Consider the following 115,343-nt stretch of genomic DNA (forward strand, 5'->3'; position numbering starts at 1 on the left):
ACGGGACCGGGACGCGAGGAAGCCACGGGATCAGGACGCGGGCGAACCGCTGGATCACGTACGCGGGAAAGCCGCAGGACCGGGCCCCGGGGAGGTCGCGGAGCCGGAGTGTCCCCCTGGTCGTACGATCATCAGTAGTCACCCGAGGGGGAGAGCATGAAGATCTGTGAGCACATCCTGGAGGCCCAGGACCCGGCACCGCGTACGCCCGAGGGCTGCGAGGAGTGCCTGGCCTCGGGCAGCCGCTGGGTCCACCTGCGCAAGTGCCTGTCCTGCGGGCACATCGGCTGCTGCGACTCGTCGCCCAACAAGCACGCCACCGCCCACTTCCGGCAGACCAGCGACCCGGTCGTCGTCTCGTTCGAGCCGGGCGAGGACTGGCGCTGGTGCTACGTGGACAACGTCATGGGCTAGTCGCGCTCCAGCGTGGCCTCTTCGAAGTCGATCTCGTGGAGGACCCGCTGAAGCACCTCGTCGTCGATGCGCCGGTCGTCGCGGAGGCGTACGAACACGTCGCGCTCGACCACCAGCATCTCCCGGCGGAGCCGCCGGTAGACACTGCTGGGCGTCTCCTCCCCCTCGGGCCCCGTACCTCCGCCCAGACGCTCCCAGGCGCTGAGGGTACGGCGCTCGGCGCGGGTCCTGAGCTGGTCCACGACCTCCCTGTGGAGCTCGTCGACGCCCTCGGCCACCAGCTCGTCCAGCCGGGCGAGCGAGGCCGTGGCCGCGGCCTGCTGCGCGGCCGCCTCCGCCAGGTTGTCGGCGTAGGTCTCCTGGTCGTTGGAGACCTTCAGCCTGCGGATCAGCGCCGGGAACGTCAGGCCCTGGACGAGGAGGGTGCCGATCACCACCGAGAAGGTGAGGAAGAGCAGCAGGTCACGACCGGGGAAGCTCTCGGGAATGGCGAAGGCCGCGGCCAGCGAGACCACGCCGCGCATGCCCGCCCAGCTCACGATGGTCACGTTCTGCCAGGTCGGCGCGTGGGTCTCGGTCATGCGGATCTTCTTGGACAGGATCCGGGGCAGGTAGATGCTGGGCACGACCCAGACCACCCTGGCGACGACCGCGGCGGCGAAGACGGCCAGCGCCATCCCGGCGAGCTTCCACCCGTCGCCCCACTCCAGCCCGCTCATGATCGGCCACATCTGCAGGCCGATCAGCGCGAAGACGATCGTCTCCAGGAAGAAGTCGAGGAAGCGCCAGACCGCGTCGGACAGCAGCCGGGTGCCGAAGCCCGCCCTGGGCATGTGGTGGCCGATGTAGAGGCCGACGATCACCACGACGATCACACCGGAGACGTGCAGGCTCTCGGCCGCCAGGTAGACGGCGAACGGGATGAGCAGCATGACGGTGTTCTCGACGAGCACGTCGCGCAGCCGGACCAGCACCCGGGTCAGGATCCAGGCGAGCGCGAGGCCCATCACCACGCCGCCCGCCGCGGAACGGGCGAAGTCGAGGGCGGCGTCCTGCCAGGTGATGCCCTGCCCGACCGCCGCCGCGATGGCCACCCGGTAGGCGGTGAGCGCGGTGGCGTCGTTGAACAGGCTCTCCCCCACCAGGATGGTGACCACCTTGCGGGGCAGCCCGAGCCTGCGGGCCACGGCGACGGCGGCGACCGCGTCGGGCGGGGCCACGATCGCGCCCAGCGCGAACGCGGCGGCCAGCGGCAGCTGGGGCAGGAGCAGGTGGGTGACCCACCCGATGACCAGCGTGGTGAACAGCACCAGGCCGACCGAGAGCAGCGCGACCGGCCTGCGGAAGTCCTTGAGCCTCAGGTACGAGCTGTCGATCGCCGCCGAGTAGAGCAGCGGGGGCAGGAAGACCAGCAGGACCAGCTGGGGGTCGAGCTCGTAGCCGGGGACGAACGGCGACAGCACCACACCGGCGAGCACCAGCAGCAGCGGCGACGGCCAGCCCTTGCGCCTGGCCACCGCGGCCACCGCGATCCCGACGACCGACACGGCCAGCATCTGCAGCACCGTCGACTCGTCCACGCCACCCCGCCCCGGTAGGGATCGATCAGCTCACGTGCCCCGGCACGCCTCGCGAACCGCCCGGGACGGCCGAGGCCGACACACGGCGCCGGGCTGCGCCCGGCGGACGCCACACGCTATCCCCTCATTCCCCCGGACGCGAAACTTCGCGAACGGGACACGGCCCGGCCGCGTCCCGGGGAGGTCACCAGTCGCGCTGCTCGTCCCGGTTGTCGCGGCGACGGCCCTCGCGGCGCCGGTCGTCGTACTGGCGCTCGTCGTGGCGGCGGTCGTCGTACCGCTCGTCGTAGCGCTGCTCGGGGCGGAGCCTCTCGCCGGTGGAGTGCGGCGGCGGGTCCTGGACGTAGGGGCGGGGCAGCCTCTGGTCGGGCGCGGCCTGGCCGCGCAGCCCCAGCGGGTCGGACGGGTCGACGTCCTGCTGGGCGTACGAGGGCGGCGAGCCGTACAGGTCGCGCAGGTCGGCGGGGTGACCGGCCTGGTGCGGCTGCTGGGTGCCGAACGCGTAGGGATCGGGCTGCGAGGGGGCCGGGTAGCCGCCGTACTGGTCGGCCTGCGGCGGGGTGCCGTAGGCGGCGGCCTGCTGCTGGGCGGCGAACCCGAAGGGGTCGGTCGAGTTCTGCTGCTGTCCCTGCCCGTAGGGGTCGGGCTCCGGCCGCTGGGCGGGCTCGGCGAACTGGGCGGCGAACTGGTCGGGGCGCGGCGTGAACGAGGTGGCCGGCTTCTGACGGGCCGCCGGGGGCGCGAACGGGTCGACGGGCCGGGGCTGGGGCGGCACTCCGTACTGGTCGGGCCGCTGGACGCCGTACTGGTGGTCGGCCTGCGGGGGCGGGGTGCCGTACTGGTCGGCCTGCGGAGCGCCGTAGGCGGCCTGCTGCTGGGCGGGCGGCGCGGCGTAGGGATCCGGCTGCGGGGCGGCGGCGTACGGGTCCGGCTGCTGGGCGCCGTACGGGGCGGGCTGCGCGGGCGGGTAGCGGTCGCCGGACAGCTGGTAGGCGGCCTCGCCGGTGGCGGGGCCCGCGCCGAGCGGCTCGACCTGCGGCGGCTGCCCGTAGGGCAGGGAGTCGTTCACGATCATGTTCTCGCGCGGCACGGCGTCCGAGGAGCCGTACCCCTGGGGCGCCCGCTCCTGCGGCCGGTCAAGCCGGTCGGGTCGGTCGACGGGCGGCGGCACCACGCCTCGCGCGACGAGCACGTCGTTCGGGCCGAGGGCGGCGACCTGGCGGGGTTCGTCCAGCGGCGAGGGGACGTGGCCCGCCTGGTCGGGGTACTGCTGCGGCTGGGCGTAGTCCTCGGGGCGGGGCCGGGCGTACTGGCCGGTGCCGGGATACTCGCCGTAGGGCTGCGGCTCGCCCTGGGGGGGCTGCTCGGCGTGAACGGGCTCGCCCACCTCGTCGGGGTACTGCCCACCGGCCTCGACGAAGCCCTCGTCAAGTGTGTCGACCAGGCGTCCCACATCGTTCATGGGCATGCGGAAACTCGCGGTGCACATCTCGCCGCGCCACAGGCTCAGCACCAGCGTGCCTTCGTGCCAGGTGACCCGGAGCACCCGCTCCTGGCCACGCTCGTCAAAGAACACCTCGCCGAACGACGGCAACGGGACAACTTCCGACATGGAGGACATAGTGCGATAACCAGCCTTTATTCGTCCACTCGACCTCGGGAAACCCTACCGAAACGGTCTTTCCATCCCTATCTTCCGCCTCAGCGGCACCAGAGCGGTAGACCCTCCCTTGACCTTACGAGGATTGATGAGCCGGGTGATCCAGCCAGTTTGCCATGTGACGTGAACCTCGGGTTCCGGAATACGGGTATGCGTCCACGCGGCGACTCGCCGGAGCAGCCGCGGTTGTCGGGGCGAGCGGGTACGGTTGGCTGTCGTGCCGACCGACTCCATCGCCCCATCCGAAGACGTCTCCTCAAAGGTGGATATTCCCCCGGTTGAGGATTTGCTGAACACCGCCGTCGAGGCGGTGGGCGGGGTCGAGCGCCCCGGGCAGATCACCATGGTGAGGGCGGTGCAGCACGCGATCGAGTCGGGCGACCACCTGGCCGTCCAGGCGGGCACGGGCACCGGGAAGTCACTCGCCTACCTGATCCCCTCGATCAGGCACGCGATGACCTCCAAGGGCGCGGTGGTCGTCTCCACCGCCACCATCGCGCTCCAGCGCCAGCTCGTCGACCGCGACCTGCCCCGCCTCGCCAAGGCCCTCGCCCCGCAGCTGCCGCACGAGCCGACGTTCGCGATCCTCAAGGGCCGCCGCAACTACCTGTGCCGCTACAAGGCGAGCGCGGGATGGCCCGACGACGAGCAGGAGCAGCTCTTCGACCCCCGGGAGGTCAACGCGACGGGCCGGATGGTCCAGCGCGTCCAGGAGTGGGCGAACGAGACCGAGACCGGCGACCGCGACGAGCTCGTCCCCGGCGTCAACGAGCAGGCCTGGCGCCAGTTCTCGGTCAGCGCCAGGGAGTGCCTGGGTGCCACCCGCTGCCCGAGCGGCATGGAGTGCTTCGCCGAGCTGGCCCGCGCCCGCGCCGGTGAGTCCGACGTGGTCGTGACCAACCACGCGCTGCTCGCGATCGACGCGATGGAGGACTTCCCGCTCCTGCCCGAGCACGAGGTGGTCGTGGTCGACGAGGCCCACGAGCTGGTCGACCGCGTCACCTCGGTGGTCAGCGGCGAGCTGTCGGAGACGATGCTGACGGTGGCCGCGCGGCGGGTCGGCAAGCTCATCGAGCAGCACCTCGCCGACCGGCTCATGGAGGCGGGCGAGGACCTCAAGGCCCTGCTCGCCGCGGCCCCCGCCGGGCGCCTCGACGAGCTCCCCCAGGTGCTCGGGATGACGCTCGCCCTGATCCGCGACGCGGCGCGGGCGTGCGTCACCGCCCTCGGCCCGCGCAACGGCGACAAGGACGACCCGGAGGGCGCGGGGCTGCGCAGGGCGGCCTTCACCTCGCTGGACGAGGTCCACGACACCGCGCAGCGCATGCTCGACGCCTTCGGCCACGCCGAGGAGATCGACCGGGCCGAGGTGGTCTGGCTGGAGGCGGGCACCGACCGGCGCCCGCCCCTGCTGAGGGTGGCGCCGCTGACGGTGGCGGGCATGCTCCGCGACAAGCTCTTCGGCGACCGTACGGTCATCCTGACCTCGGCCACGCTCGCCCTGGGCGGCGCCTTCGACGGCCTGGCCCGCCAGTGGGGCCTGGGCGGCGGGAAGGACCCTGTGGGAGAGAGGGAGAGCGGAGAAGGCGGGGACGGTGACAAGGACGGCAAGGACGGGAAGAAACGGGGCAAGGGCGGCAAGAGCGGGGCCGGTTGGGCGGGCATCGACGTCGGCTCCCCCTTCGACCACCCGCGCAGCGGCATCCTCTACGTCGCCAAGCACCTGCCCCAGCCGGGCCGCGACGGCCTGCCGGAGGCCTACCTGGAGGAGATCACCGAGCTGATCGAGGCCGCGGGAGGCCGCACCCTCGGCCTGTTCTCCTCGATGCGTGCCGCCAAGGCGGCCACCGAGGCCCTGCGCGACCGGCTGAGCGTGCCGCTGCTCTGCCAGGGCGACGACTCCACGATGCTGCTGGTGAAGCAGTTCGCGGAGGACGAGCCGACCTGCCTGTTCGGCACGCTGTCGCTCTGGCAGGGTGTCGACGTCCCCGGCCCCTCGCTGCGCCTGGTCATCATCGACCGCATCCCCTTCCCCCGCCCGGACGACCCGCTCAGCTCCGCCCGCCAGCGCCACGTCGCGGCCAAGGGCGGCAACGGGTTCATGTCGGTCGCCGCCACCCACGCCGCGCTGCTCCTCGCCCAGGGCGCGGGCCGCCTGCTGCGCAGCCAGCACGACAAGGGCGTGGTCGCGGTGCTCGACCCCCGGCTGGCGACGGCCCGCTACGCCGGGTTCCTGCGCGACTCCCTGCCGCCCTTCTGGCCCACCAACGACCCGGCGAAGGTACGCAGCGCCCTCAAGCGCCTCAACACCCCCTGAGGCCGTCGGCCGTCACCGCCCGCGCGGGTGCCTCGTCACCGGGGTGCCCCGCGCGGGTACGGGCGAAGGGCCGTGCGGACCCGGGTGAGTCCGGGTGCCGGATCCGGGTGCGCGAACCCGCTCGGACCCGGGGCCGGATTCAGCGCGGACCCGGGTGTGCGGATTCGTCCGGCCCCGGACACGAATACGGAGCCCGAGCCCGATGCGGGTCCGGACACGAATACGAAGCCCGGTGTGGGGCCGGGTGCGGGTGCGGAGCCCGATGCGGGCCCGGGGCTCCTTGAGCCGGGGACCCCTGGGCCGGGGATCCTTGAAGGCTCGGGGTCAGGAAGTGGTCTCGGCGATGGCCCGCAGGGCCAGCACGTACGACCTCAGGCCGAAGCCCGCGATGGTGCCGGTCGCCACGGCGGCGACCACCGAGGTGTGCCGGAACTCCTCGCGGGCGGCCGGGTTGCTGATGTGCACCTCGACCAGGGGCGCGGTGCGCTGGGCGATGGCGTCGCGCAGCGCGTAGGAGTAGTGGGTGAACGCCGCCGGGTTCAGCACCACGGGGATCCGTCCGTCGGCCGCCTCGTGCAGCCAGCCCAGCATCTCGGCCTCGTCGTCGGTCTGCCGTACGTCGACCGACAGGCCGAGCTCCCTGCCGGTGTCCCGGCAGAGCGCGGCCAGGTCGGCGAAGGTCTCCGCGCCGTAGACATCCGGCTCGCGGGTGCCGAGCCGCCCCAGGTTGGGGCCGTTGAGCACGTAGACGGGTCTCATCGGGTCACTCACCGCTCCTTGATGGCCGCACGCCTGCCGCGCGGCCGACGCTCCTCGCCGGGCTCCCGCCGGACATCCCCGCGCCGCCGAACAGCCCCGCACCGTCGGACGCCCCTGCCCCGCCGGACACCCCCGCGCCGTCGGACGGCCCTGCCCCGCCGGACGGCTCTGCCCCGCCCACTGCGCTCATCGGACTCGCCTGACGCGACGCGCCGTGCTCATCGGACCCGCTCCGCCCGGCGTACTCACCGGGCTCGCCTGGCGGGCCGTGCTCACCGGGCGACCTCGTGGTAGGCGGCCTCCAGAAGCTCCTCCGGCGGATCGACCAGCGGGGACACCTTCGCCAGGTCGTCCAGGAGGACGAAGCGCAGTTTGGCGCCACGGCTCTTCTTGTCGAGGCGCATGTGGTCGCGCAGCTCGGGCCAGGCCTCGCGGCGGTAGGCGGTGGGCAGCCCGACCGAGGTGAGGATGGACCGGGTCCGCTCCACGACGTCGGCCCCGATCCTGCCGTCCAGGCGGGACAGCTCGGCCGCGTAGACCATGCCGATCGCGACGGCCTCGCCGTGGCGCATCCGGTACTCCTCGACGCGCTCGATGGCGTGCGCCAGCGTGTGGCCGTAGTTGAGGATCTCCCGCAGGCCGCCCTCGCGCAGGTCGGCTCCGACGACGTCGGCCTTGATCTGGATCTTCCGCTCGATCAGCTCGCGGGTGTGCCCGCCCTCGGGACGCCTGGCACCGTCCGGGTCGTCCTCGATGAGTTCGAGGATTCGCGGGTCGGCGATGAAACCGCCCTTGATGATCTCCGCCAGGCCGCCCACGTAGTCGTCGCGGGGCACCGAGACCAGCGTCGCCAGGTCGCACAGCACCCCGGCGGGCGGGTGGAAGGACCCGACCAGGTTCTTGCCCTCGGGGGTGTTGATGCCGGTCTTGCCACCCACCGCCGCGTCGACCATGCCGAGCAGTGTGGTCGGCACCTGCACGACCTTGACGCCGCGCAGCCAGGTGGCGGCGGCGAACCCGGCCAGGTCGGTGGTGGCTCCCCCGCCGACACCGACCACGGCGTCGGAGCGGGTGATCCCCGCGCGCCCGAAGGCCGACCACAGCTCCGCGGCCACCTCGACCGTCTTGGCGCGCTCGGCGTCGGGCACCGGCAGCGCGACGACCTCGTACCCGGCCGCCTCGATCGCGCCGCAGACGGGGCGGGCGATCTCCGGCAGGCTCTCCGGGTGGATCACGGCGACGGTGCTCACCTTCGCGCCGAGCAGTCCGGGCAGCTCACCGAGCACCCCGGTGCCGACCACCACGTCGTACGGGCTCTCGCCGGGGACCTCGATCCTGGAGATCGTCACGGCTTCAGGCCCCCCACGATCTCGTCGGCGATCTCGCCGGGCTCGCGCTCGTCGGTCGCCACGACGATCGTGGCCAGCCCCTCGTAGACGGGGCGCCGGGCGTCCATCAGCTTCTTCAGCTGGCTGCGCGGGTTCAGTACGAGCAGCGGTCGCGCCGAGGCCAGGCCCACCCGCTGGACGGCGTTGGAGAGGCCGACCTCCAGGTAGGCCACCGGATGCCCGGCCAGCAGCTCGCGGGTGGCCTCGGCGAGGATCGCACCGCCGCCGAGGGAGAGCACGCCGTCGTGCTCGGCCAGCGCCCGTCGTACGGCGTCGGCCTCCAGCTCGCGGAAGGTCTCCTCGCCGTCCTCGATGAAGATGTCGCTCACCGGCTTGCCCGCCGTGCGCTCCACGTCGGCGTCGGTGTCGCGGAAGGCGACCCCGAGCCGCTCGGCCAGGAGCTGCCCGACGGTCGACTTGCCCGATCCCGGAGGACCGATCAGCACTACTCGGGGACTCATCCGATCTCCTTCGACGTCGGCCCGACCACCGGGGAACCGGGAGCGGCCCCGCCCGGACGCCCGCTCACTTGATCACCAGCGAGGAGAGGTAACCGGCCAGGTTGCGGGCGACCTCCTCGACGGAGTCGCCGCCGAACTTCTCGATCGCGGCGTCGGCCAGGATCAGCGCGACCATCGCCTCGGCGACGATCGCGGCGGCCGGGACCGCGCACACGTCGGAGCGCTCGTGGTGGGCCTTGGCGGCCTCGCCCGTCAGCACGTCGATGGTGGCCAGCGCCCGGGGGACTGTGGAGATCGGCTTCATCGCCGCGCTGACGCGCAGCGGCTCGCCGTTGGTCATGCCGCCCTCGACGCCACCGGCCCGGTTGGTCATCCGGCGTACGCCGTCGGCGGTGTTCTCGATCTCGTCGTGGGCCAGGGAACCGGGGCGCCTGGCCGTCTCGAACCCGTCGCCGACACCGACGCCCTTGATCGCCTGGATGCCCATCAGACCGGCCGCGAGGCGGGCGTCGAGGCGGCGGTCCCAGTGGGTGTAGCTGCCCAGGCCCGGCGGCAGGCCGTAGGCGATCACCTCGACGACGCCGCCGAGGGTGTCGCCGTCCTTGTGCGCCTTGTCGATCTCGGCGACCATGGCCGCGCTGCCCTCGGGGTCGGCGCAGCGCACCGGATCGTTGTCGATCGCCTCCAGGTCGCGGGGGCCGGGGACGATGCCCCGGGTGGAGGCGGCCCCGCCGATCGAGACGACGTGGCTGACGATGTCGACGCCGAGGGCCTGCTTGAGGAAGCTCCGCGCCACCTGGCCGAGCGCGACGCGGGCGGCGGTCTCGCGGGCGCTGGCCCGGTCGAGCACCGGGCGGGCGTCGTCGAAGCCGTACTTCTGCATCCCGGCGAGATCGGCGTGGCCTGGACGGGGGCGCGAGCGCGGCGCGTTGCGCGCCTGGCCCTCCAGCACGGCCGGGTCGACGGGGTCGGCGGCCATGACCGTCTCCCACTTGGGCCACTCGGTGTTGCCCACCCGGATGGCGATGGGGCTGCCGAGCGTCCGGCCGTGGCGGACCCCGCCCGCGATGGTCACGACGTCCTGCTCGAACTTCATCCGCGCCCCGCGGCCGTAGCCGAGGCGGCGACGGCGCAGCGCCTCGTCCAGCTGTGCCGTGGTCACCTCCACCCCGGCGGGCAGGCCCTCCAGGATCGCGACGAGCTCGGGGCCGTGGGACTCTCCGGCGGTCAACCAGCGCAACATGGTGACAAGTCTTCCACGTGTCGCCCACTGGAATGGCCTCTGTTCACGGGATGAGACATCCGCTGGTGATCGTCATGCCGGAGACCGGCCCCGGGGGCGGGGACGGGGACGGGAAGGACGATCCGGGGAGCGAACGGTCAAAAGACGGGTGCGCCAGGGGCGGGTGGCCTGTGGGTGGCCGTCCGGAAAAAGCCGTCCAGAAAAGGCGGTCCGGCTCAAAGGAGAGGTCAGAGGGCGGTGAGGACCGCGGCCAGGGCGCCCACGGCCATGAAGGGGCCGAAGGGGATCTCGCTCTTGCGGCCCGCGCGGCGCAGCACCATCAGGGTGGCCCCGTAGAGCCCCCCGGCCAGGAGGCCGAGGAAGGCCCCGGCGACCAGGGTGTCCCAGCCCAGCCAGCCGAGGGCCGTACCCAGGCTCGCCGCGAACTTGACGTCGCCCAGACCCATGCCCGCCGGGTTGACCAGGAACAGCACCAGGTAGAAGCCCACCAGGGCGAGACCGCCCAGCCCGGCGCCGAGCAGGTCCCCGAAGCGGCCGTCGGCGAGGGCCGACACGGCCAGCGGGGCGGCGGTCCCCAGGTAGGCGGCCAGGGTGAGCCGGTCGGGCAGCCGGTGGACGGCGGCGTCGACGAAGGACAGCGCGACGGCGACCACCGCCAGCCAGCCGAAGGCGAGCAGCTCCCCCGCCCTCCCGACCGGCGTGATCTCCGCCGTCCCCGCCGGTACGTCCGGCCACAGCGCCCGCAGCGCGAGAGCGGTCAGCACCACGGCGGTGACCCCCTCGACCACCCCGGCCGCGGGCGGGGAGCCGTACCGCTCCTCCCCCTCCGCCACCGAGTGGCGGGCCACCACGAGCCGTGTCCCGAACCCGATCGCCAGACCCGCCAGGGCCGTCAGGACCGCCAGCGCGGAGAGGGCCAGAGGGGTCACCGGGGGGCTCATGGAGCCGACCATAATCCGCGAACCCCCGCCGCGCCGGGGATCCGGCCACTCCGGCCGGTGGGGCGAAGTGACCTCGTGGGTCATTGACGGGGACGGCGATGATCACGGAGGCTGTAGGCATTCCTACCCCCGGAGGGCCGGATCGCGTGGACACGGATCGCTTCAGCAAGCTGCCCGCGGTCATCGCGTCACTCGTTCTCCTGCCGGTGCTGCTCGAACTCCTCGCGTGGTACATCGAGGGCGAGGAGTACGACGTGGCCCGCGCGGTCACCGTGGTCCTGGTGATCGTGGCGCTCGCCCTCATCGCCACCGTGATCGGCCGGATCAGGGCGCGGCTGCCGGTGCTGCTGGTGGCGGCGCTGACGGTCACCGCGGCGGGCGAGGCGGTGCTGGGGTTCGTGGCGGCGTTCGGCCCCGTGCTCTGGCGGGGCGGGGTGCCCGGCGAGCTGCACGGGCTGATCACCGCGGGGGTGAGCGCGTTCGCCGTCGCCACCGGCGTCTACCTGCTCGTCCAGTATCACCGGGGCCTCTACCTCCCGTACCTGGAGGCCGGGATGGGCCCGCTGCCCACCGCCACCAAGCGCAGGGTGATCGGCGAGTCGGAGATCCTGATCCGCACCATGCCGAACATCGGCCCCTCGGTGGAGAAGGCACTGGCCAGCTGCGTGTCCATGGTCGACCAGGACGACCTGCACTTCGTGGCCTACTTCGCCGACCAGCGGTGCCGCTTCTACACCGACGTGCTGGAGGACGCCGACCTGGCCCACTTCTTCCACGAGACCGACCAGGAGGAACGCCGGAAGATCTATCTCAAGGCGGGCAACCAGCTCAACTGGCTCACCCAGCGGCTCAACCGGCAGCTGCGCAGGCTGGAGGGCGGCATCCTCATCCGCACGGTCCTCGACGTGGAGCGCGGGGCCATGTACTTCTACTGGATCGACGAGTCCCGTTACCTCATCGGGGTGACCCTGGACCAGCGCAAGGTCGACGTCTCCGACGACAAGATGGCCAAGCTCGTGGACACGATCCGCGGGCACTTCACCCTGCCCCCGATCAACCAGCGAGAACGCGTCCCGAAGCCTCAGGGACACCTGCGATCCATTCCAAGGAGTGAACGGTGGCCCGAATCGGGCTCTTGATCGTCGTTGTCGGTCTCGGCTGGCTCGCCGCCGACCTGGGTGGTCTGGGCGGTCTGGAGCATTCGAGCGCGTACGTGCTGTTCAGCAGCCTGCTGCTCGCGATCGGCCTGTACGGGAGCACGCACGGGATCGACCGCGCCGAGGCCAGGGAGCACTCCCGGCTGATCGTGCTCGCGGTCACCGTCGGGGTGCTGCTCAAGACCGCGTTCATCGCCGGGGTCGTCTACCTCGTCTCCGGCGACCCCCGGGCGCTGATCATGGCGGTGGTGGTCGCCCAGATCGACCCGCTGTCGGTCGCCGGGGTGATGCGGGACAGCCGTCTCTCGAACCGGGCGAAGACGATCCTCGGGGCGTGGTCCTCCTTCGACGACCCGGTGACGATCATCCTGGCCGTCTACGCGGCGGCGCTGGTGAGCGGCGCTGGAGGCGGCGGCCTGTCGGTTTCGTACTTCGCCGACCTGGGGTTGAACGTGCTGTTCGCGGGCGCGGTCTACCTGCTGTGGCGGCTGGTCAGGAACGCCCCGCCGGTGCTGACCTACGTGACGGCGGCCGGGGCGGTCGTGTCGGCCGCGTGGACCTCCCTCATGCTCGGCCTGGCGACGGCCGGGCTCTATCTGCGCCTGCCCGACGCGCGCTGGCTGGGCCGGGCGGTGAGCGCGGCGTTCGCGCTGTCGGCCTTCCTGATGGGCCTGCTGCTCGTCGGCGGGACGAACATGGGCATGGGCGTGCTGCTCGGGCTGGCCGCGTACGCCGCGCAGATGGTCGCCGCGCTGGTGCTCACCCACGGCCTGCCGATGATCGACCGGGTGCACCTGGGGCTGGCCCAGCAGAACGGGGTGACGGCGGTGATCCTCGCCCTGGTCTTCGAGCGCGACTTCGGCGGGTTCGTCGCGGTGATCGCCCCGGCGATCCTGACGGTCAACGTCGTCCACGCGGTGGCCAACCGAACCGCCGACGCCTGGGGGGCTCGGCGATCTCTTCCATCCGCGCCACGGTGACGCCGGGAACCTCGGTTCCCAGCCGGTCGAGGGTGCCCGACTCGACCGCGGCGAGCGCCCGCAGGAGACCGCCCTCGATCACGAAGGGCACCGGGCCCGCGACGTCGACCACCACCGCCGCGGTGCCCTCGTGCGCGGCGGCCTGGCAGACCTGAAGGATCGTGGCCTGGATGGGCCTGGCGTCGGGGCGCCACCGCCGCAGCGGTTCCGTCCCGGTGAAGGCGAGCACCGCCTCGCGGCCGTCCGCGCCGACGAGCTTCGGGAGAGCCATCTCGCTCTCCTTCTCCTGCCGCAGCCCGTGCTCGCCGATCTCCGACTCCTTGAGCAGGGCGACCACCGGCACGAGCAGCCGGGCCCCGCTCAGCGCGGCGACGACCTCACCGGCCTGCGCCTCCCCCGCGGCGAAGGCCGTGAGCGCGGATGTCACGGCGACGTCGGCGGCGCCGTCGTCGCCGGGGACCAGGGGCTGCGGAATGCTCGGCACGAACCGGGAGCCTACCCGCGTACGGGGAGATGTCCGAGGACCGCTGTGCCGGTGACATGCACCTACCGGCCAGGCCCCGTACGGCCCCGGTGCCGCGCCCGCGGACCGCTGTGCCGGTGACCTGGGCCCCTGCCGGGCGTACGTAGTTTCCCCCATCGACGCCGGTGTGATCGTTCAGCACACTGATGAGGTACTTCCCGGAGAACCCCTCGCCGAAGGAGCCCCGTGAAACACACACGCCGTCTCGCCGTCGCCGCACTGGCGACCGCCGCCTTCCTCGTCCCGTTCGGCACCCCCGCCTACGCCACGGACTGCTACCAGGACTTCAACCACAACTACAACACCCTGCGCAGCCAGGGCTACAGCCACAACGCGGCCGCCGCCGCCGCGCTCATCACCTACGAGGAGTGCCTGGAGACCACCAAGCACCCGTCCGATCCGGAGTAACGCATCCCCCGGAGAACCCCTCGTCGAAGGAGCCCCGTGAAACACACACGCCGTCTCGCCGTCGCCGCGCTCGCGACCGCCGCCTTCCTCGTCCCGTTCGGCACCCCCGCCTACGCCACGAACTGCTACCAGGACTTCAACCACAACTACAACACCCTGCGCAGCCAGGGCTACAGCCACGCGGTCGCCTTCTCCGACGCGCTCATCACCTTCGAGGAGTGCATGGCGAACAACCAGTCGCCCCAGGACCAGAAGCCCCCGCCGCGGCCGTAGTGACGCGACCGGCCGGGAACGCGGGCCGGGCCGGTTCGGGCGAGCCGAAGACACCGGAAGCGGCGAAGGCACCGGAGGCACCGGAGGCACCGGCCGGAGCCTTCCCGGGCCGATATAAGATCACGAGGGAAGGCGACGGGGAGTCCGCGCGGTCCCCGGCCGCACCGAGCCGGGGGATCCCGTATGCGTGAGTCCAGTCTCAGACGGCTCCTGAGCGGGCTTCGCGAGTGCGAGCAGGCGGCCCCGGGCGAAGAGCTGTTCCCCCGGATGCTGTCGGCGCTGTCCGCGGTGGTGGACGCCGACGTCATCGCCTACAAGACCCTGGACCTGCGGGCCGGCCAGGTCGAGCAGCACCCCTGGCCTCCCGTCGCCCTCCCCGCGGAACTGGTACGGAACTTCACCCGGCTGTTCGCCGAGCATCCGTTCCTCAGCCTCCCGGGGTGGGCCGGTGGCCATCACCGCCCGCTCCGGCTCAGCGACCTGGTCACCCGCCGCCAGTGGCACAGCCTGGACCTCTACCACGAGTTCTACCGCCCGCTGGGTATCGAGTACCAGATGATGGGCGTCCTGGGCGTACAGCACGACGTGCTCACCGGTATCGGCCTCAACCGCGTCGACGGCGACTTCACCGACGCCGACCTGCAACTCCTGGAGGTGGCCTCGCCCCACCTGGCGGCCCTCCTGCGGGCCGCGCACGCCACGGCGTGGCTGGAGTCGGCGCTGGCCGCCCTCGACGGCCTCGACGACACCGCCCACGGCGTGCTCCTCCTCGGGCCGCACGCCACGGCCAGGGCCGCCAACCGCGTCGCCCGCGTACTCCTGGCCGCGTACTTCCCCAGGACCACCCGCGACGGCGGCCCCCTTCCCGAGGAGATCGCCGCCTGGCTCGCGGCGCGCCGCCGGACACCCGACCCGGGCGGACCGCCCGTCCCGGACTACGTGGCCGAGCGTGACGGCCGCCGCCTGACCGTCCGGCTGGTTCCGTACCGCTCCCACGGCGCGCTGCTGCTGACCGAGTCCACTCCCCGGTTGTCCGCCCGCGAGTCTGACGTGCTGCGGCTCGTCGCCGGTGGACGTACCAGCGAGGGGATCGCCCGCACCCTGGAGATCAGCCCCCGTACCGTCGAGAAGCATCTGGCGAACATCTACGCCAAGCTCGGCGTCACCAACCGTACCGAGGCGGCCATGCGCGTCTTCGGCCGTAACCCGTGACCCCCGGCCCGCGCGCGGAAGGCACGCCGTACGAAGGCACGCGCGGGTGGCGCTTGACCATCGGCCGAGCCGTCAGCCGAGGTCGGCGATGGCGGCCACCGGGCCGCCGCCGCTCGGACCCTGGTGGACCGCCGCGACCGAGACGAACACGGCCGGGTCCCCGGTGACGCTGGCCGCGACGCCGCCGACGGTGGCCTTGATCTGGCGGTGCCAGTGCACGTCGGAGTCGTCGAGCATGATGTTGCGGCGGCCCCGCACGCTGCCCGACGGGTCGGCCTCGCACTTCATGAAGACGTTGACGAGCCGGTCGCCCAGGTCGGACGGGTGGGGGCGCTCGGGCAGCTCGATACCGCTGGAGCGGATGGCCTCCCAGATGCCGTCGGCGTCCAGCGCGTCCTTCATCACCGAGTGGCCGATCCGGTACCGGCCGCCGATGCCCCGTACGTTGCCGACGACCACGATCTGGGCCCGGTCCAGCTCGACGCCCGAGGAGCACGACGCGACGGAGGAGTAGAGCGACAGGTCGCGGTGGATCTGGTCGGCGGCGGGCATCTCGATCTCACCGAGGGCGACGGCGATACCGAGGGCGGTGGTGGAGTTGGAGATGTCCATCGACGGGCCGGTGTCCTCGATCACCACGTCCTTGCCGCGCGACTTGGCGTCGTTGATCGTGGACAGGGTGAGCAGCGGGGTCTTGGTCTGGACGTAGTGGACGTCGGCGGGGTCGTCGATCCCGGCGAGCTTCATGGCCTCGCGGACCCCGGCGGCGACCTTCTCCACCATCGCGGGACGGCCGATGTCCTCGGGCAGGATCACGTCGCTCATCGCGATGCCGACGCTCACCCTGGGCTCGTCGCCCGGCTCGGCGTTCGCGGTGGTGGCGAAGATCGTGGCGTGCGGGCTGAGCACGCCGTCGGTACCGCCCGACCACACCAGCGGCACGCTCTCGGGGGACGGATGCCCCTTGGCCGCGAGCACCCCGCGGAAGGCCGTGTCGGCCAGGATGCGGGTGTAGTCGTTCACCCCGCCGTTGCCCTCGGTCTTGCCGATCACCGCGAGCACCCGGTGCGCCTCGATCACCCCGTCGTCGATGAGCCGGGCCAGCCCGGAGGCGTCGGTCACACTCTCGATGGGCACCTTGCGCACTTCAATGGGTTCGGGCATCCCTGCCGCCTTTCGATCGCGTCATGTTCACTTTCGCACCACGGTGCCGGTCTCCCCGGTGAGCGCCGCTCCCATGTCCTCCAGGGAGGTGATCACCGACCGGTCGCCGCCCTGCTCGACGAAGCGCAGCGCGGCCTCGACCTTCGGGCCCATGCTGCCCCCGGCGAAGTGTCCGGCGGCGTGCAGCACACGCAGCTCGGCCGCGGTGACGTGGCCCAGGGGCCGGGCCCCGGGCGTGCCGAACCCGACGACGGCCCGGGGGACGTCGGTCGCGATGACCAGGACCGTGGCCCGTACGGCGCGGGCGAGCACGGCGGCGGCCAGGTCCTTGTCGATCACGGCCTCGACCCCGGTGAGCCGCCCCTCCGCGTCGCGGGCCACGGGCACGCCGCCACCTCCCGCGGCCACGACGGTGAACCCCGCGGCCACCAGCGCGGCCACCGCGGGCGCGTCGAGGATCTCCAGCGGCTCGGGGGAGGCCACCACGCGGCGCCAGCCCCGTTCGAACTGGCGCCAGGTCTGGCCGAGCTCCTCGAAGCGGCGTGCCTCCGCCTCGCTGAAGTAGCGGCCGATCGGCTTGACCGGGTCCTGGAAGGCCAGGTCGGCGGGGTCGACGAGCGTACGGGTGACCACGACCGCGGCGCGGCCGTCGAGCGCGTTGAGGATGAGGGTGCCGATGGTGGCCTGCGTCTGCGCCCCGCACCAGTCGAGCGGCACCGGGGGTACGACGTGCGCGGCGAGCTGGTTCTTCAGGATCAGGTTGCCGACCTGGGGGCCGTTGCCGTGGGTGAGGGTCACCTGGTGGCCGTCCTCGATGAGCGCGACGACGTGGCGCATGGCCTGCTCGACCGCGCGGTGCTGGTCGCCCGGCGAGGCGCCGCCGTCGGGACCGGTCATCGCGTTGCCGCCGAGCGCGATCAGTACTCGTTCACCCACCAGGCCGACGCTAACGGCCTCCCCGCTCCACCTCATGGGCACTCATTGCCCAAGGAGCACCCGTCCTTCGACATAACCAGCCAACCCCCTCACCCCATGAGCGTACGGGCGATCTCCTCGACCACCGGCGCGCGCCGCGGCTGCAGGTAGAAGTGGTCGCCGGGGAAGACCTTCAGGGAGAAGTCGGAGCTCGTACGGGCCTCCCACGACTTGGCCTGGGCCGGGGTGACCACCGGGTCGGCGTCGCTGACGAAGGCGGAGATCGGGGTGTGCAGCGGAGGGCCGGGACGGTGGCGGTAGGCCTCGGCGAGGCGGAAGTCCGCGCGGACGTAGGGCAGGATGATCTCGCGCATCGCCCGGTGGGACAGGACCTCCACCTCGGTGCCGCCGAGTTTCGCTATCTCGGCCACGAAGCGGTCGTCGTCGTACTCAGAGATCGCGGGCCTATCGCGGGGGTCGTGCGGCGCCCTCGCGCCGGACACGAACAGCCGCGCCGGGGCGATTCCCCTGGTCTCGAGGCGGCGCGTGACCTCGTAGGCGAGCGTCGCCCCCATGCTGTGCCCGAACAGCGCGAAACGCCGGTCGAGCAGCGGCAGCATCGACCCGGTCACCTCGTCGGCCAGCGCGTCCATGTCGTCCGGCAGCGGCTCGGTGAACCGGTCGGCCCTGCCGGGCAGCTGCGTCGCGTGCAGCTCGACGGAGGCGGGCAGCAGCTCGGACCACGCGCGGTAGGCGTTGGCCGAGCCGCCCGCGTGCGCGAAGCAGAACAGCCGCGTGGTCGCCCCCGGACGCGGGAAGGCACAGCGCAACCAGGTCATGTGACCATGGTCGCACGCCGCGGGCGACCGGGTGATCGCGGATGGCCCCGGAGCGACCCGCCCGGGCCGGGGCCCGTCAGAGGCGCCCGCGCGTCGTTCGTACATCGCCCGCGCGCCGCCCGTGCATCGCTCATGCGTCGTTCGCGCACCGTCCGCGCGTCGCGCATGCATCGTCCGCGCGTCGCCTGCGCGTCGTTCGCGCACCGTCCGTACGTCGCCCGTGCACCGTCCGCGTGTCGCGTGGCGGGGCCCGGAACGGCCGCCCCGAGCGCGGCGCTCCGGCGTCACCGTACCCGCGTCACCACGTCACGGTGCCGGTACGGGGCCGGTGTCTCCCAGCCCGAGGCATGCCTCGAAGACGGTGGTGAGCCGGGCGACCACGGTCTCGTGGTCGGGGGCGTCGGCGGTGTCGGGGCCGTAGAGCTGGCGCATCGTGCCGGAGCCGGTGACGAGCGCGGTGGCGACCATCGCGCGGAAGGCCGCGTCGGGACCGGAGAGCCGCGCCGTCAGGGGCCCCAGGATCGCCGAGCTGACCCGGTCACGGATGATCTCATGGATCTCCGGGGCGCTGGACGACCGGATGAGCGCGGCCAGCACCACGCTCCCCTGGTCGGAACGGAGCCGTTCGGCTACGTACTCGGCCAGGCGGCGGGGCAGCTCCGCCTCGGGGCCCTCCAGGACACCGGGGAAGCGCCCCTGCATCGCGAGCACCTCGGCGAACAGGTCCCGCTTGCTGCCGAAGTAGCGGTTGATCAGCGCGATGTTGGCGTCCGCCTCCGCGGCGATCATCCGCATCGTCACCTGGTCGTACCCGAGGTCGGCGAACAGCCGGCGGGCGGCGTCGAGGATGCGCCGCCTGGTGCCCTCCCTGTCGCGCTGCCGTGTCTCATCCACCTACGGGATCCTTCCAGATTTGACCGGTAAACAAGCGTCTACTAACTTCATATGTACTGTACATGCATTGGGGGAAGGTTCATGCTGACCGAACAACAGGTCCAGGCCGAGGCCGCACCGCGTTTCACGCACAGACAGGTGCTGGAGATCCTGGCCGGACTGATGCTCGCCATGCTGACGTCGATGATCTCGACGTCCGTGGTGGGGACCGCGCTGCCGACGATCGTCGGCACGCTCGGCGGTCAGGAACAGCTCGCGTGGGTGGCCAGCGCGACCCTGCTGACCATGACCGCCTCCACCCCGATCTGGGGCAAGCTCTCCGACCTCTACGGCCGCAAGCTGATGTTCCAGGTCGCGCTGGTCGTCTTCGTGCTGTCCTCCATCGCCGCCGGGTTCTCCCAGGACATGGGCCAGCTCATCGCGGCCAGGGCGCTGCAGGGCATCGGCGCCGGTGGCCTCGCCGCGCTGCCGCAGATCATCCTCGGCGACGTGGTCGAGCCCCGCGAGCGCGGGCGCTACTCCGGCTACATCGGCGCGGTCTTCGGCGTCTCGACGGTGGCCGGGCCGCTGCTCGGCGGGTTCATCGTGGACAACATGTCCTGGCGCTGGACCTTCTGGTTCTGCGTGCCGCTGGCCGTGGTCGCGTTCGTCGTCATCCAGAAGGTGCTGAAGCTGCCGTTCGCCCGCCGCGACACGAAGGTCGACTGGTGGGGGGCGACCTTCATCACCGGCGGCACCACCGCGCTGATGCTGCTGCTCTCCCTCGGGGGCAAGGAGTTCGGCTGGAACTCCGCGTGGACCTACGGCCTGGGCGCGCTCAGCCTGGCGATGTTCGGCCTCGCCGTCGTCGCCGAGCGCGGGGCCGCCGACCCGATCCTGCCCCCGCACCTGTTCCGCAACCGCACCTTCGTGCTCACCTCCGTCGCCTCCCTGCTGGTCGGCGCGGCGATGTTCGGCGCGCTGATGTTCCTGCCGCAGTATCTGCAGATCGTCAAGGGCATGAGCCCCACCGCTTCGGGCCTGATGACCCTGCCCCTGGTGCTCGGCCTGCTCACCTCCTCGATCCTGACCGGCCGGTTCGTCAGCAGGACGGGACGCTGGAAGATCTTCCCCGTGGTGGGCATGCTGCTGGTCGCGCTCGGGCTGTTCCTGCTCTCGCGCCTGCACGTCGACAGCTCGCTGGTGATCGTCGGCCTCGACAACGCGGTGCTCGGCATCGGGCTCGGCGCCTCCATGCAGATCCTGATCCTGGCCGCCCAGAACGCGGTGACCCGCGTGGACCTCGCCTCGGCGACCTCCGGGGTGTCGTTCTTCCGCTCCCTCGGCGGCGCGGTGGGCGTCGCGGCCTTCGGCGCGATCCTGTCCAACCGGCTCACCGCGGAGCTGGTCTCCCTCGCGAAGGCGGCGAACCTGCCGCTGAGCGGCGGCGCGGCCCCCAGCCTCGGCTCTCCCGAGGCCATCCACAATCTCCCCGCGCCGATCCTGGAGATCATCCTGGAGGCCTTCACCCGGGCGATGAGCGCGGTCTTCGTGGTCGGCGTCCCGATCGCCCTGCTCGCCGCGGTGGCCGCCCTGATGCTCAGGGAGATCCCGCTGCGCTCGGCGCGCGCCGCCACCCCGGCGGCCACCACCGACCCGGCCACCACCCCGCCGGTCGTCGCGGGAAGGCCGTGACGCTTTACGGAAGGGTCGTAACGCCTCACGGAAAGGCCGTGACACCCTCACGGGAAAGTCGTGACGCCTCACGGAAAGGTCGTGGCGCCTCGCGGGAAGGCCGTGACGCCTCATGGAAAGGCCGTGACGCCTCGCGGGAAGGCTGTGACGCCCTCGTGCCGCCCGGGGCCGGTCCGCTCTCCGGCCGGCCCCGGGCCCTCTCACACCCGCCTCGCGCGAACGGCCCTCCCCCGGGCAGGGGCGGCCCTCGTGGCGGCGCCACGGGAGTCGCCCCTCTTCCCCGTCCGGAGTCAGACCCCGGCGCGGGGAAACGGCGAGTACGGCCCGTACCGCCGCCCGCGGGCGGCCGTCAGAGCGTCCACTTCTGGTTGGCCCAGTTGTTGCAGTCCCACAGCTGTATCTTGGTCCCGTTCGAGGCGATGGTCCCCAGGTCCGCGTCCAGGCAGCGCCCGTTGTACATGCTGTAGATCGTGCGGCTCGTCGCGTCGTAGATCCACTTCTGGTTGGCCCAGCCGTTGCAGTCCCAGAGCTGCACCTTGGTCCCGTTCCCGTTGATGGTGTTGAGGTCGGCGTCCAGGCAGCGGCCGTTCTCCTTGCTGCGGATCGTGTGGTTGGACACGTCGTAGTTCCACGACTGGTTGGCCCAGCCGTTGCAGCCCCACAGCTGCACCTTGGTCCCGTTCGGGCCGATGGTGTTGAGGTCGGCGTCCAGGCAGCGCCAGTTCTGGTGGCTGCGGATGGTCCCCCAGGTGACGGACTCCGTGGCGGACGCCGAGGCGGTCGCCACGCCCGGGACGAATCCCACGCAACCGAGCGCGACCGCCGCCGCCGACGCCAGCACCCTGAATCTCCGTCGCATCGTCGATGCTCTCCTTCCTGCGAATCACGGCAGTGGAGAGCGGCGCGCGTCACCGGGAGGGACCCGCCCACCCCGCCCGCTCCGCACCGTGCGTACCGCCCCCGCGGGCACGCCCGTCGATCACTCTCCGCAGCAGAAGCTACACGCAGGGAGATCGATTCCGGGCCGACGACACGGTGACCGGCGTTTCGCGGAGAGGGGCGGGGCCGCTACCGGGCCCCTCCGGTGGAACCCGTGGAGCCGGTGGAGCCCGTGGCGCGCTCGGCCGCCGTGACCGCGTTGCGGAACAACATCGCGACCGTGGTGGGCCCGACCCCGCCGACCCTGGGGGTGATGGCCCCGGCCACCCGGGCACAGGACTCGTCGACGTCGGGCAGCAGGCGCCTGCCCTCGTACCGCACCCCGCCGCCGATGACGACGGCGCCGGGCTTGACGTGCTCGGGCCGGACGATGCCCGGCACGCCCGCGGCGGCGACCAGGACGTCGGCGCGCAGCGTGTAGCGGGGCCAGTCGCTCACCCCGGTGTGGACGACGGTGACGGCGGCGTTCGCCGTCGGGCGCTTCTGCGCGAGGAGGATCGACAGGGGACGGCCGAGCGTGGCGCCGCGCCCGAGGACGACCACCTCCCGGCCCGCCACCGGGATGCCGTGGTACGCGAGCAGCGCCTCGATCCCGGCGGGCGTGCACGGCAGCGGGCCGGGGAGCTCCAGCGCCAGCCGCCCGATGTTGAGCGGGTGCATGCCGTCGACGTCCTTGTCCGGATCCATGACCTGCAAAGCCCGGTCGTAGTCGAGGTGTTTGGGGACGGGGTGCTGCACGAGCAGCCCGTGCACCGCCGGGTCCTCGTTGAAGGCGGTGATGACCGCGTGCAGGTCCGCCTGGGTGGCGGTCGCGGGCAGGTGCTCGTGCGGCGAGGCGAAGCCGAGCTCGGCGGCCTGCCGCTGCTTGATGCGGATGTATCCGGCGCTGGCGTCGTCGTCGCCGACCAGAACCGTCGCCAGGCTCGGGGTGACACCCCGGCCGGTCAGGGCGGCCACCCGGGTGGCCACGTCGGCGAGGATGCTTTCCGCGACCGGGCCGCCGGGGAGCAGCCGGGCGGTCGGCGCGCTCTCGGGCTCGGGACCGTTCGATGCGGGCTGGGGCATGCGCGTCCTCTCGGCGTGGGCGCCCAGGCGGTCGACTCCCACGACGAGCTCCCCGATGGTTGATGCCATCCTCTTGCCGCCAGTCGCGTCACCCCCAGGATGCCCGATCGACCCCCTCCAGGTCGAACCACCCCGCTCACGTACGGTCCCGCGCTCCCGTCCCGTACGCCGTCGCGGGTGTTCTGGGAGGCGGCGCCTCCCGTACGGTCCCGCGCCCGTCTCGTACGCCGTCGCGGGTGTCCGGCGCGGGATGGGGCACCTTCTCAGGAGGCGGCGCCTCCCGTCGCGCCGAGCCTGGCCAGCCTGCTCACCGCCTCGTCGATGACCTCGTCCCGCTTGCAGAAGGCGAAGCGGACGAAGTGGCTCCCGCGCTCGGGGCGGGCGTAGAAGACCTGGGTCGGGATGGCGACCACGCCCGCCAGCGACGGCAGCTCGCGAGTCAGGGCGAGGCCGTCGGTGAAGCCAAGGGGACGGATGTCGGTCTGTACGAAGTACGTGCCCGCGGGGCGGTAGACCTCGAAGCCCGCCGAGGACAGCCCGGCCATCAGGCGGTCGCGCTTGGACTCCAGGTCCGCCCGCAGGGAGGAGACCCAGTCGAGTTCGTGGCGCAGGCCGTGGGCGACGGCGAGCTGCCAGGGCGCGGCGGCGGTGAAGGTGAGGAACTGCTTGACGGTCTGCGCGGCCCTGACAAGCTCGGGCGGCGCGCAGATCCAGCCCGTCTTCCAGCCGGTGACCGAGAAGGTCTTGCCCGCGGAGGAGATCATCACGGTGCGCTCGCGCATGCCAGGCAGGGTGGCCATCGGCACGTGCTCGACGCCGTCGAAGGTGAGGTGTTCGTAGACCTCGTCGGTGACGGCCACCAGGTCGCGCTCCAGGCACAGGCGGGCGATCTCGTCCAGCTCGGCGCGGGTGAGGACGGTGCCGGTGGGATTGTGCGGGGAGTTGACCAGGACGGCCCGGGTGCGCGGCCCTGCGGCGGCGCGCAGCTCGGCGGGGTCGAAGGTGAAGCGGCCCTCGACCGGGCGCAGGGTGACCGGGCGGAGCACGGCCCCGGCGAGGGCGACGGCGGCGGCGTAGGAGTCGTAGTACGGCTCGAAGGCGATCACCTCGTCGCCGGGCTCGCACAGCGCGAGGATCGTCGCGGCGACGGCCTCGGTGGCGCCGACGGTGACGAGGATCTCGCCGTCGGGGTCGTAGTCGAGCCCGTAGTGGTCCTTGCGGTGCTCGGAGACGGCCTGGCGCAGCTCGGGCACGCCCGGCCCCGGCGGGTACTGGTTGGAACCCTCGCGGATCGCCGTCACCGCCCGCTCCAGCATCGCGGCGGGCCCGTCGGTGTCGGGGAAGCCCTGGCCGAGGTTGATCGAGCCGGTCCGCAGGGCCAGTGCCGACATCTCGGCGAAGATGGTCGTGCCGAACTCGCGCATCCGCGCCACCAGAGGATCACTCACGCGCTCCAGCGTAGTCCCGCCCTCTCCCGGCGCCCCGCGGTCTCCGTGCCCTTTCGGGAAACATCCTCGGGAAACACCCTCGGGGAACGTCTTCGAGGAACGTCTTCGGGGAACGTCGCGGGCGCGGTGGCCGGGAGTGCCTCGGGGAATGTGGTCCACCGGCGTTCACCGGGACAATCGGGAAATCGGAGAACCGGTGAGACCACGGCCGGGAAGGCGTTCGGGAAACGGCCGGGAACACGCCCGGTGAATCGCGTACCGACGGCGTCCGGCGATAATTCATCCGATTACAGATCGCGTTTTCCAACCGAATCCGTACGGCGAGACTTGGGCGATCGGAGAATCTCCGCCGCCACCGTGAGAGCACCGGACGCGCGGATACGGCCCGGAACGCGGCCGGCGCGCCATCCTCGCGGGAACCGGGCTCCCATTCCGCCGAAGTTCGCGATACGGACGTAACGCACCGCCCCGAATGCCCTGGTCGCCTCCCTGTCCGTAAATGCGGCCGACCGTAAACACCCCGATGGTGAACCCCCGTCCCGTAGATCACAGAAACCCTCTCTCGGTGGTGATGATCCGACGTAGGGTGAACGCGAAGTCTCGGGAAACCACCGGCGGAGACAACTGACAGATGGTGAACGGCGAGAAGACCGCGAAGACCCCGCCCGCGGACACCGCCGGGTCGGCGGAACGCGCCTGGCAGATGGTGACGGCCTTCTCCAACGCCCTCGTCCAGACGCTGCTCGTGCTTCTCGCCCTCTCCATTTCCACAATCTCGAAAGTGGCCCTGGTCCTCGGGATTCTCGCGCTGACGGCGCTCACCATCTTCCCCGGCCACCTGCTGAAAAGCACCGCCTGGCTGCGCCGCGCGATCCCGGAACGGTTGTACGGCATGCTCGGGGTGTTCTCCCAGTGGGTGCGCCAGGACGTCTGGTGGCTCCTCTCCACCGGTGTCCTGGTCACCGTCGTCGGCGCCCTGGCCGTCGTTCCCAAGGACGAGCCGTGGGTCACCTGCCAGATCCCCGACGAGATCACGCTCCTGGCGTCCGCCGAGACCTCCCCGGCCATCCGGCGGGCGGCCGGGGAGTTCATGGCGGGGAAGGTCGACTGGTGGGGCTGCCGTCAGATGAACATCAACGTCAGCGGGCTGCGCGCCGGCGAGGTGCGAGACCGGCTGGCCGACTGGACGTTCCCCGTCCAGCCCGCCACCGGGCGGACGGCGGAGCCGATGGCGAGGAAACCTCCCGGCGCCAGGCCCGACGGGTGGATCGCCGACTCCCTCCAGGAGATCGACTACGTGGACAGGGGCGCCGACGGCGTTCCGGCGTTCGGCGAGCGAACGGTCGTCGCGACCTCGCCGCTGGTCGTCGCCGCGCCGGAAGACCTCGCCGAGGAGCTCACCGAGGCCAGCAGGAACCCCGGGGACCGTGAATGGGCCGACCTGCTGCGCGGCAGGCCCGGCGCCCGGCAGCAGGTCGTGCGCACCCATCCGCTGGCCTCCAACGTCGGCCTGATGGCCACGGCCGCCGCCCCCGGCCCCTCGGAGGGGCTGTCCAGGAAGGTACGGCCGGGCGACACCGTCCGCGACGTGATGTGCCGGTACGCGAGCTCCCTCGACACGTCCGCGATGGTCATGACCGAGCAGCAGTTCTACGAGCTCACCGTCGCCCTGTCGGGCGCCGACCCCGCGCTCCCCGCGTCGGGCGGCTGCGCCGTCCCCGGCGCGGGCGGCGGATGGCCGTCACCCACGCCGGGAGCGGCGCGAAACGCCGGGGAGAGACCGCCGGAGCCCGCCGTCGTCTACCCCAGGGGCGGCCACGCGATGCGGTACGCATGCGTCTCCAAGCGGTGGCCGGACCTGAGGCGGCCCCCGGCCATCGAGCGGACGGTCGAGGAGTTCTGCGACTTCCTGCGGGAGACCCTCCCCCGCTACGGATTCCGTGACGCCGAGGGCCGGTTGCACGTGAAGAGGCTGCCGGTGAAGGCGCACCGGCTGAGGAGTGACGCGCCGGTGGCGGCGGACTGGAAGCCGGACATCCCCAAGCTGCTGTACAAGCTGGCGACCCCCCTCGCGGACCACGTCCTCGTCGTGGTCGACGTCTCCGGCTCGATGGCGCGCAACAAGGTGAACGACGGCAGGTCACGGCTGGAGGCCGCGATCCAGGTGGCCCAGCTCGCCGTCACCTCCAAGCGCGGTGAGCGGTCCACGGGGATCATGACGTTCTTCCCCGACGACGGCCACGCCGTCCCCCTCGCGCCCGTCGGTGACGAGGGAAAGGCCCTCACCGGCGCGCTCACCGCCGTCCAGGACGCCTACCGGGACGGTTCGCGCCCCGATCCCCCGATGCGCCCCGTCATCAGGAAGGCGCTCGACCAGATGGAGAAGACGGGTGAAGCCGGGGAGCGAAAGGTCGTGCTCGTGCTCACCGACGGCGGTAACCCCGGAGGGCTGACCCGCGAGGACGTCGAAGGGCGCGACGGTGTCCGCCTGCTGATGCTCTCCTTCGACCTGCACGGCTGCGACACGTCCCCGCTGCCGGAGCTCCGGGACGAGGGCCTGGTGTCCTGCCACGACGCGAGCACCGACCCCGACCAGAAGCTGGACGACGCGTTCACCGAACTCCGGGCGACCACCGAATGAGCCGCCCCACGCCACCCTCGGCGCCTTCACCGCCCACGCCGTTCTCGCCGTTCTCGCCGTCTTCACCATCCACGCCGCCGCCCCCTTCAGGTAGGACGGGTGAGCGGGGCACGCCCTCCGGGGCGGAGCCGGTCGGCCGCGGGGTGATCCTTCTCCTCCTGCTGCTGGCCTGCTTCCCCTCCCTGGCGGCGAGCGCCGCGCCCACGCCGCCCCCGGGACCGCCCAGGGACGACTGCGTCCTGCGCATCGCCAGCGGTGCCGACGTCTCGGGAGGCGCCCGCGAACGGGCGCTCGAAGCCGTCTGGAACGGCGTCAGGGGCAGGCCCCGGGCGTGCTTCGTGGCGATCTCCTCGGTCGCGGACGAGCAGCGCAGCGCGATGATCTCGGCCGCCCAGGCGAAGGCCGGGCACTACGACGTGTACAACCTCGACATCCAGTGGATCCCCGAGTTCGCCGAGGAGGGCTATCTGCGCCCGATCGCCACCGCCGCGCACGGCGGGACCAACGACTTCCTCTCCCAGATCTGGTCCGCGGGCGCCTGGAACGGCGTCCAGTACGCGGTGCCGTTCAACACCGACGTGGGACTTCTCTACTACCGCGACGACCTGCGGGCACCGACGGGCTGGCAGGACATGGCCGGGCTCGCGAAGGCACGCCGTGCCGGGCCCGACCCCACAGCCCTCGGACTCGCCGGGCAGTTCGCCTCCTACGAGGGGCTCACGGTCAACGCCCTGGAGGCGATCTGGGCCAACGGCGGAGACGTGGTCGACGCGGACGGCCACGTGGTGATCGACAGGAAGGAGGGCGTGGAGGCCGTCGGACGGCTCATCGAGACGGTGAAGGCGGGCGTGATCTCCGGGGAGACCCTCGGCAGCACGGAGGCGGAGTCACTGACCGCCTTCCGCGAGAGGCACGCGCTGTTCCTGCGGCACTGGCCCTACGCCCACGAGGTGCTCTCCGGAGAACGGAGATCGGGCGGGGTCGCCTTCCGCGCGGCGCCACTGCCCTGGCAGGGAGTCCTCGGCGGCCAGTATCTCGCCGTCTCCAGGCACACCCCCCGGCGCGACGCCGCGCAGCGGCTGGTGGCGGCGCTGACCGGCGGGGAGGCGGCCGGGCTGCTCTACCACTGCGGCGGGTTCGCCCCGGCCAGGGTCTCCGCCCTCTACACGGCGGCCGGGACCGGCTGCGACGGCCCGGCCCCCACGATGCCCACGTCCAGGCCCAGGTCCACTCCCTCCTCCACCGCCGAACCGGAGTCCGAGGGCGTACGGCCCGACACGCTGCTGCGCGCGCTGACGCAGGCCAGGACCCGCCCGCCCTCCCCGTACTACAGCGAGTTCAGCCGGGTCTTCCGCACCGAGGTCCACGAGCTGCTCGGCTGCTGGTCGCTCGGGCGGAAGGGGTGCGAGGACGCGAAGAAGTTCACGGCCGACCTCGCCCCCAAGCTGAGGAAGGCGCTGGCCGGAGGGTGAGCGTTCTCGCCCCGGCGTACCCTCGGTTGTTACGGTTTTCCGGATGTGAGGAGGGTCGTGGGGGTGCTGGTGGTGCACGGGGCCTGGGTGGGTGACAGGCTCGCGCTCTGGGCGGAGGACCCGGCCGACCCCGTTGCGAGCACCTCGCGGGCGAAGGTCCGCCCGCACCCGTTCGCGGCCGGGGAGGCGGGCGTCCTCGACGGCCTGGCGCTCTGGGGAGAGGGCGCGGCGGCGGTCGCGGGCAAGGCCGTCGCCACCGAACTCGTCCTGCTCCTGCCGAGCTCGGCGCGGAGCCCGCTGCCCTCCCCCGAGTCGGGGACGGAGATCACCGCGCGGCGCCCGAAGATCGGCTCCTGGCGGGTGCCCGCCCTGCTGGTCGAACCGGGCGCGGCACTGGACCTGCTCGACCGCGTCGACGAGATGGCCCGTCTCCCCGCGGAGACATACGAACCCGACGAACTTCCTACGGAGCCACACGGACCCGGCGAACTTCCCGTGGAGACGCCCGGATCCGGCCAGTTGTCCGGGAAGGCGCGCGCACCCGGCGAGTCGCCTGCGGAGACGTACGCGCTGGACGAGTTGTCAGGGAGGACGCACGGACGGTTGCCCGGGGAGACGTACAGGTCCGAGCGGTTGTCCGAGAAGGGCGAGTCCTCCGGCCGGTTGTCCGGGGGCGCTCGGCGGGTGCCGGTGCCGGGAGCATCCCTGCGGTATCTCGCCGCCGTCGGGACGTACGCCCGCGAGCTGGTCCGGGGCGGCCGGGTGCTGCCCCAGCTCGTCGCCGAGGACGGCGGCCACGCGGCGCGATGGCGGCCGGTGCTGATCGGTCCCCACGCCGCCCGCTTCCGCGAGCTCGCCACCGCGATGCCCCCCGTCTGCCGGGCGGTCGCCGAGGAGCGCCCCTCCGCCCACGTGCTGAGCGAGGCCCTGGCCTGTCTGTCCGACGCGGCGGTACGGCAGGCGCTCCCCGACCGCCTGCTCGGCGGGCGCGGGCCGGGGGCTCGCGGTCCCCTCACGGATCGCTGGATCGCCGCCCTCACGGGAGAGGACGCCACGCTCCCCGGCCTGACACCGGTCGCGGCGGGCGAACTGGCCGAGCCGCTCCGGGCGTGGTTCCGGTCGGCGCATCTGCTCGACGCTCCGGTGAGGGTCTGTTTCCGCCTGACCGAACCCGACGCCGTACCCGGATCCGAACCCGTACCCGGATCCGACGCCGTACCCGACCCTGACCCCGACCTCGGTCACGGGCCTGTGCACGACGACCAGCGCGACTCCGGTTCCGGTTCCAGCTCAGACTCCGGCGCACACCCCGGACCCGGCTCCGGCCGCGTCGCGGAGGACGGCTCCCCCTGGCGGGTGGAGTTCGCCGTCCAGTCGGCGGAGGATCCGAGCCTCTACCTGCCCGCGCCGCTCATCTGGGCCGGTGAGACCGCCCCCGGTCTGCCTGCCCACCCCGAGGAGACGCTGCTCGCGGGGCTGGGCCGGTCGGCGCGGCTCTACCCGGAGGTGGAGGAGGCGCTGCGCGGCCCCCGCCCGTCGGAGCTCGTCCTCGACACGGCGGGCGCGTTCGCGTTCCTCCGCCACGCCGCCCCGCTCCTGCGGTCGGCCGGGTTCGGCGTGCAACTGCCCGCCTGGGCCGGGACGACCAGGCTGGGACTCAGGCTCACGGCCCGGTCGCAGAAGACGCGGAAGACAGGGCCGGGAGCGGCCTCCGACCAGGGGTTCGGGCTGGAGCAGCTCGTGGACTTCCGCATGGATCTGGCGATCGGCGACGAGACGATCAGCGAGGAGGAGCTGGCCGAGCTGGCCAGGCTCAAGGTGCCGCTGGTCCGCGTACGGGGCCGGTGGGTCGAGCTGGACGACCGGCAGCTGGGCGCGGCGCTGGAGGCGTTCGAGAGGCGCCGGGCGGGCGAGATGACGGTCGGCGAGGTGATCCAGGAGGTCGTCCACGGCGGTGACGACGAGCTGCCGATCGTCGCGGTGGACGCCGACGGTCTCCTCGGCGACCTGCTGTCCGGCGAGGCCGACCGCCGCCTCGAACCGATCCCGACCCCGGCCGGTTTCCACGGCACGCTCCGGCCGTACCAGGAGCGCGGGCTGTCCTGGCTCGCCTTCATGTCGGACGTCGGGCTCGGCGGCGTCCTCGCGGACGACATGGGGCTGGGCAAGACCCCGCAGACCCTGTCCCTGCTCCTCAGCGAGCGCGCGGCGGGTGACCGGCCGGGAGCGACGCTGCTGGTCTGCCCGATGTCACTGATCGGCAACTGGCAGAAGGAGGCCGCCAGGTTCGCCCCGTCCCTGGACCTCTACTCACACCACGGCGCCGCCCGGTTGCGCGGGGAGGAGCTGGCCCGGCGGGTGCGGGAGGCGGATCTCGTGCTCACCACGTACGGCACCGCGCTGCGGGACCGGGCGGAGCTGGCGGAGCTGGCCTGGTCGAGGGTCGTCTGCGACGAGGCGCAGGCGATCAAGAACAGCGCCGCCGGGCAGGCGCGAGCCGTACGGTCGATCCCGGCGCGGAGCAGGTTCGCGCTGACGGGCACGCCGGTGGAGAACCACCTGGCGGAGCTCTGGTCGATCATGGAGTTCTGCAACCCCGGCCTGCTCGGCCCGGCCAGGCGGTTCAGGAAGCGCTACCAGGAGCCGATCGAGCGCGACGGCGACGCCGGGGCGACGGCCGCGCTCAGACGCGCCACCGGGCCGTTCGTGCTGCGGCGGCTCAAGACCGACCGTTCGATCATCTCCGACCTGCCGGACAAGATGGAGATGAAGGTCTGGTGCAATCTCACGCCCGAGCAGGCCACCCTCTACCAGGCCGTGGTCGAGGACATGATGACCAAGATCGCCGACAGCGAGGGCGTCGAGCGGCGTGGCAACGTGCTGGCGACCATGACGAAGCTCAAACAGGTCTGCAACCACCCCGCCCAGCTACTCAAGGACGGCTCCCGGCTGGCGGGCCGGTCGGGGAAACTGGCCCGGCTCGAAGAGCTGGCCGAGGAGATCGTCGACGAGGGCGACAAAGCCCTCGTCTTCACCCAGTACGCCGCCCTGGGCACCCTGCTGCAGCCCTACCTCGCCGCCCACCTGGACCGGCCCGTCCTGTGGCTGCACGGCGCACTCCCCAAAAGCAAACGCGACACCCTCGTCGAACGCTTCCAGAACGACGACGAGCCCATGCTGTTCCTGCTCTCCCTCAAAGCCGCCGGAACCGGACTCAACCTCACCGCCGCCACCCACGTCCTCCACCTCGACCGCTGGTGGAACCCCGCGGTCGAAGACCAGGCCACCGACCGGGCCTTCCGCATCGGCCAGACCAGAAACGTCCAGGTCAGAAAATTCATCTGCCTCGACACCCTGGAAGAACGGATCGACGAGATGATCGAACGCAAGAAAGCCCTCGCCCAGAGCGTGGTCGGCACCGGCGAAGACTGGATCACCGACCTGTCCACCGACCAGCTACGCGAGCTGTTCCGGCTCGGCGCGGAGGCCGTCTCGTGAACGGATGACGGGGAGCCGCGATGAGCAGGAGAGACTGGTACGACTCCTCCGGGCCGATCCGGGTCGAGGGCGGCATGCGGGTGCGCAGCAGGCGGGGCTCGATCGGCGAGCGGTGGTGGTCGCGGCGGTTCATCGACATCCTTGAGCGCGTCTGCGACGGGGGCAGGCTCGGCCGGGGGCGCTCGTACGCGCGCTCGGGCCAGGTCCTCGACCTGGAGCTCGAACCTGGACGGGTCGCGGCGCGGGTCCAGGGGTCGAGGAAGAGCCCCTACCTGGTCCGGATCGAGATCACGGCCTACGACGCGGACCGGTGGCGGACGATCACCGAAGCGCTGGCCGCCCAGGCCCTCCACCGGGCGAAACTGCTCGCCGGGGAGATGCCGCCGGAGATCGAGGAGGTCTTCCGCGAGTGCGGGCTGCCGCTCTTCCCCGATCAGCGCGACCTGGACATGGACTGCTCGTGTCCCGACTGGGGCTTCCCCTGCAAGCATCTGTCGGCGGTCCTGTACGTGCTGGCCGAGGCGTTCGACGACGACCCGTTCCTGGTCCTCGCCTGGCGGGGCATGGCGAGGGACGCCCTGCTCGACGCCCTGCGCCAGACGGGTGGCGGCACGGCCGCCGGGGACGACGCGGCACGGCCGGGGCCGCTCGACGTGACCGACGTGCCGTTCGCCGACCGGCTGGCGGACTTCTACGAGCCCGGCGCCTCCCCCGGCCGCCTGCGAGAGCGGGCGGCGCCGCCCATGGGCCCGCCCGACCTGCTGCTGCGCGCCCTCGAACCGCCTCCGCTCGCGGCGCGGCGCGTCCCGATCCAGGACCTGCTCCGGCCCGCCTACCTGGCTTTCGCGGAGGACGGTGACACTCTCGCAGGGGGCGACGGACTCCCGTGAGAAGCGGGAGGCCGGGCGGAGCCGTGGACCCCAGAAGCCCGGATGGCTCGGGGAACCGGGGATCCGGAAAAGATGTCAACGCCTCCGAGAGGGGCGGAAACATCCGAACCGGCGGGTCGCCCCGCCGGTTCGGGTCATCGGCGATCGGCCGACGACGGTACGAGATCCCGGCGGTCAGCCGGTGACGATCTCGAACTGCTCCCAGGGGCCGACCGCGTCGCGGTTGGCGACCAGCGGCTGCGCGCCGCCGCCCTCCGCGCACACGTACTTACCGTTGACCTGGGCCCGGAGGCTGACCGATCCGTCCGGGTTACTGGTGATCTGGAAGGTCTCCCAGGCACCGGCCGAGGGACGGTTGGCGATGAGCGGCTGCGCCCCGGCGCCCTCCGCGGAGACGAACTGGTTGTTGAGCTTCGCGCGCAGCCCCACGTTGCCGTTGCCCAGGTCGACGCGCTCGAACTGCTGCGCGGTCCCGACGGACGTCCCGTTCGCGATCAGCGGTGAGCCGTTGGCCGCGGTGACGTAGCGGCCGTTGGCCTTGGCCCGCAGGCCGATCACCGAGGTGACCGGCGTGCCCGGCGTCCCGAACCAGCTGAGGTTGACCGCGTTGGCGGCGGCCTGCAGCCCCGCGTCGTTGGGGTGCAGGTGGTCGCCGGTGTCGTAGGCGGGCAGGAACATCGTGGGGTTGGCCGGGTCCCTGAGCGCCGCGTCCTGGTCGAGCACGCCGTCGCAGCCGCTGCCCGCGCCGCGGACGAACGCGTTGTAGGCGACGCGCTGGTTCTCCGCGTCCTGCGACCAGGCCGACCAGCCTCGGTACGGGGTCAGCGTGGAGCAGAAGAACTTGACGTTCCGCTGGTGGGCGCGGGTGATGAGCTGCTTGAGGCCGTCGATGAGCTGCGCCGCGCGGGTCGGCGGCGAGGTCGACGTCAGGTCGTTGATCGGGTCGTCGGAGAAGATCACCCACCGGACGTCCGGCTGGGAGAGCACGTCGCGCTCGAAGCGGTTGATCGCGCTCTGCCCGGCGCCGTCGGCCAGCAGCCGGTTGCCGCTGATGCCCTGGTTGAGGACACCGACCACGCGGCCGGAGTCGGCCAGGCGGGCGGCGAGCCGGTTGGGCCAGCGCCGGTTGGCGTTGAAGCTGGAGCCGACGCCGTCGGTGATCGAGGCGCCCAGCGTGACGACGGCGCCCTGCGAGGCGGCGTTCTGCACGTCCAGGTTGGCCAGGAAGTAGTAGCTGCCGACCTGCTGGGCGTTCGCGAGGCTCGCGTTCCCGGCGACGTTGCCCGAGGCGATGTAGTTGGTCTGGCTCGACATCTGGTGGTAGGTCGCGGGGCCGGTCGGCTGCGGCAGGTAGATGCTGACCGCGATGTCCGACTGGGCGGCGACCGTGAAGGCGATGGAGTCGCTGACCGCCAGCCCCCCGGCGGGGACGGTGACGGAGCGCTGGCCGCCGAAGGTCACCACCCGGTCGGTGGCGAGGTCGACACCGGAGTCGGAGGTGCGCCGGGCCACGTGCACGTTGTCGAAGGTCACCGGCCGGTTGCCGAACGCGTTCGACAGCTGGACGCGCGCCACCGTGCCGCCGATGCTGGTACGTACGATCTGGCGGATGGTCTGCTGGTTGAAAGTGGTGCCGCTGCTCTGTGGCGAGGCCGCCCAGGTGCCGGTCCAGGCGGCCGCGGCGGCGGCCGGGCCCGCCGTCGTACCGGCCGTGCTCGCCGCCAGGACGGCCGCGAGGGCCACTGCGAAAAGACGGGAAAAGCCGCGTCGTCTCATGGATTCTCCTGCGAACCGGTGTTACCGCGAACCGAACCCGTGAGACGGCCGTGTTACGGACGCCCGTCACCATAAGTTCAGCACTTGAATTAACCAACGCGAGGGTAGAGCGGTGGATAATTCCCGTCAAGTCATAGATAGGAGGTATTACTAACTCTCCGTCGGGAACATTGCCCGGCCTCCCCATTGCATCGTTCCCATACGCATGGTTTTCCGGACATCCCTCCGAACGGGCAGGGCACACCCGCCCAAATCTCCGTCGATAGGTCCGACCTCTCAGGAGGTCGGCGAGCCGGGACACGGGACAAACCGACCGCCCCGGCCACCCCGGCAGACACGCCGCCACACCCACCCCGGCCACTCCAGCCACCCCGACGGACATGCCGTGACAACCAGCCCGGCCACTTCGGCGGACATGCCCCACCGGCCCGGCCACCCGACTAGTCACCACCCCGGCCATCCCGGCGGTCACGCCGCCCGACACCCCGGCCGTTCCAGCCGCTACGCCGTCCACCACCCGGCCGTCCCAGCCGGTACGCGCCCGCCACCCCGGCCGTCCGGGTACCGGTGAATGGATGGGTCGTCTATGCGTAGGTGATTATGGGGTGGTACGTCTATTTCCTGTGACCCGACTGACCCGACCGGCCGGACCGGCGGAACCGAACGGACCAAACGGGCCCAACGGACCGAACGGGCCCAACGGACCCGCAGGACCGAACGGCCGCACCGGACCGACCCGGCTCCACGAGCTCGACGTGCTCCGCGGCCTCGCGGTGTGCGGGATCATGGTGGTCAACACCTGGCAGCACACGCGTGAACACCTGAAGGAGTCCGATCGCAACGCGGTCGACTGGGCGATCGACAACCTGCTGCAGAGCAGGTTCTATCCGATCTTCTCCTTCCTGTTCGGGCTGAGCTTCGTCCTCTTCCTGAGGTCGGCGGCCGAGCGGACCGACCACCCCCGGGCCGTGCTGCTGCGCAGGCTGGCGGTGCTCGCGGCCCTCGGCGCGGTCCACCAGGTCTTCAACCACGGCGAGGTGCTCCTGCCGTACGCGATCTTCGGGGCGGTGGTCCTGCTGCCCGCCTCGTTCTTCCCCCAGCCCGCAGTGGTGATCCTGGGCGTCGCCCTCACCGCGTGGGCGGTGCACCAGGGCGGCGGGACGATCCTCATCCCCGGCCTGTTCGTGCTGGGCATGGCCCTGATGGAACGCCCGCCGCCCGGGTGGCTGCTGCTTCCCGCGTTCGTCACGAGCGTGGTGCTGGCCGTGACACTCACCTGGCTCTGGGTGCGCATCGCCAAGGATCCCGCCCTCTTCTACGGGGCCGTCTACCCGGCCGCCGGGCTCGCCGCCGCCACGGCCTACTGCACCGGGTTGCTGCTCCTGCTGCGGACCCGGCTGCGCGACCCCCTGCTGGCGGTACTGGCCCCGCTCGGCCGGATGGCTCTGACGAACTACCTGATGAGCACGCCGATCATCCTGCTCTTCGTACCGCTGCTCGTCGCGGACACGACCCGGCTCGCCGGGGTGGCGCTCTCCGTCGTCACCCTGGTGCTCCAGGTGCTGTTCAGCCGTGCGTGGCTGTCCAGGTTCAGATATGGGCCGCTGGAATGGGCGTGGCGGAGCCTGACGTGGTTGGAACGAGTGCCGAACAGACGGATAGGGTCACACCCGTGACCCGCATAGCCCTCTGCCAGATTCCGGTGGCCGAAGATCCGTCCGCCAACCTGAGCCGTGCCCTCGACGCCCTCGCCGAGGCCGCCTCGGGCGGCGCCGAGCTGGCGATCTTCCCGGAGGCAACCCTCACCCGGTACGGCAGGCGCGTCACCGACCTCGCCCAGCCGCTGGACGGGCCGTTCGTCACCGGGCTGGCCTCGGCGGCGCGGGAGCACGGCCTCGCGGTGATCGCGGGGGTGTTCGAGCCCGTCGAGGGCCGGGTGTACAACACCGCGGTCGCCATCGGCCCCTCGGGCTCGGTCGAGGCCTCCTACCGGAAGATCCACCTGTTCGACTCCTTCGGCGCCCGCGAGTCCGAGCTGGTCGCGCCGGGTGACACCCCGGTCGTGGTCGAGCTGGCCGGGCTCCGGGTGGGCCTGGTCACCTGCTACGACGTCCGCTTCCCCGAGCTCACCCGCGCCCTGGTCGACCTGGGGGCCGAGGTCTTCGCGGTGATCGCCGCCTGGGGTTCCGGGCCGATGAAGGAGGAGCACTGGACCACCCTCGTCAGGGCCCGCGCGATCGAGAACACCGCCTGGGTCGCGGCCGTGGGTCAGGCGCCGAACCCGGAGGCCCACGACGGCTTCGGGATCGGGCGGAGCATGCTCGTCGATCCAATGGGAGTGATACGCACCGATATGGGCCCCAGTCCCGCCGTACATATATGCGAAATCGACTCTCAGATCACGATTGCCACCCGGAATGCCGTGCCGTGCCTGGAACACCGGCGGCTCCAGGGCGGCGGATCGTAAAATGCCGACCGTGAGTGAGCCACCTGGGCGTAGAACGCAGATGCAGAAGGTCATCCCGCCTCGGCTGCTCGTGCCCTATCTGGCCGGCAGACGCACCGTGATCTCGGGGTACGTGTACCGGGTTCAGGACTGCGCGCGGCTGACCACCCCCGCGCAGCTCTTCGCCGGTCTCGACCTGGGGTTCGAGGGCTCGGAGCTGACCGCGACGGTCCCGGAGATCTACCTGATGCGCTGGTTCGCCCGCGACATGGACGCCTACGTCGTGCCGTACGGCCCGCACATGGGTGGTGACTGGAACGATTCACCGCCCTTCGCCGGAAACGGCTTCACCACCTCGCGGGAGCACGTCGTGCCGCAGTTCCACACCACGCCCATGCCGATCCCCGCGGGAGCGGAGATCATCCACACCGTCCCCGGCGAGGAGCACCTCTTCGGCCGCTACGACGGCCTGAGCTGGCGGCCCGCCTCATGAGCGCCGAGATCGAGCCGGTCGCCTCGGGGTTCGCCGCCCGCTACTCCGGCCGTACGTACGCCGCGGCCCTCGGTCCCGGCGGCGCCGAGGTGGTGCTGTTCAACGAGGAGGCCCAGAAGGGCTTCGAGGCGGCCTCCGGCTACTGGCGGCTGGTCGTCGCCCGCGAGGACCTCGACTGGCTGGTGCTGGTCCGCACGGTCGGCGCGTTCGGCGGGGAGCCGTGCCTGGTCCTCGACGTCTCCGAGGAGAACGGCGAGGAGAGCCTGCACATCGCCTACACCGGGCACAGCGGGATGAAGGCCGAGGCGCTGGGTTACTGGATGGTCGACCACGGGGCGTACGAGGTCGTCGTGCCCCGTGACGAGGTCTTCTCCATCAGGATCGAACGCCTGCCCGTCCCCCTCGCCCCGGAGGGCGCGGAGCCGTGACGCTCCCCGCCACCCGGCGGGGAGTGCCTCACCTCCGGACGTCACCGCGGAGCAGGATCGCGACCAGCAGGGCGGCACCGGCCATCAGGACGGCGCTGATCGCCGAGGTCACGTGGAAGCCCTGGACGAACGCGGCGCGCGCCGCCTCCAGCAGCCCGGACGCGAGCCGTCCGGGAAGGCTCCCCGCGACCGCCACCGCCGCGTTGAGGTTGTCGCGGGCGGCCTCGGGGACCCCGAGGACCCCGGCCGAGGGGATCCGGCCCCGGTAGACCGCGGTGATGACACTGCCGAGGACCGCGACGCCGAGCGCGCCGCCGAACTGGGGCGCCACCGACGCGATCGCCGCCGCGGCACCGGCCCGGTGGGGCGGTGCCGAGCCGACGACCAGGTCGGTGGCGAGCGCCATCATCGGCCCCAGGCCCGCGGAGACGACGACGGCCCCCGACACGAGGACGGCGAGCCCGTCCGCCCCCTGCGTCCGGGTGAGCACGAGGTAGCCGACGGCGGACACCGCCAGTCCCGTGGCGATCACGGTTGAGGGGCGGACCCTCCGCGCGATCCTGGGAGCCAGGAGGGATCCGGCGATGACACCCACCGCCGAGGGCGCCGTCCACAGGCCCGCCTCCAGGGGCGACAGGCCGTGCACGAGTTGCAGATACTGCGCGACGGCGTAGTTGGACCCCCACAGGACGAAGATGCCGAGTGCCAGCGTGCCGGCCGCGGCGCCGAACGTCCGCCCGGCGAACAGCCGCAGGTCGAGGAGCGGATCGGCCGACGTACGCTGCCTGCGGACGAACGCCGCCGCCAGCGCGAGCCCGGTCACGACCGCGACCGCGGACGTCGTCTCCGGGCCGTCGGCCGCGATCTGCTTGAGCCCGTAGACCACCGGCAGCACCGCGCCCAGTGACAGCAGCGCGCCGGGGACGTCCAGCCGCCCCGCGGCGGCGTCCCTGCGCTCCGGCAGCAGCGCCGGGCCCGCGACCAGCAGCAGCGCCATGAAGGGTACGGCCAGCAGGAACGCCGACCCCCACCAGAAGCGTTCCAGCAGCCACCCTCCCACCAGCGGGCCGATCGCCGTGCCCCCCGAGACGCTGGCGACGATGATCCCGATGGCCGTCGCCCGCTGCCGGGGGTCGGGGAACATGGACGCGGCCAGGGACAGCGTGGACGGCATCAGCGTCGATCCGGCGACCCCCATCAGCGCCCGCGCGACGATCAGGCTCCCGGCGTCGGGCGCGTAGGCGGCCAGGACCGAGGCCAGCCCGTACGCCACCGCCCCGATCAGCAGCAACCTGCGACGGCCGATCCGGTCGCCCACCGCGCCCATGGTGATGAGCGACCCGGCCAGCAGGAAGGCGTAGACGTCCACGATCCACAGCAGCTGGGTGCCGCTCGCCGCCAGGTCCTCGCCGATGGCGGGCAGCGCGAGGTTCGTGACGGTCAGTTCGAGGGAGGCGAGGAGGGCGGGCAGCGCCAGGACGGCGAGGCCGGCCCACTCCCGCCTCCCCGCCACGGTCAGGTTAGTCGGGTTAGTCGAGTTGGTCATGGTCATCAGGATGAGACCTCAACCATTGTTGAGGTCAACCGCTCCTGCGCCCGACCTGGGAGACGGCCGGGGGCGTCCCCTCAGCTCGTGCCGAGCCGCCGGTAGCGGGCCATCCTGGCGGCGAGGCGGTCGGCGGGGGCCTGGCCGAGCAGTCCCGCGATCTCGTGTTCCAGGGTGCGCGCGACCCGGGCGCAGAACGCCTCCGGCTCGTACGCGGCGTCGGGGAACTCCGGGATGATCCGGTCGACGAGGCCGTTCCGGCGCAGGTCGGTGGAGCGCACCCCCTGCGCCGCGGCGATCTCCGGGGCGAAGTCGACGCTCCGGTACAGCAGCGCCGAGGCCCCCTCGGGAGACAGCGGCGACAGCCAGCCGTGCTGGGCACAGAGCACCCGGTCGGCGGGGAGCAGCGCGAGGGCGGCACCGCCCGCGCCCTCCCCCAGCAGCAGGCACACGGTCGGGGCGTCGAGCATCACCAGGTCGGCCACGGAACGCGCGATCTCCGCGGACAGGCCGTGCTCCTCGGCCGCCTTGGACAGCGCGGCCCCGGCGGTGTCGATCACGGTGACCAGCGGCAGTCCCAGCTCGGAGGCGAGGCGCATGCCCCGCCTGGCGACCCGGAGCCCGGCCGGGCCGAGCGGGGCGTCGATCCGCTGGTGCCGCCGGTCCTGGCCGAGCACGACCGCGGGAGCCTCGCCGAACCTGGCCAGGGCGAGGATCAGCCCGGGGTCGTTCTCGCCCACACCGGTGCCGTTGAGCGGGGTGACGTCGGAGGCGCCGAGCTTGAGCAGCGCCCGTACCCCGGGGCGGTCGTCGCGGCGGGAACGGCTGATCGCGTCCCACGCCTGGACCGCCGTGACCCGCTCGTCCGGCTCGGGCCCCGGATCCAGGCCCCGGCGGGGGGCGCACAGCACGGCGAGCGCCCGTACGGCGACCCGCCGGGCGTCCCGCGCCGACACGACGGCGTCGACCAGGCCGTGGGCGAAGAGGTTCTCCGCGACCTGGACCCCCTCGGGGAAGGGGTAGCCGTGCAGCGACTCGAACACCCTCGGCCCCAGGAACCCGATCAGCGCGCCCGGCTCGGCGGCGGTGACGTGCCCGAGCGACCCCCAGGAGGCGAGAACGCCGCCGGTGGTGGGATGGCGCAGGTAGACGACGTACGGCAGTCCCGCGGCCCGGTGCGCGGCCACGGCGGCGGTGATCTTCACCATCTGGACGAAGGCCACCGCGCCCTCCTGCATCCGGGTCCCGCCCGAGGCGGGGGCGGCCAGCAGCGGGAGTCCCTCGGCGGTGGCCCGCTCGACCGCCGAGGTGAGCCGCTCGGCGGCGGCCACCCCGATCGAACCGGCCAGGAAGGAGAACTCGCACGCGACGATCGCCACCCGGCGCCCCTCCAGCAGGCCCTCCCCGGAGATCACCGACTCGTCGTACCCCGTCTTGGCCCGGACGGCGGCCAGTTCCTCGGCGTACCCCGAGCCGGGCGCGGCGGGGTCGGCGGGCGGCCCGTCCCACGAGCGCCACGTCCCGGGGTCGAGGAAGGTGTCGATCAGCGTGCGCGCGTCGGGCCGCGCCGGGGTCATGCCCGCGCTCCGCGGGACGGCACGCGGGCGTGGGCGGGGGGTGTGCCTGTCATCGCTCCCGCTCCTCCAGCCAGGCGAGGACCTCGTCGTCGTGCTCGCCGAGGGCGGGCGGGGCGGTGTGGCGCACGGGAGGGTCGCCGTCGAAGCGCAGCGGGGGTCCGGGCAGCTCGATGGCGCCGAGCACGGGGTGGTCCACCTCGACGACCAGGCCCTGGGAACGGGTCTGGTCCCAGGCGTAGACCTCGTCGATGGACCTGATGGCCCCGGCGGGCACCCCGGCCTCGCCGAGCGCGGCCAGCCAGTGGCCCCTGTCGTGCTTGGTGAGCGCCTGCTCCATGTCGGCGATCAGCTCATCCCGATGCGCGAATCTCTCCCTGTTGGTCGCATATTTCGCCACATCTGGGTCTATGTCCAGCAGGGCGGCGACCTTGCGCCACTGCGCGTCGTTCGCCGCCGCGATCTGGATCATGCCGTCGGCACAGCGGAAGGCGCCGTACGGGGCGATGGAGGCGTGGTGGTTGCCACCGGCCCGGGGCACCCGGCCGCCGACCGTCCAGGCCGTGCCGTGGTAGGAGTGCACCCCGGTCACCGCGGCCAGCAGCGAGGTCCGCACGACCTTGCCCCGCCCGGTCCGCTCCCGCTCGTAGAGCGCGGCGACCACCCCGTACGCGCCGTGGATCCCCCCGAGCAGGTCAGCGACCGAGGCGCCCACCCGGTACGGCTCCTCGGCCGACGGGCCGGTCAGGCTCATCAGCCCCGCCTCGCCCTGCGCGATCTGGTCGTAGCCGGGCCTGCCGCCCTCGGGGCCGTCGTGGCCGAAACCGGTGATCGACAGGATGACCAGCCGGGGGTTGAGCTCGTGCAGCCGCTCGACGGAGAAGCCCAGCCGGTCCAGGACCCCGGTGCGGAAGTTCTCCACCAGCACGTCGCTCTGCCGCACCAGCCGCTCGATGAGCGCTCTGCCCTCGGCGGACTTGAGGTCGACGGCGATCGACTGCTTGTTGCGGTTGGCCGCCAGGAAGTACGTGGAAATATCGTGATTTGGCCCCACGAACGGCGGCCCCCAGCCCCGCGACTCGTCACCCCCCGCGGGATGCTCCACCTTGATCACCCTGGCACCCAGATCGCCGAGCATCTGCGCGGCGTGCGGGCCCGCGAGCGCGCGAGAGAGATCGAGGACGACGATGTCGCCGAGTGCTCCCTGCAAGATCAACCTCCGGTGCGTGGTGGCCGGACCGGCCGACGAGGACTCCCCCGCTCCCGGCCTGTTTGTCATGAGACCACGTGGCACGATATCCGGGCGGAGGAACCCCCATGATCTCCCATACCATCACCGAGCGGGACAGGAGGGGGCGAGATCACGAGGACGTGTTCGTCACGATCTCTCACACGACTCCGACCGGGGGGCACCCGTGTACCGTCTCGCCCAACCGCAACGCCGGACACTCCGGCGGGCCACCGCTGACTATTCGACGGAGAGCCGAAAACCCCTCCGTGCCGTGCTTGAGATCGAGCTCGCCCACCGGCGTCGTCTCGCCATCCGGGCCGGGCGCGTCACCCGAATGCGCCGAGAGAATCGTGCGGACACCGGAGTGGCGGGGAACGTCACCGATCAGGGCTCGCGGGCGCCGTACACGCGCAGGACGCTGTGGCGCAGTGCTTCCGCCGTCTGCGCGGTGGTCATGCGGCCGGCGGCGACCTCGCCACCGGCCGCGTGACCGAGCGCGATGGTCACGGAGACCAGCCAGGCCGGGCTGAGGGTGCCGTCGAACTCCCCGGCGGCCTGGCCACGCCTGATCAGCTTCTCCAGGCGCTCGACGACCCCGGCGTGCTGGCGGTCGGAGTCAGCCGGGTCGGCGGTCGCCGAGGGGTGCAGGAGCAGCGGATACCGGTCGAAGAGCCGCCAGGCGACATCCAGCCAGCGCAGCAGCGCCTCCCTGGCGGTGCCGCTGTCCATGTCGGCGACGTCGAGGGCGGCGACGGCCTCGGCGGTGATGTGGTCGATGACCGCGGCCACCAGCAGCGGCCGGGACGGGTAGTGGGCGTACACGGTCTGGCGGGTGACACCGGCCGTGGCGGCGACCTCTTCCACCTTCGCGTCCGGATGCCGGCCGAGCACCTGGACGGCGGCGTCGAGGACGGAGGCGGCGCTGCGCTCGGCGTCCGAACGCCGTCGGCGGCGCCGGCCACCCGTTATCTCTGACACGTTGTCTAATCTACCATCCGGCATTATCGTAGACACGATGTCAAAGATAAGTTGATTCAGGGAGATCGAATGACGCCCCGTACCGACCTGACCGGCTATCTGGTCCGCTATCCGCAGGAGGCGGGGCTGGGCGACGAGGATCCGGCGACCGTGCTGGACCGCTACCACACGCCGGACTACGAGCTGGTCAACGACGGTGTGCGGCTGGACCGGAAGCGACTGCTCGACCACATCTCCCCGGCCCGCAAACGGGCCACCGGTCTCCGTGTCGAGGTGGAGCAGGCGCTGGTGGACGGCGACCAGGTCGCCGCCCGATATCGGCTCGTCGCGGAGCTACGCAAGGGCGGCACCATCGCCACCGAGATCTACATGTTCGGAGAACTGGCCGCCGACGGCCGCCTGCGCCGCACCGTCCAAGTCACCCGGACGATCCCATCCGAGTAGTTCCACAGGTACGTCAGGCGGTGACGCCGGAATTCTCATCGGCTTCGACCGGTTCCGCAGGCATGACCGGCCGATGCCCAGTCCTCCGGCGAGCCGAAAAAACGGTTCGTCACCGCCCCCGAACGCGGGACCGACATCTGACCAGTCTGAAACCTCATACTCCCCTGACCATCCCCGCAGACACGGGGCCGACACCGCGGAAATCCGCAGGTGGACACGTGAGCTAGTAGCATCCCCGCAGTCTCAGGGACGATGGGTCGTAGTTCAGGTTGCCCATTCACTCCTCCGAACCACCCCTGCGGGCGCGGGGACGACCGACCGTCGGATTAGAAGTCCGATGGTATTGGCGAACCACCCCCGCGCGGGGATGGGGCCGGGGCGTCGCCGTGTTTGGGTGGCTTGCCGGGCTTGCGTCTGTGGGGGTGATCCTGCTTTTGGTGAGATGTACGCCTTCGCTGCGTCTGCGGGGCGGTTTGCCGCTACGCGGATTTTGCTTTTGGATTCGTTCTTGGTGTTGTGTCCGTAAAGATGGTGTTTGTTTGGCGTTAGTTTGAATTGTTGATTGCTGTCGGATCTCGTTCGTGGGGGGCTCCTGTCCTCGTACGCCGTGGATCATGACGAAACGAGCCGGGGCCCGCACCTCTGAGAGGTGCGGGCCCCGGCCCGTGATGGCAGGTGCTACTAGGCGGGAACGATGTTCTCCGCCTGCGGGCCCTTCTGGCCCTGCGTGACGTCGAAGGAGACCTTCTGGCCTTCCTGCAGCTCACGGTAGCCCTGGGCGGCGATGTTGGAGTAGTGAGCGAAGACGTCGGCGCCGCCGCCGTCCTGCTCGATGAAGCCGAAGCCCTTTTCAGCGTTGAACCACTTAACGGTTCCAGTCGCCATGATCATTCTCCTTCGATAGGGGGCAGAGCCGAGATCCACACCACGTGGATCTCGCGTCGCCGCGATGAGCCCATCCGGAGATGACCGGGAAAACAAAATGCACCTGAAGGGTTATCCGTCAGGTGCACACAAAGTTTCATGGGTACCACAACCGCAACTACGTCCAGGCTAGCACCTACGCGGACCAACACACGAGTCCACCCCGGCCGGACCTCGGAACGGGTAACGATCACTCGCCTCCCGGCCGCTCCCCGCGTGCCAATGCCCGCTTGTGCCGGGCGTCCAGGAGCGCGATCACGGCGAAGGCGGCGATCGTCGCGGCCACGGCCGCGAGGTAGCACCAGGGGGCGGGCAGGTAGTTGGCCGCGGCCAGGACGTTGGGGCCCTTGTCGGTGAACAGGCGGAAGATGATCGCTATCGGCCCCTCCCAGACACCCGCGGCGAGTACCAGAAGCATTCCGAGCCGATACCAGGCCTCGTTCATCGTCAGTCTCCTTACGCATCACCCGATGACGGTACGAACGTATCAAAAGATCATTAAGTTAATCGGGTCTGGCCTGGGCTATTAATGACTTACATCACACATTATTGGGATTATGCTGTGAGGGTGCGTGACGAAAGAAAGCCTGCCTGCCGGGTCTGCCGTGCCCCGCTGCCGGTGGTGACACGAGGGCGGCCTCCGGCGTACTGCTCGCGCGGCTGCCAGGCCAAGGCGTACCGGCGGCGGAAAAATCCGCCTCCCGCGCCCGCGGCGCCCGAGCCGGGCGCGCGGTCGTCCAGGCGCCGCGAGATCGCCGAGGCGCTCTGGCGCGTCGCCGCCGAGCGCGGGCTGGACGCGGCGAGCATCCGGGAGATCGCCGCCGAGGCCGGGGTGTCACCGCGCGTGGTCCAGTACCACTTCGACAGCAAGCACCGGCTCCTCGTCTCCGCGTTCCAACTGCTGAACGAGGACAACGAGCGGCACTCCCGGGTACGAATGGCCTCGGTCGACCCCTCCGACTCCCGGGCCCTGCTGCGGGCGATCCTGGGCGAGTTCCTGCCGCTGGACGAGCAGCGCCGGGCGAGCCTGCGGGTGCTCGCCGCCTACTACGCCCGCAGCCTCACCGATCCCGCGCTGGCCTCGGCCTTCCTGCACGACGCCCAGCCCCTCGAACAGCTGGTCGCCGGGGTCATCGAGCGGGCGCGGGACGACGGGACGGCCGCGCCGGGGCTCGACCCGCGCCACGAGGCCGACCTCCTGGTGGCCGGTGTCACCGGGCTGGGCATGGACGTCCTCCATGGACGACGCACCGTGGCCGAGGTCCGCCGCGTCATCGACTACCACCTCGACCGCCTCTTCACCACGGACAAGGAGAGAGGCAGTACGAGCTCAGGAGGTGCCACGGACAAGGGAGACGACACGGGCTCGGGAGGTGGTCTGCGCGCGGCCGGGGCATCCTGAATCCGGCGGTCCGCGCACGTGGGGATGAGGGCGGTCCGGCGGTCCCGCTCGTGATCGGATCTCCCCGTCATGGTCTGGCTGTCCGGCGACCCCGGCTGCCGGGGGAAGTCCAGTGGAACCAGTGGGTCCTCCCGCCGTACCACGTTGAGTGTGAAGGGCCGGGCTTGACATTCTCCGGCCTCAGCTCCACCCTTTCACTACTTAATTAGTGAAAGGGTGTGGACGTTGATCGAATTCCGCCTCGATCGGGGTTCGGGGGTGGCGACGTACCTCCAGCTGGTGCATCAGGTCCGGCACGCGCTGCGGCTCGGCGTGCTGCGGCCGGGCGACCGGCTGCCGACGGCCAAGGAGGTCGTGACCCAGCTGGCGATCAATCCGAACACGGTGCTGAAGGCGTACCGCGAACTGGAACGTGAAGGGCTGGTCGTCGGGCGGCCGGGGCAGGGCACGTTCGTAGAGCGGTCGCTGGGTCAGACCTCCATGGGCGACCGCGCGCGGCTGCGCGCGGACCTGGTGCGCTGGGTACGCGACGGACACGAGGCGGGCCTGGACCTGGAGGATCTGGAGGCGCTGGTCGCCTCCGTCCTGACCGGCTTCTCCGGCGAGGCTCGCGAGGAGAGCGCGTGACCGCCATGAATACCGAGGCCCGCGAGGGGGCCGCATGACCGCCGTGGAAACCCGGGCCCATCGTGTAACCGCCATGGATACCGAGGCCCGCGAGGAGGTCATGACCGCCCTGGAAAGCCGGGCCCATCGTGTAACCGCCATGGAGACCGGACCCGAGGAGATCACGTGACCGCCATGAAGACCCAGGCCTATCGTGTAATCGCCATGGAGACCGTGCCCGAGGAGATCGTGTGACCGCTCTGGAGACCGAGGCCCTGGGCAGGCGTTACCGGCGGACCTGGGCACTGCGTGACTGCTCGGTGGCGGTGCCGTCCGGGCGGGTGGTCGCGCTGGTGGGTCCCAACGGCGCGGGCAAGTCGACCCTGCTCAATTTGGCCGTCGGCCTGCTCTCTCCGACCACGGGAACCGTTCGCGTCTTCGGGCGGCCCGCGAACGAGAGCCTGGAGCGGATCGCGTTCATGGCCCAGGGCAAGCCGTTGTACGCGGGCTTCAGCGTGGCCGAGATGCTCACGTTCGGGCGCAGGCTCAATCCCCGGTGGGACGACGCGGCGGCCAGGGGGCGGCTGGCGGAGCTGGACATCCCGCTCGGCCGCAAGGTCGGCGGGCTGTCGGGCGGGCAGCGGACACAGGTGGCGCTCACCGTCGCGCTGGCCAAGCGCCCGGACCTGCTGGTGCTGGACGAGCCGCTGGCCGACCTCGACCCGCTGGCCCGCCAGGAGGTGACGCGCGGCCTGATGACGGCGGTCGCCGAGACCGGGCTGACCGTGTTGCTCTCCTCCCACGTGGTGTCGGAGCTGGAGGGGACCTGCGACTGGCTGCTGGTGGTCAACAGGGGCCGGGTACAGGTCAGCGGCGACATCGACGAACTGGTGGCCGGACACCGCCTGCTGACCGGCCCCGCCGAGGGCGCCGACGCGCTCGCCGCCCGGCTGCCGGTGATCTCGCGGTGCGGGACGGGGCGCCAGGCCACCCTGCTCGTCCGGGACGGCACTCCGCCGCCCGACCCGCGCTGGACCTCCCGCCCGGTGAACCTGGAGGAGACGGTGCTGGCCTATCTGCGTGCTCCGGACCTCGCGGCCCTCCCCCGCCCGACCCTGACCTCCGCCCACTGATGCCCGCCGATGCCCGCTGACCCCTGTGCCGTCGCCGTAGGACACCCCGGGCCGCGCCCGGCCCTGACCTCCGCTCGCTGACGCCCGCTGACCCCCGTGCCACCGCCGTACGACACCCCTGACCTCCACCCACTGCCCCCGTGCCACCGCCGTACGACGCTCCGGGCCTCGCGGCCCCGTCCGGCCCTGACCACCACGCCGCCGTACGACACCCCGGACTCGCCGGGGTCCTCGTAGTCCCTCGTACGGAATCACCCGAAGGGATTTCCTCCTTGCTCTGGCTGACCTGGCGGCAGCATCGCGCGCAGATCCTGGTGACCTGCGGCCTGCTGCTCGCCCTGGGGGTGTCGCTGCTGGTCTCCGGCCTGCGGGCGACCGCCTACATCGCCGACCAGGCCCCGCCCGGCTGCCCCGGCCCCGCCGCCGCGTGCTCGGGCGTGAACTCGGCGCTCTACGACGACTACTACTATCCGGTCTTCATGGTCTTCGGCCTGCTGCCCATCGCCGGGTCCGCGCTGGTCGGCGCCTTCTGGGGGGCACCGCTGCTGGCGGGCGAGTTCGAGCGCGGGACCAGCGCGCTGGCCTGGACCCAGTCGGTCTCCCCCCGGCGATGGCTCGTGGCCAAGCTCTGCCTGCTCGGCGGCATGGTCGTGGCCGCCGCCCTGCTCCTGTCGGCGATGATCAGCGCGTGGCTGCCGGTGTTCCGCGACGTGATCGGCGACAAGTCACTGGAACCCGGGACGTTCACCATCATCGGCGTCGTCCCGGCCGCGTGGTGGCTGTTCGCGTTCGTCCTGGGCGCCGCCGCCGGGACGTTCTTCCGGCGCACCCTGGCCGCGATGGCGGTGACCGTGGCGCTGGTCGCCCTGACCGTCCCGTCCGTCTTCTTCTCCCGCGACTCCTACGCCGAGCCGGTGCGTACCGTCACCACCGGCTGGACGGCGCTCTACGACGACGGTGGCACCCTGGTCGCGGAGACCTGGGTCGATCCCTCCGGCCGGGAGATCGCGGAGCCGCCCGCCGGGGCCTGTCCTCCGCCCGCCGGGGTGGACGCCCGTTCGGAACGGGCCCAGCTGCTGAAGGACGAGTGCCTGATCGGCGAGGGGTACCGCAAGGCGGTCTACCACCATCCGGTCGACCGGTTCTGGCGCTTCCAGTGGACCGAGAGCGGCATCCTGCTGACCGGCGCCCTCGCCCTCGGCGGCCTCACCGTCACCCGCACCCTCCGCCGCCGGAGATGAGCCCCGGCGTCACATGAGGTCCACCTCCGCGTACGGCAGGCCGCCCGACAGGGTGGGGAAGCCGGGACCCCGGTCGAAGAAGGGCCGGTCGGCCGGGTCGGCCCGGAGAAGGGCGCGGCGGGTCCCGGTGGCCTCGGCGTCCACCCGGAGGTCGCCGGGGTCGCCGTACAGGACGACCCCGTAGTCGTCGCGGGCGCCGTCGGCGGAGACCTTGCCGTCGCGGACGTCGGCGGCCACCAGGGCGGGGTCGCGGTCCAGCGGGGAGCCCCAGCCGCCGCCGCCCGTGGTGCGCACCCGGATGATCTCACCGGCGCGGACCGGCGAGTCGTCCACCAGGCCCTCCATCGGCCTGCCCTCGATCTCCACGACGAAGGGCTGTCCGGCCCGGCCGCCGTTCACGCCCCAGCACGACAGGATCGAGCGGTCGGCGATGGACATGAACGAGGCGTCGCGGAGCATCCGCAGGTGCTTGTCGTAGCCGAGGCCGCCCCGGTAGAGGCCGGGCCCGCCGGAGTCGCGGGCCAGGCCGAGCCGCTCGACCCGGAACGGCCAGCGGGACTCGGCGAACTCGACCGGGATGTTGCGCGAGTCGGGCACCACGTGGATGGTGTCCTCGCCGTCGGCGTACCACCGGCCGCCGGAGCCGCCGCCGAGGACCTCCCGCATCAGGTACGGGGTGCCGTCGGCGCCGTCGCCGTAGACGCCGGTGTAGCGGATGGTCTCCTGGTCGGCGGGCATCCGGCCGCCGGTCGCCTTGGCCAGCACCCCGGCCAGCACGCCCAGCAGGCGCAGGATCACGAACGTGCGGGCGTTGGTGGGGGCGGGGAAGATCGGGGTGAGCAGGGTGCCCTTCTCGGGGAACCGCATCTCGATGAGGGGCACGACCCCCTCGTTGACGTCGAGTTCGGCCATCCGCTCGGGGGTGTCGGCCAGGTTGCGCAGGATCGGCGCCAGCCACTTCTTCAGGAACACCCCGTCGGCGTAGTCGCCCGCGTGGTTGATCGGGCCCTTGGCCTGCGGGGAGGTGCCGGTGAAGTCGATGACCAGAGGAGCGTCGGCGGAGTGATCGACGGTGAGGGTCATCCGCTGCGTGTGCAGGCGGGGCTCGTCGACGCCGTCGTGCTCGGCGTAGTCCTCCCACACGTGCGTGCCCTCGGGGATCTTGGCCAGCAGCTCCCTGCGGAACGTCTCGGTGGTGTTGGAGATGATCGCGTCGAAGCACGCCTCGACCGCCTCGCGCCCGTACCGGTCGAACAGCTCTCCCAGCCGCCGCGCGCCCATCAGGCAGGCCGAGCACTCGGCGTCCAGGTCTCCGGCGAGGGAGTCGGGCATCCGGGAGTTGCGCGTCATGATCGTGAGTGCCGCCCGGTTGGGCACGCCCTCGTCCCACAGCTTGATCGGCGGGACCATCAGTCCCTCCTCGAACACGCTGCGCGCGTTGCTCGGCATGGAACCCGGTACCGCCCCGCCGATGTCGTCGTGGTGGCCGAACGCCTGCACGAAGGCGACGACCTGCCCGCCGTGGAAGACCGGGACCGTCACGCACAGGTCGGGCAGGTGCCCGATGCCGCCCTCGGACAGGTAGACGTCGTTGTGGAAGAACACGTCGCCGGGCCTCATCTCGCCGATCGGGAAGTCCCTGACGACCGGCTGGACCAGCGCCGAGTAGGACCTGCCGGTCAGCTTGCGCAGCCGTACGTCGTGGATGCCCGCGCGGAAGTCGTGCGCGTCGCGGATCATGGGTGAGCGGGCGGTGCGGGCGATGGCCGTCTCCACCTCCATCTCCACCGACGCGAGCGTCCCCTCGACGATCTCCACCAGCACCGGGTCGGCCACGCTCCCCGGCCGCCCGTCCGTGGCCGCCGATCGTCCGTCCGTGGCCACCGGCCGCTCGGTGTCCATCGGTCGCTCCCCGCTCACCGGTCGCTCCGCGTCATGCACGGCGTACCTCCAGGTTTCCGAACTCGTCCATGGTCGCGGTGAAGCCGGGGTGGATCGGCAGGGTGGAGCCGTACTCCTCGATGACCGCCGGGCCGGTGATCTCGGCTCCGGTGGTCAGGACGGGGCGCCGGTGGATGGGGACGGCGCCCCACTCGTCGTAGAAGACCTCGCGGGAGGCCGACGGCTCGGGGCGCGGGTCGCCGTGGGGTCTGCGTCCGATGACCGGGCGGGTGATCGGGCCGATGCCGGAGACGCGGAGGTTGACCCACTCGACGCCGTGCCGGGGATCGTCCCGGTAGCCGTACCCGTAGAGCTTGCGGTGCTCGGTGTGGAAGCGGTCCAGCACCTCGGCCCGCCAGTCCTCGTCCAGCGGGCCCGAGGGCGCGGGCACCCTGACCTCGTAGGCCTGGCCGTAGTAGCGCAGGTCGGCGCTGCGCGCGTAGACGTGCGCGCCGGTGGCGAAGCCCTCGCGGTCCAGGGCGGAGGCGGCCCGCCCCTCCAGCTCGCCGAAGATCTCCCCGGCGGTCTCCAGGGAGAGGTCGCGGGTGACGAAGGTGCGTACGTAGTCGTTCTTGACGTCCACGGTGAGCAGCCCGAAGGCCGAGACGTTGCCCGGGTCGGGCGGGACGATCACCGAGGGCAGGCCGAGGATGTCGATCAACCGGCAGACCAGCAGCGGTCCCGAGCCGCCGAAGGCGACCATGGGGAAGTCGCGCACGTCCAGGCCGCGTTTGACGGTGATCTGGCGGATGGCGTTCGACTGGTTGAACGCGCTGATCTCCAGGATGCCCGCCGCGGTCCGTTCGGGCGACAGGCCAATCTTGCCCGCGAGCGCCTCGACGCCCTCGCGGGCGGCGTCGGCGTCGAGCGGGATCTCCCCGCCGAGCAGGTGCGGGGGGACCCGGCCGAGGAAGACGTGCGCGTCGGTGACGGTGACCTCGGTGCCGCCCCGGCCGTAGCAGAGCGGCCCTGGGTCGGCCCCGGCCGACCTGGGCCCGACCTTCAGCGTGCCCTCGGGGGAGATCCACGCGACGGAGCCGCCGCCCGCGCCGACGGTCACGATGTCGATCATCGGGATCTTGCAGGGGTAGCGGCCGATGCTGCCCTCGGTGGTCAGGGACGGTTCCCCGTCGACGACCACCGCGACGTCGGTCGAGGTGCCGCCGCCGTCCAGGGTGATCACCGAGGGGTGGCCCGCGGTGGCGGCGATCAGCGCGGCGCCGAGCGCGCCCGCGGCCGGTCCCGAGAGCACGGTGGTGATCGGCTGGTGCACGACCTCGGCCGCGGACAGCACGCCGCCGTTGCTCTTCATGACGGAGAACGGCATGCCACGCGCGGCCACATCCGGTGTGGACGGCGGCGCCGCGTCCGTGACGTCCTTCTCGTACGCCGGGATGCCCGCGTCCCGCGCGTGGCTCGCCGCCTCCAGGCGTTCGGCCAGGTTGGCGATGTAGCGGCGCATGGTCGGTTTGACCGCCGCGTCGACCAGGGTGGTGACCGACCGTTCGTACTCGCGGTACTCGCGCAGCACGTCGCACGAGATCGAGACGACGGCGTCCGGGTGCTCCCGTTCGAGGACGTCCCGCATGCGCAGCTCGTGGGCGGGGTTGGCGTACGAGTGCAGGAAGCACACGCCGATCGCGGTGATGCCACGGTCGCGGAACCACCGGGCCGCCGCGACGGCCTGTTCCTCGTCGAACGGCCGCACCTCGGCTCCGGTGTGGTCCAGGCGCCCGCCGACGGTCCTGATCCGGCGCACCGGGACGATGCGGGGCGGTTTCACCCAGAAGTAGGAGTTGCCGTAGCCGTCCGGCACGCTCTGGCGGGCGATCTCCAGGACGAACTCGAAGCCCTCAGTGGTGACGAAGCCCAGGTCGGCGATGCGGTCTTCGAGGAGCTGGTTCGTGGCGACCGTGGTGCCGTGCACGACGGCCGACACGGCCTCCATGGTCACGTCCTCCGCACCGGCCGCCTTCCGCAGGACTTTCCGCACCCCCTCCATGAACCCGTCGGCCGGGTTGGCGGGGGTGGAGGGAGTCTTGGTCGTGGTGATCTCACCGGTCTGCTCGTCCACCGCGACCACGTCGGTGAACGTGCCTCCGGTGTCGACACCGATACGGACGCTGCGCATCCCCCGTGTCTACCCAGTCCCGGCGAGTCCACAAATCGGCGGACCCTGCCGAAGCTGCGCCCGGTCCTTGGGCAGTGTTGGCGGGAAACGGCCTCGCCGGGACGATCCCGCCGCCACGATCTCGGGCCGGAGGGCGGTGGAAGGCGGCGGGAAGGCGATCGGAAGACAACGGAAAGCGGCGGGGACCACCGGGGACCGTGGGGACGGGACCCGGCCGCGGGGGCATCGGTGGGCGCGGGAGCGGGACCTGGCCGCGAGACACCCGAGGTGGACCCTAGCGGCGGCGGGGGCCCATGGTGGTGTTGATCACCGCGTCGGCGTCGTGCGCGTGGATCTTGGCGGCGAGGCGGATGGCCATCTCGTTCGTACGGCGCAGCTCGGCCTCGACCCGGTCCTTGCCGGACTGGCCGACCTGCACGCCGAAGTAGGCGCCGATGACCGCGCCCGAGACCCCGACGAGCCCGGCGAACGGCGCGGCCGTGTCGCCCTCGCGCAGCGCGATCACCACGAAGCCGATCAGGATGACCACGAGACCCATGACGACGACGTAGAACCCGTACCGCCAGCGAGCCGCCTCGGCCTGGGCGGCGACGGCCTCGTCCTCGGTCATCATCGCCGCGAGCGCGGTGGGCATCTCGGTGGGCTCCGTACCGGAGGAACCGGGGGTCACGATGGCCGGGGTCTTCCCTAGGGGTGGAGCGGAGTTGTTGGTGGTCGTCACTGGTTCTCCCACTTTTCGATAGACCAAAAGGAATCTCCCACGGTTTTCGCCGCCAAGCCAAGTCAGGGCATGTCGTGGCTTGTCATGACTTGCCAACCGGGGACCACCCACTTCTACCAGCGCATCTTCCGCCCAAACGTCCTCATCCACACCACAGCTCGCTGTCAGGTGTAGATCGTTACCTTTCGGGCGGACACCCGAGGACGGGCCGTCCACGAAACATGGGGATCACGATCCATGACCGGTCCACTAAAGCGCGATCAGATGAGATAGAAGACATTCACTCAATTTCATCCGGTTCTCAGAGGTATCTGTGACAAAGCTCCTCCGGTTCCTCCGGCTCCTCGTGGCCCCGCTGTCCGCCGCCACCCTCCTGCTCACCGTGTTCTCGGCCCCCGCCCGCGCCGACACCGACCCCGTGCTCGCCGCCCAGTGGCAGGTCGCGTGGAACACCTACCGGTTCTACGAGCACCTGACCGCCCCCCTCCCGATAACGGGACGCAGCCAGGCCAGGCGTGACATCTCCATCGAGATCAACGCTCCGGTGGAGCACGTGTTCGACGCCTACTCGAACATCAACAACCACCTCGGCATGCACTCGTTCCTGAAGCGGGTCGTCACCCACGCCGACCGGACCGAGGCCGGGGTACGTTACGTCGACTTCACGGCCGTGGAGGACATCCCGGTCGCCGGGCTGCCCGTCACCGCCAACACGCACGCGCAGCAGCGCATCCACCGCGACGACCTCTACTACGAGACCGACAGCTGGACGCTGCCGAACGTCGTCACGCACCAGAAGATCGTCTTCGAGGACCTGGGCGACGGGCGGACGCGCGTCACCGAACACCTCATCTTCGAGGCGAGCGTCCTGCTCATCGACTTCACCGTGACGAACGGCGTCTCCTCCCACCAGGCGACACAGGCTGGTCTCAAGGCGGCGATCGAGAGCGGCGAGCTCTGACCCACCGGCCGAGGGGGCTCGGCGAGCCCCCTCGGTCCTCTCGGCTTCCTCCGCCTTCCCCCGCCTTCCTCCCCGGAACGATCACCAGGGGTGGAGATCGCGGAGCGTGCCCGGAGTACTAGGCTGGCGCCCCGTGACCGAATTGTCTGCCCTCTCCGCCGTTCCCGCCGGTTCCCGGGACGGAGTGTTGCGTTTCTACTTCGGGCCGATGGACTGCGGCAAGTCCACCCTGGCCCTGCAGATGAACTACAACCACGGACGCCAGGGCAGGCGCGGCCTGGTGCTCACCAAGCACGACCGCTCGGGCACCCCGCAGGTCACCAGCCGGATCGGCCTGGGCAGCGCGGCCGTCGAGGTCGTCGACGACCTCGACCTGGTGGCCCTGGTCCGCGCGCACGAGCCCATCGACTACGTCATCTGCGACGAGGCGTGCTTCTACACGGTCGCCCAGATCGAGCAGCTCGCCGACCTCACCGACGTCTACGGCATCGACGTCTACGCCTTCGGTCTCGCCTCGGACTTCCGCTCGCAGATGTTCCCGGCCACCCAGCGGCTGTTCGAGCTGGCCGACGAGATCAGCCGCCTGCAGGTCGAGGTCCTGTGCTGGTGCGGGCGTCCCGGACGCCTGAACGCCCGGGTGGTCGGCGGCAAGATGGTCCGTACGGGCGAGCAGGTCGTCATCGGCGACACCGGTGCCGACCCGATCCGCTACCAGGTCCTGTGCCGCCGCCACTACCGCTCCGGCGAACTCGGCCTGCCCGGCTGACCCTCCGGGCGGGCGGGTGTCAGACGGGGCAGTGCCCCTCGTCGTCGCAGGCGTCGCCACCGGCCGTGGCAGCCGTGGCGGCCTTGACGGCTCTGGCGGCCGGTGACTGGCCGGTGCGCTCGGCGACCTCTTCGAGGGCGGCGAGCAGGGTGTCCTCGGGCTGGGCGCCGGAGACGGCGAACTGCCCCTCGAACAGGAACAGCGGCACCGAGCTGACACCGATGGCGCGGGCCTGGGCCAGCTCCTCCCTCACCGCCGCCACGCCGTCCTCCCCGTCCAGGTCGGCCCGTACGCCGAGCTCGCGGGCCAGCCCGGCGAGAACCTCGCGGGAGCCGACGTCGAGGCCGTCGGTGAAGTGGGCGCGGAAGAGGGCGTAGAGCGCCTCCTCCCCCTTGCCCTGCTCCCCGGCGAGCTGGATGAGGCGGTGCGCGTCGAAGGTGTTGGCCTGGATCGAGTGGTCGAAGTCCAGTGCCAGCCCGTCCTCGGCGGCGACCCCGGTCACCCTCCCGAACATCTGGGCGGCCTGCTCGGCCCCGCCGAACTTCGCGGCGGCCCAGGTGAGCGTGAGCTCGCCGTTGGACTTCGCGTCCGGGGCGAGCTGGAACGGCCTGAACTCGACCTCCACCTCACCGCCCTTGGCCCGGTAACGCTCCACGGCGCGGGCGAAGCGGGTGTGGCCGATATAGCACCAGGGACAGACGACGTCTGAGTAGATTTCAACCTTCACACCACGCTGCAACCGGTACGGGGACCCGCTGATTCCACTGATTCGTCCCGTCACCGGTGGACGCGGGCCGCGTCTCCGGCCAGGACGGCGGGCGAGGTGCTCACGGTCAGTACGGCAGCGGCCTTCCCGACGGGCTCCGCAGGTCCAGCACGCGCCGGGCAGGGCGCCGTGGGCGCCTGCGGATCCGGATCCGGATCTGGTGACACATCGTTCGCGACTCCTGTCGTGTGCGGGTACAGGCCAGGCCCGCCGTCCTGGCGGCGTGGGTCGCCCAGGTCGTCCGTAGGGAAATCCTGTCGTGGCGGATGAGCCGGGTCCCGGAGGGTTCCCCCGGCCCTCTCAGGCCGCCGTACCACCCGGGGGCGTGTGGGCCAGCTCGAACCAGCTGACCTTCCCCGTGGGTGTACGGTCGCTGCCCCACTGGTCGGAAAGGAGGTCGAGCAGCCGCAACCCGCGCCCTCCCTCGTCGTCCTCGTGGGCGTCACGCGGGCTGGGCAGGTCGGGATTGGCGTCATCCACCTCGCAGCGCAGCGTTCCGTCCCGGTAGGAGACGGTGAGCCGGATCGGTCCCCACGCGTGGCGCAGCGCGTTGGTGACGAGCTCGCTGGTGAGCAGCCGGGCGATCTCGCTCCGCTCGTCAATGCCCCACCGGGTCAGCCGACCGTCGATCAGCCTCCGGGCTTCGGGCACCGAGGCCGGGACGGGGAAGAGCGGCCAGGACGCCCTTTGGGGACGGGGCCGAGGGAACGGGATGACGACCGCGAAAAGGGCGAAAGCGGTGAGCGGGCTCATCCCGACCTCCCGAAGAGGCCGCGATGGGCGGGAACACCGCGTCCGTCGGGCAGGAGTTCCCCGGTGTCCTCGAAGACCACCACACCGTTGCAGAGCAGCCCCCATCCCTGCTCGGGATGGGAGACCATGAGACGAGCCGCCTCATGATCGAAGGCGTCCGCGGACGGACAGGCGGGCATGTGCTGACACACGGCTCTACTCCGATCTTGATTGGCCGCGGAAGGGCCCGGCATTGACCGTGGAGAGGACCCTCACGGAACCCTGGGCGCCGCCCCCAGAAGGAACCCCGCGAAACCCCGGGCATTCACCACGGAAGAGCCCCCCGACCCCGGGCATTCACCACGGAAGGGACTCCCACGGAACTCCGGGTGAGGGAGCGCCTCCACCGGATCGCCTCCGGCCCGTCGGCGACGAGACCGGTTTCCTCCCCGGCCGGGAGGGACCCGTCCCGCTTCCGCTCCCCGGCGACAGTGCCTTCTCGCGTCCGCGTTTCCACGGGATTCAGGCCGGTTCGCGGCGGACGGTTCCGGCGGTGACCGGGAGCCCCCGTCGACGGCCACATTCACCCGTTCGATGACCTGTGCGTGACGTGGGATCTTCTGTCACGCGCCCTGGGCGAACACGGTGTTGATTTCGCCACCATTTATGTGTTGATTCATCTGTGTTTACACCCGTATATGTTGAGCGTCGATAGAGAATTGGCCTTGTCCTGGTAGAGCATTCTTTGCGGTGCAAGATTCTTCCCGCGCCAGGCAAAGAAAGGCGATGGTCCGGGACAACCCTGAGAGCGGGTACGGACCGGCCGAGATCGACAAGGTCACCGCCCCAGACCTCCGGCCGGACGCCTGGCGGGTGACCGGGAGCTAGGGGGTGTAGACGACGGACCACGGGCGGGGCGCGGGCGGCGGCGTCCCGGGGGCCGCTCGCGGCGTCCCGACGACGGCGTCCCTGGCGAGGACCTCGGCCGCCAAGGTGGCGAACCTGGCGGCGGCGGGATGGGCCGGTCGCTCCGGCCAAGCGACGCAGATCCCCCGCCGGAGGGGAGCACCGGCCAGGGGACGCCAGACCAGGCGAGGCTCCCTGCGGGCTATCGCCTCCTGCTCGAACGCCACCCCGTGCCCCGCCAGCACGAGCCCCAGCAGGAACTCCGGGTTGCGGGCGTGCTGGAGGCGTACGGGCGAGAAACCTCCCGCGCGGCAGACGTCGAGCATGCGGTCGTACCACGCCGGAGAGGTCTCGCGGGGAAAGACGACGAGGTCGTACCCGGCGAGGTCGGCCAGCGCGATCTCCCACGGCCGCGCCCTCGGCCGCCGCGACTCCGGCTCCGGCCGTGTCCCGGCCCCGGGCTCCGGGGCCGTCTCGGAGCGTGAGTCCGGCCGTGCCAGTACCAGGGGGGAGGTGCGGGGCAGCACCACGCCCAGCGGGATCTCCACGACGGGACCTGACCGCAGGCCGGGAACGTCGACGGGGTGGTGGACGAGGCCCGCGTCGAGCTGGGCGGAGGTCAGGCGGCGCAGCTGTTCCGGAGTGGTGAGCTCGTGAAGCTCCAGGTGCAGTCCCGGCGTCTCCTCGGCGACATGCCGCAGCAGGGCGTGCAGCGTCACGGCCGGGATCTCCGGGGGTACCCCGACCCGGAGGGTTCCCAGCTCACCGTCACCGGCCTGGCGCATCGTCGCCCGCAGGCGCTCCTCACCGGCGAGGAACCGCCTGGCCTCCCCGACGAGGAGCCTGCCCGCCATCGTGAGCTCGATCTGCCGGTGCGAGCGGTCGAACAGCTCGGCGCCGAGCTCGCGTTCCAGCCTCTGGATCGACTGGCTGAGCGGCGGCTGCGCGATGCCCAGCACCTCCGCGGCGTGGCCGAAGTGCAGTTCTTCCGCGACGACGATGAAATATCGCAGATGCCGGGAGAGGTCCACGGCGTCACGATAGGCGATCGTCCTCGAACCCGCTGACCCCGTAGACCCACCGCGCGTCGCGGGCCCGGTCGCGGATTCGGTGGCGGGTCCGGTGCGCGGGTTCGGACAGGGCCACGGGCTGGATAGCGTTGCGGGCATGTCGGCAGAGGAACGGATAGCGGGAATCTTCGCGTCCGCCGAGGTGGAAGGGCACCTGCACGCGCTGGACGTCGCCGAGGGCCGCGAGATCGCCGTACGCGCCGACGAGCGGGTCGTGATCGCCTCGATCTTCAAGGTGCTCCTGGTCCTGGAGTTCGCCCGCCAGGCGGCGGCCGGTCAGCTCGACCCGGCCGAACGTGTTCTCGCGACGGCGGAGGACAGGCTCGGCGGGTGGGGCGTCGCGGGGTGCGCGGACGACGTGGAGATGTCGCTGCGCGACCTCGCCCACTTCGCCATGCAGGTCAGCGACAACACCGCCGCCGACCTGCTGATGCGGAGGATCGGCCTGGAGACCGTACAGATGCTGGCGGCGGAGCTGGGGCTGACGCGCACGCGCGTGATCGGCGGGCCCAGGCAGGTGCTGGAGTCGATGCTCGCGGACGTGGGGGCGCGGGACGACGCCGAGTTCGCGCGGATCTTCCCGACGCTGCCCCCCGAGCGGGTACGGGCACTGCGGGTCCTCGATCCCGATCACACGACCTCCAGCACGGCTCGCGATGTGACCCGGCTGCTCGGGCTGATCTGGCGGGACGAGGCGGGGCCGCCGGAGGCGTGCGCGGCCGTCCGCGACTACATGACACGGCAGATCTTCTGGACGCGGATCGCCTCGGGTTTCCCACCGGGTACGCGGGTGGCGGCCAAGACGGGAACCCTGCCGGGCCTGCACATGGAGGCCGGGGTCGTCGAGTATCCCTCCGGCGAGAGCTACGCGGTGGCGGTCTTCGCCCGGAGCGGGCAGCTCCCCACCCGGCGTCTCGACGTCGACCTGGCGATCGGCCAGGCCGCGCGGACCGCTGTCGACGCGCTACGAGCCGGATAAGTCCCGCTATCGACGTACTAAACACACCACGAGCCGGGCGAGCCCCGCTGTCGACATGCCAAAACCCAGGCGAGCCCCGCCATCGACGCACCACGGGCCGGATGGTTTCCGTCGCCTCGTGCGTCGTTCAGGAGCCACTTCAGCTGCTCTGATACGCGTTCGCCTATGAGAGACGACGGTCGCGGATCTTGGACGTGGCCGGTCCGGCGATGGTTGGGTCCTCATCGGACCGCACGCGGTCGGCGGTCGTCACCGGGATGTCCGGGTAACGACCGTACGTTCACACGCACCGAAGGGGAGACATGTCCCGATTTGATCGAAGAGGTTTCCTGCGCACCGCGACGGCGGGGGCCGCGCTGGTGCCGATGGCCGGGAGCCTCCTGTCCCCGTCCCCCACCGGGACCGCGACGCCGCGTCCGGGCGGGACGAAGACGGCCGCGACGTTCCGCTGGCTCGGCACGTCGGGCTGGCGCGTGGACGTGGGATCGTCGACGCTCCTCGTCGACCCGTACGTGACGCGGTTCGACACCGGCCTGGCGGCGGGCGCGTTCGATCCCGCCACCCCGCTTGAGGTCGACACCGAGGCGGTCGGCAGGCACACGGGCACGCCACGGGTGGTGCTGGTGACGCACGCGCACTGGGACCACTTCAACGACGTCCCGCACATCGCGACCTCGACCGGGGCCCGGGTGGTCGGCACCGCCACCGCGTGCAACCTGGCGCTGGCGTTCGACGTGAAGGACAGCCTGCTCAGCCCGGTGAAGGGCGGGGAGGTCCTGGACTTCGGCGACTACGTCGTCGAGGTGGTGGCGTCGCTGCACAGCCGCAACGCCAACTACTCCATGCTCTTCCCCGGTGTCCGGCTGACCAGGCCGGACCACCGGCCGGAGAACATCTCCGAGCTGCCAGAGGGCGACACCCTGGCGTTCCAGGTGACGGTCAGGGGCGGCCCGTCGGTCTTCTTCATGGGCGGCAGTGACTTCGTCGAGCGTAACCTCACCGGTCTCGCCCCGGACGTCGCGATTATTCCCACCACCTCCTCGTCGTCCACGTACGACTACGTGCCGCGCCTCCTGCGGGCCCTGGACATGCCCCGGGTGGTCGTACCGGTGCACTGGGACAACTTCGAGGTGGCACTGCGGAACCCGCCGCAGGCCGACGAGAAGTCGCGGAGGAGCCTCACCGAACTCGTCGCGGCGGTACGCAGGGTCAGCCCCGAGACAAAGGTCGTGATCCCGGACTATCTGACGCCGTACACCTTCGGCTGACGCCGTACGCCCTCGGCTGACGCCCACACCAGGACCGCGCCTCCCCCACCGGAGGCCGGGGGAACCACGGTCCGCGCCGGTGGTCCACGCCGCCGCCGATCCGTACCGGTAGCCCGCTCTGCCGGACCGCACCGGTAGTCAGCGCCACCGGTCAGCGCTGGAGACGTCAGGGAACGGAGACGATCTCCTCCAGGCGGGCGGCCAGCTGCTCCGGCTCGCCGTCGACCAGGGCCGACACCCCGCGCCACCAGGCGAACCACTCGCCGCTGCGCCACATCCAGTCGATCCGCTCGATGGCGGCGACGACGTCGCCCTTGTCGCGCCACACCTCACCGGCCTGCTCGGCGGAGGCGCCGTGGCGCAGCGCCCAGGCGTGCAGGGTCGCGGCGGCCTCGGCGTCGACCGGCCGCTCGTACGGGTCGGGGTGCTCGTCCAGCCGGTGGGGGCCGAGCCCGGCGGCGACGCCCCAGCTCCACTGGGCCTCGGCGGGGCGGGAGTAGCGGAGGGAGTCGAAGTCGAGGTTGGAGCCGAGCCCGTCGTCGGAGCGGCGCACGACCACCGCGTCGAGACGGCCGCCCGCGTCGAAGGAGACCACGACCCGCTGGCCGGGGTGCGCGTCCTTGGGCAGCTCGACCCGGTCCTCGGCCTGCCAGGAGTTGAGGTCGGTGACGGCGGACGGACGGCCCCAGGTCTCGTCGGCCGCGTCGTCGGCGATCCAGGCGGCGAGCATCTCCAGGACGGTCAGGTCGGTCCACGGTTCGATCGCCGTGGAGGTCCGGAGCACCTCCTCGGGAGCGGGCAGCTTGTCGCCGCGCTCCTGCCGCCACCACTCCTCGCCCAGCTCGCGGGTGCCGACCAGGAGACCGGCCAGCGCGGCGAGTTCGGTGGACCTACGGGTGAGGGGGGCGCCGCGTGCGAGCTCGACGAAACGCGCGACGCGGTCGGCGCCCAGCGCCGCCTTCGCCTCGCTCAGCAGCTGGGCGGCGTCCGGGCGCTCCTCGCCCAGCAGGTCACGGATCAGTCGTCTGGCCTCGGTCCTTGCATCCTCCGCACGTGCATCACGCATACCGACACGGTACGCCGGGAGATCCTTAGGCGCGAGCGTCACCGGGCGGTACGGCTGTGCCGCCGAGGGCGCGGTTACCGCTTCCTGCCGGTACGGCCGAGCAGCCAGCCGATCACCGCGCTGCCCAGCGCGATGCCCGCGCCCATCCCGAACGCGGCGAGGAGCGACCAGGCGGGGACCCCGGACCTGGGCTGCTTGACCGGGGCCGGGCGCTCGAAGACGTGCGCGGCCCCGGCCTGGCCCGCCACGGCCGACGATCCCGGCGCGGCGAGCGTGGAGGGCGGGGCGGACCCGGCGAGGGCGGCGGACGCGGCGAGCGACGGGTCGCCGCCCGGCGCGATCCCGGCAGGCGCACCGCCGCCGGGAGTGGCGGGGACGACGGGGAGGGCCGGAATCCCCCCGGAGGCGAGGTGGCTCTCCACTGCGGAGAAGAACTCCCCCGCGGTCTTCTTCGCGACGGAGCCCAGCATGCGCTGGCCGACTCCGCCGATCATGCCGCCGATCACGGCCTCGGCGTCGTAGTCGATCCGGGTGCCGCCCTCGACCTCGCTGAGGCGGATCTCCACGGTGGCGTCCACGGTCCCGGGAGCGCCCTGGCCCCGGGCCTTGAGCACGAACCGTTCCGGCGCCTCGGGCTCCGACAGGGCGACCTCGCCCTGGTAGACGCCCTTGATGGAGGCCACCCCCGCGGTGACGGTCATCCGGTAGGTGTCCGGCCCCGTCTCCTCCAGGCGCTCACACCCCGGGATCGTGCGTACGAGCACGGCCGGGTTCTGGAGCGCTGACCACACACGATCTCTGTCGATGCCGAGCACGGCACTGCCTGCGAGCTTCACACCAAGCACCCTAGGCAATCGCCGGGCGGACGGATAACAGCAACATCTGCCCGCCGCCGCGACCTGCCCTTGTCAGTGCTGCCCCGGTATCCACGGAACACGACCTAGCTGGTGGGCACGGGAGTCTTCGCCCGCAGGGGCACGCCCACGTCGTGCAGGTGACGCAGCGCCTGCGCGTACGAGCTGATGAGCCCGGACTCCAGGTAGGAGACGCCCAGCTCCTCGCAGTACGCCCGGACGATCGGCTGGGCGCGGCGCAGGTTGGGCATCGGCATGCTCGGGAAGAGGTGGTGCTCGATCTGGTAGTTGAGCCCGCCGAGCGCGACGTCGACGAACACGCCGCCGCGTACGTTGCGCGAGGTCAGCACCTGGCGCCGCAGGAAGTCGAGCTTGTCCTCGCCCCTGAGCATCGGCATGCCCTTGTGGTTGGGGGCGAAGGTGCAGCCCAGGTAGACGCCGAAGAGCCCCTGGTGCACGAAGAGGAAGATCACGGCCTTGCCGGGAGACAGCACCGCGAACAGCGCGCTCACGTACAGGACGGTGTGCACGACCAGCAGCGCGCCCTCCACGGCCCGGTGCTTCATCGTCGGGCGCAGCAGCGCCCGGACGCTGGACACGTGGAGGTTGAACCCCTCGAGCGTGAGCAGCGGGAAGAACAGGAACGCCTGCCAGCGGCCCACGAACCTGGGCAGCCCCTTGCTCACGGCGGCCTGCTCACGCGACCAGAGCAGGACGTCGGGGTTGACGTCGGGGTCGTGGTCCTCGTGGTTGGGATTGGTGTGGTGGCGGGTGTGCTTGTCCATCCACCAGCCGTAGCTCATGCCGATGGCGACGTTCCCGGCCACCAGCCCGGCGATCTCGCTGGAGCGGCGGGAGCGGAAGACCTGGCGGTGGGCCAGGTCGTGGGCGACGAGCCCGATCTGGGCGAACACCACCGCGAGGAAGACCGCCACCAGCAGCTGGTACCACGAGTCGCCGAGGGCGAAGAACGCCACCCAGCCGCCGACGAAGGCCGCCGCGACCAGGGTGAGCCGCACGGCGTAGTAGCCGAAGCGCCGTTCGAGCAGCCCCGCCTGGGCGATCCGGCGTGACAGGCGGCCGAAGTCACTGCCCCGTTCCCCGTTTCCTGGGGCGGCGGGAAGGTCCGCGTCATCGATCGCGGTTGAGTTGGTCACGGTTCTCCTCAGGTGGGCCGGATCACTCGACATGATTACGTCAGCAAGGGGGCCACAGGTCGGCGTCAAGCAAGACGACCATCCCAGGATTCCGTGGTCGCCGCGATCGTAAACCCCCGCTCCCACCCCAGCTTGTGGTAGTGCTGACCCTACCCCGGCGGGTGCCCGGATTAGGGGATGGTCACAAGATAGCCACCGGAGTAAGCTCCTTCAGGCTTTTGACACCTTTAGGTGCGCTAGGTCGGACTCCTCTGCCGACAGGGCTGGCAGGATGGTCGCCCATGGCATCGGGGACATATTGGACAATCAGAACGGCGGCGGCGACGGCTCTCGCGATGAGCGCCGGGTGCGCCACGGGTCTCGACGGTGAGGTCGACGACGGTGTCACCCCCGCGCCGGGCGCCTCCCGGGCGTCGAAGGCCCCCTCCGGTGACCGGGTGGCGAAACCCACCGGGCCGCCCGGGGTGACACCCGGGCCGGGCGAGGTGGGCAGGCTCCCCCGCCCCGGCGACGGCCTGCCCCCGGTGATCAGCTCCATTCCCACCGAACGGAAGGTCGTCTTCCTCACCATCGACGACGGCTGGGAACAGGATCCCGGTTTCGTGGCGCAGGTCCGCGACCGGCGGATCCCCGTGGCGGCCTTCGTCACCCGCGACGCCGTGGAGGCCAGGGGCACGGCCGACCCGACCGCCCAGGGCGGCAGGTTCCTCGGCGCGGGCAAGTGGGGGTACGTGCGCGACCTGCGCGACGCGGGGGCGACGATCGAGAACCACACGCTGACCCACCCCAACCTCCCCGCGCTCGGCTACGAGGGACAGAAGGCCGAGATCTGCGGCATCTCCAAGCTGATCCGCAAGCACACCGGCACCGCGCCCACCCTGTTCCGGCCGCCGTTCGGCAACCACAACACCCTGACCCGCAGGGCCGCCAAAGCCTGCGGCATGGACGCGCTCCTGCTCTGGACCGCGACCGTGCAGCCGGGCGGGAAGATCGCCTACCAGGTGCCCGACAAGAAGCTCCGTCCCGGCGACATCCTGCTGCTGCACTTCCGCCCGAACCTCGCGCGCGACTTCCGGATCCTCGTCGCGAAGATCAAGCGCCGGGGCTTCGCGATCGGCAACCTCGACGCGTACCTGAGGGCGGCGACCCGCTGACGTCCGGGCCGCACGGATCGCCTCCGTGTCGTCTTTCTCGACGCGTGCCCGAAAACAGCGACCCGCTCAACGCGTACCCAAGTACGGTGACCCGCTCAGCGTGGCCCCTGCTCATGAAGACGCGGCCCCTGCTCATGAAACGGCCGGACGGCCCGTCCCCTTCGAAGGGGACGGGCCGTCCGTGGATATATGTGGTCACTCACTCTCGGCGGTGTAGAGGTACTCCCAGTCGCCGCACCGGGTGGGGTAGGAGCTGTGCTGGCCGATCTGGCAGACCTGGACGCGGACGCCGTCGACCCTGTGCTTGCTGAACGCGAACTGCTTGGCGCCCCCGGCCCCGCAGTACGTGTAGGACCTGCCGTCGTACCACCTGTCGCCGTCGTCGCCGAAGTGGTGGACCGCGAACTTCACGTAGGCGCACTTGCCGCCCCGCTGGTACGTGCGGTGGTCGAGGTCGTACAGCCTGCCCCTGACGTCGACCCGGTTCCACTTCTGCCGGTTGTCCCACTCGACGCCGATCCAGCCGTGGCTCTTGGCCCTGTGGTCGGCCGAGTAGTACGGGCCCCAGTTCTCGCTGTAGTCGTAGCCGGACGAGCCGGTCGCGGCCGTGGTCGCCGCCGGGGCCGCCGTGGTCGCGGCGTTCGCGGTGACGGGTGCGGCGAGCGCGATCGCGCCGAGGGCGGCCGTGGCCAGCAGACCGGCGGCAAGTCGCTTGATCATGTTTTCTCCCCTTGTCTCCCCGAACCGGCTTCTGCCGATTTCCCCGTGGAGTGACTCATTTGTAGGAGGAGGGGCTTGCAGGTCCCCGTACCGCTTCTTACGGAGCGCTTGCGAGCGGTTTGCAGTGACTTACCGGAAGTGACTTACCGGAGCAGTGACTTACCGGAGCGGCGACTTACCGGAGGGGCGACTTACCGGAGGGGCGGCTCGCAGGAGGCGGGTCCGCCGCCCGGCGTACCCGGAAATCACCCCGGAGGCGGACGCCCCGGAGGGGGTGCCCGGACCACCATGGAGTCACGCCCCGGGGGAAGCGGGCGCGGGGGTCACCCGGTCGCCCGATGCGACGGGACGCCCGGAGGGATCCCCGGGGGACGAGGGAGAGCCGCGTCGCGAGCCGACGGAAGACGATCTCGGTCCGGCGGAGAAGTGCGGTCTCCCGCCGGGCCGTGTGACGAAGATCGCAGCGGCTCGCGGCGCCTCCCTCCCCCATAGCTCTACAAGTCGTAGTACTACTAGAAGTAGAACTACAAGCCGTAGAGCTTCGGCCCGTGAAGGGAACGCGAGGGGAAGATGGACGCACTAGACCTGGCTCGGTGGCAGTTCGGGGTGACCACCGTGTACCACTTTCTGTTCGTACCGCTGACGATCGGTCTCGGCGTCTTCGTGGCCGGTCTGCAGACCGCGTGGCACCGTACGGGCAAGGAGCACTACCTGCGGCTCACGAAGTTCTTCGGGAAGCTCTTCCTGATCAACTTCGCGATGGGCGTGGTGACCGGCATCGTGCAGGAGTTCCAGTTCGGCATGAACTGGAGCGAGTACTCGATCTTCGTGGGTGACGTCTTCGGCGCCCCGCTGGCCCTGGAGGCGCTGCTCGCGTTCTTCCTGGAGTCGACCTTCATCGGCCTGTGGATCTTCGGCTGGGACAGGCTGCCCAAACGCGTCCACCTGGCCACCATCTGGGCCGCGGTCATCGGGTCCAACCTGTCGGCGTACTTCATCCTCGCCGCCAACGCCTGGATGAAGCATCCGGTCGGGTACGAGGTGGTCGACGGCAAGGCCAGGATGACGGACCTGTGGGCGGTGCTCACCAACTCCACCGCGCTCGCCCAGGTGCCCCACGTGATCGCGGGGGCCTTCGTCGTGGCGGGCGGCTTCGTGCTGGCGGTCTGCGGCTACCACCTTCTGCGCGAGCGCCGTACCGGTACCGGCGAAACCGGCGGGACCACGGCGGCGCGAGGCGCGAGCATCTGGCGGACCCCGATGCGGGCCGCGCTGCTGATGACCGCGATCGCCGGGGCCCTGGTCGCGGGCAGCGGCGACACGTCGGCCAGGCTGCTGTACGAGCAGCAGCCCATGAAGCTCGCCGCGGCCGAGGGGCTCCGGCACGACACCGCCGGGGCGCCGTTCTCGCCCGTCCCCGGGCTGGAGGTGCCCCAGCTGCTCAGCCTCCTGTCCACCCACGACCCGAACGCCGTGGTCCAGGGCACCGAGGACCTGCAGGCGCGGTACGCGGAGCGCTTCGGCCCCGGCGACTACCTGCCCAACCTCCCGGTGGTCTTCTGGTCCTTCCGCGTGATGATCGTCTTCGGCCTGTCCACGGTGGGCCTGGCGGTGCTCGGCCTCTGGCTGACCCGCCGGAGGCGCCGGGGCGCTCTCCGTACCCCGCGGGAGGTCCCCGCCTGGTTCGCCAGGATCTGCGTGCTCGCGCTGCCGCTGCCGACCATCGCGGTGATCTCCGGCTGGCTGCTCAGCGAGATCGGCCGCCAGCCGTGGACCGTCCAGGGCGAGCTTCTCACGGCCGCGAGCGTCTCACCGGGCGTGAGCCTGGCCGAGGTGGCCGTCTCGCTCGCGGTCTTCACGGCGCTCTACGGCGTGCTCGCGCTGGCCGAGGCCGTACTGCTCACCCGCCACGTCAAGGCGGGCCCCGAGCCCGCCGCCCCCGCCGCTCCCCTCACGCCGCCCTCCCGCGACGACGACGAGCCCGCGGACGCCCGGCTCCAGCCGACCCTCATGTACTGAAGGCGACGACGATGGAACTCACCACCTTCTGGTTCGCGGTCATCGCGTTCCTGTGGACCGGCTACTTCGTGCTGGAGGGCTTCGACTTCGGCGTGGGCATGCTGGCACCGGCACTGGCCAGGAACGAGGCCGAGCGCAAGCAGGTCCTGGGCACGATCGGCCCGGTCTGGGACGGCAACGAGGTCTGGCTGATCACCGCGGTCGGCGCCATGTTCGCCGCCTTCCCCGCCTGGTACGCCGGGCTGCTCAGCGAGTTCTACCTGCCGATCCTGCTGGTCCTCGTCGGGCTGATCGTGCGCGGCGTCGGCCTGGAGTGGCGCGGCAAGGTCCGGCACGCCTCCGACCGCGCCTGGTGCGACCTGGGCGTGCTGGTCGGCAGCGCCCTGCCCGCGTTCCTGTGGGGCGCGGTCTTCGCCGACCTGCTGCGGAACAGCGCGACGGCCGCCCTGGTCGGCGGGGTGTTCTCGCTCTCGGTGTGCGTGCTGCACGGGGCGGTGTTCGTCGCGCTCAAGACCACCGGGCCGGTGCGCACCCGCGCCCGGCGCGCCGCGATGATCGCCTCCGCGGTGGCGCTGCCCGCCGCGGTGGCGGCCCTGTCGCACATTCCCGTCGCGGGTACGGCGGTCGGCGCCTGGTCGGCGGTCCCGTGGCTGTGGGCGGGCGCGCTCGCCTCCATGGCGGCCCTGGCCGCCGGGGTCGCGCTGACCTGGCGCGGCCGGGACGGGTGGGCCTTCGCCGCCACGGCCTCGTCCATCGCGCTGGGCGCCGCCGCCCTGTTCGGCGCCCTGTGGCCCGCCCCGCTCCCCGGCCTCACCGTCGCCGAGGCCGCCTCTGGCCCGTACACGCTGGGCGTGCTGACCTGGATCGGCCTGATCGCGCTGCCGTTCGTGCTCGGCTACCAGGCGTGGTCGTACTGGGTCTTCCGCAGGCGCCTGGTCGCCGAGGTCTCCTGAGAGCACCGGACGTCCCGGCACACGCCTCAGTGCATGCCGAGTCTGGCGAGCGGCTCGACGAGCTCCCTCTCCTCGTACGACAGGTGCGACAGGAGCGTGTCGGTCAGCAGGTCCATCGCGGCCCGCAGGGCCTTGTGGCCGTCCGGTTCGGCGACGAAGGCGACCAGCGCCCGGTCGACGCCTTCGAGGACCTCGTGGATGACGTGGTGCTCCTGCTCCAGACGGTCGACGACGGGCACCAGCCGGGGGTCCGCGCGGCGCAGATGAGGGAAGAGGGCCTGGTCCTCGATGGTGTGGTGGGTCGTGACGACCCGGCAGTAGGACTCGCAGTACACGCCGACCGTCCAGTTGTTCTGGCGCATCGTCATGGTGTTGATGTGCGAGCGCGCGATACCGGGATCCATCGCCCCGGAGGTGACCTCCTCGACGAGCCGCCGTACCTCGGCCAGCTCCTGGCGGAGGTGGTCGTGGACGTCGACAAGATGGCGTCCGGCCGCCTGCTCCCCCGGGGTGTAGGTACGGGCCGGGTCGGGCGCCGGGCCGGTGGGCCGGGTGGTCTCGTCCCAGACCTGGACGTCGGCGAGCCGGGTGCCGTCGTCCGGGGTCGGCGTGACCCCCAGGGCGGGCGGGACCCCGCCTCCGGCGCGAGCGGGCGCGGTGACGGCCGGTGACATGCTCCGCGCATCGGCCATCGTGCCCGTCCCGGCAGATGTGCTCGTCCCGGCGGGCCGGGCCTCGGTGACGGCCGGGGGCGCGCTCCGCGTGCTCACCTCCGCGGGCCGGGGCCGGTCCGCGACGGCGGGCGCGCTCGAAGCGGCACGCCCGGCCTCCACGAGCTCGCGTACGCCGGGAACGACCTCGGCGGCGAAGCGCCGGATGTCGTCGGGGTCGTCACTCGCGAGGATGTAGGCGCTCATCCCCTGCTCCAGGGTGAGCTCGGCGAGCTGCTCGGCCCAGACGTCCGCCGGTCCCTGGAGGAAGCCCCGGCCAGAACCAGTGAAGGTTCCGGCGATGTTGTACAGGCGCCGTACGTCGGCGGGTGAGCGTCCCGCGCCGAGGGCGGCCTCGTCGATGGCCGCGTTCATGGCCGGGAGGGTGTCCAGACCGGCGTAGGCGTGGCTGGGCAGCCAGCCGTCCGCGAGCCTCCCGGTCATGTCGAGCATGCGCCTCTTGTAGGCCCCCAGCCAGATGCCGACGTCGTGGACCGGCGCCGGGCCGGGGTGCGCCCCCCAGACGCGGTGGTGACGGCCGTCCACCCGTACGGCTCCCCCCTCGGCCTCCCAGACGGCCCGGATGACCTGGATGCCCTCCTCCAGCGCGTCGACCCCCTCGGCGGCGGTCAGCCGGGGGCCGCCGAGGGCGGCGACGCCGTCCCGGAAGGCGCCCGCTCCGAGCCCGAGCTCGACGCGGCCGCCGCTGAGGATGTCCAGGGTCGCGACGCTCCGGGCGAGCACCGCGGGCGGGCGCAGGGGCAGGTTCGCCACGTTCGGCGACACCCGCAGCGTCGAGGTACCGGCCGCGATGACCGACAGCAGCGTCCACGTGTCCAGGAACCGCGCCTGGTACGGATGGTCCTGCACGGTCACCAGGTCCAGACCGGCCTGCTCGGTGAGCCTGGCGAGCGCGACGACCCGCTCGGCCCGCTCGGCCACCGGGGTCAGGAAGGTCCCGAACAGCAGCTCGTGCCCGTAGTCGGCCATGTCTCTCCTCGGTGCGTCATCTCGGATGCGCGACACCGCGATGGTGCGGCAGGACAGATCGTATGTAAAGCAGATGAATTGTCAAACAGAAGGTCTCCCAGACCGTCGATCCTGGTAATCTCGTGGCATGCCGGCGACCCGACGTTCCAGTGCCGAGACCCCGGACGCCCTCGACAGCGACCTGGGCTGGACCCTCGGGGTGGTCTTCCGCTCCTATGTCAAGACCGCGAACGCGCTGGTCAGCCACCTTCCCGGCGGCCCGCGCGGCTATCAGGTGCTCGCCGCCGCGGCCCAGGAGCTCCCCGGTGGGCAGGGCGCGCTGGCGCAGCGTCTCGGCGTCGACAAGACGGTCATGACCTACCTGCTCGACGACCTGGAGAAGGCCGGGCTGGTCGAGCGCCACCCCGACCCCGCCGACCGGCGCAACAAGCGCGTCGTCGCCACCGAGCGGGGCAGGGCGACCTGGACCGACACGCAGACCCGGCTGGAACACGCCGAGGACCACGTGCTGGCACCGCTGGACCCGGCCGACCGCTCGGTGTTCCGGGAGCTGCTGCGCAAGCTGGCCGTTCGGGCCAACACCCTCGACCCGGTGCACGACACCTGCCAGCTCGTCGAGGAGCTGGCCTCCGACAGCGCCCCCGCCGCCCCCGACGCCCCTGCCGCCCCCGCCAAACCGCGGCGCTCCGCCCGAGGCTGACCACCGGCCGTCACGAGCGCCCGGCGGCCCCCCGGTCCCACGACGGGTCTTGACGCGAACAGGCCGGGACCCCGCGGGCGCCCGATCGATTCCCCGACCCCGTGAAATCCGTCCCGGCGGAGGACGTCACGCGGACGCGAGATTGACCTCAAGAACGCTTGAGGTTGAAGGATGACCTCCATGGCACCCCTCATGGACATCGGAGTGATCCTGCCCAACGTCGCCACGCAGCGGGAGCAGCGGCTCGACCTGGGCACCGCCGCCCGGCACGCGGAGGGGGCGGGGCTGGACGGCGTCTGGCACGGCGACCACCTGGCCACCGGGGCGGCGTCGCTGGACTGCGCCGTGGCACTGGCCGTCGCGGCGGGGGCGACGACACGGATCCGGATCGGGACGAGTGTGTTCATCCCGGCGATCCGTCCCCTGGCGTGGTCGGCCAAGCAGGTCGCGAGCCTGCAGCACGTCTCCGGCGGGCGGCTGGTCCTGGGCGTCGGATCCGGCGGCGGGGCCGGGCAGTGGGCGGCGGCCGGGGTGCCGTACGGCGAGCGCGGCAGGCGCACCGACACCGCGCTGGAGCTGCTGGCGCGGCTGCTGACCGGGGAGACCGTCACGCTGGTGGACGAGCCGGGAGAGGTACGCCTCGAACCGGCCGTGACACCCCCGCCGGTCTGGGTCGGCAACGCGTCGGCGGTGGCCGTACGGCGGGCGGCACGCCACGGGGACGGCTGGTTCCCCTCGATGATCCCCCCGGCGGCGGTGGCCTCGGGCAGGGCCAGGCTGGCCGAGCTCGCCGCCGCCCACGGACGCCCGGAGCCGGTCGTCGCCATCGGCGCCGCGGGCGTCCTCGGCTCGGCGCCCGGCCTGCCCACCCGCGAGTCCATCGCCTCGGGCATCACCGGGTACGGCATCCCGCTGGAGGAGGCGCTGCGGCTCCCCATCGTCGGCGAGCCCGCACGGGCGGCCGAGCGGCTGGCCGCCTACCACGAGGCCGGGGCGCGTCACGTCGTCCTGGGATTCGCGGGAGGCGACTGGCGCGAGCAGTGCGACCTGCTGGCCGAGGCCCGCGCCCTCCTGTCCTGACCGTCGGCCCCGCCCGTACGTCCTCCGGGTGAATTCGCCCTCGCCCGGAGCCCGCTCAACCCGGAACCGAGCGGTGGACCACCGGCCGGGCCACCTCAGGGGGCGTCCATCAGCGGCAGCCGGAGCACGAACCGGGCGCCGCGCGGCGCGTCCTCGATCGTCAGGGTTCCGTTGTGGGCGTGGGCGATGTCCCGGGAGATGGCCAGGCCCAGCCCGCTGCCCCCGGGATCGCGGCGCCGCCCCTCGTCCAGGCGGACGAAGCGCTCGAAGACGCGTTCACGGTCCTGCGGCGCGACGCCGTCCCCGTCGTCGGCCACCGTGACGACGGCCTGGCCGCCCGCGCGTTCGGCGGTGACGTCGATCCTGGTGTCGGCGTGCCTCCGGGCGTTGGCCAGGAGGTTGTTCAGGACCCGGATCAGCTGGATCCTGCTGCCCTGGACCTTCACGTCGTGGCCGGTGTGGACGTACGTGGGCACACCGTCCGTCTGGGCCTTCACCTCCCCGGCGACCAGCACGCCGAGGTCGATCGGCTCGTGCGCCACGGGCTCGTCGGCGCGCAGGCGGGACAGCACCAGCAGGTCGTCGACGATCGCCTCCAGCCGGTCGGTCGCCGACAGGGCCTCCCTGACGGTCTCGCCGGGGTCGACGTCGCCGGGGTAGAGCACCGCCTCCTCCAGCCGGGTACGCAGGCCGGTGAGCGGGGTCCTGAGCTCGTGGGAGGTGGTGGAGGCGAACCGGCGCTGCAACCTCACCGCCTCCTCCAGCCGGGCCAGGGTCTGGTTGACGGTGCGGGCGAGCAGCGCGTACTCGGTGCGGCCGGGCGGCTGGGGCACGCGCAGGCTCAGGTCGCTCACGGTGATCTCGGCCGTTCTCGCGCGGATCGCCGCCACGGGGCGCAGCGAACGGCCGGAAACCCACCAGTTCCCCCAGGCCACGAGGGTGACGGCCAGCGCGACCGCGGCGGCGGTGAGGATCTCCAGGTGGTGCGTGGCCAGGATGGGCGGCTGGGCCGTCCCGGCGTAGACGTAGTGGGGCTCACCTCCCCAGAGCACGCGGGTCTCCAGGGGAGGGACCCTGATGGCGGTCAGCATGACGCATCCGCCCCGCGCCGAGCACTCGGCGCTGTCCCGGATCCGGTCGTCCGTGGGGGGTCTCATCGCGCTCAGGGCCGGTCGGCCCGCCGCCGCGGCGCTCGCCGCCACCACCCGGCGGTGGGAGTCGACGAGCTGGAGGAGGTTGATGCGGGTCTCCGGCGTCAGTCGCGGCGTTTTCCCGGGTTCGAGGGATCCGATCAGGTTGGTGGCGGCCCGCTGCGCCTCCCGGAAGACCTGGGCCTGGATCCTGTCGCGGACAAGGAGGTCGATGCTCGTACCGATCACGGCGAGGAAGATCAGGACCAGCCCGCCGATGGCCAGCGTGGAGCGTGCCTGGAGCGAGCCCGGAAGAAGTGACGCCCATCTGCCCCTCAAGGTGGCCCTCCCCCCTCGCGAAAAACGCATGTCGGGCCACCATCGAGAGTAATCATTAAAAAAGTGGTCATTCAATGATCGGCTCATATCCGGGGCAAAAGGAGGTCGGGATATTACCGGCGCTTTTTCCCGGAAAACGCGGTCCGGGCGATACCGGGAGGCCGCTTTCAGGGGAAGCGCCACGAGCCTCCCCGGCCCGTTCCGGACGGCGGTTCGTCAGCCGGGCTGGCTGTTGTCCTTCTGCGCGCCCCAGCCGTGCCAGCCGTCGATCTCGATCCAGGCGCTGACCCGGCCGCGGTCCCGCCGGGGGTACGGCTTCCCGAGATAGTGCCTGGCCAGCCGGTCGATGTCGGCCAGATCCTTGTCCGTACGCATTTCGGCGACATGCCCGATGACGCTGATGTGGGTGTACCAGTCGCTCTCGTCGAGCACGGTGAGGGAGACCCGGGGGTCGTCGCGGAGGTGGTCCAGCCGCTTGCGGCCCTCGTCCATGTTGACCAGGATCCGGCCGTCGTCCCAGAGGTACCAGGTGGCCGTGGACACGGGCCGGCCGTCGGACTTGAGCGTGGTGATGACGGCGTGGTTCGGCTTCTTCAGCATGGCGACTGCCTCGCCGGGAAGCGGTGGCTTCGACATGATCACTCCTCTTCGCCTCGGCGCCCCCGCCCTGGAGGTGACGCGTACGGTTCACGAGATGGACGAGATATACGTCCACGGTGTCACATAGCGGAAAGCGACGGGTCGGCGACCCTCCGCACGCGACCCGTCCCGCGCCGATCCTCGGTACAGCATGACCACAACAGAGCGTGAGGCGCCGACTTTGCGGGCCGCGCGACCGGATCGTTTCCCATGGCTGGAGGGGCCCGATCTCGCCGGGGTGGCCTGCCAGCAGAGATCACAACGAAGCAAGAGGTGGTCATCCGGCGGCTGAGAACCGGTTCCGGTGACCGCGCGGCCTCTCTCCCTCGGCTCCGGGACGACGCTCGGCCCGTACGGGAGGCCCGGTGCCCGCGGTGTCGATGTGCACCGGGTCAGGGAGACGCCCGGAGCCCGCGCCCGAAGGCGTTGAGCGCGGTGGCGGCGAGGGCGAGGGCGAGACCGGCGACGGGGGCGGCGGGGACGCCGAGCAGGGCCAGGGCGGTGGCGGCGACACCGGCCGGGACCCACGTCCAGACGGGAATCGTGCGGGGCGTGCCGCCCCGGCGGCGGCGCCAGGCCTCGGCGGCCATCGGGACGACGAGCGGGGGCAGGGCGGCGGCCAGCGCCGAGAGCCAGGGCAGGAGGTGAAGGTCGAAGCGGAGGACGGCCAGCAGCGTGCCCGGGACGGCGACGGCCAGCATGGCCGCGGTCCTGGAGAGCCCGGGTACGACCGACCTGATCGCCAGGGCGCCGGAGTAGGTGGTGGTCAGGCTGGGGGCGAAGACCGCCGCGGTGACGAAGAGGTTGCCGAACGCCGCGATGTCACCGGTGCCCGCCAGCGTCGCGACCACGTCGGGCGAGCCGGTACGCAGCCACACCCCGGCACCGGCCAGGGTCGCCAGCGACGCGGGGACCACCAGCAGCGCCACGCACACCAGCAGGTCCCGCCGCCCGGCGAGGCCGTGGCTGAAGTCCGGTGCCCGCAGCGCGAAGACGGCGACGTACCCGACCAGGACCGCCACGTCCGGCAGGATGCCGCGGACGTCGGCGGTGACCGGCAGCACGGGCGGGCTCAGCCTGACCACGCACACGGCGACCAGTGCGAGCGCCGCCAGCGTGGTGACGACCGCGATGCGGTTGCCCAGTCGGCCCGAAGCGTAGGAGGCCGCCAGGACGGCGGCGGCCAGCAGCACAGCACCCACCGGTCCCGGCAGGGAGGTCACGGTGCCGAGCGAGGCGCCGCCCAGCCCCACGTTGAAGCCGTTCCAGCCGATCATGGCCAGGGTGAGCAGGACACCCACCGCGGCGCGGGCGGCCGGGGAGAGGTAGGTGGGCGCGACGTCCGTCAGCGTGCCGCCCTCGGTACGGGACGAGCTCAGGCCCAGCATGCCCTGGCCGTACAGGAGCGCGGCCATGAGCGCGGCGCCGAGCAGGACGGCGACGATCGGCACCGCCCCGCCGTGGCGGTCGGCCATCGCCGCCCCCATGGTGAGTGTCGCCGGGGCGGCGCCCAGCCCGAGCCACGCCCCGGCCGCCCCGGTCCAGCGGCGGCCCGCCCGGCCCGGGGAGGACGGGCCCCGCGGGGAGGACGACGTCACGCCGGGGTGGTGTCGGCCTTGACCGGCTTGGCCCTTGCCGCACCCCCCGGCGTCCCCGGCGGCCCCTCCGGCGTCACCGTCGCATTGCCCGGTGTCCCAGACGTCCCCGCCGCACTCCCCGGCGTCCCCGCCGCGCCCCCAGACGTCCCCGCCGTTCCGGGCGCACCCTCCGGCGCCCCGGACGAACCGTCCGGACCGTCCTGATCATCAGGAACGTCAGGAACGTCCGGAACTACGGCCGGTTTCCTCGCGGCGGCGCCGCCGAGGTAGAGGGCTCCCAGACGGGGGTCCTCGACCAGTTCCCTCGCTGGCCCCGAGATGTGCACCCGGCCCAGGTCCAGCACGCAGCCGATGTCGGCCATCTCCAGGGCGCGGCGGGCGTTCTGCTCGACCAGCAGGACGGCGACCCCGGTCCGGCGCATCAGGTCAATCCGCTCGAAGACGGTCGAGGTCGTCTTGGGGTCCAGGCCCATCGACGGCTCGTCCAGCAGGATCACCTTGGGCTCCACCATGAGCGCGCGGGCGAACTCCACCTGCTTCTGCTGGCCGCCGGAGAGCAGGCCCGCGATGCTCGTCCAGCGCTCACCGACCACCGGGAAGATCTCCTTGACCTCCTCGACGCGCCGTCTGAGCCAGGCCCTGTCCCGGACGGTGTAGCCGCCCAGGCGTACGTTCTCCTCGACCGTCATCTCGCGGAACACGCTGTGCCCCTGGAGCACGTGGGCCATCCCCTTGTCCAGGAGGTCCTGCGGCGAGGCGCCGGTGACGTCCCGGCCGCCGAGCAGCACCGACCCCGAGCGCGGGGCGAGCAGCCCGCTGGCCACCTTGAGCACCGTCGACTTGCCCGCGCCGTTCGGCCCGACCAGGCAGACCACCTCGCCCGCGCGGACCGTGACCGAGAGCCCGCGCAGCACCGGCGCCGCCCTGCCGTACCCGGCCTCGACGTCGCGCAGCTCAAGAACGACCTCCCGTGAAACAGGCACTTCAGGCACGTCAGACACCGAGGTATGCCTCCAGCACTCGGGGGTCGTTCCGCACGACCGACGGCGGGCCCGCGGCGATGGGGGCGCCGCGGTCGAAAACGATCACGTGGTCGCACATCCCCATGACCATGTCCATGTTGTGCTCGACGACGAGGAACGTCCGTCCCTCCCGGTTGAGCTCGCGGACGAGGGTGACGATCCGCTCGATCAGCGCCGGGTTGACCCCTCCGGCGGGCTCGTCGAGCAGCACCAGTTCGGGGTCGCCCATGAAGACGGCCGCGAGTTCCAGCAGCTTCTGCTGCCCGTACGAGAGGTTGCGCGCCTCGGCGTGCTCCAGGTGGTCGATGCCGACCCGGCGCAGCCAGTGGCGGGCCCGCTCGGCCTCTCCCCTGTCGTGGCTGCCGGCCAGCAGCTCGCGCAGCCGGGTACGGCGCACCGCCACCAGCATGTTCTCCAGCACGGTCATCCGGGGGAAGACCCGGCAGAGCTGGAAGGTGCGCCCCAGCCCGGCGTGCGCGACGCGGTGCGGCGAGTAGCGGGTGATCTCCCTGTCCCCGTAGAGGATCCGCCCGGAGTCGGGCCGGATCATCCCGGTGACCAGGTTGAAGAAGGTCGTCTTGCCGGAGCCGTTCGGCCCGATCAGTCCGTTGATCTTTCCGTGCACCAGCTCGACGGTCGCGCCGTTCACCGCGGTCACGCCGCCGAACGCCTTGGTCAGGCCCTCGGTGCGCAGCGACGTGCTCATCGGGCCGCCTCCTGCGTCTCCGCCCGCTGCGCGGCGGTCTCCTCGCGGATCGACGCCTCGGGGGGCCGTCCCAGCCGCAGCAGTCTCGCGGCGGCCGGGATGATCCCCTCGGGCATGAACAGGACCACGAGCACCAGCAGCAGGCCCGTCGCGGTCAGGTGGATCTGCGACTCGCCGAGCACGACCAGGAAGTACTCCCCGGCCGGGGCCACGATGAGCGCGCCGAGCAGCGGGCCGAACAGGTGACGGACCCCGCCGAGCAGGCTCATCAGCACCATGTAGGAGCCGATCAGGATCGAGAAGACGAAGATCGGGTCGAGGCTGCGGAACCAGACGGCGTACAGGCCACCGGCCAGGGCCACGAACAGCGCCGACAGCGCGTAGGCGACGACCTTGAACGCGGCCGTCGGCACACCGAGCGACTCGGCCTTGTCCTCGTCCTCGCGGATGGCCCGCAGGCCGCTGCCGAACCGGGAACGGCCGACGAACCACCAGGTCAGCAGGACCAGGACGAGCAGGAGCAGGAAGAGGTAGAAGAACACCAGGTGCGTCTCGCCACGGTTGAGCTCGCGGAACTGCGCGGGCACCCGCAGGCCGGTGGAGCCGCCGGTCAGCGACCGCCAGCCCTGGACCAGCAGGTTCGTCATGGAGACCAGGGCGATGGAGACGATCACGAAGGAGGCCCCGCGCACCCGGACCGCGGCGATGCCGACCAGCACGGAGAGGAGCGCGACCACGACGGCCGAGACGAGCAGCGCGAGGATCCAGTTCCACCCGGCCCGGGTGATCAGCAGGCCGGTGCCGTACGCGCCGAGCCCGAAGAACGCCGAGTGGCCGAGGGAGACGTATCCGGTGAACCCGCCGAGCAGGTTCCACGAGGTGGCCGTCACCGCGTACATCACGGTGAGCACTCCGGCGTAGAGGAGGTAGGTGTTGGGCGCCAGCCACGGGTAGGCCAGGGCGAGGAGCGCCCCGAGCGCGAGGAGCCCGGCCTTCGCCCTGGGACCCGCCTTAGAACCGTTGCGCAAGGCGGCCTCCGAAGAATCCCTGGGGCCGTACGACGAGGGTGAGGAAGAGGAAGACGTAGAACATCATCGTGGCCCAGGTGGCGTCGACGGTGACCAGCACCAGGCTCTCGATGACGCCGAGCAGGAGCGCGGCGGCGGCGGCCCCCTGCACGCTGCCCAGGCCGCCGACGACGATGATCGCCATCAGCTTGCCGATCCAGGCCCAGTGCGCGGCCGGGAAGAACGGGGTGATCAGGGCGAGTACGGCGCCGCCGACCGCCGCGGTGGCCAGGCCCAGCCCGAAGCCGTACCCGGTGACCCGGTCGGTCCTGATGCCCACCAGCCGGGCGGCCTGCGGGTGCTGGATGGTCGCGCGCAGGGACTGCCCGAAGCGGGTCATCCGCAGCACCACGAAGAGCAGGCCGAGCGTGAGCGCGGCGACGCCGAACGCGATGACGCGGTCGTACGGCAGCCGGATCTCGCCGAGCGACAGCGACCGGGTGGCGTAGTCCATGCTGACCGACCGGTAGGAGCCGGTGTAGACGGTGCCGAGCACGCCCTCGATGATCAGGGCCATCCCGAAGGTGAGCAGCACCGACATCATCGCCATCGTGTCGGAGGCGAGGCGGGAGATGAGCAGCCGCTGGATCGCCACGCCCGCCGCGAAGAACAGCGGGACGGTGAGCGGGATGGAGAGCAGCGGGTCGAGTCCGAGGCGGACGTTGAGCGTGTAGGTGAGGTAGGCGGCGACGATGAGGAACGCCGGGTGGGCGACCATCACCACGCGCATGACCCCGAAGTACAGGGACAGGCCCGAGGAGAGCAGGGCGTACAGGCCGCCGGTCAGCACGCCCAGGACGAGTCCCTGCAGCAGGAGGGAGCCCGAGGGCATCAGGTCACCAGTCCTTCTTGGGGAAGACCAGCTTGGCGGTCTGCGCCTTGGAGCCCTCGGGCAGCACGATCTGGACCTTGCCGTCCACGTACTGCTGGATCATGTGCGCGGCCTCGGGACGGCCCTTGTCGTCGAAGGAGAGCGGGCCGACGATGGTCTCGAACGTGCCCGCGCGGATGTGGTCCGCGAGCTTCGTCTGGCACTCCTCGGCCGGGTCGACGCAGCCGACCGCCTTGACGGCGGCCTGCACGATCTGGCCCACGGTGTAGCCGTTGGCCGCGTCCTCGTTGGCCTCGCCCTTGAACATCTCCGCGTAGCGCTTGACGAAGGCGTCGTTGCCGGGGTAGCCGGAGCGCAGCGACCAGCCCACGGGCGACAGGATGCCCTCGACCGCGCCGCCGACCGCCTCGGGGAACTCCTGAAGGGTGGGCCCGGTGGAGAACGCGGCGAGCTTGGGCTGGGCACCGAGTTCCTGCAGGGCGCGGACCAGGCCGACGGAGTCCTCGAACTGGGTGCCGCCGACCACGATGTCCGGCTTGGCGCTGGCGATCCGGGCGGCGATGGGGGCGAAGTCGGTGGTCTCCGGCGGGTAGACCTCGTCGGCCACGGTCTTGACACCGGCCGCGGTGAGCTTGTCGCGCAGGCCGTACGCGGTGCCCTGGGCGAACGGGTCGTCCAGGGAGGCGTACGCCGCGGTCTTGGGCCGCCGGTCCGCCGGGAGCGCGAGGATGTACTCGGCCAGGTAGTTGTAGTGGTCACCGGCGATGGCCGGGGCGGCGTAGAACAGGTTCTTGAACCCCTGCTCGAAGACCTCCTTCGCGGCGCCCGCGGGCTCGACGAACAGCATGTCGTAGGACTCGGCGACCTCGGCCGCGGGGATCACCAGGCGGGTCGAGAAGGGGCCGAACACCAGGTTGACCTTGTCCTGGGTGATGAGCGACTCGTAGTCGGAGACGACACGGTTGGGGTCGGAGGCGTCGTCCCGGAAGATCAGCTCGACCTTCCGGCCGAGGAGGCCACCGGCCGCGTTGACCTGGTCGGCCCAGACCTCGTACCCCTCCCGCACGCCCTTGCCAGGTTCGGAGAAGTCACCGGTCAGCGGCAGGGAGATGCCGACCTTGACCGGGCCGGTGCCACCGCTCCCGGCGGCCGGTTCGTCGCCGATGCCACCGCAGGCGGAAAGGCCTAGACTGCACATCGCTACCAAGGCAAGGCTTCTGAGGGCGAGGGGAGCCCTTGACATGTCGAATCCTCCAGAGCGTGGGTGGACCGATTCCGCCTTCGAAAGCGCTTTCGTAAGCGCTTTCGGTTACCATGGCACGCGTTACAGCGACGTGACAAGGGGGTGACTTCGCCGATGGAGCCGACGAATCCGCCGCTGGGTTCGCCTCTGGAGAAGCGTCCGGCCATCCCGCGGCTGGTGGACGTCGCCCGGGCCGCGGGGGTCTCGCTGGCGACCGCCTCCCGCGCGATGACCGGGAGCAGCGGGGTCAGCTCCACGCTCGCGGCGCACGTCCAGGCGGTCGCGGCCCAGGTCGGCTACGTCCCCAACAGCCACGCCCGCGCCCTCGCCGGTGGGCAGGCCTCCATGATCGGGCTGATCGTCCACGACGTCGGCGACCCCTACTTCTCCGAGATCGCCCGGGGCGTGCTGCGCGAGACCGAGAGCCGAGGCTACATGGCCATGATCAGCCAGACCGAGCGCGACCCGCGCGCCGAGCTGGCGCGCATCCGCACGCTGCGGGCCCACCGGGTCACCTCGATCGTCCTGGCCGGATCGGGGTACGTCGAGGCGGACACCGAGGTCGACACCGCCGCCGAGCTGGCGTCCTTCAGCTCGGCGGGAGGCCGCGTGGCGGTGATAGGCCGCCACCACCTGCCGGTCGACGCGGTGCTGCCGGACAACCGCGCCGGCGCGGAGACCGTCATGCGCCACCTGCTGGACCTCGGTCACCGCGACATCGGCGTGATCGGCGGCCCCGCCAACCTCACCACCGTGGAGGACCGTCTCGCCGGTCTGCGGAGCGCCGCCGAGACACACGGCCTGAGCTGGGAGGCGATCCCCGTGGCGCGCGGTGACTTCACCCGCGAGGGCGGCGCGTCCTCGACCGCGCGGCTGATGCGCCGGCACCCGGAGCTGACCGCGGTCATCGCGCTCAACGACCCGATGGCCGTCGGCGCGCTGTCCTGGCTGCTGCGCGACGGCCGCCTGATCCCCGGCGAGGTCTCGGTCGCGGGCTTCGACGACATCCCGGTGGCCGCCGACGTCTACCCGGGCCTGACCACGATCCGCCTGCCGATGATCGGCATGGGCCGCCAGGCGCTCGAACTCGTCCTCAAGCCCCCCGCCGCCCGCCCGCGTCGGCGGCGCACCGGCCACGAGCTGGTCGTACGCGCCTCCACCGGCCCGGTCCCCGCCAGGTCGGAGACGGCCCGCCTCACCCACTGAGCCCTTCGAGGCCGCCGGTCCCTTCGAGCCTGTTGAGCCCTTCAGGCTCTTCGAACCCGTTGAGCCCTTCGAGCCTGTTGAGCCCTTCGAGCTCGTTGAACCTGTCGAACCCGTTGAACTCTTCGAGCCCTTCGACCCCGTGGCGAAAACCCACGGAACACCCCCGGACGGCGCGACCGTACTCCGGCACGAAGACCCGTATCGCGGCGCGGGAAGCCCGCTCTGAGAGGGGACCGCGCGACGTGGAAAGCCCGTGTCCCCCGGCGCGGAGAAGTCCCTGCCACGAGGAGGCCCACCCCCGCCCCGGGGAGCCCGTTCCGCACAGTACGGCGCGACCCTACTCCGGCGCGAAGGCCCGTATCGCGGCGCGTGAAGCCCGCTCTGAGAGGGGACCGCGCGGCATGAAAAGCCCGTGTCCCCCGGCGCGGGGAGGTCCCTACCGCGAGGAGGCCCCCCCGCCCCCCGGGGAAGCCCGTCCCGCACAGTACGGCGATCGCGGCTGTTGACATTCCGATCTTCGGGGTTAACATCTGGCCCAGGCCCGCACGTAAGCGCTTTCGCAAGCGCTTACGGATCGCTCACCCCCCGAGAGGATCCGGATGCTCGCCCTGCCCACCCCCCTCCGCCGGTTGCTGTCACCGGCGCTCGCCCTGGTCACCGGCCTGGGGTTCGCGCTGGTCGCCACGGCTCCGGCCGCCGCGGCGGCACCCCCCTGTCCCGCCCTCTGTGCCCTGGCCACCTTCGACGACTACGACAACGGCAGCCTGCGCTCGCAGGGAACCTGGCACGTCAACACCCCCGGCGCCGCCGACGGAGCCCTCGCGGGCGACGCGGTGCCCGCGGGTTTCTCCGGCAAGACCCTCATCGACAAGCTGGACACCAGCGCCCAGCCCGTCCGCTATCGCGGCAACGCCTACGCCACCCTGGGCGACCTCGCCATCGCGGAGGGCGCCACCGGCACCCTCTTCTGGGAGTTCGCCGCCGACAACCTGACCAGGACCGACGTCAGCCTGGGCCTGAGCGCCGACGAGTCCCCCGGCCTGGGCTTCGACACCACCGGTGACGAGCTCGACCTGAACGACTACGCCGTCCAGGTACGCGTCAACGAGCGCGGCCTCGTCATCAGGGACGGAGGCCAGGACCGCGTCGCCGACAACGTCACCCTCACCCCCGGCGCGGTCCACCGGATCTGGGCCGTGGTCGACACCGCGACCGACAGCTACCGCGTACACGTCGCCGCGCCGGGCGGGCAGCCGATACGGGCCGCCTCGGGCGGCGACGACACCTTCGCCTTCCGGACCGGCGGCTCGGCCCCGCTGGTCACCTTCCTGCACCTGAACGACCCGGAGGACCCGCCGAGCGGGGTGTCGTACGTCGACAACATCCACCTCGACCCCGACGGCACCACGCTGATCGACCCGACCCCCGCGTTCGACCAGGTCCTCGACCTGGAGGGCTACACCGCGGGCGCGCTGAACGGCCAGGACGGCTGGACCACCTCGGGCACGGCCGTCGCCGTCGCCGCCGACCCGAGGCAGGCCGGGAACCAGGCGATCCGGATGACCGGCCCGAACCTGCGGGCGCACCGGGCGGTCCCCGCCATCGCGCCGGGCGCGAGCGGCACCCTCTTCTTCCGCTTCCTGCGGACCGGCAACGTCGACACCAGCGCCGGGCTCACCGACGTGGACGCGCCCGCCGCGTTCGGTGACTTCGAGGTCCAGGCCAACAGCCAGAACTCCGCCACGCTGAACGCCCGCGACCGGGGCGCCTTCGCCGCCGCGGGCACCTGGGCTCCCAACACCTGGCAGTGCGTGTGGCTGGTCGCCGACAACACGACCGACACCTTCGCGATGTACAGCAGGGGCGGCCCGTACGCGGTGACCACCCGGCTGCCGGCGGGTACCGAGAGGCGGTTCGGCTTCCGCAACGGCACCGCCGAGGCGCTGGACCGGTTCGCCGCGATCAACGGCGCGAACAGCACCTCCGCCCTCTACTTCGACGACATCGCGGTCGACACCGGCGGGGTGAACCTGCGGGTGCCGGGTGGCGCCGCCGACGCCTGCGGCGTGACGGGCGCGAGCGACCTGCCGCTGCCCGACCCGCTGCCCGGCGACCCCGTCGTCACCGGTCTCGGCGTCACCCTGCGGGAGTTCGTCACCATCCCCGCCAGCAACGCCACCGTGCCCCGGGCCAGGATCAACTACGCCGGTGAGATCCCCGACGGCTCCGGGCGGCTCTACGTACCCGACCTGAACGGCAAGATGTACCTCGTCGTGAACGGCGCCCCGGTGCGGTTCCTCGACGTCGCCGCCGCCTTCCCGGACTTCCGGCTCAACCCCAACCTCGGGACCGGCTTCGGCTTCGTCACCTTCCATCCCGACTACCGGACCAACGGCAGGTTCTACACCGCGCACTCCGAGGCGGGCCCGGCGCTGACCACGAAGACGCCCGACCTGCCGTACCCGGCAGGCACCTCCGTGCACAACGTGATCACCGAGTGGACCGCGGCGAACCCGGCCGCGAACACCTTCTCCGGTACCAGGCGCGAGGTCCTCAGGCTCGGCTTCGACACCTTCCTGCACGGCGTCCAGGAGATCGGCTTCAACCCGACCGCCGGGGCCGGGGCCGCCGACCGCACCCTCCTCTACCTCGCCCTGGGCGACGGAGAGGAGACGCCGAACTTCACCACCGGGCCGCAGAACCTGGGCGTGCCGCAGGGCAAGATCCTGCGTATCGACCCGGCGGGCACCGGCGGGCCCGGCGGCGGGTACGGCGTGCCGCCCGGCAACCCCTTCGTCGGCCGGGCGGGCGCGCTCGGCGAGATCTACGCCTACGGCCTGCGCAACCCGCACCGGTTCAGCTGGGACCCGGCCACCGGGAAGATGTACGTCGGCATGATCGGCGAGGTCAACATCGACTCGGTCTACGAGGTGAGGCCGGGCGACAACTTCGGCTGGAACGAGCGCGAGGGCGGCTTCCTGTTCAAGAAGTCCGACCCGACCAACGTCTACCCGCTCCCGGCCGACGACGCGAGGTACGGCTACACCTACCCGGTGATCAGCTACGACCACGACACCGGCAACGCGCTGGTCGGCGGCTTCGTCTACCGGGGCGTCGCGGTGCCGGAGCTCACCGGCAAGTACGTCTACGGCGACATCGTCAGCGGCCGGATCTTCTACTCCGAGGTCGGGGAGATGGTCCGCGGCGCGAAGCTCGCCACGGTCAAGGAGCTGACGCTGTTCGACGCGGCCGAGCGGCAGGTGACGATGCGGCAGCTGGCCGGGAACGACCGGGTCGACTTCCGCCTGGGCGTCGACGGCGACGGCGAGCTGCTCGTCCTGTCCAAGGCCAACGGCAAGATCTGGCGGGTCACGCGGCCCCCGCAGCACGCCGACTGCGCCGTGGGCACCGCGAGGGTCACCGGCACCGCGGCCCAGGCGAGCTGGGCCCCGCGTACCCCCGCCAAGTGGCGCTTCCCCGGCACCGAGGTGATCCTCGCCGAGGCCGGGACGGCTCCCGCCGGTCCGCGCCGCCCGTTCGAGTACGCCGTGCTCACCAAGGGCCCGGCCTTCGGGTCGGTGCAGCTCGACGCCGAGGTCAGGCTGGACGAGAGCGTGAGCGTCAGCAACCGGGACGTGATCGTCGTCTTCGGCCACCGCTCCGACACGCAGTACTACTACGTCCACCTGTCACAGGACAACACCATCTATCCGCACAACGGCATCTTCGTGGTGAACAACGCCGACCGGCTCCGTATCGACGACCAGTGGACCGGCACGGTCGGCGCTCCCCCGGCGGTGACCGACGCCAACTGGCACCGGGTCCGCGTCCGGCACTGCGCCGGCACGGGCGAGATCGCGGTCTACCTGGACGGCTCGGCGACCCCGCTGATGACGGCCACCGACAGAACCTTCACCTCCGGCCGGCTCGGCTTCGGCTCCTTCGACAACTTCGGCCGTACCCGGAACTTCTCCGCTACCGGCACCAACCTGACCTCCGGGCCGTGACCCGACCCCGAACGCGGTAACCGGCAGCGCGGCGCGGGAAGGCCACGGCTCTCCCGCACCGCGCTCCCTCCTTGCCGAGGACGCCGGGGTCAGCTCGTGGCGGCGCGGCGGAGGTCGAAGAGGTCTGATGGGGAGATGGGCATCTTGTCGATCCGGATTCCCTCGGCGTCCTCGATGGCTGAGGCGAGGACCGCCGAGACCGGGATGACCCCCGCCTCGCCCGCGCCCTTGATGCCCAGCGGGTTGAGCGGGGACGGGGTCTCCAGGTGGGCGGTCTCGATGAAGGGCACCTCGGTGGCGTACGGCATCAGGAAGTCCATGAAGGAGGCGTTCAGCAGCTGGCCGTGGCCGTCGTAGACCATTTTCTCGTACAGGGCCCCGCCGACGCCCTGGGCTACCCCGCCGTGGATCTGGCCCTCGACGATCATCGGGTTGATCAGCTTGCCGCAGTCGTGGACGACGGCGTAGCGCAGGATGCGGATCTCGGCGGTGAGCGGGTCGGTCTCGACGACGGCCGCGTGCATGCCGGAGGCGAAGGTCGAGCGGATCGGCGAGTAGTAGTCGCGGCCCTCCAGCCCCGGCTCCTCCCCCTCGGCCACCGGCGGCCGGTCGTAGGCGGCGGCGCCCGCGAACTGGGTGGCCCTGGCCGCCTCCTCGTCGAAGGCGTAGCGCAGCGGGTTGGACAGCACCGCCACGGTCGCCAGCGGGATCGAGGCGCCGGGAATGCCCGCCACCCGCACCTCCCCGTCGACGATCTCCAGGTCGCGGGGGTCGGCCTCCAGCGCGTCGGCGGCGATCCGCAGGGCCTTCTCCCTGACCTTCCTGCAGGCCAGCGCGATCGCGTTGCCGCTCATCACCGCGGCGCGCGAGGCGAACGTGCCGACCGCGTAGCCGAACCTGCGGGTGTCTCCGGTGACGACCGAGACCCGCTCCATCGGCACGCCCAGCTCGGACGCCGCGATCTGCGCGAACACCGTCTCGTGGCCCTGCCCCTGCGAGGTGAGGCCGGTGGAGACGTGCACCCGGCCGTCGGAGGTGATCTGGACGTGCCCGCCCTCGTACGGGCCGACGCCGGTGCCCTCGACGTAGCAGCCGACGCCGATCCCGATCGCGCGGCCCTCCTCGGCGGCGCGGGCCTTCAGCGCGGGGAAGTCGTCCCAGCCGATCAGCTCCTTGAGCATCCGCAGCGACTCGGGGTAGTCGCCGCTGTCGTAGATCAGCGGGCGGCCGTCCTGGAAGATCAGGCCCTGGTCGTAGGGGAACTCGTCGGGCTGGATGAAGTTGACCGCGCGCACCTTCGTACGGTCGGCCCCGAGATATTCGGCGATGTGGTCCATGGTCCGTTCCATGCAGAAGACCCCCTGGGGGCGGCCCGCGCCCCGGTACGGGGTGACCTGCACGGTGTTGGTGTAGATCGAGGAGAACTCGACCCGGTAGGCGCCGATCCGGTAGGGGCCGAGCAGCTGGGTGGAGGTGATGATCGGCACGATGATCCCGTACGGCGTGTAGGCGCCGTGGTCGTGCAGGATCTCGACGTCCAGGCCGAGCACCCGGCCCTCGTCGTCGAAGCCGACCCGGACCGACTGCACCTGGGCCCGCTCGTGCGCGGAGGAGATGAAGTGCTCGCGCCGGTCCTCGGTCCACTTGACCTCCCGGCCGAGCGTGATCGCCGCCCACGGGACCAGGATCTCCTCCGGCCACGGGTGCACGATCTTCACGCCGAACCCGCCGCCCACGTCGGGGGCGATCACCTCGACCTTCGGCAGCGGCAGGCCGAGCTTGGCCGCGATCGCCATGCGGACGCTGGTGGAGGTCTGGGTGCTGGAGTGGACGCGCAGGGAGTGGTCGTCGGCGTCCCAGCGGGCGTGCACGCCGCGTCCCTCCAGCGGCATGGACGCGCTGCGCTCGATGTCGAGCCGGAAGGACAGCGTGTGCGGCGCGGCGTCGATGGCCTCGCGCGCGCCGAGCCCGGCGTCCGAGGGCACCTCCTGGACCAGGTGCGCGCCGACGTTGCCCGGCACGCCCTCGTGGACGAGCTGGGCCGACTGCGCGGCCTCCTCCACGCCGACCACCGGCTTGAGGATCTCGTAGTCGACCTGGATGAGCGCGCAGGCGTCCTCGGCGAGGTAGCGGTCGCGGGCCACGACCATCACGACGGGCTCGCCGACGTGCCTGACGATCTCGCGGGCCAGCGGGTACGCGGTGCGGCCGTGGGTGAGCGCCGGGTGCGGGATGAGCAGCGGCAGCGGCTGGGCGAGCGCGCCGGGCAGGTCCTCCCAGGTGTAGATCGCCACCAGCCCCTCGACCTCGATGGCGGCCGAGACGTCGATGTCGCGGATCCTGGCGTGGGCGTGCGGGGAGCGGACGAACGCCGCCTCCAGCGCCCCGGCTCCCAGGTCGTCCAGGTAGAGGCCCTTCCCGGTCAGCAGCCGGGGGTCCTCGCGCCGGGTGATCGGTTCGCCGAACAGTTTCGTGGTCATGATCGCCTCATCTGACGGCCCGCCGAGCCGTGCCGCCTGCCTCGACCGCCCGGGAGCCTCCTGAGCCCACCCGGGCGTCCCCCGGCTCCGCTGATTCCGCCGGGGGATTCGCCGTACGCGCCTACGGATACTCCGTACCCGCTCACGAAGGACCCGCTCATGAAGGCCCCGCTCACGACTCCTCCGCCATGATCTCGGCCGCGCGGTGGACGGACTTGACGATGTTCTGGTAGCCCGTGCAGCGGCACAGGTTGCCGGAGATGCCCTCCAGCACCTCCTCCTCGGTCGGCGCCGGGTTGTCGCGCAGCAGCGCGGTCACCGTGCACAGGAAACCGGGGGTGCAGAAGCCGCACTGCAGGCCGTGGCACTCGGCGAAGGCCCGCTGCACCGGCGAGAGCGTGCCGTCCCCGTCGGCGAGTCCCTCGACGGTGGTGATGTCGCGCCCGTCCACGGTGACCGCGAACGTGAGGCAGGAGCGGACGGGCTCGCCGTCCAGCAGCACCGTGCAGCACCCGCAGACCCCGTGCTCGCACCCGACGTGCGTGCCGGTCAGCCCGAGGTCGTGCCGCAGGCAGTCGGACAGCAGCCGCCGCGCCGGGACCTCGGCCTGCCGGAGCACCCCGTTGACGGTGAGCGTGATCTCATGCATCCGCGGCCTCCCTGGCGGCGTCACGGAGTGCCTGCTCGGTGAGGACTCCGGCGAGGTGCCGCCGGTAGGCGGCGGTCGCGTGGATGTCGGCCTCGGGGTCGATCCGTTCCCGTACGACCTGGGCGGCCGAGTCCCAGTCGGCCGAGGCGGACGGGCGGTGGCCGACGGCCTCGGAGACGTCGACGAGCAGCGGTACGGGGCCGAGGCTCACGCACGCCACCGTGGCCGAGATGATCCGCAGGTCGTCGTCCAGGACGACCCGCGCCGCGATCCCGGCCAGGGCGTAGTCGCCGTGCCGCCGGGCGACCTCGCGGAACGCGGTGCCCGAGCGCGGCGGCGACGCGGGGAAGAACGCGGAGACGGCCAGCTCTCCCGGGTCGATCGCCGACTCCAGCGGGCCGGTGAAGAAGTCTCCGGCGGGGACGTCCCTGACGGCGCCGGACCGTGCCAGCCGTACCGAGCCCCGCAGCAGGGTGAGGACGGCGGGCAGTTCGGCGGCGGGGTCGGCGTGGGCCAGGCTGCCGACGACGGTTCCCCGGTTGCGGATCACCGGGTGGGCCACCAGCCGGAGCGCCCTGCCCAGCAGCGGCTGGGCCGCGGCGGCCGGTTCGTGCCGTTCCACCTGGGCGTGCCTGGCCAGGGCGCCGACCCGGACCCCCTCGGGGGCGACGTCGACGAACGCCAGCTCGGACAGCCGGTTGATGTCGACCAGGTGGGCGGGGGCGGCCAGCCGCATGTTCAGCATCGGGATCAGGCTCTGCCCCCCGGCGAGCACCTTGCCGTGCTCCCCGGTCCCGGCGAGGGCGTCGAGCGCCTCGCCGAGGGAGCGGGGAGCGTGGTATTCGAACGGGGGTGGCTTCACCCGGTGGCCTCTCGTCGCGGCTGGGACACCTCTGGACCGACGCCGTCACCGCCGCCCCGGCCCGCGATGACCCGGAGCAGGTGGTAGCCGGCCACCACCACGATGGTGCCGAGGGCGATGCCCTCCAGCGTGAAGTCCGAACTGATCATATGCTTGACCGGGCCGATGGCGAGGATGATCCCGGCCCCGACCGGGACGAGGTTGACGGGGTCGGCGAAGTCGACCCGGTTCTCGATCCAGATCTTCGCGCCGAGCAGGCCGATCATGCCGTACAGGATGACGGTGATGCCGCCGAGCACGCCGCCCGGTGTGGCCGCGACCAGCGCGCCGAACTTGGGGCAGAGGCCGAACAGGATCGCGATGACGGCGGCGATGTAGTACGCGGCCGTCGAGTAGACGCGGGTGGCGGCCATCACGCCGATGTTCTCGGCGTAGGTGGTGGTCGGGGAGCCGCCGAAGGTGCTGGCGACGACGGTGGCGGCGCCGTCGGCGGCGACCGCCCGGCCCATGTACGGGTCGACGTCGGTCCTGGTCATCTCGCCGACGGCCTTGACGTGACCGACGTTCTCGGCGACCAGCGCGATCACCGCGGGCAGGACCAGCAGCACGGCGGAGAACCTGAAGTCGGGGAGGTGCATGCTCGGCAGGCCGATCCAGTCGGCCGACGCCACCGCGTCGAAGTTCACCCTGGGGTGCGTGTCGATCGCGCCGGTGCCCGCGTTGAAGGCGGTGATGTTCCCGAAGATCCTGTCGGCCCCCCAGGAGAGCGCGAAGCCGATGATCAGGCCGAGCAGGATGGCGATCCTGCCGATGAAGCCCTTGAAGAGCACGATGATGACGAAGGTGACGATCATCGTGATCAGGGCGATCCACTGGTCCTGCGGCCAGTAGATGTCGGCGACGACGTACGCCAGGCCGAAGCCGATCAGCATGACGACGGCGCCGGTGACGACCGGCGGGAAGACGCGGTTGATGATCTGTACGCCGAGGAAGTGGATGGCCACGCCCACGAGCGCGAGGACGAGTCCGGCGACGAGGATGGCGCCGGTGACGATCGCGTCGGTGGCGGGCGTGTCGCCGCCCATGAGCGCCCGGATCGCGAGCACGCCGCCCACGAACGACGCGCTGGTCCCGAGGTAGCTGGGGACCTTCCCCTTCACGATGAGCAGGAACATGATCGTTCCGACGCCCGAGAACATGATGGCGACGTTGGGGTCGAGTCCCATCACCAGGGGGAAGACGAAGGTCGCGCCGAACATCGCGACGACGTGCTGCGCCCCGAACCCGACCATGCGCGGCCAGGTCAGCCGTTCGTCGGGTCTGACCACCTCTCCAGGGGCGAGCGTCCTGCCGTCGCCGTGTTTCGTCCAACCTGCAACCATCGAGCCCCACCTTTCACCGGGCCGTCGGTCGGTGAACCACCCCGCGGGCTTCCCTCCGGCGAATCCCCTTCAGCTGTTGCGGGCACGTTAGGACCGAAACCATGCCCTTACACCGTCATGATCTGCCAAATCTGAGCGGCCGACCAGTGGAGACCTCGCGCACGGCGCACCCGCGGGCCCGGTGAGGATCGCGGACGGCGCGCCCATCGGTCCGGTGAGGGTCGCGCGTGGCGTACCCGCGGCCCGGCAGGGGGCCCGTACGGCGCGCTACTTCGCGACCACGTGGATCTCGAAGCCGTCCCCGGCCACCACCTGGCCGTCACGGATCTTGCAGGTCTTGCGGAGCTCGACCTCGCCGTCCACCAGCACGTTGCCGTCGGCGATGAAGTGCTTGGCCTGGCCGCCCGTCTCGGTGACGCCGCAGTATTTGAGCAGGTCGCACAGCGGGATGTACTCGGTGTCCAGCTCGAAGGTCTCGTTCACGCCGAACAGCTTAGATCCCGCGTACGCACCGGCCGCGTATCCCCAGGTGGCCGCCGTCGTCATATCCCGCGCATCCGCAGGACGTGCAGGGCCAGGGTGAGGTTCAGGCGCAGGTGGGCGTCCTCGGTGAAACCGCCGAGGATGCGCTCCAGCTTGCCGATCCGGTAGCGCAGCGTGTTGTAGTGGAAGTGCAGCCTGCGCGCCGTCTCGGCGACGTTGAGGTTGGTCTCCAGCAGCACCTGCAGCGTACGGCGCAGGTCGGCGTTCTCCGCGTCGTCGTCGGAGGCGAGCGGGCCGAGGGTCTCGCGGACGAACGCGTGCAGCTCGGCGGTGTCGTTGACCAGGGACAGCAGCCGGTAGACGCCGAGCTGGTCGAAGTGCGCGACCGCGCCGTTGCCGTGCAGCTGACGGCCCACCCGCGCGGCCTTCAGCGCCTGGCCGTACGCCTCGGGCAGCGCCTCGGCCCCGACGGCGACGCGGCTGGCGCCGGTGGAGAAGGTGGCGGGCAGCGACTCGGCGAAGGCCGCGGCGGCGTCCTTGGCCAGGCGGCCCGCGTCGACGGACGCGTCCACGATGGTGACGACCTCGTGGGAGAACCCGGCCACCGCGCCGCGCGCGTCGTGGCGGCGCATCGCACCGGTCCAGCAGGTGACGAGGCGGTCCTGGGCGGCGCGCTCGTCGCCCTCGGGGTCGAGCTCGGCCACCAGCACGGTGACCGGGCGCTGCAGGTCCCAGCCGAAGGCCCTGGCCCGGGAGGCGACCCGCTCCGTGCCGCCCGCCCTGCCGGTGAGCACGTCGCGCAGGAAGTCGGCGCGGTACTTGCTCTCGACGGCGTTGACCGCCTCCTGACGGGTCACCACCAGCGCGGCGACCGTGGCGGCACGTTCCAGAATTCCGACGTCGCTGTCGCCGATCGCCCCGACCGGGCCGCAGGCGACGATCCTGCCGTGGTGGTGACCGCCCGCCACGACCGGCACCGAGGCGTGGCGTCCCTCGGGCCCGTCACGCAGCGCGGCCACGTGCTCGGCGGGCCCGGCCGCGGCCAGCACGTGCCCCGTCCCGTCCAGCACGGCCACCCCCACGCCCAGCAGCCCGGCGACCTCGGCCGTCACCTCGCGCAGCCCGCCCCCGGCGAGCACGACCTGGACCAGCGCCCGGTGCGCCTCCTCCGCCCTGGCCAGCACGGCGGCCTGGCGGTTGAGGATGTCGGTCAGGACCTGGTTGAGGATGTCGTCGAAGCCGACGTTGTCGGGAAGCTGGATCAGCGGGAAGCCCAGCCGGTCGGCCTGCTCCACCATCTCCTCGGGCAGCTCGTCGAGATAGCGGCCGAGCTTGATGGCGAGCGCGGCCAGGCCGCGCTCGTCGAGGTCGGCGACCAGCCTGCCGAGCGACTGGGGCGTGTTGCGCAGCGGGTAGCCGGTGGTGAGCAGCAGCTCGTGCGGCTTGACCCAGGCCAGGACGTCGGGCACCTCCATCACGTTGAGGCGCTGCACGACGCGGTCCAGGCCCCGCTCCCCCGCGATCAGCCGGGCTCCCGCCAGTGTCGAGACGCCGAGGACCTCGCCGACGGCGACGCCGTGAATGATCGTTCCGGTGCTCGCCGGGCGCACGGGGGGTTCCATGAGGTGATTGTGACTGATGGACCCGTCTGTCAGGAAGAGCCAACCTTTGAGCAGACTGTTGGCACCTTTCTCCGTACGGCCTGCGTCCACGCCCGTTCTACCGTCGGCTCAATGGATGGGGGAGTCCGTGAGCGAGCGAACCGCTGGAGAGAGCACCTTCACACCCACGGGGCCTGCCGAGGAGCGCTCATGACCGTTGGAACACGCCCTAGGGCACAGCGCGTACACACGCGGACGCACGGGACCGGCGCGGCCAGCACGGCCCTGCGCCAGATGCTGGAGGCGCCCCGCCGCCCGGCGCGGGTGCTGGCGGCCTTCCCCTCCGGCGTCTACCTTGAGGTACGCACCGAGCTGGAACCGCAGGTCATCGCGGTGGTGACCGGGGAGGCCACCCGCCTGCCCAACGCCATGGTGGTCACCGACCCGATGCCGCGCGTCGCGGTGGGCGACGAGGCGTCCGTCGGGGACGGCTCGATCGACGTCGGGCGGCTCAGCCTGCGGGCCCACCGCTGGTGGAACCCGGCCCCGCCGCTCGGCGCCGTGGACGCCGCGCGGCTGGCCCGTTCGCTGCCCGCGCTGGCGGAGCTGTGCGAGCGGTCGCCGAGGCGTCCGGGGCTGGAGGGCAACGGCGCGGCCGGTCTGCTGGCCCAGGGGTGCGCCGAGGGCTCGCTGCTGAAGAGCGTGGTGGCCGCCGAGCAGCTGGTCGGCCTGGGTCCCGGGCTGACGCCGAGCGGTGACGACGTGCTCGCGGGGCTGCTGGTCGCGCTGCGCCATCTGGGCGGGGCGACGGGCGCGAGCCGTGCCGTGTGGCTGGCCGACTGGCTGGCCGCCGCGGTCACCTTCGACGTACGCGGCAGGACCACCCCCATCTCGGCGGCGCTGCTGCACTGCGCCGCCCGGGGCGAGGCCAGCGGCGAGGTGCTGGCCGTGCTGCGGGGCCTGGCGGGACGGCAGTCCCTGGAGCCGGCGCTCCACCGCCTCCTGCAGCTGGGCCACACCTCCGGGGCGGACCTGGCGTGGGGGCTGCGGATCGGGCTCGCGGCGGTGATCGATCTGGAAGGCGGGGGCAATGGCGAGTACTGATGTGGTCCGGACACGTACGGGGATCTACCACGACTCCGTGAGCCTGATGCGGGTCAGCCGCACGGCGACCGCGCTGCCCGGCGTGGAGGTCGCGGTGGTGGCGATGGCCACGGAGCTCAACCTCGGGATCGCCGCCGAGCTGGGGTTCGACCTCCCGCAGGCCGGTCCCGCCGACCTGCTGATCGCGCTGCGCGGCGAGACGGACGCCCTGGAGGCCGCGTCCGCGGAGCTGGACGGGCTGCTGGCCGCGCTGTCGGCCCCGTCCGCGGCCGGTGGCGGCGGCGCCGCCGAGCGCCCCCCGCGCACCGTCCGCGCCGCGGCCCGCGAGCGCGCCGCCGCCCTGGCCCTGGTCTCGGTGCCGGGCCCGCACGCGTTCGCCGAGGCGCTGGACGCGGTCGAGGCGGGCCTGTCCGTGATGATCTTCAGTGACAACGTGCCGGTGGAGCAGGAGGTGCTGCTCAAGAGACGCGCCGCCGAGCGCGGCGTGCTGGTCATGGGTCCCGACTGCGGCACCGCGGTGGTCGGCGGGGCGGGTCTCGGCTTCGCCAACGTCCTGCGCCCCGGCCCGGTCGGGCTGGTGGCCGCCTCGGGAACGGGTGCGCAGCAGGTGACCTGCCTGCTCGACCTGGCGGGGGTGGGGGTGTCGCACGTGCTGGGCGTGGGCGGTCGCGACCTGTCCGCGGACGTGGGCGGGCTGTCCACCCTGCGCGCCCTGGAGGCCCTCGACGCCGACCCCGCCACCGAGCTGATCGTCCTGATCTCCAAGCCCCCGGCCCCCGAGGTCGCGCGGGCCGTCGGGGAGGCCGTCGCGAAGCTCGGCACGCCGGTCGTGACCGCGCTGCTCGGTCCCGGCCAGGACGACCTGACCTCGGTGACCGAGGCCGCCCTGCGCGCCCTCGGCGTCCCCGTCCCCACCTGGCCCTCCTGGCCCGCCCCCGGTTCATCCGGGACATACGGTCCATCCGGGACGGGCGGCGCGGGTGCCGGGGGGAACGTGCGGGGGATCTACTCGGGCGGGACGCTGTGCGTGGAGGCGCGGCTGATCGCCGGGACCGGGGAGTTCACCGACTTCGGCGACGACGCCTACACGGTCGGCAGGGCCCACCCGATGATCGACCCGACGCTCCGCCTGGAGGCCCTGGCCGAGGTGCCGCCCGGCGACGTCGTTCTGCTCGACGTGGTGCTCGGCCACGGCGCCGACCCCGACCCCTCCGCCAGGCTCGCGCCCGCGATCGCCGAGGCCGTCGCGAGGGGCGTCACGGCGGTGGTCGCGCTGGTCGGCTCCGAGGGCGACCCGCAGGGGCTGGCCGCGCAGGCCGGGGCCCTGAACGCGGCGGGGGCCGCGGTCTTCACGTCCAACGCCGGGGCCGCCGGGTACGCCGCGCGGGCGGCCACCGGGATCGCCGCGGACACTCGTTGACCGTCGGGGGTTCCAGGTTCGTCTCGGGCTGGTCCCTGCCCGGGTTTCAGGTTCAGGGAGAGCTGTTGACTTCCTCCCCGCGCCTGAGGGCGAGGGTCTCCACGCTGAAAGGAACACGATGACGCTGTCCATGCTTTCCGGCGAGCCGGAAGTGATCACGGTGGGGGCCGACGTGCTCGGCGAGGCGCTGGACGCGCAGGCCGTCCCGCGGGTCCGGGTGGACTGGCGCCCGCCGATGCCCGGCACCGAGGCGGACCTGGCCAGGGTGCTGGCCGACCCGCGCAGGGTCCGCGCCAACGAGACGGCCGTGGGCCGCCTGGTCTCGGCGCGTCCGCAGCTCGTCGGGGTCCGGCCCGCGCACGAGGTGCTCGACCTGCCCAAGGGCACCTTCCTGCACGCGGGCCCGCCGATCGAGTGGGAGCGGGCGTCGGGACCGATGCGGGGCGCGCTCATCGGGGCGATGCTGCTGGAGGGGCTGGCCGCCGACGCCGAGGAGGCCGAGGAGCGGCTGGCCTCAGGGCGGGCCCGGTTCGACTCCTGCCACCACCACCGGACCGTCGGGCCGATGGCGGGCGTGGTCACCCCGTCGATGTGGATGTTCGAGGTGCGCGACGCCGAGCACGGCGGCACCGCCTACTGCTCGCTCAACGAGGGCCTGGGCAAGGTGCTGCGGTACGGCGCGTACGGGCCCGAGGTGCTGGAGCGGCTGCGCTGGATGGCCGAGGTGCTCGGCCCGGTGCTCCAGGCCACCCTGGAGCGGAGCGGGCCACTCGACCTCGGGTCGCTGGCCGCGCAGGCCCTGCAGATGGGCGACGAACTGCACAACCGCAACCGCGCCGCCACCTCGCTGATGGTGCGCGAGCTGGCCCCCCACGTGGTGGAGGCCGCCCCCGGCCACGCCGCCGAGGTCCTGCGCTTCGTCAACGGCAACGACCACTTCTTCCTCAACGCGGGCATGGCCGCGTGCAAGGTCAGCACGGACGCCGCGAGGGACATCCCCGGCTCCACGATGGTCGTCGCGATGGCCCGCAACGGCACGGACTTCGGGGTCCAGGTCTCCGGGCTGGGCGACCGCTGGTTCACCGGCCCCGCGGGCGTGCCGGACGGCCTCTACCTGGGCGCGTACGGCCCCGAGGACGCCAACCCCGACATCGGCGACTCGACGATCACCGAGACGGCGGGGCTGGGCGGCTTCGCGATGGCCGCGGCCCCGGCGATCGTGAGGTTCGTCGGCGGGAACGTGTCGGACGCGATGGCGGCCACCCGGTCGATGTACGAGATCACCCTGGCCGAGCATCCGGCGTACCAGATCCCGGGGCTGGACTTCCGGGGCACGCCGGTCGGCGTCGACGTCACGCTGGTCGCCAGGACGGGCCTGCTGCCCACCGTGAACACCGGTATCGCCGGACGGGTCGCGGGGACCGGACAGGTCGGCGCCGGCCTGGTCAGTCCGCCCGCCTCGGCTTTCACCTCGGCCCTGGCCGCACTGGCCGAAGCGGTCGATCATGAAGATACGTCGACTAAGTGATCTTTTGTCTATTAAGATTGGGTAAAGCTGACAACTTCTCCATCCGCCGGTAGCATTCGGCGACGTCAGAGCGCGGACGCAGGCTCAGTGATCTGAAGGACACCGATCCTGACAAATACCGTCACGCGCCTTCTCAGCATGCAAACTTCCATAACCAAATGTCATCCCGATATCGTGTCCACCTCACAGGGTTGGTTATGGGGAACGGGGAACGATGACCGATCGCTTGCTCGGGAGAAACCCCCAGGGGCCTGAGGGCGGCGATTCCGCTGGAGCAACACCGGAGAGCCAGGGCGGCAGGCTGGTGGGCAGGCGCTACCGCCTGGTGTCGCCCGTGGGCCGTGGCGGGATGGGCATGGTGTGGCACGCGCACGATGTCCTGCTCGACCGGGACGTCGCGGTCAAGGAGCTGATCCTCCCCTACGGGCTCGACCACGCGGGCAAGCAGGGAGCCCACCGCCGGATGCTCCGCGAGGCCCGCTCGGCGGCCCGGCTCAGCCACCCCGGCATCGTCACCGTCCACGACGTCGTCGAGGAGGACGGCCGCCCCTGGATCGTGATGGAGCTGGTCCGCGCCTGGTCACTGGAGCAGGCCGTGCGGCAGAGCGGGCCGCTGCCGGTGGTCCAGGCCGCCGAGATCGGCGTCCGGGTGCTCGACGCGCTCCGCCACGCCCACGCCGCCGGGATCATGCACCGCGACGTCAAGCCGGGCAACGTGCTGCTGACCTCCGACCGGGTGGTCCTCACCGACTTCGGCATCGCCGCGATCGAGGGCGACGTCACGATCACCCAGACCGGCCTGCTGATGGGCTCGCCCGCCTACATCCCGCCGGAGCGGCTGTCGGGCCAGCCGGTCACGCAGTCCTCCGACCTGTGGTCCTTCGGCGCCACGCTGTACGCGGCGGTCGAGGGACGGCCTCCCTACGAGGGGCCGGACGCGGTGGCCGTGCTCGGCGCGATCCTCACGCAGGAGCCCAGCCGCCCGCAGCGGGCCGGTGCCCTGATCACCGTCATCGAGGGCCTGCTCCGCAAGAACCCCGCCGACCGGATGAGCGCCTCGCAGGTGTCGGACCTGCTCGACCGGGTGCTGCGCAGCCACGGCTCCAGCACTCCCAACCGCGCGCCCAGCCCCTCGCCCCCACCCCCGCTCTCGTCGATGCCGGTCCCCGGCGACTCCATGCCGATCCATCTGATGCCCCCGCTGGACGTGCCGCGCGGGCCGATGCCCTCCCGGATCATCGAGACGCCCTCAGGCCCGATCCGGGTGCCGTACGGCAGCGACTCCTCGGGCGGCCACCCCCTCCCCCACGACGTGCTCTCCAGCCCCTCGGGGTCCTACCGCGCCGACCTGCTCTCCTTCCCCGGCACCGGCGGGTTCCCGCAGGTGGGCGGGCCGTCGGGGGACGCGGCCACCGGCCTGACCGGCGGGCACCAGCGCGGCTACGACGCGCTGCGCATCCCGGCGACCGGACCCGACGGCGCCCCGTTCGACCCGCTGACCAGCTTCTCCGGCGACCTGCCCGCCACGCAGCCGTCCGCACCGCCGCCCACGCCACCGGCCGCACCGCGGCGTGGCGGGCAGAGCGAGGCGTCCAAGGCCCGCGAGGCGGCGCTCTGGCCCACCCCCTCCTCGCGGGAGTCGTCCTCCCGCGCCTCCGTACGCGACTCGCAGTCCATGACCGCGCCCAGCCGGAACGGGGCGCGCCGCGCCCAGGTGAACGGCGGGGAAGGCCCCGACCTCCGCCTGCTCATGCTCGGCGGGGGCGGCGTGCTGGCCATCGTGGTCGCCGGGCTGCTCGTCTTCCTGCCCGGCGGCAACCCCGGCACCACGGCCTCCACGACCCCGTCCACGCCGATCTCCAGGACGGAGGAGCCGACGCTGTCCGCCGCGCCGAGCGAGGAGATCCCCGAGGGCTTCAAGCTGGCGAACGCCGCCGGTGTCTCCGGCGCGGTGCCCGGCGACTGGACTGTGAAGGCGAGCTCCGACGGAGTCGTCACCTTCTCCGGGCCCAAGAGCGGCGAGCAGAGCATCGTCGTCGTCGGGGTGCCGGTCGCGGACCCGGTGACGGCACTGGGCAAGGCGAGCAAGAAGGGCCTGGACGAGTACACCGAGGTCGGCGTGACGGTGGTGAACTACCGCACCTGGAAGGCCGCGGACTGGGAGTACACCTACGTCCAGCCCAACGGCGTCCCGATGCACGGGCTGACGCGCTACGTCGCCGTGAACGGCCGGAACGCCTACCAGATCACGTTCAGGGTCCAGGACCTGGAGTGGGAGAAGAACTCGGACATCCTGGAGACGTTCTTCGCCACCTTCACCTCGGTCGAATGATCTCGTCCGCCGTCCATCACCCGGGTCTCACCGTCACGCCTCCTCCAACCTCCGTCCGTCACCCGGGGCTCACCGTCGCCCCGTCACGCTTCCTCCCAACCCCCGTCCGTCACACCCCTCACCCGGTTCGCCGTCCGTCACGCCCCTGACTCCACCGCCCTCCCGGCGCTCCTCCCCTGAAATGGCCTCGTGGTGCGGTCATGAGTGATGACAGACTTCACTCGTGACCGCGAACCCCACGAACACCACCACCCCCGGCCCCTCCCCCGGTGACGGGGCACGGACCGCCGCCGTACAGCGGCGGACGCTCATCGTGCTGTCCGCCGCCCAGATCAGCGGCGGGATCGGGGTCGCCGTGGGGCTCACCTTCAGCTCGGTGACCGTGGAGGACCTCTCCGGCTCCACGACGCTCAGCGGGCTGGCCGGGACGGCGACCGTGCTGGGCGCCGCACTGCTGGCGCTGCCCACCGCGAAGTCGTCCGGCAGGGGCGGCCGCCGGGCCGGGCTCGCCCTGGCCTACGGCTGCGCCCTGCTCGGCTGCCTGGTCTCGCTGCTCGCGGTCGGCCTGGGCTCGTGGCCGCTGCTGCTGGCCGGGCTGGTGCTGTTCGGCGCGGCCAGCGCGGGCGGCCTGGCCTCACGCTACGCCGCGACCGACCTGTCCCCGCCGGGGCACTCGGCCCGGCACCTGTCGCTGGTGGTGTGGGCCACCACCGTCGGGTCGGTCACCGGACCGAACCTGGCGGGACCGGCCGAGCGGTTCAGCACCGAACTCGGGCTGCCACCGGGCGGCGGCCCGTTCGCCGTCGCCCTGGTGAGCTTCGTGATCGCCCTCGGCATCATCATGATCGCCCTGCGCCCCGACCCCCTGCTCCTGGCCCGCTCCACGCGACCGGCCCCGGACGCGCCCCTTCCCGGTACGACCCCGGCCCCGGTCCTGGGAAAGGGCGGGGGCACGTTCCGCACCGCCTGGCGGGTGCTGCGCGGGACACCCGTGGCGGGACGCGCGCTGGTCGCGATCGCGGTGAGCCACACCGCGATGGTCTCGATCATGTCCATGACCCCGGTCCACCTCGACCACGGCGGTTCGACGTACACGGTCATCGGGATCGTGATCAGCCTGCACATCGCGGGGATGTACGTCCTGTCGCCCGTGATCGGCTGGCTGGCCGACCGGGCGGGAAGGACACCGGTGCTGGTGCTGGGGATGGGCCTGCTGCTGGCCGCGGCCTTCCTCGCGGGCGGGGCCGGGACGCACGACGTCACGCGGGTGACCGCCGGGCTGGTCCTGCTCGGCCTCGGCTGGTCGTGCGGGCTGATCTCGGGCTCGGCGATGCTCAGCGAGGCCGTGCCGCTGGAACACCGCACCCCCGTGCAGGGCCTCTCCGACCTGCTGATGAACGTCTGCGGCGCGACCGGCACCGTGATCGCCGGGGTGATCGTCGGCAGCCTGTCGTACGGCGTGCTCGGCGCGGCCGTCGCGGTCATGGTGACGGTCACCGGCGCCTGGCTCGCCCTGGTCCGCACCTGAGCCGCGACCGCACCTGGCTCTCACCGGAAGCACCCCGGCCGCGCCCGGTTCTCGCCGGGACCCCGGAGGCGCCGGGGAGGCCCGGTGTCGCCGGGGGTCACTTGGCGTCGGCGTAGCACCTGACCGGGACGGCCATCATGGGGAAGCGCACCGGGGTCGATCCGAACATCAGCCGGGTCGCCTCCTCCGCGGCCCTGCCGACCGCCGCGACGACCTCGGCGGCCTGCTCCGCCGGGCAGTGCACCATCACCTCGTCGTGCTGGAAGAACACCAGCCTGGCCGGGTCGGGCAGCAGGCCGCGCAGCACGGCCATCAGCGCGAGCGCCCACTCGGCCGCGGTCGCCTGGACGACGAAGTTGCGGGTGAACCGGCCGCGGTCGCGGGCCGCGCGGCCTCCCTCGGGGCCGGAGACCAGCTCCCGCCAGCGGGCGGAGGGCGGCGGCGAGGTGCGGCCCAGCCAGGAGCGGACCACCTTGCCCTCCTCCCCCGCCCTGGCGGCGTCCTCCACGAACTGGTAGGCGCGGGGAAAACGGCGGCGCATCACGGCCAGCAGCTTGGGCGCGTCTCCGCTGGTGCCCCCGTACATCGCCGACAACATGGCGATCTTGGCGTTGTCGCGCTCGCCGCCGAACGCCTGCGCCAGCGCCTGGTAGAGGTCGATCTGCCCGGCGGCCCTGGCCAGGCCGCCGTCCCCGGCCATGGCGGCCAGCACGCGCGGCTCCAGCTGGGCCGCGTCGGCGACGACGAGCGTCCAGCCGTCGTCGGCGACGATGACCTTGCGCATCAGCTTGTGGATCTGCAGGGCCCCGCCGCCGTTGGTCGCCCACCGGCCCGTCACCACGCCGCCCACCACGTACTCGGGCCGGAAGCGGTGGTCGCGCACCCACTGGTCGGCCCAGGCCCAGCCGTGGAAGCTGTAGAACCTGGCCATCTCCTTGTACGCGAGCAGCGGCGCGACGCCGGGGTGCTCGACCTGCTTGATGTCGTGGGCCCGGGTGGAGGCGACGGGAACGCCCGCCGCCTTGAACGCCCTGACGATCTGCTGCGGGGAGTCGGGGTTGAACGACGAGCCGAAGGCCTCCGCCACCTGGTCGGCCAGGGCCTGGAGCTTGACGGGCCGCATGCCGTGCACCGGGCGCGGGCCGAGCAGCCCGGTCAGCAGCTCGTCGTGCACGTCCTCCCGCCAGGGCATGCCCTCCCTGGCCATCTCCGCGGCGATCAGCGCCCCGGCCGACTCGGCGGCGACCAGCAGCCGGAACCGCCCGGGATCGGCGGTGGTCTCGACGCGCCGCAGCTGGTCGGCGTAGACCTCGGCGACCAGGTCCGCGTCCGGTGGGGGCGCCTCCTCCTCGAAGAGGGTGGCCTGACGCGCCTGGGACCCGTGCTGGTCGTCGGGCACGGGGAGGCCGTGCAGCCGGGCGTGGGCCGCGGCGGCGGACCTCGGCTCGCCGAAGCGTCCCTCGTGGGCCAGGAGCAGGCCCTCGGTGAGCGCCAGGTCGTGGCAGCGCGCCAGCCGCACCCCGGCGGCGAGCAACGCGGGGTAGACCTCCCGCGTGTCGGCCCAGACCCAGCGCGGGTCACGGGCCTCCAGCTCGCGGGCGGCCGAGGCCAGATCGGCGACGGCCCTGGCGGGCTCGTCGTCCACGCGCAGCACACCCCCGCCCTCGGGAGTCGCCGCGACCGACACGTGCATACGCCAACCCTGCCACGCCGGTACGACATTCTCGATCAGGCGAGCGGTATGACGATCTCGTCCTCGATCGGGGGTTCGATCTCCTGTCGCAGGCAGCCGGTGGCGGCGAAACAGCGGATCGTCAGGGCCTCGGGCGTCACCGAGACGCGCAGGAAGCTCTTGAAGAACGGCGGGGTGTCCCAGTCCGACAGTTCCGACAGGTAGCGGTGGAAGGTCCTGCCCACGGGCAGCCGCAGCGGCATCGGCCAGCCGCCGAGGATCCTGGCCGCCCATCTCATCCGCCGGGTGATCGGCACAGCCGGGATGTCCCGTACCGGGGCGTTGCCGATCTGCCGGGACATCAGCGCCGCGCTCTCGTCGGGCGTGAGGTAGAGCCAGCGCATGCGCAGCCGGTCGCTGTAGAGCCTGCTGTAGAACGACAGCGAGTCGCCGCGCAGCGGGTAGCAGCGGTAGTCGTCCTCGTCCACGCCGCCCACGGTGACCCTCGGGATGGTGTGGGTGGCGTGCATGAAGGCCCCGGAGCCGCCCGCCACCAGATACTGGATGGTCCGGTCCCCCACCTTGACCGGGAAGCGCTGGTAGTTGTGCACGTCGCCGCCGATCGCCGCGACGTAGTTGTGCGCGGGGTCGGTGACGATGTCGTCGATGGTGCCGCCGCCGACCAGCTTCGACGGTTTGTGGTCGTTGCGGGTGTAGATGGGCTTTCCGGTGATCAGCAGCTTGGGCCGGGGGTCGCGGGAGACCTCGCGCAGCCACTCGGCCTGCTCCCTGTCGATGTCGCCGCGGATTCCGGTGTCCACGCCGACGATGAGCAGCCCGGGGGTCTCCATCGCCCAGTAGGGGGCGGGCTGCACGACCCGCTGCTCCGGCCTCGCCCGCCGCTCGCGCGCCCTGGCCAGCCGGGCCTCGTCGATCTGCTCCGGTTTACGCCAGAGCAGGCCGCGCAGCCCCGAGGGCGACAGCTTGAACCCCTCCTTCTCGGCCGCCAGCGCCGGGGCGTCGCAGAAGACGCGCATGAAGCCGCCGAGCCCGTCGTACCAGTCGTGGTTGCCGGGGATCGCGTAGATCGGCGCTGGATACTCCTGGTACGGGCGGAAGAACTTGTCCTCGTACTCGTTGCCCGAGCCGGTGGGGTAGATCACGTCACTGGCGACGACCGCGAACGCGGTGCCCTCGCCGACCTTGAGCATGCCCGGCACCACGGCGTACTGCGAGGCGTCGCCCTCCCCGGTGTCGCCGAGGACCAGGAAGGAGAACTCGGGGCCGACGTCCATCGGGATGCGGAAGGAGGGGTCGACGCCCCGGTCCCGCTGGGAGCCCACCCAGCGCGCCCGCACCTGACCCGAGGGGTCTCCGAACAGGATCGCGAGGACCTCGTTCCGCGACCGCCAGATGGTACGCGGGTTCAGCCAGGAGAAGGTCTCCTTGCTGGGCAGCAGGTCCGTGAAGGTGCCCGTCTGGGCGCAGGACCAGCCCGCGCCCTCCTTCGACACCCTGGAGGAGGCCTCACGCCCGCGCTCCGCCGCCTGTCCAATGTCAACCATGACCATATCTTGGCAACGATCTTAAGCAGCCGCACTCCCTCTTGGAAAAGCCCGGGGAGGCATCACGGGTCGCCGAGGGACGCCTGTCCGGAGTTCGCCGGGGCGGCGACTGGAATATGGTTCTACCGTGTACGCCTACTGGGAGACCGTTCCGACCAGGTGGAAGGACAACGACGTCTACGGCCACGTCAACAACGCCGTCCACTACTCGATGATGGACACCGTGATCAACACCTGGCTGGTCAGGAGCGCGGGCCTGGACATCCACGGCGGCGACGCGATCGGCCTGTGCGTCGAGTCGCACTGCGTCTACCGGGCCTCGGTCTCCTTCCCCGAGGCCGTCAGGGTCGGGCTGCGGGTCGGCCACCTGGGCCGCTCCAGCGTCCGCTACGAGCTGGGGCTGTTCCGCGAGGACGGCGAGACGGTCGTGGCGGAGGGCCACTTCGTCCACGTGTTCGTCGACCGGGAGACCCGCAGACCGGCCGGGATCCCCGGGCCGCTCCGCGAGGCCATGGAGGGGCTCATGGTCGCCGGCTGAACCTCCCCCGTCGCCTCCCGCCGAGCCTCCCCGGTCGCCTCCCCACGGCCACCCCTCCGGTCGAGCCTCCCCTGCCGTTCTCCCACAGTCGCCCCCGGTCGGGCTTCCCCTGCCGTTCCCCCACAGTCGCCCCCGGTCGGACCTCCCTGAGCCCTTCCCCGCAGCCGCCCCGGTCGAGCCTCCCCGATCCCTTCCCCGCCGCCGGATCTCTCCGGCCGACCCCGTACCCGACTCACCTCCCCGGTGGGACGAGAACGCCGGGATTGAGGATGCCCTCGGGGTCGAGCCGGTCCTTGATCCCGCGCAGGATCTCCACCCCCAGGTCGCCGATCTCGGTGGCGTACGCCTCCCGGTGGTCGCGGCCGACGCCGTGGTGGTGCGAGACGGTGCCCCCGGCCGCGACGATCGCCTCGCTGACCGACCGCTTGGCCACCTCCCACTGCCCGACGGGGTCGTCGCCCTGCGCCGTGACGACCGTGAAGTACAGGGAGGCGCCGGTGCCGTACACATGGGAGATGTGGCACATGACCAGCGGCGAGCCGAGCGAGGCGTGCAGCGAGAGCCGTACGGCGTCGTAGAGGCCGGGCAGGTTGGACCAGAACCCGGCCGTCTCCAGCGTCTCGACGGTGGCCCCGGCGGCGAGCAGCGAGTCGCGCAGGTAGGGCGCGGAGTAGCGCCCGCGGGCCCATGACTCCCCCGGTTCCGTGCCGAGGGGGACGCCGCCGAGCCCCGACAGCGCGGTGGCGACCCGCTCGCGCAGGGCGGGCACCTCGGAGAAGCCCTCGTACCCGGCGATCGCCAGGCAGCCCGCGCCGGTCGGCGAGGCGCCGATCTCGCCGGGGCGGGCCAGGCCGACCATCGTCTCGGTCTCGTCGGACAGCCGCAGCACGGTGGGAACGACGCCCTCCTGGACAAGGTGCCGCAGCGCGGCCGATCCCTCCGCGAACGACGCGAACCGCCACCCCTCGTAGACCCGTTCCTCGGGCGCGCGCCGGACGCGGAGCCGCAGGGAGGTGATCACGCCGAAGGCCCCCTCGGAGCCGAGGATCACCTGGCGCAGGTCGGGCCCGGCCGCCGACCTGGGCGCCCGGCCCAGTTCGAGGGTGCCGCGCGGGGTGGCCACGGTCATGCCGACCACCATGTCGTCGAAGCGCCCGTACCCGGCCGAGGCCTGCCCGCTGGAGCGGGCGGCGGCGAAACCCCCCAGCGTGGCGTACTCGAACGACTGCGGAAAATGCCCCAGGGTGAACCCGTGCCCGGCCAGAAGCCGCTCGGCCCCCGGAGCCCGGAGCCCCGGCTCCATCTCCGCGACCATCGACTCGGCGTCGACGGCGACCAGCCGGTCCATCCGGGCCATGTCCAGCGCGACGACCCCCGCGAACCCCCGCCGGGTCGCGACCAGGCCGCCGACCACGGAGGTTCCGCCGCCGAACGGGACCACCGCGACCCGGTGGGCGGCGCAGACGGCCAGCACCTCCAGCACCTCGCGGTGCGAACCGGGCAGCACCACGGCGTCGGGCGCGTCGGAGCCGTCCCCGGCGCGCATGCGCATCAGGTCGGGGGTGGACTTGCCCCGGGTGTGCCGGACGCGGGTCTCGTCGTCGGAGCGCACGTGATCGGCGCCGACGACGCCGCACAGCTCCGCCCGTACGGGCGGGGGAAGCGTCACGGCGGGCAGCCGCACCTCGCCCAGCCCAGCGGCCCGAGCCGGACCCGGGCGTACGCCCAGCACGTCGTGGAGCAGTTTCCTGACCGGTTCCGGCAGGTCGGCGGCCTTGCCGGGGTCGCCCCAGCCGGACCAGAGCATGGAGTCGGTGGCACTCGTCGGATTTTCCACCCTTACACTGTGACACATGACGTCTATTCGTCACAATGCGGACGTAGAGGGCAGCGACCAGGTGCTGGACGCCGCCCGCGAGGTGGTCCTCGCGGTGGGGGTGCGGCGCGCCACGCTCACCGACGTGGCGCGCAGGGCCGGGCTCTCCCGCATGACGATCTACCGCCGCTGGCCCGACATGCGTACTCTCGTCGCCGACCTGATGACCCGCGAGTGGGTCCGCGTCGCGGACCGGTCCGCGACCGGGGACCCGGTCACCTCGGCGGTGGCGGCGGTACGGGCGCTGCGCGGCCACCCGCTCTGGCGGAAGATCGTCGAGGTGGATCCGGAACTGCTCCTGCCCTACCTGCTGGACCGCAGGGGCGCCAGCCACGAGGCCATGCTCACGCTCGTCGAGGAGTCGATCGTCCAAGGTCAGCAGGACGGCACCGTACGGCCCGGCGACCCGGCGCGGATGGCCGGGGCCGTGCTGCTGACCGCCCAGTCGTTCCTGCTCTCCGGTCCGACCATGCTCGACCCGGCCGGGCTGCGCGACCCGGACGACCTGGACGCCGAGCTCGGCACGCTCCTGGAGAGGTACCTGCGACCGTGAACTCCTCCCTCAACGCCGCCCGCCGCGCCCGCGAGCTGGCCGAGGTACGCGACCTCGTGGTGGACGTGCTGGTGGTGGGACTGGGCGCCACCGGCGCCGGGGCGGCGCTCGACGCGGCCTCCCGGGGCCTCTCCGTCGCCGCGATCGACGCCCACGACATGGCCTTCGGGACCTCCCGGTGGAGTTCCAAGATGATCCACGGCGGGCTCCGCTACCTGGCCAAGGGGCAGGTCGGGGTGGCGTACGAGAGCGCGGTGGAACGCGGCCACCTGCTCGCGCGCACCGCTCCGCACCTGGTCAGGGCGCACCCCTACCTGCTGCCGCTGGTCCCTGAGGTCTCCCGCGGCCACGCGGCGCTGCTGATGACCGGATACCGCCTGGGCGAGGGGCTGCGGGCCGCGACGCGCACCCCCCGCCGCCTCCTGCCCGCACCCTCGCGGATCTCCGCCGCGCGGGCCCTCGCCCTCGCCCCGCCGCTGGGCTCGCGCGGGCTGCGCGGCGGCCTGCTGTCGTGGGACGGGCGCCTGTCCGACGACGCCCGCCTGGTGGTCGCCGTGGCCAGGACGGCCGCGGCCCACGGCGCGAGGATCCTGACGCGCTGCCGGGCGCTGGAGCTGTCCGGCGACGGCGCGCTGGTCCGCGACGAGCTCGACGGGGACACCTTCACGATCCGGGCCAGGACGGTGGTGAACGCCACCGGCGTCTGGGCCGCGGGGCTGCACCCGGGCATCCGGCTACGCCCCTCGCGCGGCACCCACCTGGTACTCCGGCCCGAGACGCTGCCCGGCCTGGCCACGGGGCTGCACGTGCCGATCCCCGGGGAGGGCAACCGCTTCGCCCTGGTCCTCCCCCAGTCCGACGGGCGGATCCACGTCGGCCTCACCGACGAACCGGTGGACGGCCCCGTCCCGGACGTCCCATCGGTGCCGGAGGGGGACGTGACCTTCCTGCTGGCCATCCTGAACTCCGTGCTGGAGGAGCCGATCCGGCGCCGGGACGTCGCCGGGACCTACGCGGGGCTGCGGCCACTGCTCGCCGCCGACGGCCGCAGCGCCGACCTGTCCAGGAGGCACGCACTGCTGAGCAGGCCGGACGGTCTGGTGACGATCGTGGGCGGCAAGCTGACCACGTACCGGCGGATGGCCGAGGACGCGGTCGACCGGGCCGTGTCCCTGGGCCGACTCGACGCGGGACGAAGCCGTACGGCGAGGCTGCCCCTCGTCGGGGCCGCCCCCGCGACAGGCCCCGGCGGCACGGGACCGGTGAGAGACGCGGGCGGGGAGGCCACCCGGGAGACGGACCGGCTGCTGGAGCGGTACGGGAACGAGGCGGGCGCCGTACGGGCCCTGATGGCGGAGGACCCCTGGCTGGCCGAGCGCGGGCCGACCGGGGTCACCGGGGCCGAGTTCGTCTGGGCGGTCAGGCACGAGGGCGCCCTGGACGTGGACGACCTTCTCGACCGGCGGACCCGGGTCGGCCTCGTCCCGCAGGACCGCGAAACGGCCCTGCCCCTGGCACGCGCCGCGCTGACCTACTGACCCGCTGACACCCGCGCCCGTTCACCGGGACCGGCGGCCGGAGGACCGGAAGGCCATCAGGGGCCGGTGACAGAGGTCCAGGTGACCGGAAAGCCGGAAGGGGCCGGAAGCCGCGAAACGCCTTTACAGGCATGTGATCGTTTTACCCCTCACCCCCTCGACCTGGCTGTTAGGTTAGTCTTACCTAAGTCAGAGCGGGGAGAGAACGTGAGCACGGGGAGTGGCGTGGGCAGGGCTGACATGGCGGGCAAAGGGTGCACGCACCCGCCGGGCTGTCATACCGGCGAGCTGCCGGTCCACGCCAGCGCGACCGTCGGAGCCCGCTTCTGGCTTCTCATCGAGCACTCCGGCCCCTGGGCCTCCCACCTGGAAGACTGCACTCTCCCAGCGGATGTGCACACTCTTATCAAACGAGCCACACGACTCGGCATCCGCCCCCAGCTGATCCGCCGCCCGGGGCGCAGAAACCTCGTGGAAACCGGCATTCACGTCATGGTCGCCGACTCCGGGTCGGCCGAACCATGGATCGCCGAAGGTGTCATCGCAGGTCCGGACGATCTTAACCTTGACAGCGTGGTGGCCGGAGTGGTCCCGGAGTCCTGCATACTTGTGAGTGAGCCGGTTTTTCTGGTCTGCACGCATGCCAAGCGCAACGCGTGCTGCGCCCGCATTGGACTACCCCTAGCTCGGTCCTTGGCAAAAAAATTGCCGGACACAGTATGGGAAACATCACATGTTGGCGGCGATCGATACGCCGCCAACCTCGTGTGCTTGCCACACGGGCTTTACTACGGCAGCATGTCTCAGGCTGCTGCGATCGCGGCAGCCGACGCGTACCGGTCCGGCGAGGTCATCCTCGACCGTTTCCGGGGACGCGCAGGCATCCCTGAGCCACTGCAGGCCGCTGAGCATTTCATCCGCATTCATACGGGTGATCTCTCGGTTGGCGGAGTGGCCGTGGAATCCTCCAGGTTGGACGGCGCCGTCACCGAGGCATTTGTGCGCGGTAGTGGCGCTCGTTTTCGGGTAGTGGTTGAACCCATGACGCTAACAACGCCATGCGGTACGGCTTGCGCCGATACGATCACTACCTACCGGCTGGTCACGCTGGACAGGGTAGCCCCTGTGCGGTATGCCACGTCCGCGCTGACCTGACCTGAGGGAACATCACGGCCAATCCAGGCGTTGGACCCAGGGACGCCACAAGCGTCCAATGCGGCATCAACCAGAAATACCTCTCACTATAAGGTGGTTTTCTCATGTCTCAGGTACGTCGGCAGACCGCCCGGCCTCGGCCCAGCTGGGGCTGGCAGGATGACGCCGCGTGCCGGGGCGAGGACCTCGTGCTCTTCTTCGGTCCCGACGGCGAGCGTCAGCCCGAGCGTGACATCCGCGAGCGTAAGGCCAAGGCGATCTGCGCCCAGTGCCCTGTTCGCGCCGAGTGCCTGGACTACGCGCTTTCCCGTCCGGAGAAGTACGGCACCTGGGGCGGTCTGAACGAGGACGAGCGCGCCTCCGAGCGTCGCCGTCGTATGCGCCGCGCCGCCAGCGCCGGCATCAGTGCCGTCGCCTGAGCAGTACCTCCACCCGGCTTCCCCCGCACGTGTGATCTCGCGAATCCCCTGCGAGATCACACGTTGTCGTGTCGGGCCCCGCGCGTGCGGCCCCCGGAACGGGCGACCGCACGACGGGCTTCCTCCACGTTTCAGGGCCGGTTACGGCCCCGCATCTCCTTGGTGATGCTCTTCCACTTGCCCTGAAGCTCCTTGCGGAGCCGCGCGTCGCTCCTGGACGCCATCCACGCGGCCTCCCGCTGAAGCTTGTTCCAGCTTTCCAGCCGCCGCTCGGGGAGCGTGCCGTCCTCGATCGCGGCGATCACGGCGCAGCCCGGCTCGCTGTCGTGACGGCAGTCGCCGAACCGGCACCGCGTGGCCAGCTCCTCCAGGTCGGAGAAGACCATGTCCACGCCCTCGCCCATGTCGTACAGGCCGACGCGGCGGATACCGGGCGTGTCGATGATGAGCCCGCCTCCCGCGAGCGGGATGAGCTCGCGGTGCACGGTGGTGTGACGGCCCCGGCCGTCACCGGCCCTGACCTGCTGGGTCTCCATGACCCCCTCCCCCGCCAGGGCGTTGACGAGCGTCGACTTGCCCGCACCCGAGGCGCCGAGCACCACCGCGGTGCGCGTGCCCCCGAGGTAGCCTCGGACGATCTCGACGCCCTCGCCCGTGACGGAGCAGACCGGGTGCACATCCACACCCGGTGCCGCCGAGGCGACCTCGTCCATCAGGAATTCGAGGCCCTCGCCGATCAGGTCGGACTTGGTGACGAGCACCACGGGACGGCCCCCGCTCTCCCAGGCGAGCGCGAGCAGCCGCTCGATCCTGCCCAGGTCGGCGGTGTCGGTGGCGTGCAGGGCGGGTTCGGCGACGAAGACGACGTCGACGTTGGCGGCGAGCACCTGGCCCTGGGAGTCGCCGGAGAGCCCGCCCCTGGAGACCCTGGCGACGCCGCCGCGTACGAACGCGGTGCGCCGGGGCAGGAGCGCCTCCAGCTCGAAGCGGCCCTCGGCCAGGCGGCGAAGCCCGGCCCAGTCACCGACGCAGGGCAGGGCAACGGGGTCGGCGGCGGCGTCGCGCCGCACCCTGGCGGCGTAACCGGCCCGGAGCGGACCTGAGGCCGTCAGCACCTCGGCGGCACCGCGATCGACGCGGGACACGCGGGCGGGGACGAGACCTGCGGGAAGCTCGGCGGCGAGGGAGTCGTCCCAGCCGAGCGAGGTGAGAACGGATGAGGAAGAGACGATTGGCGAAGACAACGTAAGCACCCTTGTGGAAGGCCGGGTGCCCTGTCGCGAATCGGCTAGGCGGGCACCCGGAGGTTGATGGACGGCAGGCTCACCAGAACAACCCGCATGCTTCCCACCTCCTGTCGCCTCGTGGCCGCGCGTCTCTCGAACGGCGTCTTCGGGAGAACTGTAGCGCAGTGCCTCCCGTCCGGCGCAAACACATTTGCCACGTTTCTCACGGCCGCGCCAGGGGTTCCCACGGCCGAGGCCAGGGGTTCTCCCGGCCGGGAAGTCCCGGCCGGGCGTCTCATCTTCATATGGCCGACCGGTTGCCGATCAGCGTGTCGCGGACCCGCGTAGATCATCCGTCCCCGGAGGACAGCGGGTGATCACCGCCGGAGTGAAGATCACACGGTCACAGGCCGGGGGCGGGGAAGTGGGAGGTGAGCTCCCTGACCTCGCCGTGGACCCGGGTGATGACGTGCTTGGCCTCTTCCTCGTCCTTGGCCAGGGCGGTGACGACCTGGTCGATCCAGGCGCCGATCTGCCGCATCTCGGCGACGCCCATGCCCCGGCTGGTCACGCCCGCGGTGCCGATGCGGATGCCCGAGGGGTCGAACGGCTTGCGGGTGTCGAAGGGCACGCTGTTGTAGTTGGTCTCCAGCCCGGCCCTGTCCAGGGCTTGGGCGGCGGGCTTGCCGCCGATGCCCTTGGGGGTCAGGTCGAACAGGATGAGGTGGTTGTCGGTGCCGCCGGAGACCAGGTCGAAGCCCCGGCCCAGGAGTTCCTCGGCCAGCGCCCGCGCGTTCAGGACGACCTGGCGGGCGTAGTCCCTGAACTCGTCGGTCGACGCCTCCTTGAGCGCCACCGCGATGGCCGCGGTGGTGTGGTTGTGCGGCCCGCCCTGAAGGCCGGGGAAGACGGCCTTGTTGAGGGCGGTGGCGTGCTCGTCGGAGGTGGCCATGAGCATCGCGCCCCGGGGGCCGCGCAGGGTCTTGTGGGTGGTGGTGGAGATCACGTCCGCGTGGCCGACCGGCGACGGGTGGGCGCCACCGGCCACCAGGCCCGCGATGTGCGCGATGTCGGCGGCGAGCACGGCCCCGACCTCGCGGGCGATCTCGGCGAAGGCCGGGAAGTCGATCGTGCGCGGGACCGCGGTGCCACCGCAGAAGATCAGCTTGGGGCGCTCGCGGAGGGCGATCTCGCGTACCTCGTCCATGTCGACGCGGCCGGTGTCCTGCCGCACGCCGTAGCGGACCGGGTTGAACCACTTGCCGGTGGCCGAGACCGACCAGCCGTGGGTCAGGTGGCCGCCGAACGGCAGGCCCATGCCCATGACGGTCTCGCCCGGCTTCAGGAAGGCCAGGTAGATGGCCAGGTTGGCGGGTGAGCCCGAGTAGGGCTGCACGTTGGCGTGGTTCACGCCGAACAGGGCCTTGGCCCGGTCGATGGCGAGGGTCTCGACCTGGTCGATGACCTGCTGGCCCTCGTAGTAGCGCTTGCCGGCGTAGCCCTCGGAATACTTGTTGGTCAGGACGGTGCCGGTGGCCTCAAGGACGGCCTTGGAGACGTAGTTCTCCGAGGCGATCAGCTTGACGGTGTCGGCCTGCCGCCGCTCCTCGGCCTTGATGAGCTCGGCGATCTGCGGATCCACGCTGGAAAGAGCGCTCATGCGCCTTCACTCCCCTGTCATCGTCGACATCGCGCGAAGACCCAGGCGCTCGGCCTCCTCGCCCTTTCGCTCCCCGGTGGTCTCTCCCACCTTATGCGCCAGTCGCGGCTTAGACGATAGCGGACTAAGCCCCGCGCCCGGCGCGACCTGCGCCCTCGACAGGCCAGAGCCGGTCGACCTCGGCGTTGAGCGTGGCGCCGATGAGCACGGCCAGCGCGGTGATGTAGAGCCACAGCAGCACGGCGATGGGGGCGGCGAGCGAGCCGTAGATGGAGACCGGCGAGAACCAGGCGGCGAGGACCGCGCGCAGCACGGCCGCGCAGACGATCCAGATGACGAGCGCGAGCATCGCCCCCGGCAGCTCACGCCACCAGCGCGTGCGTACGGGAACACTCACGTGGTAGAGCAGCGTGAGGAAGATCACCGAGCCGATGATCACCACCGGCCAGTAGAGGATGTCGACCAGCACGGTGTAGTCGGCGGGCAGGGCCCCGCGCAGCGCGGCCGGGCCCAGGACGAGCACCGGCATCACCACCAGCCCGATCAGCAGGCCCGCGAGATAGAACCCGAAGGACATCAGGCGGGTGCGGATGATGCCGCGCTCCTCGCCGAGGCCGTAGGCGACCGAGATCAGGTCGACGTAGACGAACAGCGCCCGCGAGCCCGACCAGAGCGCGAGCAGGAAGCCCAGGGAGATCAGCGAGACCTGGTTCTCGGGTTTCAGCACGTCCTCGATGAGGGGGGTGACGACGGTGTCCACGGCGTTGTCGGTGAACAGCAGGTGGGCCTGCTGGTCGATCCAGTCGCTGACGTTCTTGACCGTCTCGGGGCCGAACACCCGGGTCAGCTGGCCGAGCACGCCGATCAGGCCGAGCATGAACGGCGGCAGCGACAGCAGCGCGAAGAAGGCCGCCTCGCCCGCCAGGCCGGTGACGCGGTAGGTGACGCCCGCGTTCGTGGTGGCGACGATCAGGGTCCACGTGTCGGTGCCGCGGATCCAGGAGAGCAGCGCCCGCAGCCTGGCCCAGACGTCCCTGCCGCGGATCCACGCGAGACCGGCGCGCAGCCGCGTCCCGGGCCCGCGCGGCGGGCGCCGCTCGGGCCCGGGGCGATGGGCCGGGGCATCAGTGGACGTCATGCCGCACAACGGTATTCCTAGCCGCGCTTGATCACGAGTCGGGCGGGCAACGATCGAATCTCACCCATCTGCCCGTAACACCCGCCGCGAAACCCGCCGCTGGATCTACCTGCGGTAGAACGCCTCGGCGTCGCCGGTGTCGACGATGCGCGCGCCCAGCGGCAGCAGGGAGACCGGGATCAGCTTGAGGTTGGCCAGGCCCAGCGGGATGCCGATGATCGACA

Annotated in this window: 99 protein-coding genes and 2 riboswitches (1 of these 101 only partly in view); of the genes, 43 read left to right on the top strand and 56 right to left on the bottom strand. The window is 71.8% G+C overall.

The window, feature by feature from the left end; translation table 11 throughout:
* Positions 1-156 precede the first annotated feature (156 nt).
* A complete protein-coding gene (locus ACW9TB_RS14660; protein ID WP_472748559.1) occupies positions 157-414 on the top strand; it encodes a ubiquitin carboxyl-terminal hydrolase 14 in 258 nt (85 codons plus the stop codon).
* Here the strand turns inward: ACW9TB_RS14660 and ACW9TB_RS14665 are convergent.
* On the bottom strand, positions 411-1,994 hold the full coding sequence (locus ACW9TB_RS14665; protein WP_472748560.1) for a Na+/H+ antiporter: 1,584 nt from the start codon (positions 1,992-1,994) through the stop codon (positions 411-413). The genes ACW9TB_RS14660 and ACW9TB_RS14665 overlap by 4 nt on opposite strands.
* Before the next feature lie 184 nt (positions 1,995-2,178).
* On the bottom strand, positions 2,179-3,606 hold the full coding sequence (locus ACW9TB_RS14670) for a hypothetical protein (protein WP_472748561.1): 1,428 nt from the start codon (positions 3,604-3,606) through the stop codon (positions 2,179-2,181).
* A 265-nt stretch (positions 3,607-3,871) separates the two neighbouring features.
* Between ACW9TB_RS14670 and ACW9TB_RS14675 the strand changes: the two genes are divergently transcribed.
* Entirely contained in the window at positions 3,872-5,971 is a 2,100-nt protein-coding gene (locus ACW9TB_RS14675) for an ATP-dependent DNA helicase (RefSeq protein ID WP_472748562.1), read from the top strand.
* A 324-nt stretch (positions 5,972-6,295) separates the two neighbouring features.
* Here ACW9TB_RS14675 and aroQ read toward each other — a convergent pair whose 3' ends face one another.
* The 5 genes from aroQ to ACW9TB_RS14700 all read right to left on the bottom strand — a co-directional run bounded on the left by aroQ (position 6,296) and on the right by ACW9TB_RS14700 (position 10,763).
* Entirely contained in the window at positions 6,296-6,730 is a 435-nt protein-coding gene (gene aroQ, locus ACW9TB_RS14680) for a type II 3-dehydroquinate dehydratase (RefSeq protein ID WP_472748747.1), read from the bottom strand.
* A gap of 272 nt (positions 6,731-7,002) precedes the next feature.
* Entirely contained in the window at positions 7,003-8,079 is a 1,077-nt protein-coding gene (gene aroB / locus ACW9TB_RS14685) for a 3-dehydroquinate synthase (RefSeq protein ID WP_472748563.1), read from the bottom strand.
* Positions 8,076-8,579 (bottom strand): shikimate kinase, encoded by a 504-nt coding sequence (locus ACW9TB_RS14690; RefSeq protein ID WP_472748564.1) that lies wholly within the window; start codon positions 8,577-8,579, stop codon positions 8,076-8,078. The genes aroB and ACW9TB_RS14690 overlap by 4 nt, the downstream gene beginning before the upstream one ends.
* 64 nt (positions 8,580-8,643) lie before the next feature.
* Complete coding sequence (aroC, locus tag ACW9TB_RS14695; RefSeq protein WP_472748565.1) at positions 8,644-9,822, bottom strand: chorismate synthase; 1,179 nt, start codon at positions 9,820-9,822, stop codon at positions 8,644-8,646.
* A gap of 227 nt (positions 9,823-10,049) precedes the next feature.
* Positions 10,050-10,763 (bottom strand): prepilin peptidase, encoded by a 714-nt coding sequence (locus ACW9TB_RS14700; RefSeq protein WP_472748566.1) that lies wholly within the window; start codon positions 10,761-10,763, stop codon positions 10,050-10,052.
* Between the two features lie 146 nt (positions 10,764-10,909).
* Here ACW9TB_RS14700 and ACW9TB_RS14705 point away from each other — a divergent pair, with 146 nt between their 5' ends.
* A complete protein-coding gene (locus ACW9TB_RS14705; protein WP_472748567.1) occupies positions 10,910-11,902 on the top strand; it encodes a hypothetical protein in 993 nt (330 codons plus the stop codon).
* The gene (locus tag ACW9TB_RS14710; protein ID WP_472748568.1) at positions 11,881-12,900 is read left to right on the top strand and encodes a cation:proton antiporter; all 1,020 of its coding nucleotides are present in this window, start codon (positions 11,881-11,883) and stop codon (positions 12,898-12,900) included. Before ACW9TB_RS14705 ends, ACW9TB_RS14710 begins: the two co-directional genes overlap by 22 nt.
* Here the strand turns inward: ACW9TB_RS14710 and ACW9TB_RS14715 are convergent.
* A complete protein-coding gene (locus ACW9TB_RS14715; RefSeq protein ID WP_472748569.1) occupies positions 12,821-13,384 on the bottom strand; it encodes an SseB family protein in 564 nt (187 codons plus the stop codon). The two genes, ACW9TB_RS14710 and ACW9TB_RS14715, sit on opposite strands and share 80 nt — an antisense overlap.
* A 225-nt stretch (positions 13,385-13,609) precedes the next feature.
* Here ACW9TB_RS14715 and ACW9TB_RS14720 point away from each other — a divergent pair, with 225 nt between their 5' ends.
* The 3 genes from ACW9TB_RS14720 (at position 13,610) to ACW9TB_RS14730 (ending at position 15,316) form a co-directional block, all read left to right on the top strand.
* Positions 13,610-13,831: a hypothetical protein gene (locus ACW9TB_RS14720; RefSeq protein WP_472748570.1), complete on the top strand. Its 222-nt coding sequence runs from the start codon at positions 13,610-13,612 to the stop codon at positions 13,829-13,831.
* 36 nt (positions 13,832-13,867) lie between these two features.
* The gene (locus ACW9TB_RS14725) at positions 13,868-14,104 is read left to right on the top strand and encodes a hypothetical protein (RefSeq protein ID WP_472748571.1); all 237 of its coding nucleotides are present in this window, start codon (positions 13,868-13,870) and stop codon (positions 14,102-14,104) included.
* A gap of 183 nt (positions 14,105-14,287) precedes the next feature.
* Positions 14,288-15,316, top strand: a complete 1,029-nt coding sequence (locus ACW9TB_RS14730; RefSeq protein WP_472748572.1) for a helix-turn-helix transcriptional regulator — start codon at positions 14,288-14,290, stop codon at positions 15,314-15,316.
* A 72-nt stretch (positions 15,317-15,388) separates the two neighbouring features.
* Here ACW9TB_RS14730 and bar read toward each other — a convergent pair whose 3' ends face one another.
* From bar to ACW9TB_RS14750, 4 genes are all read right to left on the bottom strand, one after another.
* Positions 15,389-16,480, bottom strand: coding sequence for a barbiturase (gene bar, locus ACW9TB_RS14735; protein ID WP_344922465.1), 1,092 nt, complete (start codon positions 16,478-16,480; stop codon positions 15,389-15,391).
* A gap of 27 nt (positions 16,481-16,507) precedes the next feature.
* Complete coding sequence (locus tag ACW9TB_RS14740) at positions 16,508-17,416, bottom strand: carbamate kinase (RefSeq protein ID WP_472748573.1); 909 nt, start codon at positions 17,414-17,416, stop codon at positions 16,508-16,510.
* Positions 17,417-17,505: 89 nt separating this feature from the next.
* Entirely contained in the window at positions 17,506-18,234 is a 729-nt protein-coding gene (locus tag ACW9TB_RS14745) for a thioesterase II family protein (RefSeq protein ID WP_472748574.1), read from the bottom strand.
* 306 nt (positions 18,235-18,540) lie between these two features.
* Entirely contained in the window at positions 18,541-19,128 is a 588-nt protein-coding gene (locus ACW9TB_RS14750) for a TetR/AcrR family transcriptional regulator (RefSeq protein WP_472748575.1), read from the bottom strand.
* A gap of 81 nt (positions 19,129-19,209) precedes the next feature.
* Between ACW9TB_RS14750 and ACW9TB_RS14755 the strand changes: the two genes are divergently transcribed.
* Entirely contained in the window at positions 19,210-20,802 is a 1,593-nt protein-coding gene (locus ACW9TB_RS14755; protein ID WP_472748576.1) for an MDR family MFS transporter, read from the top strand.
* Between the two features lie 349 nt (positions 20,803-21,151).
* On the opposite strand, the gene ACW9TB_RS14760 is transcribed toward ACW9TB_RS14755, so the two are convergent.
* The 3 genes from ACW9TB_RS14760 to ACW9TB_RS14770 all read right to left on the bottom strand — a co-directional run bounded on the left by ACW9TB_RS14760 (position 21,152) and on the right by ACW9TB_RS14770 (position 24,254).
* A complete protein-coding gene (locus ACW9TB_RS14760) occupies positions 21,152-21,661 on the bottom strand; it encodes an RICIN domain-containing protein (protein WP_472748577.1) in 510 nt (169 codons plus the stop codon).
* A 209-nt stretch (positions 21,662-21,870) separates the two neighbouring features.
* Positions 21,871-22,806 (bottom strand): bifunctional 5,10-methylenetetrahydrofolate dehydrogenase/5,10-methenyltetrahydrofolate cyclohydrolase, encoded by a 936-nt coding sequence (locus ACW9TB_RS14765; RefSeq protein WP_472748748.1) that lies wholly within the window; start codon positions 22,804-22,806, stop codon positions 21,871-21,873.
* A 14-nt stretch (positions 22,807-22,820) separates the two neighbouring features.
* A riboswitch (ZMP/ZTP riboswitch) is annotated at positions 22,821-22,903 on the bottom strand.
* 166 nt (positions 22,904-23,069) lie between these two features.
* Positions 23,070-24,254: a pyridoxal phosphate-dependent aminotransferase gene (locus tag ACW9TB_RS14770; RefSeq protein WP_472748578.1), complete on the bottom strand. Its 1,185-nt coding sequence runs from the start codon at positions 24,252-24,254 to the stop codon at positions 23,070-23,072.
* Positions 24,255-24,885: 631 nt separating this feature from the next.
* Between ACW9TB_RS14770 and ACW9TB_RS14775 the strand changes: the two genes are divergently transcribed.
* From ACW9TB_RS14775 to ACW9TB_RS14790, 4 genes are all read left to right on the top strand, one after another.
* Positions 24,886-26,895, top strand: a complete 2,010-nt coding sequence (locus ACW9TB_RS14775; RefSeq protein WP_472748579.1) for a vWA domain-containing protein — start codon at positions 24,886-24,888, stop codon at positions 26,893-26,895.
* 143 nt (positions 26,896-27,038) lie between these two features.
* On the top strand, positions 27,039-28,367 hold the full coding sequence (locus tag ACW9TB_RS14780) for an extracellular solute-binding protein (protein ID WP_472748580.1): 1,329 nt from the start codon (positions 27,039-27,041) through the stop codon (positions 28,365-28,367).
* Positions 28,368-28,424: 57 nt separating this feature from the next.
* Positions 28,425-31,865: a DEAD/DEAH box helicase gene (locus ACW9TB_RS14785; RefSeq protein ID WP_472748581.1), complete on the top strand. Its 3,441-nt coding sequence runs from the start codon at positions 28,425-28,427 to the stop codon at positions 31,863-31,865.
* A 20-nt stretch (positions 31,866-31,885) separates the two neighbouring features.
* On the top strand, positions 31,886-32,755 hold the full coding sequence (locus ACW9TB_RS14790) for an SWIM zinc finger family protein (RefSeq protein ID WP_472748582.1): 870 nt from the start codon (positions 31,886-31,888) through the stop codon (positions 32,753-32,755).
* Between the two features lie 174 nt (positions 32,756-32,929).
* Here ACW9TB_RS14790 and ACW9TB_RS14795 read toward each other — a convergent pair whose 3' ends face one another.
* Positions 32,930-34,531 (bottom strand): GDSL-type esterase/lipase family protein, encoded by a 1,602-nt coding sequence (locus ACW9TB_RS14795; RefSeq protein ID WP_472748583.1) that lies wholly within the window; start codon positions 34,529-34,531, stop codon positions 32,930-32,932.
* 755 nt (positions 34,532-35,286) lie between these two features.
* Here ACW9TB_RS14795 and ACW9TB_RS14800 point away from each other — a divergent pair.
* The 4 genes from ACW9TB_RS14800 to ACW9TB_RS14815 are packed head-to-tail and all read left to right on the top strand — an operon-like array spanning position 35,287 to position 37,898.
* Positions 35,287-36,207: a DUF418 domain-containing protein gene (locus ACW9TB_RS14800; protein ID WP_472748584.1), complete on the top strand. Its 921-nt coding sequence runs from the start codon at positions 35,287-35,289 to the stop codon at positions 36,205-36,207.
* Complete coding sequence (locus tag ACW9TB_RS14805) at positions 36,204-36,998, top strand: carbon-nitrogen hydrolase family protein (protein WP_472748585.1); 795 nt, start codon at positions 36,204-36,206, stop codon at positions 36,996-36,998. Before ACW9TB_RS14800 ends, ACW9TB_RS14805 begins: the two co-directional genes overlap by 4 nt.
* Positions 36,999-37,008: 10 nt before the next feature.
* The gene (locus tag ACW9TB_RS14810) at positions 37,009-37,470 is read left to right on the top strand and encodes a hypothetical protein (protein ID WP_472748586.1); all 462 of its coding nucleotides are present in this window, start codon (positions 37,009-37,011) and stop codon (positions 37,468-37,470) included.
* Positions 37,467-37,898 carry a hypothetical protein gene (locus ACW9TB_RS14815; protein WP_472748587.1) on the top strand — a complete coding sequence of 144 codons (432 nt, stop codon included), beginning with the start codon at positions 37,467-37,469 and terminating at the stop codon, positions 37,896-37,898. Before ACW9TB_RS14810 ends, ACW9TB_RS14815 begins: the two co-directional genes overlap by 4 nt.
* Positions 37,899-37,926: 28 nt before the next feature.
* Here ACW9TB_RS14815 and ACW9TB_RS14820 read toward each other — a convergent pair whose 3' ends face one another.
* The 4 genes from ACW9TB_RS14820 to ACW9TB_RS14835 form a co-directional block, all read right to left on the bottom strand.
* Complete coding sequence (locus tag ACW9TB_RS14820) at positions 37,927-39,444, bottom strand: MFS transporter (protein ID WP_472748588.1); 1,518 nt, start codon at positions 39,442-39,444, stop codon at positions 37,927-37,929.
* Between the two features lie 80 nt (positions 39,445-39,524).
* Positions 39,525-41,021: a carboxyl transferase domain-containing protein gene (locus ACW9TB_RS14825; RefSeq protein WP_472748589.1), complete on the bottom strand. Its 1,497-nt coding sequence runs from the start codon at positions 41,019-41,021 to the stop codon at positions 39,525-39,527.
* Between the two features lie 49 nt (positions 41,022-41,070).
* On the bottom strand, positions 41,071-42,228 hold the full coding sequence (locus tag ACW9TB_RS14830) for a CaiB/BaiF CoA transferase family protein (RefSeq protein ID WP_472748590.1): 1,158 nt from the start codon (positions 42,226-42,228) through the stop codon (positions 41,071-41,073).
* Between the two features lie 405 nt (positions 42,229-42,633).
* The gene (locus ACW9TB_RS14835) at positions 42,634-43,227 is read right to left on the bottom strand and encodes a TetR/AcrR family transcriptional regulator (RefSeq protein ID WP_472748591.1); all 594 of its coding nucleotides are present in this window, start codon (positions 43,225-43,227) and stop codon (positions 42,634-42,636) included.
* A gap of 69 nt (positions 43,228-43,296) precedes the next feature.
* Between ACW9TB_RS14835 and ACW9TB_RS14840 the strand changes: the two genes are divergently transcribed.
* Positions 43,297-43,671, top strand: a complete 375-nt coding sequence (locus tag ACW9TB_RS14840; RefSeq protein ID WP_472748592.1) for a nuclear transport factor 2 family protein — start codon at positions 43,297-43,299, stop codon at positions 43,669-43,671.
* Between the two features lie 681 nt (positions 43,672-44,352).
* Here the strand turns inward: ACW9TB_RS14840 and ACW9TB_RS14845 are convergent.
* Together ACW9TB_RS14845 and ACW9TB_RS14850 are read right to left on the bottom strand one after the other, a co-directional pair.
* Entirely contained in the window at positions 44,353-44,556 is a 204-nt protein-coding gene (locus ACW9TB_RS14845; RefSeq protein WP_049562746.1) for a cold-shock protein, read from the bottom strand.
* Positions 44,557-44,785: 229 nt separating this feature from the next.
* Positions 44,786-45,040, bottom strand: coding sequence for a hypothetical protein (locus ACW9TB_RS14850; protein ID WP_472748593.1), 255 nt, complete (start codon positions 45,038-45,040; stop codon positions 44,786-44,788).
* A gap of 123 nt (positions 45,041-45,163) precedes the next feature.
* Between ACW9TB_RS14850 and ACW9TB_RS14855 the strand changes: the two genes are divergently transcribed.
* The 5 genes from ACW9TB_RS14855 (at position 45,164) to ACW9TB_RS14875 (ending at position 48,977) form a co-directional block, all read left to right on the top strand.
* Positions 45,164-45,997, top strand: a complete 834-nt coding sequence (locus tag ACW9TB_RS14855) for a TetR/AcrR family transcriptional regulator (RefSeq protein ID WP_472748594.1) — start codon at positions 45,164-45,166, stop codon at positions 45,995-45,997.
* Between the two features lie 216 nt (positions 45,998-46,213).
* A complete protein-coding gene (locus ACW9TB_RS14860) occupies positions 46,214-46,624 on the top strand; it encodes a GntR family transcriptional regulator (RefSeq protein WP_472748595.1) in 411 nt (136 codons plus the stop codon).
* A 34-nt stretch (positions 46,625-46,658) separates the two neighbouring features.
* On the top strand, positions 46,659-46,793 hold the full coding sequence (locus tag ACW9TB_RS14865; RefSeq protein WP_472748596.1) for a hypothetical protein: 135 nt from the start codon (positions 46,659-46,661) through the stop codon (positions 46,791-46,793).
* A 61-nt stretch (positions 46,794-46,854) separates the two neighbouring features.
* On the top strand, positions 46,855-47,736 hold the full coding sequence (locus ACW9TB_RS14870; RefSeq protein WP_472748597.1) for an ABC transporter ATP-binding protein: 882 nt from the start codon (positions 46,855-46,857) through the stop codon (positions 47,734-47,736).
* Positions 47,737-48,008: 272 nt separating this feature from the next.
* Positions 48,009-48,977, top strand: coding sequence for a hypothetical protein (locus tag ACW9TB_RS14875; protein ID WP_472748598.1), 969 nt, complete (start codon positions 48,009-48,011; stop codon positions 48,975-48,977).
* Between the two features lie 9 nt (positions 48,978-48,986).
* Here the strand turns inward: ACW9TB_RS14875 and ACW9TB_RS14880 are convergent, their stop codons facing one another.
* From ACW9TB_RS14880 to ACW9TB_RS14890, 3 genes are all read right to left on the bottom strand, one after another.
* Entirely contained in the window at positions 48,987-50,879 is a 1,893-nt protein-coding gene (locus ACW9TB_RS14880; protein WP_472748599.1) for a hydantoinase B/oxoprolinase family protein, read from the bottom strand.
* Positions 50,880-50,910: 31 nt separating this feature from the next.
* Positions 50,911-53,049, bottom strand: coding sequence for a hydantoinase/oxoprolinase family protein (locus tag ACW9TB_RS14885; protein WP_472748600.1), 2,139 nt, complete (start codon positions 53,047-53,049; stop codon positions 50,911-50,913).
* 274 nt (positions 53,050-53,323) lie between these two features.
* Complete coding sequence (locus ACW9TB_RS14890; RefSeq protein WP_472748601.1) at positions 53,324-53,770, bottom strand: hypothetical protein; 447 nt, start codon at positions 53,768-53,770, stop codon at positions 53,324-53,326.
* 313 nt (positions 53,771-54,083) lie between these two features.
* On the opposite strand from ACW9TB_RS14890, the gene ACW9TB_RS14895 reads away from it, so the two are divergent.
* Both ACW9TB_RS14895 and ACW9TB_RS14900 read left to right on the top strand, forming a co-directional pair.
* Entirely contained in the window at positions 54,084-54,731 is a 648-nt protein-coding gene (locus tag ACW9TB_RS14895; RefSeq protein ID WP_472748602.1) for an SRPBCC family protein, read from the top strand.
* A 133-nt stretch (positions 54,732-54,864) separates the two neighbouring features.
* Positions 54,865-55,497, top strand: a complete 633-nt coding sequence (locus ACW9TB_RS14900) for a thymidine kinase (RefSeq protein WP_472748603.1) — start codon at positions 54,865-54,867, stop codon at positions 55,495-55,497.
* A 19-nt stretch (positions 55,498-55,516) separates the two neighbouring features.
* On the opposite strand, the gene ACW9TB_RS14905 is transcribed toward ACW9TB_RS14900, so the two are convergent.
* From ACW9TB_RS14905 to ACW9TB_RS14920, 4 genes are all read right to left on the bottom strand, one after another.
* Positions 55,517-56,224 (bottom strand): DsbA family oxidoreductase, encoded by a 708-nt coding sequence (locus ACW9TB_RS14905; RefSeq protein ID WP_472748604.1) that lies wholly within the window; start codon positions 56,222-56,224, stop codon positions 55,517-55,519.
* Between the two features lie 339 nt (positions 56,225-56,563).
* Positions 56,564-57,016 carry an ATP-binding protein gene (locus ACW9TB_RS14910; RefSeq protein WP_472748605.1) on the bottom strand — a complete coding sequence of 151 codons (453 nt, stop codon included), beginning with the start codon at positions 57,014-57,016 and terminating at the stop codon, positions 56,564-56,566.
* The gene (locus ACW9TB_RS14915; RefSeq protein WP_472748606.1) at positions 57,013-57,207 is read right to left on the bottom strand and encodes a DUF5999 family protein; all 195 of its coding nucleotides are present in this window, start codon (positions 57,205-57,207) and stop codon (positions 57,013-57,015) included. Before ACW9TB_RS14915 ends, ACW9TB_RS14910 begins: the two co-directional genes overlap by 4 nt.
* A gap of 672 nt (positions 57,208-57,879) precedes the next feature.
* Complete coding sequence (locus ACW9TB_RS14920) at positions 57,880-58,932, bottom strand: LysR family transcriptional regulator (RefSeq protein WP_472748607.1); 1,053 nt, start codon at positions 58,930-58,932, stop codon at positions 57,880-57,882.
* A gap of 136 nt (positions 58,933-59,068) precedes the next feature.
* Between ACW9TB_RS14920 and ACW9TB_RS14925 the strand changes: the two genes are divergently transcribed.
* Both ACW9TB_RS14925 and ACW9TB_RS14930 read left to right on the top strand, forming a co-directional pair.
* Positions 59,069-59,950: a serine hydrolase gene (locus tag ACW9TB_RS14925; protein ID WP_472748608.1), complete on the top strand. Its 882-nt coding sequence runs from the start codon at positions 59,069-59,071 to the stop codon at positions 59,948-59,950.
* A gap of 302 nt (positions 59,951-60,252) precedes the next feature.
* Positions 60,253-61,218, top strand: a complete 966-nt coding sequence (locus ACW9TB_RS14930) for an MBL fold metallo-hydrolase (protein WP_472748609.1) — start codon at positions 60,253-60,255, stop codon at positions 61,216-61,218.
* Positions 61,219-61,384: 166 nt separating this feature from the next.
* Here ACW9TB_RS14930 and ACW9TB_RS14935 read toward each other — a convergent pair whose 3' ends face one another.
* The 3 genes from ACW9TB_RS14935 to ACW9TB_RS14945 form a co-directional block, all read right to left on the bottom strand.
* A complete protein-coding gene (locus tag ACW9TB_RS14935) occupies positions 61,385-62,284 on the bottom strand; it encodes a hypothetical protein (RefSeq protein ID WP_472748610.1) in 900 nt (299 codons plus the stop codon).
* Positions 62,285-62,358: 74 nt separating this feature from the next.
* Positions 62,359-63,120: an SRPBCC family protein gene (locus ACW9TB_RS14940; RefSeq protein WP_472748611.1), complete on the bottom strand. Its 762-nt coding sequence runs from the start codon at positions 63,118-63,120 to the stop codon at positions 62,359-62,361.
* Positions 63,121-63,224: 104 nt separating this feature from the next.
* A complete protein-coding gene (locus tag ACW9TB_RS14945; protein WP_472748612.1) occupies positions 63,225-64,295 on the bottom strand; it encodes a fatty acid desaturase family protein in 1,071 nt (356 codons plus the stop codon).
* Between the two features lie 335 nt (positions 64,296-64,630).
* Here ACW9TB_RS14945 and ACW9TB_RS14950 point away from each other — a divergent pair, with 335 nt between their 5' ends.
* A complete protein-coding gene (locus ACW9TB_RS14950; protein ID WP_472748613.1) occupies positions 64,631-65,449 on the top strand; it encodes a polysaccharide deacetylase family protein in 819 nt (272 codons plus the stop codon).
* 195 nt (positions 65,450-65,644) lie between these two features.
* On the opposite strand, the gene ACW9TB_RS14955 is transcribed toward ACW9TB_RS14950, so the two are convergent.
* A complete protein-coding gene (locus ACW9TB_RS14955; RefSeq protein WP_472748614.1) occupies positions 65,645-66,169 on the bottom strand; it encodes a hypothetical protein in 525 nt (174 codons plus the stop codon).
* 570 nt (positions 66,170-66,739) lie between these two features.
* Here ACW9TB_RS14955 and ACW9TB_RS14960 point away from each other — a divergent pair.
* Together ACW9TB_RS14960 and cydB are read left to right on the top strand one after the other, a co-directional pair.
* Entirely contained in the window at positions 66,740-68,188 is a 1,449-nt protein-coding gene (locus tag ACW9TB_RS14960; RefSeq protein WP_472748615.1) for a cytochrome ubiquinol oxidase subunit I, read from the top strand.
* 11 nt (positions 68,189-68,199) lie between these two features.
* Positions 68,200-69,141, top strand: a complete 942-nt coding sequence (gene cydB, locus ACW9TB_RS14965) for a cytochrome d ubiquinol oxidase subunit II (protein ID WP_472748616.1) — start codon at positions 68,200-68,202, stop codon at positions 69,139-69,141.
* A 26-nt stretch (positions 69,142-69,167) separates the two neighbouring features.
* Here cydB and ACW9TB_RS14970 read toward each other — a convergent pair whose 3' ends face one another.
* Positions 69,168-70,841: an LLM class flavin-dependent oxidoreductase gene (locus tag ACW9TB_RS14970; RefSeq protein ID WP_472748617.1), complete on the bottom strand. Its 1,674-nt coding sequence runs from the start codon at positions 70,839-70,841 to the stop codon at positions 69,168-69,170.
* Between the two features lie 127 nt (positions 70,842-70,968).
* Between ACW9TB_RS14970 and ACW9TB_RS14975 the strand changes: the two genes are divergently transcribed.
* Both ACW9TB_RS14975 and ACW9TB_RS14980 read left to right on the top strand, forming a co-directional pair.
* On the top strand, positions 70,969-71,541 hold the full coding sequence (locus ACW9TB_RS14975; protein ID WP_472748618.1) for a MarR family winged helix-turn-helix transcriptional regulator: 573 nt from the start codon (positions 70,969-70,971) through the stop codon (positions 71,539-71,541).
* Between the two features lie 180 nt (positions 71,542-71,721).
* Complete coding sequence (locus ACW9TB_RS14980) at positions 71,722-72,621, top strand: LLM class flavin-dependent oxidoreductase (protein ID WP_472748619.1); 900 nt, start codon at positions 71,722-71,724, stop codon at positions 72,619-72,621.
* 95 nt (positions 72,622-72,716) lie between these two features.
* On the opposite strand, the gene ACW9TB_RS14985 is transcribed toward ACW9TB_RS14980, so the two are convergent.
* The 8 genes from ACW9TB_RS14985 to ACW9TB_RS15020 all read right to left on the bottom strand — a co-directional run bounded on the left by ACW9TB_RS14985 (position 72,717) and on the right by ACW9TB_RS15020 (position 81,152).
* Positions 72,717-74,090 carry a HAMP domain-containing sensor histidine kinase gene (locus tag ACW9TB_RS14985; RefSeq protein WP_472748620.1) on the bottom strand — a complete coding sequence of 458 codons (1,374 nt, stop codon included), beginning with the start codon at positions 74,088-74,090 and terminating at the stop codon, positions 72,717-72,719.
* Between the two features lie 216 nt (positions 74,091-74,306).
* Complete coding sequence (locus tag ACW9TB_RS14990) at positions 74,307-74,726, bottom strand: PPOX class F420-dependent oxidoreductase (RefSeq protein WP_472748621.1); 420 nt, start codon at positions 74,724-74,726, stop codon at positions 74,307-74,309.
* A 395-nt stretch (positions 74,727-75,121) separates the two neighbouring features.
* Positions 75,122-76,327: a purine-cytosine permease family protein gene (locus tag ACW9TB_RS14995; RefSeq protein ID WP_472748622.1), complete on the bottom strand. Its 1,206-nt coding sequence runs from the start codon at positions 76,325-76,327 to the stop codon at positions 75,122-75,124.
* On the bottom strand, positions 76,324-77,310 hold the full coding sequence (locus tag ACW9TB_RS15000) for an ABC transporter ATP-binding protein (RefSeq protein ID WP_472748623.1): 987 nt from the start codon (positions 77,308-77,310) through the stop codon (positions 76,324-76,326). The genes ACW9TB_RS14995 and ACW9TB_RS15000 overlap by 4 nt, the downstream gene beginning before the upstream one ends.
* 10 nt (positions 77,311-77,320) lie before the next feature.
* Positions 77,321-78,055, bottom strand: a complete 735-nt coding sequence (locus ACW9TB_RS15005; protein WP_472748624.1) for an ABC transporter ATP-binding protein — start codon at positions 78,053-78,055, stop codon at positions 77,321-77,323.
* Positions 78,052-79,083 (bottom strand): branched-chain amino acid ABC transporter permease, encoded by a 1,032-nt coding sequence (locus ACW9TB_RS15010; protein ID WP_472748625.1) that lies wholly within the window; start codon positions 79,081-79,083, stop codon positions 78,052-78,054. The genes ACW9TB_RS15005 and ACW9TB_RS15010 overlap by 4 nt, the downstream gene beginning before the upstream one ends.
* Entirely contained in the window at positions 79,067-79,954 is an 888-nt protein-coding gene (locus tag ACW9TB_RS15015; protein ID WP_472748626.1) for a branched-chain amino acid ABC transporter permease, read from the bottom strand. The genes ACW9TB_RS15010 and ACW9TB_RS15015 overlap by 17 nt, the downstream gene beginning before the upstream one ends.
* A gap of 4 nt (positions 79,955-79,958) precedes the next feature.
* Positions 79,959-81,152: an amino acid ABC transporter substrate-binding protein gene (locus ACW9TB_RS15020; RefSeq protein ID WP_472748627.1), complete on the bottom strand. Its 1,194-nt coding sequence runs from the start codon at positions 81,150-81,152 to the stop codon at positions 79,959-79,961.
* 159 nt (positions 81,153-81,311) lie between these two features.
* Between ACW9TB_RS15020 and ACW9TB_RS15025 the strand changes: the two genes are divergently transcribed.
* Complete coding sequence (locus ACW9TB_RS15025; RefSeq protein ID WP_472748628.1) at positions 81,312-82,403, top strand: LacI family DNA-binding transcriptional regulator; 1,092 nt, start codon at positions 81,312-81,314, stop codon at positions 82,401-82,403.
* Here ACW9TB_RS15025 and ACW9TB_RS15030 read toward each other — a convergent pair.
* Complete coding sequence (locus ACW9TB_RS15030) at positions 82,393-82,593, bottom strand: hypothetical protein (protein WP_472748629.1); 201 nt, start codon at positions 82,591-82,593, stop codon at positions 82,393-82,395. The two genes, ACW9TB_RS15025 and ACW9TB_RS15030, sit on opposite strands and share 11 nt — an antisense overlap.
* 409 nt (positions 82,594-83,002) lie before the next feature.
* Here ACW9TB_RS15030 and ACW9TB_RS15035 point away from each other — a divergent pair, with 409 nt between their 5' ends.
* Positions 83,003-86,410, top strand: coding sequence for a PQQ-dependent sugar dehydrogenase (locus ACW9TB_RS15035; RefSeq protein ID WP_472748630.1), 3,408 nt, complete (start codon positions 83,003-83,005; stop codon positions 86,408-86,410).
* 89 nt (positions 86,411-86,499) lie between these two features.
* On the opposite strand, the gene cutA is transcribed toward ACW9TB_RS15035, so the two are convergent.
* The 6 genes from cutA to ACW9TB_RS15065 all read right to left on the bottom strand — a co-directional run bounded on the left by cutA (position 86,500) and on the right by ACW9TB_RS15065 (position 93,888).
* Positions 86,500-88,890 carry an aerobic carbon-monoxide dehydrogenase large subunit gene (cutA, locus tag ACW9TB_RS15040; RefSeq protein ID WP_472748631.1) on the bottom strand — a complete coding sequence of 797 codons (2,391 nt, stop codon included), beginning with the start codon at positions 88,888-88,890 and terminating at the stop codon, positions 86,500-86,502.
* 172 nt (positions 88,891-89,062) lie between these two features.
* Positions 89,063-89,539: a (2Fe-2S)-binding protein gene (locus tag ACW9TB_RS15045; protein WP_472748632.1), complete on the bottom strand. Its 477-nt coding sequence runs from the start codon at positions 89,537-89,539 to the stop codon at positions 89,063-89,065.
* On the bottom strand, positions 89,532-90,401 hold the full coding sequence (locus ACW9TB_RS15050; RefSeq protein ID WP_472748633.1) for an FAD binding domain-containing protein: 870 nt from the start codon (positions 90,399-90,401) through the stop codon (positions 89,532-89,534). Before ACW9TB_RS15050 ends, ACW9TB_RS15045 begins: the two co-directional genes overlap by 8 nt.
* On the bottom strand, positions 90,398-91,783 hold the full coding sequence (locus tag ACW9TB_RS15055; RefSeq protein WP_472748634.1) for a uracil-xanthine permease family protein: 1,386 nt from the start codon (positions 91,781-91,783) through the stop codon (positions 90,398-90,400). The genes ACW9TB_RS15050 and ACW9TB_RS15055 overlap by 4 nt, the downstream gene beginning before the upstream one ends.
* Positions 91,784-92,050: 267 nt before the next feature.
* On the bottom strand, positions 92,051-92,266 hold the full coding sequence (locus tag ACW9TB_RS15060) for an RNA-binding S4 domain-containing protein (RefSeq protein WP_472748635.1): 216 nt from the start codon (positions 92,264-92,266) through the stop codon (positions 92,051-92,053).
* Positions 92,267-92,325: 59 nt separating this feature from the next.
* Positions 92,326-93,888: a PucR family transcriptional regulator gene (locus ACW9TB_RS15065; RefSeq protein ID WP_472748636.1), complete on the bottom strand. Its 1,563-nt coding sequence runs from the start codon at positions 93,886-93,888 to the stop codon at positions 92,326-92,328.
* 273 nt (positions 93,889-94,161) lie between these two features.
* Between ACW9TB_RS15065 and ACW9TB_RS15070 the strand changes: the two genes are divergently transcribed.
* From ACW9TB_RS15070 to ACW9TB_RS15090, 5 genes are all read left to right on the top strand, one after another.
* The gene (locus tag ACW9TB_RS15070) at positions 94,162-94,971 is read left to right on the top strand and encodes an oxamate carbamoyltransferase subunit AllH family protein (RefSeq protein ID WP_472748637.1); all 810 of its coding nucleotides are present in this window, start codon (positions 94,162-94,164) and stop codon (positions 94,969-94,971) included.
* On the top strand, positions 94,958-96,391 hold the full coding sequence (locus ACW9TB_RS15075; protein ID WP_472748638.1) for an FdrA family protein: 1,434 nt from the start codon (positions 94,958-94,960) through the stop codon (positions 96,389-96,391). Before ACW9TB_RS15070 ends, ACW9TB_RS15075 begins: the two co-directional genes overlap by 14 nt.
* A 118-nt stretch (positions 96,392-96,509) precedes the next feature.
* Positions 96,510-97,919 (top strand): YlbE family protein, encoded by a 1,410-nt coding sequence (locus tag ACW9TB_RS15080; protein WP_472748639.1) that lies wholly within the window; start codon positions 96,510-96,512, stop codon positions 97,917-97,919.
* A gap of 214 nt (positions 97,920-98,133) precedes the next feature.
* On the top strand, positions 98,134-100,251 hold the full coding sequence (locus tag ACW9TB_RS15085; RefSeq protein ID WP_472748640.1) for a serine/threonine-protein kinase: 2,118 nt from the start codon (positions 98,134-98,136) through the stop codon (positions 100,249-100,251).
* 223 nt (positions 100,252-100,474) lie between these two features.
* Complete coding sequence (locus ACW9TB_RS15090) at positions 100,475-101,779, top strand: MFS transporter (protein ID WP_472748641.1); 1,305 nt, start codon at positions 100,475-100,477, stop codon at positions 101,777-101,779.
* Between the two features lie 97 nt (positions 101,780-101,876).
* Here the strand turns inward: ACW9TB_RS15090 and ACW9TB_RS15095 are convergent, their stop codons facing one another.
* Positions 101,877-103,472, bottom strand: coding sequence for a bifunctional 3'-5' exonuclease/DNA polymerase (locus ACW9TB_RS15095; protein ID WP_472748642.1), 1,596 nt, complete (start codon positions 103,470-103,472; stop codon positions 101,877-101,879).
* A gap of 35 nt (positions 103,473-103,507) precedes the next feature.
* On the bottom strand, positions 103,508-105,016 hold the full coding sequence (locus tag ACW9TB_RS15100; RefSeq protein WP_472748643.1) for a metallophosphoesterase family protein: 1,509 nt from the start codon (positions 105,014-105,016) through the stop codon (positions 103,508-103,510).
* A 127-nt stretch (positions 105,017-105,143) separates the two neighbouring features.
* On the opposite strand from ACW9TB_RS15100, the gene ACW9TB_RS15105 reads away from it, so the two are divergent.
* Complete coding sequence (locus ACW9TB_RS15105) at positions 105,144-105,554, top strand: acyl-CoA thioesterase (RefSeq protein WP_472748644.1); 411 nt, start codon at positions 105,144-105,146, stop codon at positions 105,552-105,554.
* Positions 105,555-105,786: 232 nt separating this feature from the next.
* On the opposite strand, the gene ACW9TB_RS15110 is transcribed toward ACW9TB_RS15105, so the two are convergent.
* Positions 105,787-107,361, bottom strand: coding sequence for an FAD-binding oxidoreductase (locus ACW9TB_RS15110; protein WP_472748749.1), 1,575 nt, complete (start codon positions 107,359-107,361; stop codon positions 105,787-105,789).
* Between the two features lie 46 nt (positions 107,362-107,407).
* On the opposite strand from ACW9TB_RS15110, the gene ACW9TB_RS15115 reads away from it, so the two are divergent.
* From ACW9TB_RS15115 to ACW9TB_RS15130, 4 genes are all read left to right on the top strand, one after another.
* A complete protein-coding gene (locus ACW9TB_RS15115; RefSeq protein ID WP_472748645.1) occupies positions 107,408-107,983 on the top strand; it encodes a TetR/AcrR family transcriptional regulator in 576 nt (191 codons plus the stop codon).
* The gene (locus ACW9TB_RS15120; RefSeq protein WP_472748646.1) at positions 107,980-109,521 is read left to right on the top strand and encodes a glycerol-3-phosphate dehydrogenase/oxidase; all 1,542 of its coding nucleotides are present in this window, start codon (positions 107,980-107,982) and stop codon (positions 109,519-109,521) included. Before ACW9TB_RS15115 ends, ACW9TB_RS15120 begins: the two co-directional genes overlap by 4 nt.
* A gap of 225 nt (positions 109,522-109,746) precedes the next feature.
* The gene (locus ACW9TB_RS15125; protein WP_472748647.1) at positions 109,747-110,676 is read left to right on the top strand and encodes a sucrase ferredoxin; all 930 of its coding nucleotides are present in this window, start codon (positions 109,747-109,749) and stop codon (positions 110,674-110,676) included.
* Positions 110,677-110,780: 104 nt separating this feature from the next.
* Positions 110,781-111,095, top strand: a complete 315-nt coding sequence (locus tag ACW9TB_RS15130; protein WP_012893126.1) for a WhiB family transcriptional regulator — start codon at positions 110,781-110,783, stop codon at positions 111,093-111,095.
* 131 nt (positions 111,096-111,226) lie between these two features.
* Here ACW9TB_RS15130 and rsgA read toward each other — a convergent pair whose 3' ends face one another.
* The 4 genes from rsgA to ACW9TB_RS15150 all read right to left on the bottom strand — a co-directional run.
* Positions 111,227-112,339: a ribosome small subunit-dependent GTPase A gene (gene rsgA / locus ACW9TB_RS15135; RefSeq protein ID WP_472748648.1), complete on the bottom strand. Its 1,113-nt coding sequence runs from the start codon at positions 112,337-112,339 to the stop codon at positions 111,227-111,229.
* A 385-nt stretch (positions 112,340-112,724) separates the two neighbouring features.
* Complete coding sequence (gene glyA, locus ACW9TB_RS15140; protein ID WP_472748649.1) at positions 112,725-113,981, bottom strand: serine hydroxymethyltransferase; 1,257 nt, start codon at positions 113,979-113,981, stop codon at positions 112,725-112,727.
* Positions 113,982-114,013: 32 nt separating this feature from the next.
* A riboswitch (ZMP/ZTP riboswitch) is annotated at positions 114,014-114,097 on the bottom strand.
* 8 nt (positions 114,098-114,105) lie between these two features.
* A complete protein-coding gene (locus ACW9TB_RS15145) occupies positions 114,106-115,119 on the bottom strand; it encodes a YihY/virulence factor BrkB family protein (RefSeq protein ID WP_472748650.1) in 1,014 nt (337 codons plus the stop codon).
* A gap of 105 nt (positions 115,120-115,224) precedes the next feature.
* Positions 115,225-115,343 carry the 3' end of a YccF domain-containing protein gene (locus ACW9TB_RS15150; RefSeq protein WP_472748651.1) on the bottom strand. Its footprint extends 280 nt past the window's final position, so the window shows 119 of its 399 coding nt (coding positions 281-399); the start codon falls outside the window, past its right edge; it ends in the stop codon at positions 115,225-115,227.

This window comes from Streptosporangium sp. H13245 (assembly GCF_055690525.1).

What these genes read in the sequence shown, in the direction of transcription:
- ACW9TB_RS14660 (WP_472748559.1), top strand. Translation starts at nt 157, where the DNA reads ATGAAGATCTGTGAGCACATCCTGGAGGCCCAGGACCCGGCACCGCGT.
- ACW9TB_RS14670 (WP_472748561.1), bottom strand. Translation starts at nt 3,606, where the DNA reads ATGTCGGAAGTTGTCCCGTTGCCGTCGTTCGGCGAGGTGTTCTTTGAC.
- aroQ (WP_472748747.1), bottom strand. Translation starts at nt 6,730, where the DNA reads ATGAGACCCGTCTACGTGCTCAACGGCCCCAACCTGGGGCGGCTCGGC.
- ACW9TB_RS14690 (WP_472748564.1), bottom strand. Translation starts at nt 8,579, where the DNA reads ATGAGTCCCCGAGTAGTGCTGATCGGTCCTCCGGGATCGGGCAAGTCG.
- aroC (WP_472748565.1), bottom strand. Translation starts at nt 9,822, where the DNA reads ATGTTGCGCTGGTTGACCGCCGGAGAGTCCCACGGCCCCGAGCTCGTC.
- ACW9TB_RS14700 (WP_472748566.1), bottom strand. Translation starts at nt 10,763, where the DNA reads ATGAGCCCCCCGGTGACCCCTCTGGCCCTCTCCGCGCTGGCGGTCCTG.
- ACW9TB_RS14730 (WP_472748572.1), top strand. Translation starts at nt 14,288, where the DNA reads ATGCGTGAGTCCAGTCTCAGACGGCTCCTGAGCGGGCTTCGCGAGTGC.
- bar (WP_344922465.1), bottom strand. Translation starts at nt 16,480, where the DNA reads ATGCCCGAACCCATTGAAGTGCGCAAGGTGCCCATCGAGAGTGTGACC.
- ACW9TB_RS14745 (WP_472748574.1), bottom strand. Translation starts at nt 18,234, where the DNA reads ATGACCTGGTTGCGCTGTGCCTTCCCGCGTCCGGGGGCGACCACGCGG.
- ACW9TB_RS14755 (WP_472748576.1), top strand. Translation starts at nt 19,210, where the DNA reads ATGCTGACCGAACAACAGGTCCAGGCCGAGGCCGCACCGCGTTTCACG.
- ACW9TB_RS14760 (WP_472748577.1), bottom strand. Translation starts at nt 21,661, where the DNA reads ATGCGACGGAGATTCAGGGTGCTGGCGTCGGCGGCGGCGGTCGCGCTC.
- ACW9TB_RS14765 (WP_472748748.1), bottom strand. Translation starts at nt 22,806, where the DNA reads ATGCCCCAGCCCGCATCGAACGGTCCCGAGCCCGAGAGCGCGCCGACC.
- ACW9TB_RS14775 (WP_472748579.1), top strand. Translation starts at nt 24,886, where the DNA reads ATGGTGAACGGCGAGAAGACCGCGAAGACCCCGCCCGCGGACACCGCC.
- ACW9TB_RS14790 (WP_472748582.1), top strand. Translation starts at nt 31,886, where the DNA reads ATGAGCAGGAGAGACTGGTACGACTCCTCCGGGCCGATCCGGGTCGAG.
- ACW9TB_RS14795 (WP_472748583.1), bottom strand. Translation starts at nt 34,531, where the DNA reads ATGAGACGACGCGGCTTTTCCCGTCTTTTCGCAGTGGCCCTCGCGGCC.
- ACW9TB_RS14815 (WP_472748587.1), top strand. Translation starts at nt 37,467, where the DNA reads ATGAGCGCCGAGATCGAGCCGGTCGCCTCGGGGTTCGCCGCCCGCTAC.
- ACW9TB_RS14820 (WP_472748588.1), bottom strand. Translation starts at nt 39,444, where the DNA reads ATGACCAACTCGACTAACCCGACTAACCTGACCGTGGCGGGGAGGCGG.
- ACW9TB_RS14825 (WP_472748589.1), bottom strand. Translation starts at nt 41,021, where the DNA reads ATGACCCCGGCGCGGCCCGACGCGCGCACGCTGATCGACACCTTCCTC.
- ACW9TB_RS14840 (WP_472748592.1), top strand. Translation starts at nt 43,297, where the DNA reads ATGACGCCCCGTACCGACCTGACCGGCTATCTGGTCCGCTATCCGCAG.
- ACW9TB_RS14845 (WP_049562746.1), bottom strand. Translation starts at nt 44,556, where the DNA reads ATGGCGACTGGAACCGTTAAGTGGTTCAACGCTGAAAAGGGCTTCGGC.
- ACW9TB_RS14850 (WP_472748593.1), bottom strand. Translation starts at nt 45,040, where the DNA reads ATGAACGAGGCCTGGTATCGGCTCGGAATGCTTCTGGTACTCGCCGCG.
- ACW9TB_RS14865 (WP_472748596.1), top strand. Translation starts at nt 46,659, where the DNA reads ATGACCGCCGTGGAAACCCGGGCCCATCGTGTAACCGCCATGGATACC.
- ACW9TB_RS14880 (WP_472748599.1), bottom strand. Translation starts at nt 50,879, where the DNA reads ATGGACACCGAGCGGCCGGTGGCCACGGACGGACGATCGGCGGCCACG.
- ACW9TB_RS14885 (WP_472748600.1), bottom strand. Translation starts at nt 53,049, where the DNA reads ATGCGCAGCGTCCGTATCGGTGTCGACACCGGAGGCACGTTCACCGAC.
- ACW9TB_RS14910 (WP_472748605.1), bottom strand. Translation starts at nt 57,016, where the DNA reads ATGAGCCCGCTCACCGCTTTCGCCCTTTTCGCGGTCGTCATCCCGTTC.
- ACW9TB_RS14925 (WP_472748608.1), top strand. Translation starts at nt 59,069, where the DNA reads ATGTCGGCAGAGGAACGGATAGCGGGAATCTTCGCGTCCGCCGAGGTG.
- ACW9TB_RS14930 (WP_472748609.1), top strand. Translation starts at nt 60,253, where the DNA reads ATGTCCCGATTTGATCGAAGAGGTTTCCTGCGCACCGCGACGGCGGGG.
- ACW9TB_RS14935 (WP_472748610.1), bottom strand. Translation starts at nt 62,284, where the DNA reads ATGCGTGATGCACGTGCGGAGGATGCAAGGACCGAGGCCAGACGACTG.
- ACW9TB_RS14950 (WP_472748613.1), top strand. Translation starts at nt 64,631, where the DNA reads ATGAGCGCCGGGTGCGCCACGGGTCTCGACGGTGAGGTCGACGACGGT.
- ACW9TB_RS14955 (WP_472748614.1), bottom strand. Translation starts at nt 66,169, where the DNA reads ATGATCAAGCGACTTGCCGCCGGTCTGCTGGCCACGGCCGCCCTCGGC.
- ACW9TB_RS14960 (WP_472748615.1), top strand. Translation starts at nt 66,740, where the DNA reads ATGGACGCACTAGACCTGGCTCGGTGGCAGTTCGGGGTGACCACCGTG.
- cydB (WP_472748616.1), top strand. Translation starts at nt 68,200, where the DNA reads ATGGAACTCACCACCTTCTGGTTCGCGGTCATCGCGTTCCTGTGGACC.
- ACW9TB_RS14970 (WP_472748617.1), bottom strand. Translation starts at nt 70,841, where the DNA reads ATGGCCGACTACGGGCACGAGCTGCTGTTCGGGACCTTCCTGACCCCG.
- ACW9TB_RS14975 (WP_472748618.1), top strand. Translation starts at nt 70,969, where the DNA reads ATGCCGGCGACCCGACGTTCCAGTGCCGAGACCCCGGACGCCCTCGAC.
- ACW9TB_RS14980 (WP_472748619.1), top strand. Translation starts at nt 71,722, where the DNA reads ATGGCACCCCTCATGGACATCGGAGTGATCCTGCCCAACGTCGCCACG.
- ACW9TB_RS14990 (WP_472748621.1), bottom strand. Translation starts at nt 74,726, where the DNA reads ATGTCGAAGCCACCGCTTCCCGGCGAGGCAGTCGCCATGCTGAAGAAG.
- ACW9TB_RS15005 (WP_472748624.1), bottom strand. Translation starts at nt 78,055, where the DNA reads ATGAGCACGTCGCTGCGCACCGAGGGCCTGACCAAGGCGTTCGGCGGC.
- ACW9TB_RS15015 (WP_472748626.1), bottom strand. Translation starts at nt 79,954, where the DNA reads ATGCCCTCGGGCTCCCTCCTGCTGCAGGGACTCGTCCTGGGCGTGCTG.
- ACW9TB_RS15020 (WP_472748627.1), bottom strand. Translation starts at nt 81,152, where the DNA reads ATGTGCAGTCTAGGCCTTTCCGCCTGCGGTGGCATCGGCGACGAACCG.
- ACW9TB_RS15025 (WP_472748628.1), top strand. Translation starts at nt 81,312, where the DNA reads ATGGAGCCGACGAATCCGCCGCTGGGTTCGCCTCTGGAGAAGCGTCCG.
- ACW9TB_RS15035 (WP_472748630.1), top strand. Translation starts at nt 83,003, where the DNA reads ATGCTCGCCCTGCCCACCCCCCTCCGCCGGTTGCTGTCACCGGCGCTC.
- cutA (WP_472748631.1), bottom strand. Translation starts at nt 88,890, where the DNA reads ATGACCACGAAACTGTTCGGCGAACCGATCACCCGGCGCGAGGACCCC.
- ACW9TB_RS15045 (WP_472748632.1), bottom strand. Translation starts at nt 89,539, where the DNA reads ATGCATGAGATCACGCTCACCGTCAACGGGGTGCTCCGGCAGGCCGAG.
- ACW9TB_RS15055 (WP_472748634.1), bottom strand. Translation starts at nt 91,783, where the DNA reads ATGGTTGCAGGTTGGACGAAACACGGCGACGGCAGGACGCTCGCCCCT.
- ACW9TB_RS15065 (WP_472748636.1), bottom strand. Translation starts at nt 93,888, where the DNA reads ATGGAACCCCCCGTGCGCCCGGCGAGCACCGGAACGATCATTCACGGC.
- ACW9TB_RS15070 (WP_472748637.1), top strand. Translation starts at nt 94,162, where the DNA reads ATGCTGGAGGCGCCCCGCCGCCCGGCGCGGGTGCTGGCGGCCTTCCCC.
- ACW9TB_RS15075 (WP_472748638.1), top strand. Translation starts at nt 94,958, where the DNA reads ATGGCGAGTACTGATGTGGTCCGGACACGTACGGGGATCTACCACGAC.
- ACW9TB_RS15080 (WP_472748639.1), top strand. Translation starts at nt 96,510, where the DNA reads ATGACGCTGTCCATGCTTTCCGGCGAGCCGGAAGTGATCACGGTGGGG.
- ACW9TB_RS15085 (WP_472748640.1), top strand. Translation starts at nt 98,134, where the DNA reads ATGACCGATCGCTTGCTCGGGAGAAACCCCCAGGGGCCTGAGGGCGGC.
- ACW9TB_RS15095 (WP_472748642.1), bottom strand. Translation starts at nt 103,472, where the DNA reads ATGCACGTGTCGGTCGCGGCGACTCCCGAGGGCGGGGGTGTGCTGCGC.
- ACW9TB_RS15100 (WP_472748643.1), bottom strand. Translation starts at nt 105,016, where the DNA reads ATGGTTGACATTGGACAGGCGGCGGAGCGCGGGCGTGAGGCCTCCTCC.
- ACW9TB_RS15110 (WP_472748749.1), bottom strand. Translation starts at nt 107,361, where the DNA reads ATGCTCTGGTCCGGCTGGGGCGACCCCGGCAAGGCCGCCGACCTGCCG.
- ACW9TB_RS15115 (WP_472748645.1), top strand. Translation starts at nt 107,408, where the DNA reads ATGACGTCTATTCGTCACAATGCGGACGTAGAGGGCAGCGACCAGGTG.
- ACW9TB_RS15130 (WP_012893126.1), top strand. Translation starts at nt 110,781, where the DNA reads ATGTCTCAGGTACGTCGGCAGACCGCCCGGCCTCGGCCCAGCTGGGGC.
- glyA (WP_472748649.1), bottom strand. Translation starts at nt 113,981, where the DNA reads ATGAGCGCTCTTTCCAGCGTGGATCCGCAGATCGCCGAGCTCATCAAG.
- ACW9TB_RS15145 (WP_472748650.1), bottom strand. Translation starts at nt 115,119, where the DNA reads ATGACGTCCACTGATGCCCCGGCCCATCGCCCCGGGCCCGAGCGGCGC.